Source organism: Asanoa sp. NPDC049475, assembly GCF_040676915.1.
In the GTDB taxonomy this organism is placed as follows: domain Bacteria; phylum Actinomycetota; class Actinomycetes; order Mycobacteriales; family Micromonosporaceae; genus Asanoa.
In genome coordinates, this window is sequence record NZ_JBFAPY010000003.1 from 797,684 (window position 1) to 913,026 (window position 115,343).

Below are 115,343 nucleotides of genomic sequence, written 5' to 3' on the forward strand. Positions count from 1 at the left end.
CGGCACGCGCCTGGTGCGCAGCGGGTTGCGCACCAGGACCTCGGTGCCGGTCAGCGTCACGGCGGGGCGCAGCGCGAACAGCAGCGGCACGAGGACGGCGGCGAGCCCGAAGCCGAACCCGTACACGATGCCGAGGTCGTAGCCGCCGCGCGAGCCGGCCAGCACCGCACGGACCATGACCCACAGCCCGAAGGCCATGAACACGATCCCGCTCACCCGCCCGACCGGCGATACCCGCCACGTCTGTCGCATCGGGACAGGATACTGACGTGCGTCAGGCCATCGATCCGAAGTAGAGGCCGAACTGGTCGACGAACACCTCGACCGTGGCCGAGCTGCTGTTGAAGACCATGAAGGAGTCCTCGGCGACGCCGACGGTGGCCTGCGTAGACACCGTCTGCCCCTTGGTGAAGTTGAGGACGGACACCACCGGCTTGGGCTGGCCGTACGGGTAGATCGACAGGTAGCCCGCCGCCCCGGCCGTGTCGACGGTCAGGTTCGCGACGACGGCTTTGCGTGGCTCGCAGGCAGAGGATCCGCACCAGGTCTTGTTCACGAAGATCCGCACCGACTGACCCGGCCCGATGAGCCCACCCGCGTTCTGGCCAGGTTCGAAGAGATGACTCCGGTACGTGGGCAGCAACGTGCTGCCGGCCCCGGGAGCGAACCAACCCGCCAGGTCGGCGATCACGTGCACGGTGCCCGAGCCGCCGTGCGCGAACGCGATCTTCCCCTCGACCACCGGGGCGATCGCCATGTTGTTCACCGTCTGGCCCGCGACGAAGTTGAGATTGGAGGCCGTCGGCACCGCGGAACCGTTCGGGAACAGGGTGATGTGCCCGCTCTGGGTCGACTGGGTGACGGTCAGGTTGAGCACCACCGCGGTGGTGCCGGCCGGCACGCGCGAAGAAACGTCGACGACGACCCGTCCCTGCGGGCCCACCGGGCTCGTACCCGGCACGCCGATCGCGGATCGGGTGTCGAGCACGCGCGCCGGCGTCGCGGCGGTCAGGCCGTTCGGGGTGTTGGCGTAGTAGCCGACCAGGTCAGCGAGCACGTGCGAGGTGCCGGGGCTGTCGTTGTAGATCGAGACCTTGCCGTTGCGGACCGGGACCGTCACCAGGTTGGCGATCGTCTGGTTGGCCACGAAGTGCAGGTTGGCACCGACCGGCTCGAACAGGTCCGACCGCATGACCCGAAGCGAGCCGGAGCTCTGCGGCTGGGTCACAGTGACGTTGAGAACGACCGCGCTGGCCGTCGCAGCCGCGCCGGGGATGGCGAAGTCGACCTGCTGGCCGCCTGACAGCGGCGTGGTGCCGGGCCGGCCGATCGCCGACCGGGTGTCGAGCACCCGCTGCGGCGTGACAGCGGCATAGCCGCCGCCGAGCATCACGCAGGGCGCGTCGGAATAGGCCAGGCTGGTGCTGCGAAACCCGTCGAGGCTGAGCATGGTCGTCGCGCAGGCCGCGCCCGCGTTGCCGAAGGTCAGTCGCGCAGTCCCGGTCCGGTTGATCACCGACGCCGGGCCGTCGCCACGGAAGCTGAACGTTCCGATCGGACCATCGGTCGGCCAGGGGTAGGTCCGGCTGCTCGTGACGACCGCATCGAGGGCGCCACCGCCGGGCGCGTGGACGATCGTGGTGGTGACGGTGGGGGTCGGAACGATCTCGATCGCGCCACGGTCGACGTAACCGCCGCCGCTGTTGCCCGCGTCGGGGTTGTCGGCGTGTGCGTTGCCTCGCAGGTCGATCGCCGGGAGCCTCGGGGCGGTGGCCTTCGCGGAGTCGATGGCCGGCGAGCCTGGGCGCAGGCCGAAGGAGGTGTCGGCGACGGCGCCCAGCTTCGGGTCCGCCCTGAGGTCGTGCGCCGCCTGCCCGGTGGCGGCGTGGAGGGCACTCGGGTCGGGGAACGTCATGCCGGCCCAGGAGTAGAGCGCCCCGCCGTGTCCGGGATCGATGACGTTGTAGTCGATCTGTCCGTCGGAGGTCGCCGCGCCGGTGACCGCCACCGGCAGCACGCTCGCGGGATCGGGCGCGGGCGAGCCGGCGCACCGGCCCGGAGTGCTGACCGTCGTGGTGCGCACGATCGAGTTGACCAGAGCGAACCCCGCCGAGTCGCCACTGACGTCAACGCCGGTGAGGCAGTCCGTCACGATCGTGTTGTTGATGATCGTGGTCCGCGGCGCGCCGGCGACGGCGACGGCCGGGTAGGGCGGGACCCCGGTGTACCGGATCCCACGGATGCTGTTGGCGGCCAACAGAGTGTCGGTGGCGCCCCCGCCGACCGCGAAGGCCGGTCCGCGGGTGACGTTCGCCAGCGTGGCGCTGACAGTGACCCGACGCGAGTCGCCCTTGATCTCGACACCCGGCCCCGACACGGCGCTGATCCGGCCGTTGGTGAACGTGACGTCACTGGAATTCTCGACCACGACGCCGGGTCCACCGGTGTTGGTGATGAAACCGTCGACCACGACATCGTGCACACCCGAAAAGCGGAACGCCGGCTCACCGATGATCGTGACGGCGGTGCCCAGACTGCTTGGCCTCGCGGCCAACGTGATCGGCTTGCCGGCCTCCCCTGAGCGCGGGACCTCGGTGCCGAAATACGTGCCTTCGCGCACGGCGATGGTCTGCCCGGGCACGGCGAACGCGATCGCCTGCCCGATCGTGCAGTAGGGCTTGGTCTCGCTGCCGTCCTGGACACCGCCACAGGACTGCGCCACGTGGATGGTGGACGGCGGGTCAGCCGCCGCGGCGGCTCCACCGGCCACAGACAGTCCTGCGGTCAGCAACACACCGACGCCAAGCAGCGCAATGCCGCGAACAACCCGCATCTCGTTCTCCCCGTTGCCCAAGATGATCAACGGGATCGTAACAAGTCGATACGGCCAGCACGCCTGGCCGATCGGTCGAGGATCAGAGGCCGCCGTACGAGTGGAGGCCTGTGAAGAAGATGTTGACGCCGAACAGGTTCATCAGCATCGTCAGGAAGCCGAGCACCGCGATCCAGGTCGCCGTTGTCTGCTTCACGCTCGGTGTTGCCCGGGCGTGCAGGTAGCCCGCGTAGACGATCCAGGAGATGAAGGCCCAGACCTCCTTCGGGTCCCAGCCCCAGTAACGGCCCCACGCCGACTCCGCCCAGATCGGGCCCGCGATCAACGCGCCGAAGGTCCAGATCGGGAACGCGAACGCGTGCAGGCGGAAGGACAGTCGCTCCAGGACCGCCGCGGCCGGCAGCTTCTCGCCGAGGCTGAACGGGAAGCCGTGGCGGCCCTTGTCCCAGCCGGACCTGAGGAGGAACAGCGCGGCCGGCACGAAGCCGATCAGGAACACGCCCGACGAGATGGCCACGGCGGTGACGTGGATGGCCAGCCAGTACGAGTCGAGGGCCGGCACCAGCGGACCGACGGGCACGTAGAGGAACAGCGCCGCCACGCCGAGGAGGACCACCTGGGTCAACGCGACGTAGAGGCCCAGGTGGCGCAGTGCCGGGCGCTGGAACATCACGACGATCCACGCCACGGCGGCGACCGAGGTGGCCGCCAGGACGTATTCGTACATGTTGCCCCAGGGCAGCCGGTCGGCCGCGACACCGCGGAACACCAGCGAGCCGAACTGGGCGACACCGGCGAGCACCAGCACCGCCCCGGCGATGCGGCCGGCCCACGACTGACGGGGCGCTGGCTTGCGCACTTCTGAAACGACCTCGACCACCGGAGGGCCGCCGGCCCCCACGAGCTCCCGTGTGGCCACCTTGGCCACCACGCCGCGGTCGCCGAACGCGTACACGGCGGCGTAGCAGATCATCGCGACGAGGTAGCCGAGCATGGCCACCACCAGCAGCGCGTCCGAAAAGGCGGCCATCAGGTCTTCTCTCTCACGGCGGCGACGGTCGAAGCGAACTCCTCGGCGAAGCCGGGGTAGTCGGTGCGCGGCAGGCCACCGGCTTCGAGCAATCTACTACTCGACGTCGGAGACGGGGAAGCCAGCCGGAAGAAGACGCGGCGGCGTTTCCCGAACAGCGAGCCCATCAGGCCGCCGAGGGCGAGCACCGCCGCGATCAGCGCGATGCCCTGTCCCGGGTCGTGCCGCACGGACAGCACGATGTATTTCTTCGTGCCCACGAACTGCACCGTCGAGCCGTCGTCCAGCGTCCAGGTCTCGCCGGGCTTGAGCAGCTTGCCCTCACCGACCGGCTTGAGTCGGCCCGAGTCGATCTGCGCCTGGTCGAGCCGGTAGACGGAGCTCGGGATGCCGGCGTCCAGGCCGAGGTTGCCGCGATAGGCCGTGAGCAACAGCCCTGGGTTGTTCTCGGCGGGGAAGTCCGAGCGGAGGAACGGTGCCTGGGCCGGCGCGGTCGGCATGTAGATGCCGTCGAAACCCATCTGCAGGTTCGCGTCGCGCTTGCCGGTCGCGGGGTCGACGTTGGCGTCCGGGAACGAGATCGCGCCGGTGCTGGTCTGCATCGCGTCGATCGACAGGAACGGACCGTCCTTGGTCTGCGTCTTCCCGAACCGGTCGGTGTAGCGCAGGATCGGCGCGTAGCCGTGGCCCAGCAGGTAGATCGAGGCGCCGTCCAGCCGCAGCGGGTCGTTGACGGAGAAGCTGGAGCTGTGGGTCGGCCCGTCGCCCTCGACGGTCACCGACGCGCGGAACTGCTTGGGCTGCCCGCTGGATTGGAACGTCGCCTCGAAGTCGTCCAGCGTCACGCAGAACGGCGGCAGCTTGCCCTCGTCGACGCGCGGGCCGAGCTTCGACTCGTCGTACTGCTGAAGGCTGTTGCAGAAACTCGAGTCCTTGCCGGTGACCAGGATCCGGTTGCCGTGCCAGCCGTACCAGGAGCCGAGCGCGACCGCGATCAGCACGGCCAGCAACGAGCAGTGGAAGACCAGGTTGCCGGTCTCCTTGAGGTAGCCCTTCTCGGCGGAGACCGCGTCGTCGCGGACGACGACCCGCCAGCGCCGCTTGCGCAGCGAGGCCGCGACCTCGTCCAGCGAGCCGTCGAAGTCCTGGACGACAGCGTGGTGCGGCAACCGGTCGAGCCGCGACGGTGCCTTCGGCGGCTGCGACCTGATCGCCCGGTAGTGGTCGCGCAGGCGCGGCACCACGCAACCGATCAGCGACGTGAACAGCAGCAGGTAGATCGCCGCGAACCAGGGCGATCCGAAGACGTTGAACCCGTCGACCTTCTCGAGCCAGGGGGCCAGCGTCGGGTGCTCGCGGTAGAAGTTCTGGACCTTCTCGATCTCGACGTTGCTCTGTGGCAGCACCGAGCCGGGAATCGACGCGACGGCGAGCAGGAAGAGCAGCACCAGCGCGGTACGCATGCTGGTCAGCTGCCGCCAGAGGCCGCGGGCGAGGCCGATCAGCCAGTTGCCCCAGCCGGGCCGCTTCGGGGCGGCCTCCGAAGTGGGTCGCGTCTCGGTCGTCGTCATCAGATGCCGATGCTCCCCGGGCCGACGCTGCTCTGGAGCCAGATCAGGAAGCTGTTCCAACCGCCTGTGACCAGCGCCAGCCCGATCAGGATGAGCAGCGCCCCGCCGACCCGGGTGACCCATTTGCTGTTGCGCCGGATCAGCTTGAAGAGCCCGAGCAGGCGGGTGAAGAACAACCCGAAGATCACGAACGGAATCCCGAGCCCGAGGCAGTACGCGACGGCTAGCACGACCGCACGGTCGGCCTGACCGGAGGTCCCGGCCAGCAGCAGCACCGATCCCATCGTCGGGCCGACGCACGGCACCCAGGACAGCGCGAACACGGCGCCGAACACCGGTGCGGCGAGCAGGCCGGCCTTCGGCAGCGCCTGGATCCGCAGCTCCCGCTGGAACCCGGGGATCACGCCGAGGAAAGCGAGGGCAAGCACGATGATCAGCGAGCCGACCACGATCTCCAGCACCCGGCGGTGCTCGACCATCACCCAGCCGACCCGGCTCACCAGCACCGCGACCAGCACGAAGACCGTGGTGAAGCCGACGATGAACAGCATCGTGCCGGCCAGCACCCGGCTGCGCTCGCGAACCTTGCGCTCCAGCTCGGTGCCGGCGAGGCCCGTCACGTAGGACAGGTAGCCAGGAACCAGCGGGAGCACGCACGGCGACAGGAAGCTGACCAGCCCGGCCAGCGCCGCCCCGCCGATCGCGAAGAACAGCGGACCGCTGGTGGCGAGGTTGCCGAACGTGTCGCCCATCAGGACGCCTCGGCCGCGACCCGCTCGACGACCGGCTGGAGCTGGTCCTTGGTGACGGCTCGGCGGATCACGTACGCGATGTCGCCGGACCGGTCGAGGATGATCGTCGCGGGGATGGAGTTGGGCGGGATCTGGAACCCGAGCGCCAGCTTGCTCGACGGGTCGAACACGCTCGGGTAGCCCACTCGCTGGTTGTGGAAGGCGAGCGCGGCGTCCCGGCTGTCGCGGATGTTGATGCCGAGGAACTCGACGCCGCTGCCCTTGGTCGTCTCGTAGACGGCCTCGAGGTCGTCGATCTCGGCCCGGCAGGGGGCGCACCACGATCCCCAGAAGTTGACGACGACGACCTTGCCGGCGCTCGCGGCCGAGTCGTACGTGCCGCCCTCGAGCAGCTCGCCCTTGACCTCCGGCGCGGCCGGTCGCTTGCCGGCGGTGCACTCGATGAACCCCTCGCTGGAGGTGCCGCACAGGTCCTTCCAGCTGTCGCCGCCGCGGCCGGTGATCACGTAGACGATGGCGGCCACCGCGACCGCGGCGACCACTATCCCGACGAGGAGCCCACGACGGCGCACGTCAGGCGCCCTTGGCGTGCTTGGCGTTGGGTGACAGCGCGACCAGGTGCGCGGCCGGCTCGGAGTAGCCGATACCGACGATCTTGGTGCCGTCGAAGTGGAACGAGGTCAGGCTGCACAGGCCGCACTGGCGCTTGCGCGGGTCGTGCCAGAGCCGCTTGCGCTCGACGTAGCGGCGCAGCGTCCAGATCGGCAGCTGGTGCGAGATGCAGACGGCCTCGTGGCCCTCGGCCGCCACCCGCGCGGCGTGCAGGGCGGCGAACATCCGCTCGGCGATCGCCCGATAGGCCTCACCCCAGGACGGGGTCAGCGGGTCGCGCAGCACCCACCAGTTGCGCGGGTCGCTGAACGAGCCGTCGCCGGGCGAGACCCGCTTGCCCTCGAACCAGTTGGCGCTCTCGATCAGGCGCTCGTCGACCGCGACCGGCAGGCCGAACTGGGCCGCGATCGGCTCGGCGGTCTCCTGCGCCCGTTCGAGCGGGCTGCCCACGACGTAGGTGACGTCGCGCTCGGCGAGCGACTGGGCGGCGGCCTTGGCCATCTGCCCGCCGAGCTCGCTGAGCTTGAAGCCGGGCAGGCGCCCGTAGAGGATCTTGTCCGGGTTGTGCACCTCACCGTGCCGCAGCACGTGCACCACCGTTGTCGTCAACTCGCGCCCCCCGCGTCCGCCGCCGCCCGCGCCGCGCCTGGCAGGGCCGCGGCCAACACCTCGAGGGCCGCGTCGTCGATCGCCGTCGACACGAACCAGGACTCGAACGCACTCGGCGGGAGGTAGACGCCGGCGTCGAGCATCGCGTGGAAGAAGGCCTTGAAGGCCTCGACGTTCTGGGCGCGGGCGCCGTCGAAGTCGACGACGTCCGCGTCGGTGAAGAAGATCGAGAACATGTTGCCGGCGTACGAGAGCCGGTGCGGCACACCCGCGGCGGCGAGCGCGTCGGCGGCGAGCTTGCCGACCGTGGCCGCGGTCTCGTCCAGTCGACGGTAGGTGGCGTCGTCGGCGAGCCGCAGCGAGGCCAGGCCGGCGGCGCAGGCCAGCGGGTTTCCGGAGAGGGTGCCGGCCTGGTAGACCGGTCCGGCCGGGGCGAGCCGGGCCATGATGTCGGCGCGACCGCCGAACGCCGCGGCCGGCAGGCCGCCGCCCATCACCTTGCCGTAGGTGAACAGGTCGGCGCCCGTGTCTTCGATGCCGGCCCAGCCGGACCGGGAGACCCGGAAGCCGGTCATCACCTCGTCGACGATGAAGAGCGCGCCGTTGGCGTGGGCGATGCGGGCGACGCCGGCGTTGAAGCCGTCGCGGGGCGCGACCACGCCCATGTTGCCGGGCGCGGCCTCGGTGATCACGGCCGCGATCTCCGCGCCGTCGGCGGCGAAGACCGCCTCGACCGCGGCGAGGTCGTTGTAGGGAAGCACGATCGTGTCGGCCGCCGCCGCGCCGGTGACGCCGGGCGAGTCGGGCAGCGCGAACGTCGCGACACCCGAGCCCGCCGAGGCGAGCAGCGCGTCGACGTGGCCGTGGTAGCAGCCGGCGAACTTGACGATCTTGGACCGGCCGGTGAAGCCGCGGGCCAGCCGGATCGCCGACATCGTCGCCTCGGTGCCGGAGTTGACCAGGCGGACCTGGTCGATCGGCGTCCGGGCGATCATCTCCGCGGCGAGCTCGACCTCGCCCGGGGTGGGCGTGCCGAAGCTGGTGCCCTTGGCGGCCGCCGACTGGACCGCGTCGACCACGGCCGGGTGCGCGTGGCCGTGGATCAGCGGACCCCAGGAGCAGACCAGATCGAGGTAACGGCGGTCGTCGGCGTCGAACAGCCAGGGGCCTTCGCCGCGGACCATGAAGCGGGGGGTGCCGCCCACGGCGCGGAACGCACGCACGGGTGAGTTGACCCCGCCCGGAGTGAGCTCACGGGCGCGGCGGAACAGGGCCTCGGATGCCGGCGCGGTGCCGGCCGAATATGTTTCGGTCACGGTGCTGCCATTCTGACAGCGTGTAGGAGATGGCAGGCAGGCGCCCCTCTCGGACACGCTCGACAGGCCGGGCCGGGTAGATCGCGATAGGCTGCTGGCGTGGAACGTCCGGAGTTGTCGATCACTGTGCGGCGCACTCCCGAGGAGGCCGTGCTCAGTCTCGTCGGCGAGATTGACATGCTCACGGGCAACCGTCTGGTCAATGCGATCACCGAGGTGCTGACCGAGCCGACTCCGCGGATCACGCTCGATCTCGGCGGCGTCACGTTCTGCGACTCCACCGGCCTCGGCACCCTCGTCGTGCTCAGCCGTAAGGCGCGTGACGCACAGAGCGTGCTCGTGCTGACCAACGTGGGTGACTTCCTCATGCGCGTGCTCGACATCACCGGCCTCCGCTCAGCGCTGATGGTCAAGAACGGCGAGCCCTCCGCCTAGCTATCCCCAGCGGGCCTGTTCGAGCATCGCTATCGCGCGCTCCTTGGCGCCCTCCTCGTCGGAGCGCAGCAGGGCGGTGGCCGCGTCGACTGCTTCAGTCAGGCCCTTCCAACGGGCTTCCCGTTCACGGACGTCCTCACTGTGCGCGGCGAGCTGACGACTCTTGGTCCACAGGTCGACGAAGACCGAGACCTTGGCCCGCAACACCCACGGATCGAACGGCTTCGTCAGGTAGTCGACCGCTCCCGCCGCGTAACCACGCAGGGCGAGTTGGGCGTCCCGGTCGGCGGCGGTCAGGAAGATGATCGGGACGTGCCGGGTCCGCTCGCGGCGCTTGATGTGGTTGGCCGTCTCGAAGCCGTCCATGTCAGGCATCTGCGCATCCAGCAGGATGACCGCGAAGTCGTCGACGAGCAGCTGTTTCAGCGCTGCCTCACCGCCCTCGACCGCCACGGACTTGACCGGCAGCCCTTGGAGAATCGCCTCCAACGCGAGGAGGTTTTCCTTACGGTCATCGACCAGAAGTGCTTTCGCGGTCCCACTCACCGCCCCACCCTAACCGTCAAACGCTGCCGCCCTCGTGGGTTGCCCGGCCTGCCGTGCCATGTACCCAGCTCGCCATCAGGTCGATCAGCTCATCGAGGTCGACCGGTTTCGTGATGTAGTCGGTCGCGCCGGCCGCGATCGCGGACTCCCGGTCGCCGGGCATCGCCTTCGCGGTCAGGAAGACCACCGGCAGCCCCGCGTTGTGCTGGTTGCGGCGGATCACCCGGGTGGTCTCGTAGCCGTCCTGGTCGGGCATCATCGCGTCCATCAGCACGATGTCGACCTCCGGGTGCTCGGCCAGGGTGCGCACGCCGTCGCCGCCGTTGTCGGCGTAGAGCACCGACATGCCGTGCAGCTCCAGCGCGCTGGTCAGCGCGAACACGTTGCGGACGTCGTCGTCGATGATCAGCACGGTGGCGCCGTCGAGCGCCCGGCTGGCCGCGCTGGGCTGACGGGCCGGGTCGGTGCTCGGCCGCAGCAGCGGAGGCACGGTGGTGCGCGGCGGTGCGGGCGCCGGCATCGGCGCCACGACCGCGTCCGGAGCCAGCACATCGGGTACGAGCAGCGTGAACGTCGACCCGACCTCGGGCTCCGAGACCACCGTGATCGTGCCGCCGATCAGCCGGGCCAGGTCGCGGCTGATCGACAGGCCAAGCCCCGTGCCGCCGTACCGCCGGCTGGTCGTGCCGTCGGCCTGCTGGAACGCCTCGAAGATCAGGCCCAGCTTGTCGTCGGGGACCCCGATGCCCGTGTCCGTGACGGAGAACGCGAAGACGGTGTGTGCCGCCTGCAACGTGGGCGCGTCGAGCTCCGGGCTCGGCTCGGCGGCCTGGATGCGCAGCGTCACCTCGCCGCTGTCGGTGAACTTGACCGCGTTGGAGAGCAGGTTGCGCAGGATCTGCTGGAGCCGCTGGGCATCCGTGATCAGCATGTCCGGCAGCTCCGGCGCCACCATCACCTCGAAGCGCAGCCCCTTGTCCTCGGCCTGCGGCGCGAACGCCTGCTCCACGTACCCCCGGATCTCGTCGAACCGCAGTTCCGTCGGTTCCACGTCCATCCGGCCGACCTCGATCTTCGACAGGTCGAGGATGTCGTCGATCAGCGAGAGCAGGTCGGATCCCGCACTGTGGATGGTGCGGGCGAACTCGATCTGCTTCGGGGTCAGGTTCTCCTCGGTGTTGTCGGCCAGCAGCCGGGCTAGTAGTAGGAGGGAGTTGAGCGGCGTACGCAGCTCGTGGCTCATGTTGGCCAGGAACTCGGTCTTGTACGCGCTCGCGGCGGACAGCTGCCGCGCCTTCTCCTCCAGGCCGATCCGGGCCAGCTCGATCTCGTGGTTCTTCGTCTCGATGTTGATGTTCTGGTCGGAGAGCTGCTTCGCCTTCTCCTCCAGCTCGTTGTTGGTGCGCTGGAGCTCGGCGGACTGTTCCTGCAGCTCGTGGGCCAACCGCTGTGACTGCGCCAGCAGCTCCTCCGTGCGCCGGTTGGCCTGGATGGTGTTGAGCGCGATGCCGATCGTCGCGACCAGCCGCTCCAGGAACGTGAGGTGCAGGTCGGAGAACGCGTCGATGCAGGCGAACTCGATGACGCCGAGCACCTCGCCCTCGAACAGCACCGGCAGCACGACCAGGTCACGCGGGCGGGCGTCGAGCATGCCGGAGCGCAGGGTCAGCGTGCCGGTGGGCTCCGCGCCGACCCGGATCGGCCGGCGGGACAGGGCCGCCTGGCCGACCAGGCCCTCGCCGGGGCCGAAGATCACGTGGTGGTCGCGGGCGACGTACCCGTAGGAGGCGGTCAGCCTCAGTCGCACCACGCCCTCGTCGGTGTCGGCCAGGAAGAACGCGCCGAGCTGGGCGTCGACCAGCGGGGTGACCTCGGTCATGATCATGCGGCAGACCTCGCCGAGGTCCCGCTGGCCCTGCAACAGACCGCCGATGCGGGCCACGTTGGAGTCCAACCAGCCCTGCTCGGCGTTCTTCTTCGTCGTCTCGCGCAGGGTGACGATCATCTGGTTGAGGTTGTCCTTGAGGTCCGCGACCTCGCCCTGGGCCTCGACGGTGATCCGCTGGGTCAGGTCGCCGCGGGTGACACTCGTGGACACCTCCGCGATCGCGCGGAGCTGGGTCGTGAGCGTCGAGGCGAGCTGGTTGACGTTGTCCGTGAGGTCACGCCAGGTGCCGGACACGCCCTTGACCTGGGCCTGACCGCCGAGCTTGCCTTCGATGCCGACCTCGCGGCCGACCCGGGTGACCTCATCGGCGAAGCTGCTGAGCTGGTCGACCATCGTGTTGACGGTGTTCTTCAGCTCCAGGATCTCGCCCTGCGCGTCGACCGTGATCTTCTGGCCGAGGTCGCCGCGGGCCACCGCCGTCGTGACGGACGCGATGTTGCGGACCTGACCGGTCAGGTTGGACGCCATCGAGTTCACGTTGTCGGTGAGGTCGCGCCAGGTGCCGGACACGCCCTTGACCTGGGCCTGGCCACCGAGCTGACCCTCGATGCCGACCTCGCGGGCGACGCGGGTGACCTCGTCGGCGAAGCTGCTGAGCTGGTCGACCATCGTGTTGACGGTGTTCTTCAGCTCCAGGATCTCGCCCTGCGCGTCGACCGTGATCTTCTGGCTGAGGTCGCCCCGGGCCACCGCCGTGGAGACCTGGGCGATGTTGCGGACCTGGCTGGTCAGGTTGGACGCCATGAAGTTGACGTTGTCGGTCAGGTCGCGCCAGGTGCCGGCGACGCCCCGGACCTGGGCCTGACCGCCGAGCTTGCCCTCGGTGCCCACCTCGCGGGCCACCCGGGTGACCTCGTCGGCGAAGCTGCTGAGCTGGTCGACCATCGTGTTGACCGTCGACTTGAGCTCGAGGATCTCGCCGCGGGCGTCGACCGTGATCTTCTGGCCGAGGTCACCCTTCGCGACGGCGGTGGTGACGGACGCGATGTTGCGGACCTGGCTGGTCAGGTTGCTCGCCATCGAGTTGACGTTGTCGGTGAGGTCGCGCCAGGTGCCGGACACGCCCTTGACCTGGGCCTGACCGCCGAGCTTGCCCTCGGTGCCGACCTCGCGGGCCACCCGCGTGACCTCGTCGGCGAAACTCGACAACTGGTCGACCATCGTGTTCACGGTGTTCTTGAGCTCGAGCATCTCGCCTCGGGCGTCGACCGTGATCTTCTGGCTCAGGTCGCCCTTCGCGACCGCGGTGCTGACCTGGGAGATGTTGCGGACCTGGCTGGTCAGGTTGCCGGCGAGCTGGTTCACGTTCTCGGTGAGGTCGCGCCAGGTGCCGGAGACCCCGCGCACCTGGGCCTGACCGCCGAGCTTGCCCTCGGTGCCCACCTCGCGGGCCACGCGGGTGACCTCGTCGGCAAACGAACTGAGCTGGTCCACCATCGTGTTGACGGTGTCCTTGAGCTCGAGGATCTCGCCCTGCGCGGCCACGGTGATCTTCTGGCTGAGGTCGCCGTTGGCGACCGCGGTGCTCACCTGGGCGATGTTGCGGACCTGGGCGGTCAGGTTGCTCGCCATCGAGTTCACCGAGTCGGTGAGGTCCTTCCAGGTGCCGGCGACGTTGGGCACCGCCGCCTGGCCGCCGAGCTTGCCCTCGGTGCCCACCTCGCGGGCCACCCGGGTGACCTGCTCGGCGAAGAGGCGGAGCGTGTCGGTGAGCGAGTTCATGGTGTCGGCGAGGGCCGCGACCTCGCCGCGCGCGCTCACGGTGATCTTCTGACTGAGGTCGCCTCGGGCGACGGCGGTCGCCACGGCCGAGATCGACCGCACCTGGTGGGTCAGGTTGGACGCCATCGTGTTGACCGAGTCGGTGAGGTCCTTCCAGGTGCCGGCGACGCCGCGTACGTCGGCCTGGCCGCCGAGCTCCCCCTCGGTGCCAACCTCCCGGGCGACGCGGGTCACCTCGTTCGAGAAGCTGCTGAGCTGGTCCACCATCGTGTTGACCGTGCGCCCGATGCGCAGGAACTCACCGCGCAGCGGGCGGCCGTCCATCTGGAGCGCCATGTGCTGCGACAGGTCGCCGTCGGCCACCGCCACGATGACGCGAGCGATCTCGGTGGTCGGCCGGCCCAGGTCGTCGATCAACGAGTTGATGGCGCGCTGGCTCTCCGCCCACGAGCCGTCGTAGCCCTCCTCGTCCAGCCGCTCGGTCAGCCGGCCGTCACGACCGACGATCCGGGCGATCCGGCGCACGTCGAGATGCTGCCGCTCCTGGGTGGCCACGACGTCGTTGAAGGCGTCGGCCACCTCACCGGCCAGGCCGGCCCGGCGCGGCAGCCGCACCTTGAGGTCACCCCGGGCTACGCGGCGCAGGCCCTCGGACAGCTCTTCGAGCTGCCGCCGGGCGTCGGCGAGCTCCTGCTGCTGCTGTTGCTGCTGGACATCGGCCAGCTCCCGCTCGCGCCGCCTGGCGTCGGTGAGCTCCTGGTCTGGCTGCCTGGCCTCGGCCTCGTGGGCCTCGCCGGGCTGCTTCGGCGCTTTGGCCCGCTTGGGCCCTTCGGCGGCGGACTGGTCCGCGGCGGTGTTCGATTTCGCCGTGGTCATGGTTCCTCGCTCGGTCTGCGTGGGGAGATCGCTCGGTCTGCGTGGGAGCGTGTCGGCGGGGGGATGCCGCCGGCAGCCTTCCCATCATGGCCTTTGCCGCATGCCGGGCGCGAGGCTACGCGTCCGGATTACCGCTGCCAGACCGGGCGGCTTGGAACATTCCGCCGCTTCGGGGCAGGATGCTAAGCGTGTCAGGGGAGGGCGTCGCGGGCCAGGTCGAGCACGTCCGTCATGTGCGGCTGCCCGCCGACCGCCGCACGCCGGCCGCGGCGCGGGCTCTGGTGCGTGCCGTGCTGGCCGAGGCCGGGCTGGACGACCTGAGCAACGAGGCGTTGCTGCTGACCACAGAGTTGTCCACGAACGCGGTTGTGCACGCTGGGACTGACCTTGATATCGAAGTCACAGCGGACGGGGTCGGACTGACCGTGACGGTCACCGACTTCGCGGGCGGGCCGATCGAGACGGTGCTGGCCCGACCCCAGGCGGACGCTTCGGACATTTCCGAAATTTCGGAAAGGGGGCGTGGATTGTTGCTTGTTGACCATTTCGCCTCTCGCTGGGGCACTATTCACGAAGGCGCGCGCAAGGGCGTCTGGTTCCGGCTCGACAGATCCGACGGGTCAACTTCGCCACACGTGGTCGTACCCCGGCAGTTGGCGACCGGTTCCACGCTCGGCAGCGTGCCCGTCGCCGCCCAGCCCGCGCCCGGCCCGACCCCCACCGCGACCGAGATGGCGCAGCTCAGCCAGACCGCCCCGGACCCGTACGCCGATGATCCGCTTCCCGACTTCGCCAACGACCTGCTGTCCCGCGTCGCGGAGATGGTCGGCGCGGCCGGAGGCGTGGTCCGCCTCGACCGCGGCGACGGTGCCGGCTCGCGGGTGCTCGCGCGCTTCGGCCGCCCGCCGCGGCCCGAAGACGAGCTGCTGCGAATGCCGCTCGCGGTCAACCGGCCGTACAACGGCGAACTGGAACTCGACGCCGCGCCGTCGACCTATGCGCAGCCGCTCGCCGCGCTGGTCGCCGAACGGCTCTCGCTCTACGTCGAGAACGACCGGCTGCGCCGTGCCGACCTGCGGCGCCAGAGCTGGCTCACGTTCCTGGCCGAGGCGAGCGAGCTGTTGGCCCAGTCGCTCGACGTACAGCTGACGATGGCTCTGATTCCTCAGCTCGTCGTGCCGCGGCTCGGCCAGTGGTGCGCGGTGCACACCACGGACGAGTGGGGCCGGCTGCACCTGGCCGCGGCGAGCCACGCCGACGAGTCGATGCTCCCCCGCCTGCACGCGGTGCTGGCGGAGTCGGGCCCGGAGTCGATGGTGTCCCGGCTGCGCGAGGCGTCGCGGACCGAGTCGCAGGTGCCGCTCGGCCCGCCGATGGAAGGCTTCGCGGTGCCGCTGGTGGCCCGCGGGCAACGGCTCGGGACGCTGGCCGTCGGCCGGCACCAGCGACACCGGCACGACCCGGACGAGATCGCGGTGATCGAGGACGTGGCCCGCCGGGCCGGCCTGGCGATCGAGAACGCCCGGATCCACGAGGAGCGCCGCAAGGTCGCACACACCCTTCAGCAGTCGCTGCTGCCACCGGTCCTTCCGGTGGTGAAGGGCATCGGCTTCGCGGCCGAGTACGTGCCGACTGGCGACGCGGCCGAGGTCGGCGGCGACTTCTACGACGTGGTGCCACTGAGCGACGACCGCTGGCTGGTGGTGGTCGGCGACGTGTCGGGCAAGGGCGTACCAGCCGCGGCGGTCACCGGCCTGGTCCGCGACGTGATCCGAGTGCTGGTCCACGACTCGCGGCCGCTGCCGGAAGCGCTGACCCGACTCAACGAGACGCTGGTCGACCGGGGCGGCGGGCGCTATTGCACGCTGGCCCTGGCCGCGGTCGGCCCGGCCCCGTCGGGCGACGGCGACCTCGCGGTCTCGCTGCATCTGGCGGGCCACGACCGCCCGGTCGCGGTCCGCGCGGACGGCCGAGCAGCCTTCGTGGGTACGGGCGGAACGGCGCTGGGCCTACTCGACGAGGTAGCGACCCCGGTAGCGGAGCTGACCCTGCGCCCTGGTGACTCGCTGGTCTTCTACACGGACGGGGTGACCGAGCGGCGCCGCGGTCGCGACCTGTTCGGCCCGGAACGCCTACGCGACGCCGCGGCGCCGTTGGCAGGGTATTCGGCCGACGTGGTCGCGGCGCGACTCAAGACGGCGGTGATCGGCTTCTCGGCAGACACCCCGCGAGACGACATCGCGATCCTGGTACTCCGCAACGACGTCGTACCTAGCTAGCCGCTTCACGACCGACCGGCTCCTCGCCCGGGTCGAAAGCGTCTTGCGGCTGATCTCGCGCGGTGCCGCCTGCGGTGGCGCACCAGCCCGGCGGCGCTCGCTGTGGGCCGGGCCGGCAACCTGGCGCATTTGGCGCCAGGCCACCTGCCGGACGGCGCCAAATCGGTCGGGCCATCCTTCTCCAAGTCGCTCGGAAGCCACCTGCCGAGGGTGCAGGGCCGGTGGCCCGGTCGCCGCACTCTCGATCGTCGGGGTCGGACCGGCCGGGTCGGTTCGGGGCTTGGCGGACGGCGGTCGGGTTCAGCGGAGGCTGCGATGATCGGTGAGACTTGGCGCATGAGGGGGTAGCTCGTGGATCGGATCCGGTGGTCCGTCGACCAGGTGGATCCCGGTCCGGCCGAGCGGATCATGGAGGTCGGCTGCGGCGGTGGGACCGCGGCGGCGCTGGTTTGTGGGCGGCTGCGTACCGGGTCGATGACCGCGATCGATCGCTCGTTGACCGCGGTGAAGAAGACGCTGGCCCGCAACGCCGACTGTGTCGAGGCCGGGCGGCTGACCGTGGTCCAGGCGCCCTTCACCCTCGACGGTGTCGGGAAGCTCGGCCCCTTCGACAAGATCTTCTCGATCAACGTGAACCTGTTCTGGACCACGCCCGCGCGGGAGGAGCTCGACCTCTTGCGCCGGTTGCTCGTGCCGGGCGGCACCATGTACGCCTGTTGGGGGCGCGGACCCACGCCCGGCCGGTCCGACGAGATCGCGGCGCGGGCGGCGGCACGGTTTGTGGCGGGCGGCTTCGATACCTCCGTGACCTCGGCCGAGGGCTTGCAGTGCGTGGCCGCCACGCCCGTGAATACGACACGCTGAGGGCTATGTCCGTTTAGCGTGTGTTCAATGACAACCACCGCGGAGCCCGGGTCGAACAAGTACACCGTGCTCGCCGCGATGGTGTTCGCGGTCGCGATGACCTTCATCGACCAGACGATCGTGTCGATCGCCGTGCCCGACATCTCCGGCGAGCTCGGCATCTCGGCGTCCGCGATCCAGTGGGTGATCAACGGTTATCTGCTGTCGCTGTCGGCCTTCTTCGCCTTTGGCGGCCGGCTCGCTGACCTGCTCGGCCACCGCCGGATGGTCCTCATCGGCGTCACCATCTTCGCCGTCTCGTCGGCCCTGTGCGGCGCGACGCCGAAGGGCGACGGGGCCGAAGCGTGGCTGATCATCTTCCGGGTCATCCAGGGCTTCGGCGCCGCGCTGCTGTTTCCGGCCGCGCTGGCCATCGTGGTCGCCGCCTTCCCGTTGCGGCAACGCGGCAGAGCACTGGCGATCTTCTTCGGCGTCACCGGCGGACTGACCGCGATCGGCCCGATCCTGGGCGGCTGGCTCACCCAGTACACCTGGCGGGCGATCTTCTGGGTGAACGTACCCGTGGCGATCATCGCGGTCGTCCTGACCTGGCTCGCCCGGGTGAACCCGGCACACCGGCGCGAAAAGCTCGACTGGCGCGGCGCCGTTCTGATCGTCGCCGGCATGGCGCTGAGCGTGCTCGGTCTGCAGCAGGCGAGCTCGTGGGGCTGGGACAGCTGGCGCACGTGGCTGTGCATCGTCGCCGGCTTCGCGATCCTGGTGGTCTTCGTGCTGGTCGAGCTCCGCACCGAGACCCCGCTGATCAAGGTCAGAATCTTCCAGGACCGCGCCTTCACGATCGACAACGCGGTGCTGTTCTTCGGCCTGATGGCCTTCGTGCCGCTGTTCTTCTTCGCCAGCGTCTATTCGCAGATCTCGCTGGGCCAGTCCGCCAGCGGCGCCGGCCTGTACCTCCTGATCTTTTTCGGCGGCTTCGTGGTCGCCGCCCAGATCGGCGGTCGCATGCTCGACCAGGGCGGCGCCCGCCGGCCGATGATCCTGGGCTGCGTGCTCGGCACGATCGGTTTCGCCTTCTGGGCCGGCAGTCTGACGACGCTGTCCGAGGGCAGCCAGTGGTACTGGATCATCCTCTCCGGCGCCGGCATCGGCTTCTTCCTAGGCCCAGCGAGCACGGACGCGGTCAACCGCGCGATCAACGCGTCGTACGGCGAGGTCACCGGAATCACCCAGACCCTGCGTAACTACGGCTCGAGCCTGAGCCTGGCCATCCTGGGCACCGTCTTGCTGCAGGTCGGCCGCGACAAGATCTCGACGTCACTGTCCGGCCTGGGCGTACCCAGCGCCGACGCCGCAGCCGCCGCCAACTCCTTGATGACGTCGACGGGCGCCAGCAACGCGGCGGAGGCGCTCCCGCCCTCGATCCGCGAGGCCGCGTTCGACGCCATCGAACGCGACTACGCGGAAGCGAGCCGAGTCGTCTTCTACGGCATGGCGGTCGCGCTGTTCGTGGCCCTCTGTTTCGCCATCTTCCACCCGGGCGGCAAGGTCGAACAGGAGTCCACCGAGTCGGTCGAAAGCCCCGCCCGCACCTCGACCCGAGACGACGACGCCGGCGGCCCTCTCGGTCCCCCGGTCGCGCCAGCCTGACCCCAACCAACCCGACGGGCAACGACCACAAGATCAATCCGTCGCCGGTGTTCGCTGGCCAAGCGCAGGCCAAGGTGTTCGCCGCGCGCGAACGATCGGGGTCCGATGCCCTTCGCCGGTATACGGTCGGCGGAGGGCTCGACGCAGCCGCGCGGCGGTCCGGCACCAGCCGACCGCCCGGCTGCCCACCGCCGACGACCGTCGACATCGGAGCAGCCGGTGACTTGGTCACGCCCGCGACGGAAGGGACTGACGATGCCCCTCGACGACCACCCGCGCCGCTGGAACCAGCCGCCCGGGACGACTCCGCCGTGGTCCGATCAGCCGCCGGCGGAGAGCACGCCGCCGTTGGCTCCGTGGCTCGAGGAGAAGCTCTTCGATCGGCGCATCGTCCTCCTCCAAGGCACCGTGACGGGCGCGGCGGCTACCCGGACCGCCGCTGCCCTGCTCACCCTCGACGCGCAGGGCGCGGACCCGGTCGAGCTGCACCTGCGCAGCCCCGACGGTGACCTGGACGCGGTCTTCGCCGTCATCGACGCGATCGACGTGATGCACGCACCTGTGCACGCCCTCGCGTCGGCCGAGATCGGCGGCGCGGCCTTGGGCCTCTACGCCGTCGCACCGCACCGGCGCGCGTTCCCGCATGCCCGGTTCCGCCTCCGCGAGCCCCGCGCCGCAGGCGTTTCCGGCACCGCCGAGGACGTCGCCCACGCCGCTGGTCACCACCTGCGTGCCCTGGACGACCTCATCGTGCGGATCGCCGGCGCCACCGGCCAGCCACGCAGCCGCATCGAGGACGACCTGTCGCGCGGCCGCCAGCTCACCGCCGAGGAAGCCCGCGAGTATGGCCTCGTGCACGAGATCGTCGCGCCGGGCAGGAAGGCCTCGTGAGCCACCGACACGGCGGCCCACAGCCACACATCGTCCGCGACAAGAAGCCCCCAAGAGCCACCGCGCAACGGCCGACCGCCAGCCATCGTTCCGCCGGCAAGAAGGCCTCACAAACCGCGACGAGCAACGCAAGGCGCGCCCTGCGGGAAGGCTCATAGGCCGCCTATGTAGCGGCCCGGGGCCATGCGGCGTTGTGGGTCGAAGCGTTCTTTCACCTCCCGCAGCGTCGGTAGGGCCGCCACCGGCCCCCACATGTCGACCGCCTGCCGGACCGCCGGCGGGGCCGAGGTCACCACGCACGTGCCTCCCCGGAACAGCAGCACGCCCCGGACCGCGTTGAGGATCGCGGACACCCGCTCGGCCCCCAGGCTCGCCGGCAGCGCCGCATGGACCACGCCTATGCCAGCAGCCCCGCGCACCGGAACCGGCCCGCCCACCGCGTCACGCAACGCGTAGATGGCCGCGTGCAAGTCGCTGATCGGCACCGACAGCCGCAGCGCGACCTCACCAGGCTCGAACGGATAGCGATGCCACCACCGCGGTGGGGTCTCCACCGCTCGGGCATCCCCGCCCAGCACACCGACCGCCTGCTCGGCTCGGTCGAGAACGTCGGCCCGCGTGCCCTCCAGCAGCAGCGCCACCGTGCCCGGACCCTGGCGGCTGCGTTGGCGCGGTATCAGGACCGCCCGGTGTGCCGGCAGGTCGACCTCGATCGCCGACGGGGCCAGCGACGCCGCCAGCACCTGCCGGACCAGATCGTGCACCTCGAGCGGGGTCCACACCGAGCGCGTCAACCAGACCCGGGCGGCCGGCGCCGCCTGGGTGCGCAGGGTCGCCGAGACCAGCAGGGCCAGCGCCCCCTGCGAGCCGCACAGCACCTGGTTGAGTGAGGGGCCGTCGGCGCCGCGCATCGACCAGCCGGACGAGTGGTGCAGCCGGCCCTCGGCATCCACGTAGCTCACCCCGACCACCTGCTCGCACGGCGTGCCGTAGCGGTGCCGCAGCGGCCCGGCCTCGTCGGCCGCCAGGATGCCGCCGACGGTCGCACCGATCGAGCGGGGGTCGCAGGCCAACCGATGCCCGCGCTGGCCCAGCGTGGCCTGCACCGCGCGGACCGGCGTGCCGGCACCGACCTCGACGCTGAGCTCGCCGGCGTCGCGATGCCAGATGCCGGCGAGGCGGCCGGTGTCGACCACCAGGTCGAGCCGGTCGGGTGGCGCTCCCCAGTCGACCTTGGTCGCCGCGCCGCGGGGCACCACCGCGAGGTCATGGGCGGCGGCCAGGGCCAGGACCGCGCCGGCCGCTTCCACCGTGCCGGGCGCGGCCACCCACCGCGCGGGCACCCCGACCACGTCGTCGGCCGGGCCGGCCTCGCGCGCGAAACCCTCGCCACAGATCGCGGCGAGCTGCCTCCGCACGTCGGAGCCCCCCGGCACAGTCATGGCGCAATCGTACACATGTTCGAACGACCCGCAACGCCGTCGAACGCGGCGCCGGGTAGCGTGGCGACCGTGACCGACGAGCCGAAACCCCCTGTCGCGAAGCGGGTCCAGCACGAACGCACCCACCACGGCGACACGATCATCGACGAGTACGCATGGCTCGCGGAAAAGGACGATCCCGACACGCTTGCGCACCTGGAGGCGGAGAACGCGTACACCGAAGCGGTGACCGCGCATCTCGCCCCGCTGCGGGAGAAGCTGTTCGGCGAGATCCGGATGCGCACCCAGGAGACGGACCTGTCGGTGCCGACCCGCATGGGCGCTTACTGGTACTACACCCGCACGGTCGAGGGTCAGCAGTACTCGATCCACTGCCGGGTCCCGCTCGACGACCCCGCGCAGACCGAGCCGCCGGCGACGGGTGACGGCACACCGCTGCCCGGCGAGGAGATCCTGCTCGACGGCAACGCCCTCGCCGAGGGGCACGAGTTCTTCTCCCTGGGCGCCTTCGACGTCAGCCCCGACGGCAACCGGCTCGCCTACTCGACGGACTTCACCGGCGACGAGCGCTTCACGCTGAAGATCAAGGACCTGCGCACCGGCGAGGTGCTGCCCGACGAGGTGCCCGACACCTTCTACGGCACCGCCTGGTCGTACGACGGCAACACGCTCTTCTATCTCACCGTCGACGAGACGTGGCGCCCTTATCGCGTCTGGCGTCACCAGGTCGGCACGCCGACGAGCGAAGACGTCAAGGTGTACGAGGAGCTCGACGAACGCTTCTGGGTCGGTGTCGACCTGACGCGGTCGCAGCGCTACATCCTGATCGAGGCGGGAAGCAAGATCACCAGTGAGGTACGGGTGATCCCCTCCGACGACCCGACCTCCGAGCCCGCGCTGATCGCACCCCGCCGGCAGGGCGTCGAATACTCGGTCGAGCACCACGGCCACCGGTTCCTGATCCTGCACAACGACGGCGCCGAGGACTTCGAGCTCGCGTACACCTCGGTCGACGACCCGATCGGTTGGACCACGATGGTGCCGCATCAACCCGGCACCCGGCTGGAGTCGGTCGACGCGTTCGCCGAGCACCTCGTGATCTCGCTGCGCCGCGACGGCCTGTCCGGCCTGCGCATCATGCCCCTCGGCGAGACCGAGGGCTATGACATGCGGTTCCCGGAACCGATCTACAGCGTCAACATCGATGCCAACCCCGAATACCAGACCTCCGCCGTACGACTGCGCTACACGTCGCTGACGACGCCGGAGTCCGTGTACGACTACGACCTGGCCACCGGCGACCTCGTGCTGCGCAAGCGCAAGCCGGTCAAGCCCGGCCCGGACGGGCGCGAGTTCGACCCGGCCGACTACGAGCAGCACCGCGAGTGGGCGATGGCCGACGACGGCACGCGCGTACCGATCTCGTTGATCCGCCGCAAGGGCACGCCGCGCGACGGCTCGGCGCCGTGCGTGCTCTACGGCTACGGCTCGTACGAGGCCTCGATGGACCCGTGGTTCTCGGTGCCGAGGCTTTCCCTGCTCGACCGGGGCATGGTCTTCGCTGTCGCGCACGTGCGCGGTGGCGGTGAGCTGGGCCGCCACTGGTACGAGAACGGCAAGCTGCTGTCCAAGAAGAACACGTTCAGCGATTTTGTGGCCTGTGCGCAGCACCTCACGAAGGCCGGCTGGACCTCGGCGGACCGACTGGTCGCCCGGGGCGGATCGGCGGGCGGACTGCTGATGGGTGCGATCGCCAACCTCGCGCCACAGGCCTTCGCCGCGATCGTCGCCGAAGTGCCCTTTGTGGACCCGCTGACGTCCATTCTGGACCCATCGCTGCCGCTCACCGTGATGGAGTGGGAGGAGTGGGGCAACCCGCTCGCCGACCCCGAGGTCTACGCGTACATGAAGTCGTACTCGCCGTACGAGAACGTGTCTGATGTGGACTACCCGGCGATCCTGGCCGCCAGCAGCCTGAACGACACCCGGGTGCTCTATCACGAGCCGACCAAGTGGGTGGCGCGGCTGCGAGCCACCTCGCCGCGCGGGCACTACCTGCTCAAGACCGAGATGGGCGCGGGCCATGGCGGCCCAAGCGGCCGCTACGACGCCTGGAAGGACGAGGCGTTCATCGCCGCCTGGATCCTCGACCGCGTCGGCCTCGCCGACTGAACGCGCCGAGGGACCCTTGCCAGGCGAGCAAGGGTCCCTCGTGAACGTCAGTTCATCAGCGCGGCGCCGATGATGATGCCGAGCACCGCCCCGAGCACGCTGGCGCCCGCGGCGTACCAGCCGAGCGGCTTGTCACCCAACACCGCGCCGACCACGCCCAGGATCAGGCCGAGGATGCCGAAGATCAGGGGCGAGATCAGCAGCGCGAGCACGGCGAAGACGAACGCGATGATCGTGCAGATACGGGCGGCCGAGCTACGCGGCCGTGCGGGACTGGTCGGGTAGGACATGCCGTCACTCCTCCAAGTTGTGGATGGAGCGTGCAGTACCCAACCGGGCCGAAGGATATTCAGGCCGCTGCTGCGGCGGCGAGCACTTTAGGGTCCACATTGCCACCGGAGATGACGGCGACCGTCTTTCCGGACGGCAGTTGGTCGCGCCGGAACAGGAACGCGGCGCTCGACACCGCTCCGCTCGGCTCGACCACCAGGCGCGACCGCCGAACCAGCAGTGAGGTCGCCGCGGTGATCTGCGCTTCGGTGACGGTGACGATGCCGTCGAGCCGGGCGTGCAGGTGCTCGAAGGTGAGCTCGCTCAGCGGCACGCGCAGGCCGTCGGCGCTGGTCCTGATCAGGTCGGCGACGTCCCAGGTGACCATCGTGCCGCGCAGCAGCGACTCGTGCGCGTCACCGGCCAGGTCCGGCTCGACGCCGAACACCTTCGCGGAGGGCCGGCGGGCCTTGATCGCTGTCGCCACGCCGGAAGCGAGCCCGCCGCCACCGACGGGGACCAGCACGACGTCGACGTCGGGGCAGTCCTCGAGGATCTCCAGGCCGACGGTGCCCTGACCGGCGATGATGTCGCGGTGGTCGTAGGGCGGGATCAGCGTGAGGCCGCGCTCGTCGGCCAGCTTCTGCGCCACCACGACCCGCTGGCTCGGCGGGACCATGACGATTTCCGCGCCGAGGTCGCGTACCGCCGCGATCTTGATGTCGGGCGCCGTCTCGGGAATGACGACGACGCAGGGAGATCCGAAGACCTTCGCGGCGTACGCCAGAGCCTGCCCATGATTGCCCGAAGAGTGCGTGACGACGCCGCGGGCGCGTTGCTCGGCGCTCAGCCGCGAGATCGCGTTGGTGGCGCCGCGGAGCTTGAAGGAGCCGACGGGCTGGAGGCTTTCGGGCTTGAGGTGGAGACCGGGGGCCCAGGGCGCCGGCAGCACGGTGGTGCGCACCACCGAGCCGGCGATCGCCCGGGCCGCCGCTTCGACGTCGTCGACCGAGATGAGGTCGACGGTCACCCTTCGCTCTCCGGACGGGCGACGTAGACGCCCTTGCCCTGGCGGCCGTCGAGCAGGCCCTCGGTCTTGAGGACCAGCATGGCGGACTCGATGGTCTGGCTGCTCACGCCGTATTGCGCGCACATCTCGCGCTTGGTCGGCAGCTTGGCACCCGGCGCCAGTCGACCGTCCTTGATCTGCTCACGGAGGTCGTCAGCGACGCGTCGGTAGTCCGGCTTGTAAGGGGACATCGGCTCACTTCCGAGTTGGCCTGTCCAGTAGATCACCCCTGTTGCAATCTTGCAACCACAAGACGACTAACCAAAGTTGCGAGGCAAGGTAGACGTGCCAGAGTTGCCCTGGCAGCATGTATCACCGAAGGCGTTCGCTTCCGAGTTGGCCCTTGCGAACGGACTCCTTCACCCCCGGTTCGGGCACCCGCCCGCGCCGAGCCGGGGCGGTTCGGAGTCCCGTCACCGACCCGCCCCGGCGCTCCCAGATGGCCATGCCCTTCTCCCGGGTACGCCCCAGCGTCATCGCGGGCGCCGCCCAGCCCGCACCGGGATCGGGGCAGCGGCCTGCGGCGGCAGCGGTCCGCGACGAGACCTCCGGGCCGCTGTCTGCCGCGGCTATCGCAGGAGGAGTTGACGATGTTCTTCGGAAACCCACCGGACCCGGCCCGAGTCGAAGCATGGAACCGCACCTACCTGACCCACGGCCGCAACCCAAACGACCCGACCCGGTGCGCCATCGCCGGCTGCCCGGGCCAATTTCCGTGCGCCTTCCGCGTGGAAGCGGCCGAACTCCTGATCGTGGCCGGCATCGACCTGCCTGATTCGCCGGTGGCTCAGGACGACGACCGGCCACCCGGCGACTTCGCGGCGATACCGGCCCCGCGGCGCGCAAAACCGTCGAGTCCGCGCTTGTCCACAGTGTCCAGACTTCCGACGCCGATTGACTTCGAAGCGCCCCGGTCGCAAGTCCCAAAGCCGTGGCTTCCGGCCGCAGTTGCTCAACGACAGCAGCCGATCCGGTGCGAAGTAGACGTCTCGCCCCAACCGCTGACTTTCACGGCGAGTAGCTCCGGCGGTCAAGGCGCGACAGAGCCGTAGATCAGCCCGCCGGTTGCGGAGCCCAGCGGCCTTGCCCTTCGCTGCCCTGCGGGCGCCCGCGGGCGCCTCCTCTGGCCGTGATCTTGTGGTTAGACTCCCGCAGCGTGGGATCGAAAACCTCTGCGCTCGACAGTGCCGTCGCTCTCGTGCGGCAGGGTCAGTTGGCCCAGGCCGAAGACGTGATGGTGCGCGAGGTGCAGGCTGTCGCGGCCAAGCACGGTCGCGGCAGTGTGCGGTGGGCTGAGGCGCAGTGTGATCTCGGGACTGTGCTGATGAACTGCGACCAGCTCGGCCGCGCCGTCGATGCCTTTCGCGCAGCCGCGTCCGTTGACCCCGGAAGCGACTACGAGGCGCGCAAAGATCAGATCACGTACCGCATGAATTTGGGTATCGTCCTGCGGCTGGCCGGCCGGATCGAAGAGGCCGAGGCCGAGCTTCGGCAGGGGCTGCGCGAGCGGCTGGCGTTCTACGGCAAGGAGCACGCCGGCTACGGGTTCGGGCTCGAACCGCTCGCCGCCGTGCTGCTGCAGCGTGGCAATCTGGCCGAGGCCAGGCAGGTCGTCGACGAGACCGTCGACAACTTCTGGCGCAACGGGCACGAGCGGGTGGCCACCGCGATCGCGCTTCGCGGTGAGATCATGGCCGCCGGCGGCGAGACCGGCCCGCTCTTCCTCGGCCTCGACCAGCTGCCCGAGCACGTCGTCGAGCAGGTCGCGGCGGCCGTAATCAGCCAGGGCCAGGGCAACCCCGCCGTGCTCACCGACCTCGCCGCCGCCCTCGAAGCTCGCCTTGGCCCGGACCACCAGGCCACCCTCAACGTGCTGTCCGCGCTCGCCAACACCGGTCACGGCCGGGTCGACGCCATCCAGCGCGTGCTCGCCTCCTACGACCGCCAAGGCCGCGACGAGGAAGCGCTCATGGCGACGCTCGGCCTCGCGCTGGCCCAGAGCGACAGTGGCGACGACGCGGGCGCGCTGGCCAGCTACGAGTCCGCGTACGCCCTGGCCAACCGGCTCCGTCGACCGGAGCTCGTGAGCCAGACGCTGCGCAACTGGGGGCTGGCGCTCAAGGAGGTCGGCCAGCTCGGTCCGGCGGAGCAGCGACTGGCGGAAGCGGTCGCGGTCGCCCGCGGCGGTGCCGACCGCGAGACCCTCGGCCGCGCGGGCGTCGCGCTCGGCTTGTTCCTCCAGCACGAGGGGCGCCTCTCCGAGGCCGAGAAGGTGATCGAGGAAGGGCTGTCCGCGCTGGATCCCGTGCACCCCGACGCTCTCATCGGTCGCAGCCACCTCGGCGCGGTGCGGGAAGGCCGCACGTGCGGTTGCGGCGATCTGCCGAGCACGATCAGCGACGCGTTCCGCGACTTCGTCATGGCCATCCCCCAGGACCTGCTGGCCGACCTGCGCGTGACGATCGTCGACCACGACTTCAAGATCGACGTAGAGCTGCGCCGCGAGCCCGCGAAGGACGAGCTCGAACGGCTCAACGAGGTGGTCCAGTCGGCGCACGCCGAGTTCCGCCGCCGGATCACGACCCGAAGCTGAGCGCTGACGCCGTTCGATATTGCCCGGCCCGACCGCCGCAGAGGACCAGAATCGGTCAAAGAGCGGAAGATCGGGGACGGACATGGCGCGTACGGTGGCTCAGGCAATGGTCTCCACGCTCAAGGCGTCCGGAGTCCAGCGGGTGTACGGCATCCCCGGTGACTCCCTCAACGGCTTCACGGATGCGTTGCGTCGTGACGGAGGCCTGGCCTGGGAACACGTGCGCCACGAAGAGGCCGCCGCGTTCGCCGCCGCCGGTGAGGCCGGCGTGACCGGGCAGTTGGCCGTCTGCGCGGGCAGTTGCGGGCCGGGCAACCTCCACCTCATCAACGGGTTGTACGACGCCAACCGCAGCAACGTCCCCGTCCTCGCGATCGCGGCCCACATCCCCACACCGGAGATCGGGAGCGGCTACTTCCAGGAGACCCATCCGCAGAACCTGTTCTCCGAATGCAGCGTCTACTGCGAGCTGGCCAGCATCCCGGAGCAGATGCCGCGGCTGCTGGAGATGGCCATGAGGGCGGCCGTCCAGAAGCGCGGTGTCGCCGTCCTCGTCATCCCCGGCGAGATCTTCTTCGCCGACGCCGACGACGCGAAGGGTGAGGGGCGGTGGCCGGTCGCCGTGCGCCAGGCCGACGCCGTCGTCCGGCCCGACGACGCGTCGCTCGCCGCGGCCGCCGAGGTGCTCAACCGCGCCCAGCGGGTGACCATCCTGGCCGGTGCGGGCTGCGCGGGCGCGCACGGTCAGCTGATCGACATCGCCGGTGCGCTGAAGGCTCCGGTCGTGCACGCCTTGCGCGGCAAGGAGCATGTCGAGCACGACAACCCGTACGACGTGGGCATGACGGGTCTGATCGGGTTCAGCTCCGGCTATCGGGCCATGGAGCACTGCGACGCCCTGCTCATGCTCGGCACCGACTTCCCCTATCAGCCGTTCTATCCGGACGACGTGCCCGTGGTGCAGGTCGACGTGCGCGGCGAGCGGATCGGCCGCCGCGTGCCCGTGCGGGTGCCGCTGGTCGGCACGGTCAAGGACACCGTCGACGCGCTGCTGCCGCTGCTCACCTCGAAGACCGACAGCGCACACCTGGACCGGATGACCGCCCACTACCGCCGAGCCCGTGCCCGGCTGGACCGGCTGGCCGAACCCGGTCGCGGCGGCCGGCCGCTGCACCCCCAACACGTGGCCGCGATGATCGACAAACTCGCCACCGACGACGCGGTGTTCACCGTCGACGTCGGGACACCGAGCATCTGGGCCGCCCGGTACCTGCACCTGAACGGCCGCCGGCGGCTGATCGGGTCGTTCACCCACGGCAGCATGGCCAACGCGCTCCCGCAGGCGATGGGCGCGCAGGCCGCCGACCGAGGTCGACAGGTCTTCGCGCTGTCCGGCGACGGCGGGGTCTCCATGCTGCTCGGGGAGCTGCTCACGCTGCGCCAACAGCGACTGCCGGTCAAGGTCGTGGTGTTCAACAACAGCGCGCTGTCGTTCGTCGAGCTCGAGATGAAGGCCGCGGGCATCGTCACCTACGGCACCGACGTGCCGGACCAGGACTTCGGCGCGATCGCAAGAGCGGCAGGGCTTTTCGGCGTACGCGTCGACAGCGCCGACCAGCTCGAACCGGCCCTGCGCGACGCCCTGGCCCACGACGGGCCGGCGGTCGTCGACGTCCGCACCGCCCGCCAGGAACTGTCGCTGCCGCCCAAGCTCACCTACGGCCAGATCAAAGGCTTCACGTTGTACGCCACCCGCACCATCCTCTCCGGCAACGCCGACGAGATCGTCGAACTGGCCCACACGAACCTGCGCCAGCTCGACCTGGAGTAGTACGTCCGGCGGCTGAACCGGTCCAAGCGATTGCCGCCCGCGGCCCGATGTCCGAAGACGGTCCTCCCGGCACCGTTGCCCTTGTGATCGGAGGCAGAGAGCTCGGCCCTGTCCTCAACGTGCCCAATGCCGTCACGCTCGTGCGGGCCCTGGTCGCGGTGGGTTCTTGGTTCGGCCGCGGTGTCCACCGCCAGCGCCGCGCTGCTGGTCGCCGCCTACCTGACCTACTGGGTCGGCGACATGCTCGACGGGCTCATGGCCCGGCTGTTGCGGCAGGAGACCCGGGCCGGCGCCGTGTTCGACATCCTCGCCGACCGTGCCCGCACCTCCGTGTGTGCGGCCGGCCTGCTGGTGCTCAGGCCTGACATGGCCGTGCCGATCGCCGTGTTCTTCGTCCAGTTCATGGTGGTCGACAACCTGCTCAGTCTGGCCTTCCTGCGCTGGCCGCTGTTGAGCCCCAACTACTTCGACCGGGTCAGCCCCGCCATCCACCGCTGGAACTGGTCCCCGCCCGCCAAACGCCCATGAAGGCCGCCGTCTTCGCCGCCACCTGCCTCGCCGGCCGCGCGATCAGACTCAGCGTCGTGGCCGCGGCCCCGCGCCTGCTGACCTGAGGCACGTTCGGAGCGACTGTCCCCCGAGCCAGGTCAGACAGATGTCGACCTCCTCGCCAGCCCGAGTCGATGGTCAGCGAGTGCCCGCGGTCGGCGAAGGTCTCGATGTCGGTGACCGCCTCGGAGTGCCGGTACTGCTTGAAGGTCGCCCGCGTGACCGTGTCGGTGACCGGGTCGTTGCCGCTCGCGATCAGCAACCGCGGTCTGGTCGTCGGTCGCCACCTCGGCCGGCGAAACATGGGATCGCAGCTCGTCGTTCCGCCCGACGAGCGGCCGACCGGCAGGCACGCTCACAGGATCGAGCATCCGACGCGACGTCGGTCACCCTCGATGTCCTATGAGGACGCTTGGCTGCGTGGCGGCACGAGCGTCCGCACGTCGCACTCGTACCCGGAAAGAGGTGATCATGTGAAGCTGCCGGTTGGGGACGAACGGGACTTTCGCGAGGTCCGTCGCGGCAAACGGACATCACGCTGCCTAGCTGTGACGGTTCGGCCGTTGTCCGGCCAATGTCGCCACGGAGTGATCGCTCCCCAAGTAGCTTGATGGTGACGCCCGAGCCGAGTGCCCGGCCCATCGCCAAAGGGCCCGTTCGCCTTTCGCCACTCGGCTCCCCTCTGTTCACTGGAGAGGCTCGCGGCATGAAATGGCACGGTCCGCTGTCAGGCCATTATCCCGCGGTGGCGACGATGGTCATCGCCGCCCTGATCCCCTATCTCGTGCTGTCGGCCGCCCTGCAGCCGCTCACCGGGATCATCGGCGCACAGCTCCACATGAGCACGGAGGAGACGAACCTGGCGACGGGCCTCGCCAACGCGGGGTACGCGCTGGGCACGGTGCTCTCCGTCCAGCTCGCCCAGCACCTACCGCAACGCCGGATGTTGATCATCTATGGCGTGCTACTGGTGATCGGGTCCGTCCTGGCCGCATCGGCGACCGGTGCCGTCATGTTCATCTCCGGTCACGTCCTTCAGGGCTTGTGCACCAGCCTCTTGCTGATCGCCGCCGTGCCACCGTTGGTCACCGGCTTCCCACCGTCGAAGATCCGTTACACCGCCGTCGTCCTCAACATGGGCATCTTCGGCGCCGTCGCGCTGGGCCCGCTGATCGGCGGCATCCAGGCCGACGCCAACGCCTGGCGGCCGCTGTTCTGGGCGATCGCCGGCATCTCCATCCTGGCGCTGTTGCTGATCGTGCTGACCTACCAGGACGTGCCGGCAGCGGACCCGACGGCGACCCGCTCGCCGCTGGCCGTGGCGCTGGCGGCGACGGGCTGTATCGCCGCGTTCTACGGCGCGACCCAGCTGTTGACCCACCGGGAGCTCAACGCCGCCACGCTGGCACCGTTGACCGCGGGCGTACTGGTGATCCTCGTGCTCCTCGTCAACCAGTACCTCTCCAAACGACCGTTGCTGATTGTCCGACCTCTGACGAGCACGCTGCCGGTGTCCGGCATCGTGGCGGCCATGTCGGCCGCGGCGGCGTCGATCTCCGCGATCACCCTGTCGGGCCTGATCCTGGCCGACCGCTACTCCGCGCTGAAGCTCGGCCTGCTCTTCCTACCCGAGTTCGGCGGCGCGGTGATCACCACGATCCTGTTCGCGATCCTGTTCACCACGAAGGGCCTGCACTACTTCGCCCTGACGGGTCTGCTCTGCCTCAGCGCCGGCATCGCGCTGATCGCCGGCGCCCTCCCACCCAGCACGATCATCACGCTGGTCGGCACGGGCCTGATCGGCGTCGGCGTGGGCGCGTCGGTAGCGCCGGCGCTGTTCATCGCCGGTTTCTCGCTCCGCAACGCCGCATTGCAGCGGGTCTTCGCGATCGTCGAGCTGCTGCGAGCGGTGGCCGCCTTCATGATCGCGCCGATCCTGGTCTACATCGCGACGACAGTCATGAGCAACACGGAAAGCGGCGTACGCACAGCGTTGTGGATCTGTCTCGGCTTGTCGGGCGCAGGCGCCCTGACGGGCATCGCCCTCTACTGGGCGGCCCGGGTAAAGCCCCCGAGCCCATCCCTGGCGAACTGGTTCGGCGGCGAAACCGCGTGGTACAGCCCACCACTGCTGGGCCGCTTCCGCCGCAACGCCCGAACACCGGAACAACCGTCCGGCCCGGCCGAGTTCGAGATCTCACAATAACGCTCAGTCACTATTTGATCACCAAAGCCGCACCGGCCCGGCACCTGACCTGCGACGCGCCAGATTCTGGCCCGGCCTGGGAACTGGCTCCACGTTTCGTCCACTTGGCGCCGAAAGCAGGCGTCCGACCACCCTGGCGGGAACCCGCCGTCGAGGGCCCGGCGTGACGCCCGCTCATGGCACCCCTTTATGTCAAGACACCGCTCGGAGTGCGGTTTAGGTTGGTTGGTGGCGGGTCCGGGAAGTGGCTTGTCCGAAGGGCCGATGTCCGGGGTCAGGTCGGTCACGCTGGATTGCAGAGTCGCCCCCGAGTGCCCTCCCGGATCCGCCGCCTGCCTGCGTCTCTGGTCGGCGACCATGCGGGCGTAGACGACGTTGGACAGTCGCCGTTTCAGCGCGCGCATGGCTTCCATGGACGTCTTCCCGGCGGCTTTCCTCGCGTCGAAGTAGGCGCGGCCTTCGGTGCGGTTGCGTAGCTGGACCACGGCCATGATGTGCAGCGTTCGGTTGATCCGCCGGTTGCCGGCGCGGGAGAGCCGGTGACGCTTGGTCGCCGGATGAGGCGTCCAGCGGGGCGGTGCCGTTCCAGGAGGCGAACCGGTCGCGGTCGGCGAAGCGGCGGATGTCGGCCGGCGTCTGCCAGTAGACGGGCTGCCCCTGAGGGGCCGATGCCGTGCAGGTCCATCAGGGTGCAGCCGCGGGCGACCACCAGCTCCTTGAGGTCCTTCTCGGCGGTCTTGATCTTCTTGTCGATGCCCTCGAGCTCACCGATGAGTTCGACGGCGATGCGGCCTCTGGTCTTGCGTGCGGACAGGAATTGCTTTGCCCCGCCGGGGAAGAGCTCCAGCAGCAGCCGGTGCAGCCGGTTGATCGTCTGCGTCCTCGCGCGGCCAAGCTCGTCGCGGCGGTCGGCCAGCATCCCCATCACCTGCAGGTCCGGGTCGAGTTCGACCTGTACGACCTGGGCTGTTCGACCTGTTTGTAGTCCACGCATCGGTCGCAGTCGGCGCTTGAGCTGACCGTGATCCGATTCCATCGGATTGTTCGCGTACTGCTCGACGTGATGCCACGCCGAGGGAACCAGCTCATCGAGTACGCCTGGATAGACCGGCGCGGCGTCGGTGACCACTTCGGTCGGCATCACCTTCAGCGTCCGCAATGCCTGGGTGAAGAACCGACGCGTCGCCGTGGCGTCCCGGCGGGTCGAGACCAGGACGTCGATGACTTGGCCGCGCTGGTCGACGGCCCGGTAGACGTAGCGCCAGGCTCCGTTGACGTTGACGTAGGTCTCGTCGACGAACCACCGATCACCCGGCGCGTGCCTAGAGAACCGGGCGGCATCGGCGAGAAGCGGCGTGAACCGCTGCAACCAGCGGTAGACCGTGACGTGGTCGACCTCGATGCCGCGTTCGGCGAGCAGTTCCCCGACGTCGCGGTAGGACAAGCCGTAGCGCAGGTACCAGCGCACCGCCAAGACGATCACCTCTGACGGGAAACGGAACCCGGCGAACGCCGAACGGGCAGAAGACCAGGGGCGAGGCCCAGAAGTGGACCTCACCAGATCAAGCCTGCCTGATCATCCGATCAACGCAACGGAGCCGGTCAGGTTACTCATCGTCGTGCCGTCGTCCGGTACCGCGACGTACAACGCCTGGCGATCACCGTGCACGGCGACGACCTGCTGCGCGAGAACGTGTCGACCACGATCGCTATGATGCTTCGAGTGATCGTCTCAAATGCATCGAAGTCCTGGTCGCGTCGAGCAGTGGGGGTTCTGCTCGCAATGGTCGGCGTTTTGGCCTTCGCGGCGACGCCAGCACAGGCCGACCCCTACCAGAACTGGTACTACGCCGGTGACCACTCGCAGGGCGGCACGCTCCGATCCTCGGTCAACGGCAGCTACTACACGTACGCCACGAACGGGACCCAGGGCGTCGGACCCGTCCAGCTGACCATCACGGACCGCAGCGCCGACGGATACCGCGCTCGCGTGTGGTTCAACATCTACACCTGCCACTGCACTAGCGCGACGTACCGTGCCCGGGCACTGCACTACGACAACACCCTGGGAGCCGGTAAGTCGGTCAGCATCAACGCGGACGGCGACGGGCTGAGCTCGGGAGCGCCTTCGGGCACGACCCGGTTCTACACAGTCGAGATCAAGGTCGGCCGGTACGACGGTGACACCGGCAACTACAGCTCGACCACCCTGCTCACCAAACAGTTCAGCCTGACCACCAGCTGACTCCGCCGTCTTCTCTGACCGACACGCGGACGGCCGGGCGGTGGCTCCTCGCCGCCAACCGGCCGTCCTGCCTCACGGAGCCGAATAACCTTCAGTCCTCAGGACGTAATAGACGAGCTGCGCCGAGGCCGCAAGAGGCGCCCTAGCAAATGACCATCGGACGTCGCCATCCGGCTGACCGTCGTAGGACCGAACTCTAGGAGCATCCGCGCGCTGGTTTCCTGAATCCGTACGGGCCTCGATCGCACCATAAGCACTCCTATGTGGCTCGGGCGGGAGTTCGCCTCTTCTGGCCCGCGCGGTAGACCTCGGTGCCTTTCTCGGTTGGCGCCAGCGGTCGTCGTGCACGCATCGTTGTGTCCAGGTCGTGTCAGTGTGCCCACCAACGTCGTACTCGGACTTCGCGCACAGGGATCTCTGACGGGTCGAGTGGCCGGTCGATGGTCGGGCGGGCGGTCCAGGGTGTGATGCGGTCGCGTTCGTGTTGTTCCGCGTAGTACCGGGCCATGGTCTCGTCGCCGGCGCGTTCGAGCGCTTTGATCAGGTCGGTGACGAGCACGTCGAGGCGCTGGTTTTCGGCTTCGGCGGCGAGCATGCGTTCGTGGGCTGTGACGGCGCGACGTCCGCACCATTGCCGCAGCAGCTCGTGTCGGGGGCGGTCAAGGCGCCGGTACCAGTAGTACTCCCACTCCGGTGAGGTGGACTCCTGCTTGCCCGTGTCGATGCTCAGGCGTTCGCCGCCGTTCTTACACTTGTGACGCGACTTTTTCTCCTGCTCGATGACGAGGTCCAGGACCGGCTGGGGATGGGCCCGGCACGCCGCTTCCGCGATGAGCAGTGCGGCGGCGGGCGAGGCGATATCGGCGCCCTCGTGGTGAAACCAGTCCAGGCCGGCGAGGATCTCGTCGGTGGGCACGCGGATGATCTTCGTCAGCTGCGCCGTGTCCTTGATGGCGGTCGCGAACTCGACTGGACGGTGGACCCAGGTCGCGACGTCTTCGGGGATCAGCAGTTCGAAGATTTCCTCGATACATGCCTGCTCGGTGTCGTCGAGGTCCGCATTGTCGATGCGTTGCCAGTTCGCCATGAGCTCGTCGAAGGACGCGACCTCGTTCCACAGGAACCGCAGCCGTGCCGCGGGAACGTTCTCCTGACGCCTGTCCGGGTCGTCGACGAACGCTACGTCAACGCGGGTGCTGGTCTTCTTCGTCGTCACCGCCACGATCCGCACCCGCTCTGAGGCCGAGTTGTCACGCAGCCGGTAGACCCACTCGTCACCGACCACGAACCGCGCCGGATCCGCTCGCATTACGCCTCCAACGCCGTCTTACGGTGCGGCGCAGCATTTCTTGTACTTGGTTTGTGCCCCACACCAGCACGGCTCGTTGCGGCCGGGTGGCCACGAGATCAGCAGCTCCGGGTGAGCCTGCGCGACATCGAGCGCGTGGTTGGCGCGCAGCAGCCCGGGGTCGTCGGCGGTCCCATGTGGTGGTTGTAGCGGGACCGCTCGTATCGGCACGATCTTGATCCCGGTCATCCCGGCGGCGGCAGCCTCCCGAAGCCGCGCCTGGAACGCTTTGCAATAGTCGGCGTGGCTGCGGCCTGCGGCGGCGATCCCGCCCGGCTCGGTCAGATCGGGCCACGTCCGTAACGCGGCCTCGTACTCCTCGGCCGGGAACCATCCCAACAACGGCTCCGGTCGGCCCGCTCCGGCCGACGCCGCCATCGATGCCGCAGCTTGGCCCAATGCCTCAAAGCTCCCGAACCCGGCCGTCACCGGACTATCATGCAGCGCCTGCCGTCGATGGCACCAGGCGAGCCGCCGACCCGAGCAAGCACCATGCGGACTGGTATGGGCGCGGTCAGCAGAGCATGCGCGGCGTCGCTCGGACGTCGACCGGCTCGCCGTGTATCGAACGCCTTCGCAGGCGGCTGTCGAATCGGCGGGCTGGACAGGCCCAGGGCTTCACCAGAAAGAGGCCGCCATGCCATTGGTTGGAATCCTTCTAAGGCGATGCGGATCGAGAGCGGCGACCTACCTGTCACGCCTGCTGACCGTCGGCCGCTACTGGACTTCCTCGGCACAGGCCGGGGCCTGATGGCGCGGTTGGCGGTGTCCGTACGAGTATCCGGGCGAAGTGATCCTCGATAGAGCAAGCGCGATACCGCAGGCTTCTACGGCTTGTTCGGCTCAGGAACGGGGTTTGAGCCGGTCGCGCGTCAAAGCTCGATACTTCGGGCCGGCGTCACGGCCAGGACGGTCGCGGACATCGAACGCCGCGCGTACGGCCCGCAGACGCTCGCACCTTCGACGCGCGTTCCGTATCGCGGCCATTGCGGATATCTGGGACAACAAACACCCGGCCTCTGGTGAGCTCCGCATGCGCGCCCTTACCGTGGCGGGCGGGCCGAGCGCGCGCAGCCCTACCGTGGATGTCCGAGTTCGGATCTGACCGGCGCGGGCGGCTAGTCCTTTTGACTCCACACTAGACGGTGGTTTGCCGCCGGCGGCGAGGTGCGACGCGTTGTGCGGCCGGGCCGGTGGTAACCCGGCACGGGGGACTTTGGTCCTGGGCGAGTGGGGAGCTGTGGCCCGGGTGCCCGCATGGGTTTCGCGGGCAGGCTGTGGTTGTCGAAGAGAGATCACCCCCCGGAGGCAACGATGACCACCAACACCAGCCGAGCCCACGTCCCGATCCACGCTCTGGAGAAGGCCGAAGCCCCCGGCCACATGCTGACCACCACCGCCGCCCGCGCCCTCGCGGTCCTGCGCATCGCCACCGGGTTCGTGTTCCTGTGGGCGTTCCTGGACAAGACCTTCGGCCTCGGCTTCTCCACCCCGACCGAGCGGGCCTGGATCAACGGCGGCTCACCCACCAAGGGCTTCCTGTCCCACGTCGAGGTCGGACCGTTCCAGTCCATCTCCCACAACATCGCCGGCGCCTGGTGGGCCGACGCCCTGTTCATGACCGGCATGGCCGCCGTCGGCGTCGCCTTGATCGCCGGCATCGGCCTACGCGTCGCCGCCGCCGCGGGCACGCTGATCATGGTTTTGATGTGGGCGGCGGAGTTCCCACCGGCCACCCTCACCGCCGCCGGCGAGCCGTCCGGGTCGACCAACCCGTTCATGGACTACCACCTGATCTACGCGATCGTCCTGATCGTCCTCGCCCTCACCTACGCCGGACACACCTGGGGCCTCGGCCGCGTCTGGGCCCGCCTACCCATCGTCCAGAAGAACCGCTGGATGATCTGACTCCCCTCCGGGAGGGACAAGTGCCGGGCCGCCGCGGCGGCCCGGCACACCCACATCCGCCCGGCGCAGACACTGCCGGCGCAGGACCTCCGCGCGTCGGCGCCGCGCGGCGCCTATCCAGTAGACGTGCTTTAGCCCGGCTCGCGCTCGCGCCGAGCTCCGGTCCCGCGAGTCCGTCCCCATAGTTCCTCCACCTGTCCGAACACCGTGGACCTTGCGACGTTTCCGTGCGGCTGCCCGGTCCGTTGGTGGTGCCTCCGTGCCGTCCCCGATCGTCGGCACACTACGCATGGTCGCCCATCCTGAGCTGCCGCGATCCGCTCACTACCACGAGTCACAAAGCCCCCGTCTGCCAGAACTCCGATGATCCGAAGAACTGGCCGCCCCGCACGCCGAGCTCGGTCGCGGCGCGCAGTTGCGGCAGCGCGATCTGCCCCACTGACTGCGTTGACAGCAGGCCGAGCCAGGCGACCAACCGCCGGAGCCGGCGGCCCGGGCTCGGTCCGGTCATGGGTCGACCCTGAGGCCGTCACCGCCGATGACCGCGACCTGATCGACGGCGCCGCCGCGTTCGGCGAGGACCTGCGGTCAGTACCGCGCGGCATGCTCGGCCCGGATCCGGGCCTGCTACCGCAGCCACCGGTCGACCACTGGACCCGGGAGAGCCCGCTCAGGGTCCACCTAGTGCCCGGCGGCAACCACTACACGATCCCGACTGTCTCGGCTGCCGCCGGTCAGATCGCCCGGGCGCTGACGTTGTCTTCTTGGCCGGGGAGACAGCTCAGCGCCGACGTGCGGAACTCGTCGACCATGCTGTTGTACTCGACGGTGCGGGTCAACATCACGGCCTGGCAGGGCGGGAGGTCGTCGATCGGGATCGAGGTCAGGTCGGGGCGGAGGAGACCGCCCTGGTCGCTGCGCGGATGCATGATCACGGCCTTGCCGCAGGCGACCACCTCGAACTTGTCCTGCACGGTGTGCACGGCCGGGCCCACCGGGCGCCGGCCGCCGTCCGGACGCTCCGGCCACCAGAAGGCCCGCCACTCCGCGGACGCGCCAGGCATCGGGAACTCCACTAGCGGTTCGTCGGCGAAGTCGGCCAAGATGACGGACGTGCGCCCGGCCAGCCGGTGCGTGGTGGGCACCACGAGCAGCCGGGGGTCCTCGTACAGCACCGTGACGCGGTAACCCTCCATCGGGAACACGAACGGCTGCCAGGCGATCACCACGTCGACGCGGTGCTCCGCGAGGCTCCGGGTGTCCTCCCACGTCAGGTAGCGCGTGTGGATCTCCGCGTCGGGGTGGCGCTCGCGCAGGTCGCGTACCGCCGGGGTGATCGGTAGGCCGGGCATGTAGCCAACGGTGATCGTTCCCGACGTCGCGGCGGCTCGGACGTTCGTGACCGCGTGGCGGGCGGCCCCGAGCAGCTCGTTCGCCTGCACGAGGAAGGCACGGCCGGCCGGCGTGAGCTGGCTGCCCAGTGCGGTGCGGTCGAACAGCCGCACACCGAGCTGCTCCTCGAGCCGCCGGATCTGACGACTCAGCGACGGTTGCGCGACGTGCAGCTCGGCAGCGGCCCGGCCGATGTGCTGATGAGCGGCCACGACCGTGAAGTACCGCACCAGTCGGAGGTCGAGGTCCGCCATGCACACATGGTAGGGAAGAGTCAGTAGGTCACCACAGCCTTGAACCGGACGTCGCCGTTGGCGACCTTGTCGTACGCCTCGGCAACGCGATCCTTGGGGAAGAGCTCGATCATCGGCTTGACAGCGCCCCGCGCGACGAAGTCGAGCGCCTCGACGAGGTACTCGTAACCGTTGTGGGCGGAGCCGATGATCTGGTGGCTGTTCGAGACCAGTGGCAGCGCGGGCAGCGTCAGCTCGTCGGTGGCGATGCCCATCATGACGACCTTGCCCCACGGCCGCAGGCCGTCCATCGCGCTGGCGAGCGCCGCGTGGTTGCTGCCCGTGTACATGATCAGATCAGCGCCGCCGGCGGCCTTGAGCCCCGCGCCGTCGGCGACGACCTTGTCGGCGCCGAGCTGCCGCGCGAGGTCCTCCTTGTCGGGGCTGTGGGTCACCGCGGTGACGTGGTAACCCGCGGCCGTCGCGTACTGGATCGCGAGGTGACCGAGCCCGCCGATGCCGACCACGGCGACCCGACCGGACGGCTTGACATCCGCCCGGCGCAGGCCGGCCCAGACGGTGAAGCCGGCGCACAGGGTCGGCGCTGCGAGCTCGTACGAGACCCCGTCGGGCAGCAGCACGGTCCCATCGACGTCGGCGACGATGTACTCCGCGTGCGCGCCGTCGACGTTGACGCCCGTGAGGATCGGGGCCGCGCAGTTCGCGGCGGTGACGAAGCTGTTCGGGTGCTGCTCACGGCAGAAGTCGCACCTACCGCACCGCTTCTGCACCATTGGGAGGCCGACGCGGTCGCCGATCGCGCGCTGCGTAACACCTGCGCCCACGGCCACCACCTCGCCGACGCCTTCGTGCCCGAGCACCAAGGGGAACTCGCGGAACGAAAGCGTGCCGTTCGCCATCCACACGTCCGTGCCGCAGATCGCGCAGGCGTGGACGCGCACCAGCACCTGGTTGGGGCCGGCCTCCGGCCGGTCCACGTTCTGTAGCTCCCACGGGGCGTTCACCTTCGGAACGACGACCGCCTGCATCTGGGTAGCCATGTCCACTCCTCTTCGGCTCGAGAGATCACGGCCTGACGCTACGAAGGGCCGCACTCACGCGTCCAAGACCTGTTCGGCATCCCCTTCATGCCTGTCCTGCATGACGTTCCGGTTCTGCGGAGGAGGCCACGTACGATGAACGTCACTCCGGTACCTGCCGGCGCGGCGCCTCGCGTCAGGCTCGCGATCAAGGCCGGTCGAGCTTGATCCGACGCACGGATTTGCCGTTGCGGCACGTGCCCTGCCGGTAACGGTGGGGTGCGAATCGCGTGCTCCCGGCCGAACGCCAACACCGGTAGTGCGCAGCCGGGTACCGTCCACCGGTACGTCCGCTTCGCGGTCTGGACCGACCGGTCCGGTCCCGTCGACGGGGCGGTCTGCCATCAATGTGACGCAGAGCCGCCTGGCATCCGGATCTGCCGCGATCCGGATGCTGCTCGAAGTCATCCGGCGTCGCCGTGGCGGCGGTTGCTCCCGCTCCGTGGCGCCGGTTCGCGGATGGCCTGTAATGGCGGTGGCCCCCAGAACGCCCGCGCTGCGACGCAGAAGACCGAAGGCAACAAGGTCTTTGTCGGGGCGAGATGGTTTGCGCTCGACGATCTCCCCGACGGTGGCCCGATCCAAGTGGGGCGGCACGCAGACGGCCCTGGATCCTTGCACCTCGCGCGCAGGTTTGTACTCGATCAACCTTGACCTGACGATTGTGACTGCGTCGTGGCGTTTGCCAGCTAGATGGTGGTGGCGCAGGTGCGCCGCCGATCACAGGTCGAAGGACTTGACGGTGGACCAGTCGACGGCGAGCATTTGAACGTGTTCAAGTGCGCCTGGTTGGTAGGTGGTCTCGCCGTGTCCGTACTCCTGCGTGGCGCCATCTGGGTTCTGTCGATGTTGACCTTCGGGCCGTTGTTCGGGCCGTTCGACCTGTATCTCTGGCAAACCGCGGGCAGGTCCGCCGCGGAGGCAATAACTATCTGCGACATCACCGTTTCCGTGCTGCTGGCCGTCGCGACAGCCGTCGCAAGCGTCGGGGTGCGCTCTGAGCGGCGCTGGGCGCTACGGCTGGGTGGGTGGTTGGCCCTGTTCTACGTCGGGCTGAACATCGTCACGGCCATCGCCTGTGTGGTCCTGTGGCATCCATTGAGCCTCGAACCCGTCTGGGTGCTGGCCGTCCCGCTCGCTCTTTACATTCTTTCCGCCGTAGCCGCGACCGTGGCATGGAGTGAGCTGCAGGGTGCTTGGCGGCTGTTCATGCCCTCCCGCGCTGGCGCATAGCGCGGTCGGAGCAATGCGGGCCTGACATGGCGCTCGTAGGCCTGTTCGCGCTCACATCCCGCTGGTCAGGCGTCCACCTCCGCATCCCGATCAGGATCGCGGCTCGCATGCTTGAGCTTCAGCAACTGTTGGACCTTGCGTTCGGCGTCTTGCCGTGAATACGAGCCGAGCGCCGAAAGAGGTATAGCGGCGTCGGCGTCGTCACCAAGGCGAAGGACCGGAGCGTAGAGCGGCAAGCCTGCTCGTACGTCGACCTGCGCGCAGTCGACCGACTGGATCGCGCTCCACGGGGTGACCTTGTCACGGCTGTCGAAGCCACGAACGCGGACACCGCCTGAGTCGATCACCACGCCGAGTCGAAGAGCCCGCCAGATCCCGGCCACGCCGCTCGTGACGAGAACGCATCCCAGCACCAGGCCGAACCAGGCGCGCTTGGCCACTGCGTCCGCAGAAAAGTACGTGACACCCAGCAGGGTCCACACAGTGAACAGGACGACCATGATCGGGATCTGGATGCGTGGCCTGATGACGATGCGGTTCATGGCGGGACATGCTACGGATGGCCGTGCGGGCAACGAAGGAGTCCAAGCGGGGCTGCCACGTTCCGTCATCAGACAACCGGGCCGCCATCACGATACGACGCACGGATCGGCCGCGTAGCGACGCACAGTCTTCACGTCCGCGCCGAGGCTCATCCGGGCCAAAGGGAATCGTCCCAAGTCACGCCTCGTGCTCACGAAGAGCTTTTAGCAGGTCCGTGGCCGACTTGCCGACGGGCACCGTTGTGTCCGCATCGGCAGCCATGACGCGGAGCTCGGCTTCCAAGCTCTCAATAGCGTCGACCAGGGCAGCGTCCACGCTGCAGGCACGGCCGTAGCTGTCTACGAATCGCTGCTCAGGCCGAACCCAGGCGAGGCAGTCGATAAGTATCTCTATCGCTGTCCTGCGCGCCCAGCCTCGTGTTGCGCGGGTGATGGCCACCAGAATCGTGGCGGCCGGTCCGGCAGCGTCGAACAGCCAGCCCGAGTGGTTGTGTCCGATGGCGTCAAGAACCTCGTCATACGCGTCCTGACCCGCCTCCCTCGATCCCACCTGCCTAAGGTGCCTGAACGCGGACGTGACCACGGTAGGATCCGCACCGAGCGCGGTCCAATCCACTCCTCGCAGAAGCCAATCGATCTCATCGCCGCGTTGCTCCGTCACCGATCAAGTATCCGGAACAGCTTGAAGGCTGGTCCTGGCTGGCCGGGTCGCCAGCCGGTGGCCACCGTTTGGCGAATGCATGAGGCGACTGTGCCTGGTAGCACCGGCCGACTCGGTAGCCCGATCCAGTTGCCGGGATGAGCGCAGGCCATCGATACCACCAGGACAGAGCCTGCCTGCTCGGCATGCGCGACGACGAAGGTCAGCGGTGACCAGCCGTTGGCTTGGCAGTAGGTGGGCCTGCGCCGGACCGACCAGCGGTAGGCCACGCCGTCCACCGTGATTCCTCGAGAGCCCTTGATTGCCAACGTCATCCGAAACCCCCGCCGATCTCGACCACCCCGGCGACGAGGACCGTATCGGGGACCCGACGCCGTCGTCGTCGATATGCCGAGGCTAACGTTCAGGTATCCGGATCTGCCGTGAGGAGGCTCGCTACGCGGCGTGGCGGTCAATCCCTCGAGTTTCCGGCTGCCGGACATGCCGAGAATGTGCACGGCCGTCGCGCGCTCGTGCCGATGAGCGCGTGCCCGAGGCGTCTGACAGCATGACCTCGTGCGGCAGTATCCGAAGGAGCCACCAGCCGCCGTGTTGGCGGGCACCGACGTGGCGCTCGTAGGCCTGTTCTCGGCGAACGATCGGGATTACGGCGCGAAGCTTGATGTGTTGGCTGCCGCTGTGGAGGCCCATGGTGGGCGGGTCGTGAGCCGGCACGTCCAGCGGCGGGGTGTCTCGCACGGCGGTGCGCACAAGATGGCCGCGCCGTTCTCGCCGCGGACGCTGCTGAGCCCGGGCAAAGCGCGCGAGATTGGGCAGGCGTGCCAGGCGTCCAACGTCGGCGCTGCCGTGTTCGTAAACTCGCTTACCGCACACCAACGAGCTGTCCTCAGCGACGTGTTCGGGTGTCCGGTGATCAGCGGCGAGAAGCTCGTCACGCCGAGTCGGTGAATGACCGCACATGCCGCTGGTTGAGCCGCAGCATTGGGTTGGCGGGTCAGCTTAGGAGCACGGCATCGTGGAGGATAAGCGCCGACCACGTCGGAGCACCGGTCGTGCCGTGCTTGGGGTCGATGCCGATGAACCGGCAGCCACCGATGCGGGTGAAGGTGTGCCGGGCGGACCAGTCTACGGTCGACCGCTGGCGGATCCGCTCGCCGCACAACCAGGTCTCTCGCCGGTAGTTCACGATGGTCGAGTGGCCGTGGACCTGGCCGAACGGGACGGGTTCGCTGGCCTGCAGCCAGGACTGGTAGACGTCCGGTCCGGCTTCGGCCCACAGTGGTCCCCGATCATTCCAGAGCAGATCCTCCGGTCTGGTGTTGAGCAGGTCCGCGGCCGTGCTGGCGGTCACCGGCTCGCCGAGGTCCTCCCACGCCTGGGCGCTCAGGCCGGCATGGGTGACCAGAAGTTCCTCGCCCTCGGTAGTACGCACTGCGGCAGCGACCCGCACCCATTCCTTCATCCACCACGCTCGCAGCAGCTCAGCGTCGCTGGGAGTGAGTTGCTGTGGCCAGAACGGTTCGCCGCCAAGGTATTGCGACTCGTGATTGCCGATTAGCTGGATCCAGCGACCTGGGCCGGCGTCCAGCCGCTGCTGTACGAACGCCAACACCGCCGAGCTGTCCGGGCCTCGGTCGATCAGGTCACCGACCTGGATCACCAGCGTGCCAGGGTCCTCGACTATCGGTCCGATCACCTCGATGAGCTGGTCTACGCACCCGCCGACATCCCCAACGATCACGATCTTCGCCACGCCGCCTCCGTGCTCCCGACAGTAGCGCCATCAACAGGACGGCAACGACATCCGCTCACTCATGCCGACAGGACCGTCTGTCTGCTCAGCCCCTCCCGAGCGCCGATGCCCTCACTCCTGTGACGGGCCGGCTATGCCAGCAGTCGAGCAGCCATCGGGAATACGGTGCATCCAGCCGTCACAAAGCGCGTAGGGCTCGCAGAGCTGACGCCCACTGATCGCCTGGGAGCCGCTGGATTGCGTCGCCCCAGGGGCCAAAGCTCGACTTACGAGGTTTCTCCATCCGGCGATCGCACGATCCTGTCCCGCGGCCAGCCCGACGCCCGCAAAGCCGGTCCGTCGGACTCCATCGACCGGAGCACCTCCATGGGCGTGTGGCCGGTTGCCGTAGCCAATTCAGTCATTGCCTTCGCGGCGAGTGCGGTGAGATTCAGCGCAAGGCCCAAGCCGTCCTCGCGGGCCGCAGCGTCGATGATGTTGTAGACGTCGGCGTCCTCGTCCGCAAGGTAGGCCGCCACGCTGCTGACAGCGGCTCGACCCATCGCGTCGCCGGTACCTCGCTCAGTTCGTGCCACGGATCGAGTATCCGCCGACGACCTCAGCGACGACGCAACGCCCGCTTCTGTCGCCGACCGGACGTTGCGTAACGTCATGGCCCTCGTTCAGGTCGGCGCCCGGTCGTGTCGAGAACAGGCCGTGAGCTGGCTCGGCCACGCCCAGCCCCGAGACGGCCTGGCGATACGCTCACTGGGTGACCGGCAGGGCGGAGCGGATTCGACTCCTGACAGAGGTGGCGCGGGCGATGCTGGCATCCGGTGCCGACGCGGATCAGGTAGCCCAGGAACTGCTTCGGCGCACCGATTCCCCGATCTCGGCAATCAAGGCCGTTGCCGACGCGACCGGCATGGGCTTGGGCGAAGCGAAGTGGGTTGTCCACCGCAATCTCAATCCGGAGATACGCAAGGCTGCGGAGAGCTTTTGGGACGAACTGCTTGACGGCATCAGGCAGCTCCAGGAATCGCCCGAAGTGCCGCACCGGCACTCGAACTAGCCGCAAGGATGACGCCGCGGGTCTGACTCGGCAAGGCCACGTGCACGGATCTGCCGCGGTCCGCGCACCGGCCAGCAAACTGCACAGCGCGCCGACCGTTGCTGAGCCGCCATTTGTATCTGGTTAGTTGCTGCCATGAACGATCAGCCCGAGCCGACGCCGCAGCTGGTGCCAAACCGCTTTGGCCCCGATGCGGCCGGCCGCAGCCCGTTGCGAGCCACGGAGAGATGCTTCGACCGGCCGGGTGCACGGGTCAGGTTCCACGGTGAGCGCCAGGACACGTCTGCGGGCGGATGGAGGCGACTACTCGAGCTAATCAATGAGGCCGCGGGCGACGGACGGGAAGTGTTCCGGCCGCTGGTTGACCTCTCGCCGAGCGAGCGGGCGGACCTGGTGACGCTACCGCCTACGATCGCGAAGCTCACCAGGGTCAAACGCTTCCTGCTGTACGGCAGCCCGCTGGTACGGATTCCCGTGAGATCGGCGCGATGACCAGCCTCGAAGTCTTCGAACCGTACACCTCGTACTCGCTGCACTGGTTCCCATACGAGCTGACCCGGTGCCCGAACCTGCGTGAGAGCACCGTCAGCACCCGCGCCCTGTACGGGAACGTCAAATACCGTCCTGCGTTCCCGAGGCTGCAAACCGCGAGGGGCGCTGGCCGCACTGCCAACACACGACGATCTAGACCCGCAGGTATGGGGTGTCGAGAGCATCCGCGCCTGCAGTGTCTGCGACAGGCGGATCGACCCGGCCAGGCTCCAGCAAGTGTGGATTTCTCTTCGCGTTGCCACCGACGTGCTGCCGTTACTCGTGAATGCGTGCTCGACCGCCTGCGTGCGAGCATTACCGAAACCATCCGATGGCTACGTATCCATCCCGCACCAGTGCGGCCAAGCCGTCCAGCAGCAGACTCCTCGGTGAACCCGCATCCGACCCCGGTCCCGTCACTCCGGGCCAAGTCCAAGCGGGATCGCAGCAACTCGAGGAGTTCGGCTACTTCGGTCTGACGGGCCGGGGTGCGCAGTGGTGTGTGACGCTCATACCGAAGCGAGCTCGGTTGCCGGCGGACGAGGCTGTTCAGTCCCACCAGAACGACCACCAGGCCCGGTTCACGAGACTGTCGGCGTAAAGGACGAGGGAGTCCGTGCTGGACCGCCACACGTTGTCGGGGCAGAACGCGAAGTGTTCCGCCGCGACGCGCAGCGCGTGGTCTGTGTCGGTGGGCGGAGCGCCGACGCTGAGGTAGAGCTCGGCCGGTCCGAGGGCGACGACTCTTGCACCGAAACGTTCTTCCCAACTGCGCAGCACCGTGCTGAACAGCGCAGTGTCGTTTTCGTAGTTCATTGGCCCACCCCACCCCAGATCGGCCGGGGCATCAGCACCGCGGGCACTGGCACTGAGCCCGAGGCGCGGTGCAGTCAGCCACGAGTCGGCCATCAGATGTTCCGCGAACGCCGCGGCCCGAACCGCGGCGTCTTCCTGCACTGTTCCGGCATGCGCAAGCCCAGGCCACTGATCGCCGAACGGCGCCGTGATGGCCAGCCGCTCCGGCGCGCTGAGCATGTCGTCGTCATCATCCGCGGTCGTGTAGACCGACCACCACCCAGCGAGCAGCACGGCGGCGTCATGATCGCCCGGCCTGGACTTGATGAGACCCGGGAAAAGTTCACCGGTCGTCCAGGGACTACCTGGCTCGTGCGAGCTCCCTCCGAGCAGCAGAGGCCACAGACCCGTCCGGGCATGGCTCGCCTGAAGTGATCCCCACAGACCCGCGTCCGGACGGGTGTCGCTGATCCACAGGATCGGCTCGTCGAGGATCCCGGCGTCGGTCTCGTGCACGGCTCGCCCTATCGGGAGGTCAAGGCTGAGGTAACCGCCGCCCGAGTCGTGTCGAAGGTAGGTAAGCGGATTGCGTGCCATGCGGCGCAGGGTACAGACCTGCCAACGCAATCAGACTCGCTCGCCTCGTCCGCTATCCGCCTATGCCGCCAGTCGCGTTCACGCGGAGGCTGACCCGCGGGGATTGCCGGTCTACCCTGGCGTTATGACGGGCTCCGTGGGGCCGAAGGCGGGCATGACGATCAGCATCCGGACACGACGGGATGTCGTCGTCGTGGACCCCGACCGATTGCTGTCTGCGGCGCGGCAGGCTCTGCGTGACCGTGACCCGGGCTTGACCGTCGCTGAGGCGGCCCAGGCAGTCGTCGACGTATACGACGCGGTACACGCGCTGCTCGATCGGGACGGAGACCTCGCTGCCGACGCCCTCGACGGCGAGATGCTAGGTGCCGGAGGACTCTTGCCCGGGGTGCGGGTCACGGATCGACCCGACGGTCTGTCGCCCGCTGGTCGGCTGCAACAGGTGATACTCAACGATCCGCAGCCGCTCCAAGACTACGGCTGTTTCATTCCCGACGACCCCTTCGCGGTACCTCCTAGCGAGGACGGTCCGCCATAGCAACCTGTCAAGCCTCCGCTGCGTCGCATCGCCCGCAACGCCGCAACCGGGGCGGGGTCTCATGTCCAGGCGAACGCCGTGGCAGGACGTCGCAGGCCCCCTCCACGGTGGTCAGAGACGGCCGGCGATCGGCACAGACGTCTCGTCGGCAAGGGGTGCTCCGCTGACGTCCAGAGGCGTGACGAGAAGCTCCGACTCCGCCGTAGCTGTGACGTCGGCGCGCACAACGAACATTCCCTCGTGCACGTTCACGACGAACTCGGGCCGCCGGCCGATCGGATCGAAACCGTGCTCACACCGGCTGTTGGAACGGTACCGACGAAACCGTCGAGGACCTCGCTGACTGTGAACTGGTCACCGCCGCGGTTGCCGCCAACCGCCGATTCGCTCGTCCCAGAGAACACGCTTTCGACGTACCAGCCTGTCGGTCCGAGCCAGAGCCGCAAGACACGGTCATTGCCTACCGGGACGGTCTCGGCGACCGCGTAACCCGCCGGGGCCTGCCATGAGCGGATCTGATCATCGACCTGGCGCGGTGCCAGGCTCACAACAGCGGTCAGCACAAGTCCGACACCCGCCAGCCCGAGAACGCTCCGAACGTTGGAGCGGACCAGGGCGACGTCCATCCCAAGATGATCCCACCGGCACATCGCCAGCCGCCATCCCCGGACGCCGCACAGCAAGGACGGGGCGTCACGATCGAGTTGGTCGACGACCCCGTGCAACGCCGTCGACAAAGATGCTGCCGTCAGCGCTGGACGGCGGTACCGGGGAAGATCTGATCCATGCCCAATGGGAAGCCCGGTGATCACCCCCTTACAGACATCACTGTTCACAGGATGGATGTGTTCGGTACGCCATGCGATGACCTCATCAGGGATATCAGCCGACGCGGTGGACGGCGACCCGACGTTGTCGCGTTAGAGGCCGCACTCCGCACGATCAGCGATCAGCTCCCGAGGTAGCTACCTGCGACCCAGACGTCGGCCAAAGACGTGCAACGTCAGGCGCACTAGGCGCGCCGGCGAATGGCCTCCAGACGGTCTCCCGTTGCGTTGATCCTCCAGAACTGCCATCCGGAGCCGTGGCCGGTGCCCGAGGGATTCAACGCGGTCACCACCCGTACGGGCAGTGCTCGGACTGGTAAAGGACTTTCCTGCCAGCGGCTCGCTGGTGACGGTCAGGACGTGGGTGCGGCGGCCGTAACGGCCCTCCAGCCGCACGCCGCCATAGATGGCGTGGACAGCGACGTCGACCTCGTCGACGGAGCTCGTTGGCTCCGTGGTGTGGGCGTAGTAGAAGTCCAACAGCCGGCCGACCGCGTCGACCGGGCCCAGAGCCCACGCCGCAGCCAACAGCTGGACCTCGCGATGCACGGGCTCGGCCGCGTCGATGACAATCAAGAGCCCCTCCTAGACCCGTGATGACGCCCGTTGGTCGACGCCTACGACGATCGACGCTCGCGCGACGTCAAGCGTCAAGTCCGCTACCGGGAGCGTTTGCACGGAAGCGCCGAGGCGTGGCAGACGCGGGCCTCGTATTGGACCTGCGCCCGAGGATGAAGTCGGGCGCGGCGGTCAGGAACCCGTCCGTCGAGGACGTGGACAGACGACCATGACATCTGCTCCTATCAATGGGACGTGTGTCGTGTCCCCGCCGGAACACCCCTGTTCGGCCACGGCCACAGGTCAGGAGACACGATGGTCCGCACCCTTAGGGCCGCCATCGCCGTGGCAGCCACCACCGTGGCCACCCTCACGATCACCCTTGCCGCCAGCCCCGCCCAGGCCGCCCCGCCGAACATCCCGTCCTACAGCACTGCGGTGAGCCGGCTCAACGCGCTCACGGTTGCCGCCGAGTCCCACCACTCCACCTACAACCGTGACCTGTTCCCACACTGGATCACCATCACCGGCGCGTGCAACACCCGCGAGCAGGTCCTCAAACGCGACGGCGCCGGCGTCGTTGTCAACAGTAGCTGTGCCGCTACCTCCGGCTCCTGGTACAGCCCCTACGACGGAGCGACCTGGACCGCGGCCTCCGACGTCGACATCGACCACATGGTCCCCCTCGCCGAGGCCTGGTCCTCCGGCGCCTGGGCGTGGACCACCGCCCGGCGGCAGACCTACGCCAACGACCTGGGCGGACCCGAACTGTGGGCGGTCACCGACAACGTCAACCAGTCCAAGAGCGACCAGGACCCCGCCACCTGGCAACCCTCGCTGTCCTCGTTCCGCTGCACCTACGCCCGCGCCTGGATCCAGGTCAAGTGGTACTACAGCCTCACCGTCGACACCGCCGAAAAGAGCGCCCTCAACGGCATGCTCGCCACCTGCTGACCGTCGCCCCAGCGACGTCGACACGTGGCGCGATGGCTGCCACGCGCGCCCAACGAACCCACACCAACGCCGCAGGCGGGCGGAAGGCAGCGGTCTTGGCTATCCGCCCGCTCGGTGTCTGAACCTGGTCGGTCAGGAGGTGAGCTCGCGGAGGAGGTCGTCGTCCGGCAGCAGAGGCGCCAGAAGATCGCAGACATACCGTCGACGAGTTGTGGCGTCGGCGTTAGTCCAGAAGCTGCCTAGTCCCGCGATGTGTTGGCGAACCTTCTCAAGCTCCGCGTCATGACCATCGGCATCTCGCCAGGCAGCCCAGGGCTTGGACGGTTCCGCTACGGCGAGGGCATCGGCCAGCTTGTGCTGGACGCTCGCGACGAACGGGCTGCCGAAGAACTCGTCTTCCGTGCCGTCGAACTTGCGGACCATGAGCATCCGGTGCAGGGTGCGGATCTCGTCGATCGAATCCAACACGACGGCGGGTATCTCGCTGGCAGTCATTGAGTCCTCTCAGCCCGAACAGCAACGTCGGACCGTGGCAGGGTGCCGCGACTGGCTGGTCCGACTCGTCGGGTGCTCGAGCAAGTGGCCGTCACAGAATTACCAGCGGACGGCATGCAGGCGGACGCTCGCTCAACCGGTGCAGGCGGCCCTGACCGTCTTACGGGCAGCAGCGGTCGTGGTCAAGGCCTTGTCGATCGTGGTCCCATCGGTGAGTAACAGGACGTTCCGTGACGCGTCAGCCAGGGCGGTCTTGATAGCCGCGTCCGTAGACACGTCGGAAAGGTCGTAGAGGCGGTACGCCCACTGCTTGAGGGCATTGTCGTCGTACTTGTTGAGGTAGGCGATCCGGTCCTTGACGTCGGTGTTCTTATGCTTGATCGACGCGAGGCCCTTGAGTTCGTCCAGGGCGCTCTTGACGTTGGCGGCCGCCTTGTCGCTGTATTTGACCGCGTGCTGGCAGGCATTCTTCGTCGCGGCGTCAATCGAAGCCGGCGCTGAAGCCGGCGCCGAGGTCCGCGCGGCCGACGGTGACGGCGATGCCGACGCCGCGGGCGCCCGGGTGGGTGCCGCCAGCGCCGTACCGCCCGATCCGCACGCGGCAGCGCCGAATGTCACCGACGAAACCAAGACCAGCGTGGCGATTGCGCGCCGCATGACCGCTCCCCGAAACCAGAGTACGTGTATGGCGCAGACATTAGCTGATCTTGAAAACTGTGTGTGCCGGAATATCGGTGGCCAACGCCACGGCTCTGGCCTGCCCGCCTTCTCCGTCTCGTTCAGGCGCGGACTCGTCCTCCGGCGCCTGGGTGTGGACCACCGCCCGCCGGTAGACCTACGCCAACGACCTGGGCGGCCCCGAGCTGTGGGCGGTCACCGACAACGTCGACCAGCCCAAGAACGACCAGGACGGCATGCTCGCCACCTGCTGACCCACACGCATTGACCTAGCGACGCTGACATGCTGCGCAATGGCCGTCACGCGGGACTGACAATCCGCACCAACGCCGCAGGCGGGCGGCAGACCCCGCCCGCCTGCGGCCGGTCACGAAATCCGGTCGCCTCGAACCACAACCGCCCGCCAGCGTGATCGAAACCCGCGTCGCGTAGACATCGGCCACGGCATGCAGGGATCCGCGAGCTTCCCCACCCGAAACATCGTGGTTACTATGGCTACGCGGGAGGGTTGCTCATGAGCAGTGACGATGGACAGCCGCCGGGCCGGCTGCCAGCCAGGATCCACGCCGTGGCCGCCCTGGTCACCGCGGTAGCCGCACTTCTGGCCGCCCTAACCGGTTTCGTGGCCGCGGTCAAAGGATGGGGTCCGTTCTAGCAACGCAAGGCCAGACCAGAGCCGCGTGCGATCCCGCCGGTGAGCTCGGCGCCGTGCCCGTCGCAGCCGAAATCCCCGCCGACGCACGCTGCGCGTATCGCGGTTCAGGCTTCGGTGCTTCAGTCGTCAAGGTCGGCCAGGCGTTGCGTCAGCCGGCGTCCACTGGCCCCGGCCACGCCCGCGACGTCCCCAAGGACATCGAGGGTGTTCTGGTGGCGCAAGGCGGCGAGGAATTTCTGTCGGCTCCGCTCATCAAGGATCTGGGCGTCACCGAGGTGGGTGCTGGCCGAGTGACACAGGTCGCGTGCGCACTCCCACAGTTCCGTCCACTTGGTCCTTTCGCCGTGGGACAGCGCGTCGTCGGCGTGAGGATCTCCTGCAGCGGCGCGCCGGTCGCGGACCTCGATCCAGTACTCCCGTGTCTCGATCCGGTCCAGCTCCGCCAGGCAGTACTGCTCTGCTGCGGCGAGTCGCTGCGGGTCGGCGTCCAGGCGCTCCAGGACAGCCCGCGCATAGGAGGTACGAAAGGCCTCAACACGGCTGACCATAAACGGCTCCCGCTCGGATCCAATATTGATCAACGCGGGATCGGGATCGCTTTCCCACAGGCGGCAATTGCTTGCCATCGAGAACACATAGCCCTCGTCACGCTCCTTCACCAGATGAGAGTAGAAGGTCCATCTGACGTCCAGGGAGGGTCAACAGACCCTCGAATGACTACCTCACACCTGGCGTTCGATGGCGGCTGATGATCACGCCGATCGGCGACTTTCGCGCCGGCAGGGTTGGCGCGACGCATACGATGACCTCGCCTGCCCGGCGCAGTGGTGCCTCGGCTCTGAGGGAGACGGCGGGTCAGCCGGTGGTCGCTTGACGGAGGGCGTCTCGCACGATGTGCCAGCGGAAGAGGTCACCGGCTTCCGGTGGTCGCAGTTCCTCGATGCCCGTTAGGACGACGCCGCTGGCGGAGAGGAGACGCAAGCTGTTGCCGAACGCGGGATGTGCCGCAAGGCTCTTCTTTACGTACGGGGACGCGACTATTGGGATTCCTGTCCCGAGCGCTTCGTTGAGGATGCCGAGCGCAAGCGTGTTGTTGATCCCGGACGCCCATTGGTTGATCGTGTTGAACGTCGCCGGCGCTAAGACCACCGCGTGGGGATCAGGGGTTAGACGTGGATCGGTGGGCGCCCGCGGCTTAGAGCGGACGGGATGGCCCGAGATGGTCTCCAGCTCAGTGACGTCGACCCACTCCGCTGCCGTGGGAGTGATGACGACCTGCACGTCCCACAGATCTTGTAGCAAAAGATCGACCAGCCCGGCTGCGTCCTTCGCCGGAGGAGCAGCGCAGACCACGACTACAACGTTGCGCTGCGATGATGGCTGAATCATCAGTCTGCCGCTGTCGCCCGCTCCGCGAGTGAGCGCAGGCCAGGCGTCCGCGCTTGTTTCTCTCGACGTAGAAGCATGCGAATGGCCGCCTGAGCGTCAGCGTTGTGTGTCAGAGCTTGCGGCGCGATCCGCTCCGCTTCGAGTAAGTGCAACACTGCGGATGGGCCGCCACCGACCTGGGTGTATGCGACCGCTAGATCAATGTGGACCTGAGCGCGCCTGCTCACCAGCACGGCCGGAAGCCTGTCCGTGTTGAGCTGCTCACCGGCGCGGATAGCGAAGCTCGGCTGGTGCAGCGTGACGGCGATCGCGACGCGGTGAATCTCGACATTCGTGGGGCCGAACGCAGTCCACAGCTCGTTCTGGTCGCCGGGAAGTGCTGAGGCGAGCGTTGTGGCAGCGGCAAGCAGCTTGCCGGATGCCTGTTCCTGACCGCTTTGCGCTGCGATCATCGAGCCTTGGAGCAGGAGGGCTCCCTGGACAGATCGGGCGGTTGTGCTTCCATCCGCATGCCGCGATGCGAGGGTATCGAGTGCGTTCATCACGACGGCTTGGGCGTCATCGGTCCGTCCTGGTATCCGGGCCAACGCACAGGCGGCTTGATACGAAGTCAGAGCTTGAAGTGCATGGCTGGATCTGTCCAGCTGCGCAGCCGCGTTTGCTGCACGGTCGGCAGCGAGCCAAGCGAGGGTGCCGTCACCGCCCTTTGCCGCCAGCTTGGAGGCGACAAGATACGCGCCGGCTAGTGCCTGGTACGCGCGAAGTCGCTGCCGCTGAGGAGCCGCGTATGCGTGCTTTTCTGCCCCATGGATCAGCGTCGGAAGGTGCTTCAGGGCATCGCGGTAGCGCGCGGACTGGTAGGCGTTGTGCGCGGCGTTGACCGCGCTGACGATCCGAGCCTCGGTCAACGGCTCAAGGGGATCAAGCTGTCGCACGAGCAGCGCTTGTCGTAGCGGATCGAGCCACAGCCCTGCCGATGACAGGGACACGGGAGTGTGATGGCCGGCCGGCCGGTCTGGTCGATCGATGTAGAACCCGAGCTCGGTGTCGCTGGCGTCGAAGACCGCGCGAAGGGCGTATCGGTAGTCATCGTTGGGCCAGCGGATCTCCCCGCGTTCAAGCGCTCCGACGTATCCGGCAGTGACGCCGGCGTGAAGCTGACGACGGCCCTCTGCGCGGTAGAGCTCGGCAAGCACGGCGTTACACGCGTCCGCCACCTCCTGGCGCGACAGCCGTCGACGCGGCCGCGTCGGCGAGACCTCTGCATGCCGCGCGCGTGCCAGGTCGTGGTTGGGCTCTCGAACTCGTTCTTCGGTCAACCCCCACCTGCCTTCGCCAGCCGTGATTCACAGAATATGCCGTCTCTCTCGGCAATGTGGTTTCCCCCGTAAGCGCGCCTCTGGAACGTAATCGATGTCAGCGGCGAAACCCAGCGTCGCCGTTCTCTCAACCACGGTCCGAGGATTAGATCAGAATCATCGTTCTCAAGTCGGTGAAGACCGTTACGGCGCAGGTCAGAGGCAATCCTGGCGCTAATCCTGGCGACAGAATCAGCGGCGGATGGGGATTCCCGGCCGCGTGAATGTCCCTGATCATGGAGCCACCAACGCGATCCGATGGCAACGGCGGTTCCTGCCGTCGCCGAATCGCGTAGGTGAGCCTGATGGTCTGCGGAGGTGACGTGGATGGCGGCGAACCGGTCGAGCAACGGTGATCCTGCCGGCGCCGCGATGCCTGCACCTGATCAGGCGACGGTGAAAGGTGGTGTGGCGGTCGCCGTCCCGGCCGTCGGGCCTGGCGCTTCGTCGGCCGCCACACCGCTTCGGGTGAGCGTTCATTTCGGGCAGCCGGAGCGAATTCGTCAGCGGTTCACTGATGACGAACTTGATGTGGTCCTGGCTTCCGGAACTCGGTGGGCGTGGTTCTTCGTCCCGTTCCAGTTGGTCATGGCGGTTGTCCTGATCACGTGGGTTGTGGCAACTGGGCAGGCGAGCCGGCCGTTGGGTGAGTCTCCTCGAGGCGCGGCGGTCGTTCGGAGCTTTCCGTGAGTGGCTGGGTCAGGCCGCGCCTATCCGGCGCGGACTCGGGCTGGGAGGTCTTGTCCAACGACGGGTTCTGGTTTGTCCGCCGTGCGCAGGACGGTGGTCGGGGGCCGGTCTTGGAGTTCACCTCGAAGGAGTGGACGGATCTGCTCGTAGCGGTCGAGGCGGGAAGCTGGCCGCCTTGGGTGATCGTCCTTCGCGATGGCGCCGAGGTACGGATGCCAGGCAACGCGTCCCCGATGCTCGTTTTCGAACACGGGCAGATGGAGGCGTTCGCCGCCAGTGTGCGCGACCGGCAACCTGCCCTCCTGCCTACGCAAGCCTGTCGCCGATAAGGCAGGCCCTTGTCGGTACCCCGACGGGCGCGATCAGGCGGCTGTGTGAGGGCTCCGCATCTGGAGTGGTTGGCGTGTGCAGACCCCCGCTGGATACGCCAACCGCTCCCTTTGCCGATGGAGTAGACGATGGTCGCACCAGTCGCCCCTCATAACAGATCCACGTTGACCGAGCTTTTGATCCGCCTTGAGCTCCACTGGGCGGGTCCCTGTGGTTTGTGCCGGCATGATGGCCCGCCGCGGACGCACCGCGCGCGGCTCGACGCGCTCGAGCAGCTGATCGTGGGCGGTTGGCTCGATCCGTCACGACCCTGGCCCGTGCCTGTTCCAGCCCGGCTCCGCCGGCTCATCACTGACGAGGTCGAGGGCACTGTTCAGCAGTAGCCGCCATCTCTCCCGCGAGGCTCTGACTGGGGTCCTCCACTTCGGAGATTGACGTTCGTTCCTTTGCCGATACAGGCGCGCGCCCCACTTTGACCGGTCTGTCCTTGCTCTCGATGAAGTCGGCGAGGCCGTCGTTGCTTTCATGTGAAACCCCAGGCGTGGCGGGTCCGGCATTCCTGGTGGCTGGCCTGGTGACCGGGTTGGCGATGGAATGGGCTTCCCGTTCGTGCGGTCATTTCGCAATCGTGGACACACCGAAACGCAAACGGTTGGCGGACCGCAACATCGGCCGGACACGTGGCGACGCGGGACCAGGACACAGACAATGCGGCAGCCAGCGGTGGAGTGGGATAAATGCGCGCCCGGGCCTGCCGCGAGGACCTAGACCCAGTCCTGGCCGGGCGTCCGCTCCGCGTTGATCTCGCATCACGCTGACCCATTTCGAAGGGGTGAGCGCTCCGTGCTCGTTGCTCGACTACAGATGCACAGCCCAGTTCAGTCACGCGCGCGAGCGCGGCGGCGACCGCCGAGACTTCCTGCGATTGGCTTGCCGCTTCCCAGGATGCTTCTGGCGATTGGTGGGAATCGCGGGCGTACCGGGATGGCGCCTAGGATTCCCTCCACCTGCGCAAGACCTCCTGTCACCGGCAACGGCCGACGTCGCACCGTCAGGCCTGGATCGCGACGCCGCCGGCTCCGTCACGGTGTCGCGCGACGGCGGTCGCGTCACGGGCGTGCGCTGGGCGGACCGCGGACGTTGTCCAAGCAACCGGGTCGCTGTCCGAGTACCGCGGACTCGGCTGATCTAGCGCGGGTCTTTGGGCGGAGCGGCGGGCGTCAGCGATCGACTCCGCTGCCCGGCATTGCACGCAAGGACGACGATGCCCGCGGGCTTGGTTCCGTGGGATTCGCCCGGCGCCCGTCGATGGGGGTGTTTGTGCGACTCGTCGATCTTCGGGTTAGCCAGCTGTGGCTTTCCCGCGTGGTGGCGCGGATGCAGGCTTGCTCGTCGCTATCCGTGCGCGACATTCCTTGACCGAGATGTGCGGGCATTGGCAAGCCACGGGGAACAGTCTGGGCTGTCGGCTCACAAGTCCGCGACCGCCGCAGGGAACGCTTGATTTTGGATCTGGAGTCGTCGGCATGTGCACCGCCGATGGTGCCGTGCCGTCCACTCCTTTGCGGGAGGGACCGGTACGTGGCTGTGTTGATGCAGGTATGCGAACCGCGTCGGTGGGAGGTGTCGTGAGCACGGCCCGCCACAGCTACGAGCTGATTGTCGACGACATCTTCCGGCAGATCGCGGCTGGCGAGTTAGTGCCTGGCGCCGCTCTCCCGACGGGTCGGGAGTTGTGTGACAGGTACGGCGTCAGTCGGCAGACCATCGCAACGGCGATGGTCGTGCTGCGTACCCTAGGCCTGATCGTCGGGCAGCGAGGCAGGGGTGTCTACGTCACCGCCGATCACCGCGCGATCGCGACCGCCGCAGAGTCCTCCGGCCGGTCCACGTTCGCCGGACTACGTGACGTCGGCGCCTGATGGATGGTCCCGCAGCGACAGTGGTCTCGCAGGCCATGCCTGCCCTGGCGCGCATGGTGACGGCCTGACGGCGGTGCTCAGGTCGGAGGCTCGACGATGAGTGCGTCGTACGCGGCGACGGGCCATGGGACCGTGAAGTAGCGGCGTTCGACGGCCCGCTGCATGAGACGCTGCAGGTCATCGCCTCCGATCTGGATCAGGCGGAAGTTGGCCGGGTCACCTTGACGCACGTTCTCCACGACGTAGATCCAGAAATCTGGGTTGCTGGCCGCCTCGACCTTCTGGCGGGGCTCGAGCCACAGCTCCTGACCGCGGGAGAACTGTCCGTAGGCTTTGACCTCGATCGTGCGGCCGCGGCTGGCGACGTCCGCTGCGGCACCCCTGCCGCGGGTGTCTTCAGCGGGACGCCCGTGATCGCTCTCCCACCGCACGACGAAAGCGACAGCGGCATCCTCAATCGCCCGGTTGCCGCTCAGTGGCAGGGATCCGGTCATGGTTTCCACCATTCGCTCGCATAAGTGCCGTCCCGATCGAGAAGGACGACGTGGATGTTCGCGGCGCAGCGACCGGTGCGTGTGCGGGTGGCCAGGTCGCGGTAGCGGTCGTGGGCGGGCAGCACCATGAGTGACTCGCGTCCGGGGTGGCTGTCTAGCAGCAGCATCGCTTTACAGAGGGCTTGGCTGAACCAATGCCCCGCCTGCGTGCTTGGTTGGGTTCGTTTCGTCTCACCGGCTCGGCGCGGGTCGGCGTATGTGTCGGAGGGCCAGCCCTTCACCTCCGCACCAAGCCTGCGGGTATCGGTTTCGGCGAGCAGGTCGACGCCGCGGGCCTTGGTGGCGGTGTCGGCCATGGCGGTGACCGACCAACCGTGCCGTTCGAGGAGATCGGCGAACACCTGCTGCACCGCCCCTTCCCACGGCCAGCGGCTGCCCGCGTTCGCCAGCGGCGTCGAGGTTCCCCCTAGTAGCGCGACCGACGGTTGTTGGTCCGGTGATGACGGCCGCGCGGTGCTGCTGACGATCTCGAATCCCAGCGTTCGTAGGTGCCGCAGTGCGATGTGGCTCGTGAACTCGGCTCGTGGCACGCGCACCGCACGCTCGAATGCCTGCTTGACCGGGAACACGATCCCGCTAACCCGGACCCCGTGCTCACGCACAGGCTCCGGCACGACCTGTCGGAGCCTCGTGATGACCGTCTCGGCGTCTAGATCCCGGGCGACTCCGTTGAGCACGAACCGCACAGCCGTCCTCCCGTTTCCCCGAGGCCTGTACGCGCCTCACCGTATGGCCGGCAGGCCGGCAACGACACCGGATGAGTAGGCAAACAGCGACAACGATCAACTATTTGGGCGGTGTGCGGGCCGGCCATGAGCACCGGTTCGATAGCGTGCGGGATCACCGTGGTTGGAGGTGTGGTGACCGATACCGAGCCCAAACCCGCGCAACCGTCAATCCGTGTGGCCCGAGGTCTCATCTTGGCCTGCTGCTCGGAGACGCGCTCGGCGCAGCCCAGGGCAAGCTGCCAGGAAAGGGTGCCATCGCGGCGGGAGCCGGTGGACAGCTGGCCTGCTGGACTGTTGAAGGACTGATCCGCGCCCACGTCCGCGGGATGCACAAAGGCATCACCACACCATCAGGGGTGACCTGGTACGCCTATCGCCGCCGGGCCGCGATACGGGGCGACGTGCCTGCCACCGGCCGTGACGATGGATGGTGGCGCCACTCCGGGTGGCTGGTTCACGTGCCCGCCCTCGCGCACCGGCGCGGGACCGCCCCCGCGACCGTCGCCGCGATCCGCGGCGGCAAGCGAGGCGCCATCGGCGAAACCGTGGGAACGAGTCTTGGCGCGCACGCGCTCACACGCACCTTGCCGGCAGCCCTGATCCACTGGTGGAAAACCGATACCGGCATCGCCGCCGAGCTCGCCGCGCTGACCCACGCCGGCGCAGCGATCACAACCGCAGCACTCGGCGCGGACCTCCTCGCCGCCCTGTCCCGAGGCGAGGACCTCGACGCGGCCGCATCACACGCGCAGCGCACGCTAGCCAGCCGCGACCTGCCGCCCCTGGACCTGGACCTGCCCCACCTCGTAGCACTCGGATCCACCAGCCCCGGCGATGTCGGCATCCTGCGCACGCTGGCCAAGGACGCGACCGCGCCCAGCGCGCTCGCCGGCGGCGTCTACGCCGCCGTCAACGTCGAACGCCGGCACGTCCGCGACGCCCTACTGCTCGCCGCCTCGGCCGCCGACGGCGGTCACGCGGCCACCGTGACCGGCGCGCTGCTGGGCACGATCCACGGGCCAGACGCCCTCCCCATCGACTGGGTCGCCCGCCTCGAACTCACCTGGCCCGGCGACACCCTCGCCCGCGACCTGGTCCAACAAGTAACCGAGCACCCCTCCGGCGGCGAGTACACCCCAGCAACAGACCCCGACTGGCTGACCCGCTACCCGGGCGCCTGACCGCCGCCCCGCACAGCAACACCAACCTCTACCCCGCCCTGTCGTGGGGTTCAGCCGCGAGTCGCCCATCCGGCCTGTGGTGGGAAATCCACAGATACCGCCACGGCGGTCCCGCCCCGGCAACCGGTTCCAGGACATACACGCCATCGACGTCGGCGTCGAGCAGTTCGCTGCCGTACTCAGTCCAGAGCCAGGTCTGGTCGAGCTCGGCGGGTGGGATGCCGTCGTCATCGAGACGCACCCACGCATCGCGGCCGTTGATCGGGCCGTCGACGCACGCAATCTCGACAACGTCGCTCACCACCCGATCATGAGCCGGCATCCAGCCCTGCCGGGCCCGGTTCGGCGATCCCGCAGCCTGCGTCGTTTGGTCCGGGTCAGTGGCGCGGTCCGCCGCGCCAGCCGCTCAGTACGTCGCGTTGGTGGGCTTCCTGCGCTGCCGCGGCCTGTGGGTCGGCGCCCGCGGCCGCGTACAGGTCGGCCAGGTCTTGCGACTCGCCGTTGGCGCGGGTGATTCCGAGAAGCACGCCCAGCAGGAACGGCCGCCGGCCGGCGGGAACCCGTTCCTCGTCGAACACCGCGTCCAGCGCTGCGATCTTCTCCACCAGGGGCAGGTGCCGGTCCATTCCGAACGTCACGCGTTCGGCCCGTCCCGTCGCCTTGGCCAAGGCCATGCCCTCTCTGCGGGGCAGACCCCCGATGTACACCACGCCCGTGTCTCCCTCGCCCGCCATCTCGATCCGGGACAGCTTAGAACACACGTACGAGTACGGATCGGTTCCGTTGAATGTGCCGGCGGGCCCGCGTCGAACCGGCTGACGATCAACAGGTGGCGCAGACGGCGCGGCAGGCGGTCGACCGGTCGCGGTGACCGCACCTGGCCGGCGTGACCGGGCGAGTCTCCACTACCCGGTGGAGCCGATGACCGCTGCCTCCACCCATGAGCTGCCGGTCGCGGCGGCGTGGGCGTACGAGCCGAAATGGGACGGCTGGAGATGCCTCGCCTGGGTGAGGGACGGCCGGGTTCAGCTCCAGACCCGTAACGGCAAACCGATCGGTGGCCAGTTCCCGGACATCACCCGCGCGCTGCGTCAGAGCTTGCCACCCGGTGTCGTCTTGGACGGTGAGCTCGTCGTCTGGGACGAAGGCCGCCAACGCAGCAGCTTCGCCCTGCTGCAACGCCGCGCCGGCGCCGGCCGGCGCGTGCTGCAGCTCGCTCGTCAGTACCCGGCGCACTACGTCGTCTTCGACGTTCTCGCCACAGGCGACGCGTCATGGCTGCCCGCCCCCCTCGTCGAACGACGCGCCCTGCTCGAGGAACTCATGACCGAGACACCGGCGAACCTCGTGCTGTGCCCGCACACCACCGATCCCGCCGTGGCGCGGGAATGGATCGAGACATGGACCGACACCGGAATCGAAGGCGTCGTCGCCAAACGCCGAGACCAGCCCTACCGGATCGGGCGCAGCGGCTGGCGAAAACTGCGCGTGCGAACCACCGCTGAAGCGGTCGTCGCCGGCGTCACCGGCTGGATCACCGCCCCGCAAACCGTCCTGATCGGCCGCTACGACAGCTACGACCGGCTGCGATGTGTTGACCGGATTACGGCGCTCGGATTTGGCGGTCTCTTTCGGTATACGCAGCGTGTCCGCGCTACGGCATGGGGAGTTGCTCGCGGTAGTGGGCGGTGGTTCCCTCGATCGGAAGGCGCTGATGGAACTAGATCGGGATCTGAGCCGTCTCGTGCTGCCTGGGTGGGGTGCCGTGGTTGCGGGCGAAGGTGTGGTGCCGTTCGAGGTTGTTGATGACGCCGGGCAGGCTGTCGCGCCGGTGAGCGGCTTCTTACGGGACTTCACCGCTCGAGGCAATCGTCCTGGATCGGTCCGTAGTTACTGCTACGGGCTGCTGCGGTGGTGGCGCTTCTTACGCGTGGTCGACGTGAAGTGGGATAGGGCAACCTCAATCGAGGTGCGGGACTTCGTGCTTTGGCTTGGTCATGCGACCAAGCCGGCTGCGGAAGGCCGCACGGCGTCGGCGCGGTTGGCCGGAACGATCAATCCGGTGACCCGCAAGCAGTACCTCGGTAACGGGTACGGCCCACGAACGATCAGGCACTCCAACGCGGTGCTGCGTGCTTTCTACGACTACTGGATCGAGGAGGGCGCCAGGCCCCTCGTCAATCCGGTCCCGCTGGCCAGGGCAGGTGGGCGAGCCGACGCGCACCACAATCCGTTGGAGCCATTCGTTCAGGCACAGGGCCGGCTGCGTTACAACCCAAAGGTCCCGAAGCGGCGTCCGCGTTCGGTCCCCGACGCTCTGTGGGCGGACCTGTTCGCCGCGATGCGTTCCCACCGGGACCGCGCGATCCTGTCGTTGGCAGTTTCGACGGCCGCGCGGGCAAGTGAACTCTTAAAGATGCGTCCAGGCGACGTTGACTGGGGCGAGCAGCTGGTTCGGGTGCGCCGCAAGGGCACCGATGCTGAGCAGTGGCTACCGGCGAGTCCCGACGCTTTCGTCTGGCTGCGGCTTTACTTGGCCGAGCTTCCGCGGCTTGCGGGCAGCGACGCGTTGTGGTGGACGCTTCGCCGTCGACATCGGGATGGCCGAGCACATCGGGTGCCGCTGGACTATGACGCGCTGAGAGCGGTGCTCCGTCGGGCGAATGCGTTGCTGGGAACGAACTGGACGATGCACGATCTGCGACACACCTGTGCGCTACGGATGACCCGTGATGGGGATCTGTCGCTGCGCGATGTGCAGACGATCCTTGGGCATGCACACCTAACGACGACGCAGATCTATCTTGAGGACGACGACCAGGAAATCATCGCGCGGGTACGGCGACACCACGCCGAACTGCACGAGCGCCCTGCCACCCCACCCGCGGTGTCGTTGCTGCCATACAACCGGCAGGACCTCGCGACGCTGTTCGGGACAACCGCGTGAGCGCAGCCGTCGACATCAGCGTCGCCAACGAGGCGCGGCGGCAGGTCCGCGACTGGAGCCTGCCGCACATCCATGTTGTGGACCGTATCGACGCCGAGCCGAGTAGCACCGTGCTGGAATTGGTGCGGGGCTTGCCCGGCGAGCGCAAGCGTGATCTCCGCGCAGCGTATCGGGGAGCATGGCGAATTCTGGCATGGCTGGAAGGCTTCCCGGGTCAGGGATGGCAGGACCGCTGGTTCTCGGCCGGAGGCGACGACCTGGGCTGGATTGCCGGCCTCGCCGCCGCTGACCGACGTGTTTATCAGACGTCGCGGCAGGAGCTTATCGACGGTCTGGCCGCCCTTTTCCTGGTGCGCGCGGTCGCGCCGAGCTACGCCGCGTTGCGGCAGTTCGGCGCGAAGACGCTCTACGACCGCGTCCAGAAGACTCGCTGCCAGCAACGGTTCGCCGACCTCGCCGACGCCGCGGCGCAGCGAGGGTTGACTGGCCAGCACATGGCGCAGCCGATGATCGCACTGTCGAAGATCCTTCTGCACACGGGGAAATCTCTCGACGACATCGAGGCCGAGGACCTCCTTGAGCTTCGTGACTCGAGCCGAACCCCACGCGGCACGCTGTTGCGTGGCCTCAGCAGCGCGTGGGACCTCTGCGTTGTGGTGGCGATTCTGCCGTCGAGCCAACCATTCCGCGTCACGATGCGCGAGGGGCAACGGACCACCGCCGACCTCGTGGACCGCTACAGCCTGCGCTGCCGGTCGATCCGTGACCTGCTGGTGCGCTACGGCGACGAGCGGCGCCCGGCCATGGACTACAGCAGCTTCTGCGACCTGATGGCGACATTGGCGGGCAGGTTCTGGGCCGATCTGGAGAAGCACCACGCCGGCATTGACTCGCTGCACCTGCCAGCCGAAGTCGCGCAGGCGTGGAAAGAACGGTGCCGCTACGTAGTAGACGCGAAAGGCCACCAGCGCGAGCGGCGGGCTCCTATGCAGATCCTGATGCAGGTCCGTGCCTTCTACCTCGACATCCAGGAATGGGCACTGACTGAACCGTGGTGGGCCCGCTGGGCCGCACCGAGTCCAGTCCGCAAGAACGACACCTACGGGCAGGTCGCTAAACACCGCCGGCGGGTCGAGGCTGACATGCACCAAAGGGTCCGGGACCGGCTACCGCACCTGCCACTGCTCGTGGCCACCGCAGAGCGGCAACGCGACCACACCCAAGCGCTGTTAGCCGCAGCCACCGTCGCAGCCGATGGCGAGGTCTTCGGCCACCGCAGCCGGATGTTCCGCCGGGTGATCTCCAGCGACAACAGGCGCAGTGCCCGAAGCAGAGGACCAGACCTCGTCCACGTCGAGGACGTCGAAACCGGCGAACGCCTGAATACGACGCTGGAAGAGGACCGTGCCTTCTGGAGCTGGGCAATCATCGAAACCCTTCGACACACCGGCGTCCGGCTGGAAGAGCTACTGGAGATCACCCACCTAGCTCTGATCTCCTACCGACTCCCGGACACCGGAGAGACCGTCCCGCTACTCCAGATCGTGCCGTCCAAGTCCAACCGGGAGCGGCTGCTGCTGATCACGCCCGAACTGGCCAGCGTCCTGGCCGTCGTCGTCAACCGCGTGCGCGACGCGTCCGGTCGCGTCCCAGCGGTGGCCCGCTACGACACCCACGAGAGGACAACCGGACCAGCCCTACCCCACCTGTTCCAAACCAGAAGGGGATGGCGCCGAGAAATGCTCGGCGAGAGCACGGTCCAGAAACTCCTCAACGCCACCCTGGGGTTGACCGGGCTCACCACCGCCGACGGCAAGCCGCTGCGCTACACGCCGCACGACTTCCGGCGGATGTTCGCCACGGACGCCGTGACCGGCGGACTACCCGTCCACATCGCCGCCAAGATCCTCGGCCACGAGAGTCTGACGACTACCCAGGCATACCTCGCTGTGTTCCAAGACGAGGTGATCCGCGCCTACCGGACGCACATCTCCCACCGCCGTGCCACCCGCCCCGCAGCTGAGTACCGAGAACCAACCGACGCCGAGTGGGACGAGTTCTGCCAGCATTTCCGGCTCCGCACGCTCGAACTGGGCACCTGCGGCCGCCCCTACGGCACACCCTGCAACCACGAACACGCCTGCGTCCGATGCCCCATGCTCCGCGTCGATCCAACGCAACGGCCCCGGCTTATGGAGATCATTGACAGCCTGAGTGAGCGAATCCAGGAAGCCCAGGCCCAAGGCTGGCTCGGCGAAGTCCAAGGACTCCAAGTCAGCCTCAACGCCGCCGAAACCAAGCTGCGAGACCTGGAACGCCGCATCGACGGAGGCCCGATCGATCTCGGCATACCGGCCATAATCGGCCGGCCAGCATCACCTGGTGGAAGACGCTCAGGTAGTGGCGGTCGCAGCGAGCCAGGAGTGATCCTCGGTGAGCCAACGGATGTGTCCGAACTCGGCGCCATATAAGGCGGCGGTGACGTCATCGTCGGTCAAGCGACAGGCGGTGAAGGAGTGCGTCCATCGGCGGCGGCCGACCTGATACTCGATCGTCGTGGTGAGTAACGGGCCATCGCGTTCCACCGCACCGACGGAGAAGCGGATCCCATCCTGCTCCTCGCTCGACGGAACGAGGGTGTCGAACCAGTCCGTGGGATGCCGTTGGACCACCAACGACCCGCTTGCCACGGTGTGACGGCGGGCGGTGCGCAGCATGGCGGTGCGGAGTTCCTGGTCCGCGGTGTTGATCAGAGCGCTGGCTAGCAGCACGGCATCGAAGCCACGACGCAGGTCGAGCGTCTGGATCGGTGAGCAGACCGTGTCCAAGCCGACCGCGTACGCGAGCATGTCGGGTGACTCGTCCACACCCACCACCGAGTGGCCGAGCTCGGCAAGGCGTCGCAGGATGCGTCCAGTGCCGCAGCCGAGTTCCAGCACGGCGCTGCCGGCTGGGATCGCCTCATGCGCGATCTCGGCCTCGCCGCCGGGCGGGAGAAGCGCATACAGGTCCACCGCGCAGCCGTCCGGCGTGATCGGGCCAGGACCGGCGCCGGCGTTGGCATCGGTGGTCATAGACCAATGGTGGCATCGATCGGAAAGGGGCAGCGGCCCGTGAATCCCGACCGGCAACCGAACACGCCCAACGGCCGAGCCTTCGATTCAAAGACATACTCGGCTGCCAACGCGGCGACAGAAAGGCCAGGACATCGATGAGCATCGTGGTCCAGAAAAGTTACATCGGCCGGTCCCTACCGTTGACCGACGTCCAACGCGCCGAGCTCGCCCCGCTGCTGTCCCGACCCGTCGCGCAACGCCGCGGCCAACCCGTCACACACCCCTGGCCGCAACCGCTACCCACGTCCTGGGCTGGGAACTGGGAGACTAGGGCACCACTGCGCTATGTCCAGGTCGAAGCCGCCATCGTCGCCGAGGTTCTCGTCGACACCGCCTTCGAACACGGCCGCTACCGCCACCCCGTCCAACACATCCGCGTCCGCCGCGACATCTCCATCTACGACGTCCCCGTCATCGGCATCGACGAATAGCGGCCGGCTTGTACGGTCGACGGATGGTGGCGATCAACGCGCCACGTTGCCATCCGCGTGCGCACCGGGCACCCACACGACGGTGGCGTGCGGCCGATGCGCAGGCGGCGGCGATAGCCGCCTGCGTAGGCGGTGACGCAGATCTGGGTTGCGCAGGCCACCCAGCCCGACCCACCGAGCCAGCGTCACGCGCGGTCGCCCGGTCGACTCAACCGTTCAGCGTTGTAGCACGTCCTGGATGCCGGCGCTTCGATCCTCTCGACCAGCCGGCCGCAGCGGTTTGAGGCTCAGAGCCACCAAGGTCCTTCGGTGATGATGGTCGGGTCGGCGCGTCCTCGGGCGAACAGCTGGTCATCGAAATGCTGGACGTGCCGTTTGAGTTCGTGGCTCGCTCGTGAGGGCAGCAGCTGGATCGCGGCGGCCAGCACTTCACGGCTGTCGGTGCGGTAGACCTCTGGCGTGCAGTACTCACAGCAGGCGGTATCGGAGGCGACGTAGCGGTTCCTGTTTGAGCTGCCGTGGCGTAACGGGCGGTGATGGACGGATTGGTACCAGCGTCAGTACGCGGTCTGCACGGCGCCGGGCCACAGGTGCCGCTGCTCCAGGCGTGTGATCACGCCGAGAAGGGCAGCGGAGGCGCCTGGAATGCGGAAGCCGTCGATAGACGACACACGCTCGTATTGCGCCCGAACACGGGCGGTCGACCTACGCGGCATCCGCCTTAGGTGTGCTGAACATGTCGCCCGTCCTCCCAGGCAGTCGTCGGAGACGACAAGCCGGCCGGCCCCGCGCGGTACGGGTCTCAGACGGTGGGAGCCAGGAACGGGGACGCAAGCGCGGTGCGTGGTGCGCGGCCGTCGTGCTGTTGATAGGCGTCGCGGATCCGCTGAGGAATGGCGCCGCGGTCACCGACCGGGTCGAGTCCCAACTGGGGGCCGTACTTGTGAGCCCAAGTCCGGATCGCCTGGGTCTGCTCGCGCAGACTCGCTCCCTGGGCGGAGATGACGGTTCGGGAATGGCGCACCCCGGTCGACGTCACCTTCGCCGCCGCCCGTACGAACGGATCAAACGCCCGACGTAGGTTGGCGGCGTTTTCGTCGGATAGGTCGATCTCGACGGTGACGCCGTCGAGGGCGAACGTCACCGTCTGGTGCGCGGTCCCGCCGTCGATGTCGTCGACAAGGTTGACGATGGTTCTCTTCGCCATAAGGCCGATTCCTCACTTGGTCGAACGAGCGCTCACGCTGCTCATACGCTAACTGATCATTGATCGCCCAGATCCGGTCGGTGGCAGCCATCGGCCCGCCCGCGAAGAGTGCGGCTGGGCCGTGGACGGTCGAACTGGCCAGTTGCCGGGCTCGGTTTTCCCCGACGCAATCGCTCGCCGCCACCACCGATCAAGTCACACCGCTCACCGCTACCGCCGATGTCGGATCCATCTCATCCACGCACCCCGGCACAGGCGCCCTCACCGGCGGCGAACGAGTTCGACCAACCTGCGCCGTCCGACGGATCCACCTCGACAATCGGTAAACCGCTTGCCGGGAGGACGTACCAACGGATGGAGAGGGTACTTTTCACTCCGTGCCACGTTCAGCGGCACCGGATTTCATGCGGCAATCAGCAACCGATTCAGGATCGGTTAGGGTTGTGATGTTTGCGCGTCGGACCATGTGAAAGGACGGCACTCCGTGGCCAAGCAGGTCATTCAAAAGTTGATTGACGACATCGACGGTGGCGACGCCGATGAGACGGTGAAGTTCGCCCTCGACGGTGTTCAGTACGAGATCGACCTCTCGAAGAAGAACGCCGACAAATTGCGGAACGCAATCGCGCCCTACCTGGCGGCCGGCTCCAAGGTGGGTCGGGGCGGGGTCGTGGTTGGCGGGCGCGCGGCTCGTGGTCGTGGCGGTGCTGCCGCCGACCGTGAGCAGAACAAGGCCATTCGCGCCTGGGCCAAGAAGGAAGGCAAGGACATCTCCGACCGGGGCCGGATCCCGCAGGAGATCGTCGACGAGTACCACGCCACAGCCGGCCGCTAACCAAGAGGGAGCAAGCGACGTAGGGACGTGGCCTGGCCCACACCACCGGCCAGCGCCCGTCCATGCGCCGCCCTCAGCACTCCACGGACCCGCCTCGAGCTGCCCGACCAGCGCGGGCGCAGCTGCTCGAGAGTTGCTCGAGTGTTCGGCTGACCTGCCGAAACAGGCACGAACCCGGTAACCGGCTCCACGTTTCACCGCAGGTCAGGTACCCTGACCACCGCGGGCTGCTAGCTCAACCGGCAGAGCAGTGGACTTTTAATCCATAGGTTCAGGGTTCGAGTCCCTGGCGGCCCACAATGCGTCGGATGCATCGCGTGGTCGATGTAAGCGAATTGTCCAGTGCTCGATAAATTCCTGCCGTGTGGTCGTTCGTGTATCACGAAACCGTTGTGTGGAATCGCGCGATCGCCCAGCGTTCTTTGGCTCGTGCTTTCTGCGTCGTTCCGAACGAGGCAATGACTAGCGTTTCCGCCGCAACAGCAGCAAGGCAACGCCGGCGACCACTGCAGTTGACCCTAGGCAGCAGATCGATAGCACCGCTAGGTGCCACGGCTTTAGCGCGCCCACGACTCCCCCTTCGGTTGCTACGAGGGACGGTACAAGATCGGACCCAGCATCGTCGGGGCCGGTCGCACGTTCTGGCGCGTCGCCAGCTGATCCTCGTCGGACGCCGCGAGCCTTCAACGAGCGTCGAGCTAACTGCGGCGTGCAGTCCCCCAGCGGAAGCAACGGTCGCACAGGTCGACCCATCGGTGGCCGAGCGCGGTCGTTGCGATGAGCATCATGGACGCGGCGGCGCCGCAGCGCACGCATTGGCCGCAGAGGCGATCGCCGGCGGCGGTCAAGTCGGCTGGGGCGAGCGGCAGGGTGCTCGGATTGATTCCTAGCAGCGCCACGAGTTGGCTTGCTGACGGTTGGGTCACGTCACAGTCCGCGCTTAGCGCTGGTCGGATGACGAGTCGTTTGAGGTTCCGTGGTGCGGGCCACGATCCGGGCGTTCAGAGCGGTGACGATCGCGTTGTCGGAAAGGTCGTCGACGTCCAGGCCCTGTTGCGAGGCGGCGTGAGCCTCGGTTCGAAGGGCGTCGGGCCAGTCGGGGTCGGCAGCGATTGAGGTCAGCCGCGTGATGAGCCGAGCAGGATCAACATCGTTGCGGAGCGGCTCGCCGACTGAGGGGTCCGTTGAGCTTTTTCGCCAGTAGGTTGGCGATCGGGGACACAGCAAGCAGGCTGCGGTGACAGGGCTGCCGGGTTTCGGTGACCAGGTTCCGTCCTGTCCGCAGCAGGTGGCCACCGCATCTGCAGCATTCATGCCCCACCCTCTCTCTCGCTCGGACGTGTGTTCGAAAGCCCAGCATGGCACGGCCGTACGCGCTCGTCTGCTGGCCACGCTGAATCCGGCTTTGTTAGGCGGCGCGGGGAGGGTCACGCGGGACGATGGATTCGGCGATGTCGGCTTTGGCGCGTTCGGTCTCGAGCTCGTGCACCACGGACGTGTACGTGTCGCTGGTGAGGCTGACGGTGGCGTGGCCGAGAAGTTCTTGGATGTCTTTCATGTCGAGTCCGCTGGCTTTGGCGTAGGTGGCGGCGCAGTGGCGTAGGTCGTGCAGGCGGATGGGTGGCAGGCCAGCCGCGGTGATGAGTTTGTCGAAGCGTTCGCTGACGAGGTCGGGGTGCCAGCGGGTGCCGTCGGGTTTGACGAAGAACTCGTCGACGTCTGGCCAGTCGCGGCCACTGACCTGCTGCCAGCGGTCGCGCATGTCGCGGTACTCGCGCAGGACGGTGGTGAGCGCGGTGCCGGTGCTGACGATCCGGTCTCCGGCGTCGCTTTTGACGGTTTTGCGGATGGGTTGGTAGCCGAGGGTGGTGATCTGCTCGGCGATAGTCAGCGTGCCGGACTCGAGTTCGACGTCGGTGTTACGCAGGCCGACGGCTTCGCCGCGGCGCAGGCCGCGGTGGAGGATGAGGGCGAACATCGCGTAGAGGACGATGTCGTGGGTTTGGGCGTAGTCGAGGAACGTGCCGGCTTGGGCGGGTGTCCAGACCATGACCGGGCTTGGCCGCTCTCCGGTGGCCCGCCATCGTGTGATCGCCGCACCTGTCCACACCTTCGGTTTGGGTCGTGTCGCGGAGGGCAGCTCGACGCCGATCGCGGGGTTGAAGTCGAGGATCCGATGGATGTGGATCGCGTCGTTGAGGGCTTTGCGGAGCGTGGCGCGAATGCGGTGCATCGTGGTCACGTCCGGGGCTCGTTGGCCCTTGACGCTGGCGCGGACGGCGGGATCGACGCTGGCCCGGGCTTCCTTGATGGCGGTGTGACGGTCACGGATCGCGTCGAACATGGCCTGGATGTGGGCGCCGCGTAGCTGGTGCAGCGGGATGTGACCCAGATGCGGCTCGAGATGAACGCGGATGTGGCTTTCGTAGGCCCGCAGCGTGGTTTCGTCGGGCCGGGTTCGTCCGTCGAACCAGCTCCACAGGTAGTCGCCGACGGTGGTGTCGGTGGTGGCCACGCCGGCGCGGACGCGGCGGGCGACGGTGTCGCGGGCGGGTAGCGACTTTCCGGGTTTGACGGCTTTGAGGAGGTCACCGATGGCGGCGGCGAGGGTGCCGTCGTCACCAGCGAGGGCGAGCAGGGTGAGGGCGTGGTCACGGTCGCCCGCGGCGGCTTCGCGGGTGTCGAATCCGCCGCGGCGCAGTTGGCGGCGTGCTTGCTTGGGGCGGATAGGGAGCTCGAGCTGGTAGGCCCAGCGGCCATGCGTCGGGCTCCAGCTACCGCCGGGCCGCCGCAGTTGCGGGCATCGGGGTCCGAGGCGGCGGTTGTCGTCGTCGCGGCAGTTGCAGCGTTTGAAGATGGATCCTTCCGCCACGACGCCTCCTACGGCGGGGTAGGGCCGGCAGGCCGCCGGCCGGATGTGGGGTGGGTTCGATCGACGCTCGGCGCGGCCGCGATTTCAAGTCGCGCCGGCGCCTCGGCGGGCATGCGCAGGGCGGCGAGGATCGCGGCGACGGGGATGCGGTAGCGGGTGCCGAACCGCAGGATCGGGACGGGGAACTGGTCGGTGCGGACCAGGTCGTAGGCGACCGATCGGGACAGGCCGAAGATCGACGCGGCGACCGGGACAGTGGTGACGGTGCCGAGCGCGCGGATCGCTTCCGCGGTCCATACCGCAGTCCCAGCGGCCGGCGACGGGTCGTTTCGCATATCTGGTGTGGACACCGATGTTCTCCTCAAGCGCGTCGTGTCGTCATGGGCTGGGTTTGGTGAAGATCAGGACGTCTTCGTGGGCGATCAGGTGCATCGGTGTGCCGGCGGCGCGGGCGGTACGGACGGTGTGGAGTTGGAAGAACGACGGGCGCGCGACGAGGTGCCCGTCGCGGATCGCCGCGAGAAGGGCGACGCATCGTTCGGTGGGGGTCAGGCCGGCGCGGATGCCGGCGCCGAGGACGGCGGAGGGCAGGTCGACGAGCTCGCCGTGTTTGCGCCAGGGTCGGGCCGTGACCACGACGGTCCCGCCCGGGCGTAGCAAGGTGTGGCAGCCGTGCAGGATGCGAGTGAAGCCGTCAGCAAGGCCCGTCAGGTCGCGGTAGGCGAGGTTGCCGCGGTCGTCGCCGTCGTTGTACTGATGGTCGGTCTTCCCGATCCCGTCTGCGGCGGGGCGCACGTGCCCGTGGACGGTCGGACCATACGGCGGCGAGGTGACCACCAGGGCGACCTGCCCCGTCAGGGCTGCCGGGACGAGGGAGAGCAGGCGCGTGGCGTCGCCGCGGATGACGGCGGCGCGGCCGGCCGCGCCCTGGGTGTGGGCGTGGGCGGTGTTGGCGTCGGCGATGTCGGACCAGCGGGACTCGTACTCGACACCGATCGCGTCGCGGCCGGCGTGGATCGCCTCAACGAGGGTGGTGCCGATCCCGCACATCGGGTCCAGGACAAGGTCACCGGGCCGGCTGTAAGCGGCGATGGCGTGGTCGGCGATCGCGGGCAGCATCCGCGCCGGGTGGGCGGTGGACGCGGGCAGGTAGCGGCCGCGGCGTTGGACGGGCCCGGTCCGCTGCGCGGTCGCCCACACCGACAGCCCCGCCGTATGCACAGCCGGCGGCGGCCGGTCGGGGCGCTCAGCCATGGTCGCCTCGTTCCCGGGCGGCGGCGTCGGATGGGGCGGGGCGAGGGGTCAGGACGAGCAGGTCGGCGTGGATCCGCAGGTGAGCGAACCGCCGGCCGGCCTGGGCGGCGAGGGCGAGGAGCTCTTCGTCGGTGGCGTGGAAGGTGAAGGTGTCGCCGTCGAGGTCCGCGGCGACCCCGACGATGTGCTGCAGGTAGCCGAGCCCGGCCGCGGTCGCGGCTGTGACGATCGGGGTGAAGTCCTCGGGCGTCGGCCGGTCGACGCTGGCGGCGACGACCAGGACGAGACAGCCGCCGGCGCGCAGCAGGTCCTGGCAGATGGTCAGCAGCCACGCCAGCCGGACGCGGTTGCTCGCGGGGTCGGCGTGCAGCGGCCACCCGGCGACGACCAGGCTGGTCCGTCCCCACAGCCCGACCTCCCCGGCAGGTGGTGGGTTGTCGTCGGTTGGGGTGGGTGGCAGGTGCGGGTCGGTGAGGTCGTCACCGAACCAGTCCCGGATCTCGGCCGGCTCGACACTGCGACCATGCCCCCGGTCGCCGTCGCAGAGCTCGCGGTGCGCGTTCGCGCGGTCCTGGGCCCGTGGCGTGGTGGTAGGTGGTACGGGCGGGACCGAGGGCGGGCCGATGACCAGGCTCGGGGTGTCGGTGAACCAGGCCCGGTGGTGCCGGCGCCGCCCGACGGTGCACGACGGCGCCAGGGCGTGGTCGGCGGTGAGGTCGACGACCGGGTCGCCGGGTCTGCTGTAGGCGGCGACTAAGCGTGCTGCCAGGCGGGCGGGGATGGTGGCCGCGTGGTCGTCGTTGCTGCGGGCGGTCCGCCAGACGGTGATCGGAACCGGCGGGTCACCCGGAACGGCATCGACGACCGGGGCGACGCGCGGGCCGCCCGGCTGGTCGGGTGGGGTGTGGTGGGGCGGGTGTGTGGTCATAGATGGGTTCGGCTCACGCCGCGGGCGTTGCGCTGACGTTTCCCCTATCGGTGTTTGTGAGCCGCAGCGAACACCTCACGCGCTCACCGCCGCTCACACCGGCACACAGCCCCTCACCCACGCGCGCGACGACCTGGCGTCGCTGGCACCCGGGGCGCCCATCTGTCCGGCGTGACGGGCCACGGACAGCCAACCCGGTCGCCTCTGCCCGTGGCTGGTGGAACACCACAGCTGACAGAGATTGCCTGGCGCCTGCGCCGGCAGTGTCCGTCGCCATGACATCGCTGTCCGGCCCCAAACACCGCTCTGACATCGGCTGTGAGTCGCGGTGTGTCCGTGTGTGCCGGCTCGGTGTCCGGCCGTACATGGTCACTGCCACCATGCGGCGCCGGCGGCGAACGCGCTGCGCGGGAGATGGCCACCGCAGACATGGCGTGAGGCCGCGGCCGCGCTCACACGGTGGCGCTGTCAGTCGCCTGTGAGGGGGCCGTGTCCCACTGGCCATCTCGGACACCGCCACCTGGCGGCGGGTCCAGGTCGCTGGGAGATGACATGACCGCGCACGACATCACCGACACGCCCCCGCAGGACGTCGCACCCGGCCACGACCCGGACATCCCACTGACAGACATTGACCCCGGCGCGGACACGGATGCGGGTAGGTGGCCAACGTCCCCGTTCGCGTGCGTGGACACGGCGTTCGCGGCATTGACTAACGGACCGAACCCGTTGGCCGTCGACGGTGACCGCTTCGACAAGCGCCTCGGACTGCCTACCGGTCAGGTGACACTGCCGGTGCTACGGGAATGGCTGACCGCGCACCCGGGACTGCCTGCGGCCCGCGACGCGGTGTGGCGTGACCTGATCGGTCGTGCCCGCCTCGACGGGCCGGCGTGGGTGATCGCCGCGACCGCGTTCGCGTTGCCGGCCCTGGTCGGTATCGCCGCGGAGTTGACCCGGGCGGGCTGGACGGGCGATCCGGATGACGTGGACGCAGAGGTCCTCGCCGGGTTCCTGTCCGCGCTCCGTGACCGGGTAGACGTGACCGGACCCGCGCCGCACCGCGCGCTGTGCCGTGCCGCCTGGCGGGCCGGCCTAGCCCTGGTCCGGCAGCAACGCCGGTTCATGACCGTCGACGACGTCGAAGCCGTAGCCTCGCTGCCCTCCCACACGCCCAGACCGCCGTGGGGGCACCCCGACTTGTTGATTCGCCGCGCCGTCGTGTTGGGGCTAATAGACGCCTGCGACGAGCAGCCATACATCGACGTGCGGTTAGGGCACCGCGCGATCGAGCCCATCGCCGCCCGCCTGGGACTGGCCCCCGACACCCTGCGCCGCAGGCTTACCCGGATCGACACCCGCCTCGCCATAGCCCTCGCGGACGGGATGCTCACCGGCGCGCCGTCACCACAGGCCCGCGCCGAACTCGCGGCACAGGCCCGCCGCCGGACCCACATCCGTGGCGCACGCCGCCGCCGAGCAGCACCATCCTGTTCCCATGGTTGACGCGATCTGCCCTTCGTTTCGACGAGCCATGACCGGTGGGCTCAGGCCTGGTCGATGGTGGCGATGATCTTCTCGGCGGGCGGCCTTGGCGGGGGCAGCCTGCGCCAGTGATTCCGCAATCGCTTCGGCGGCCATCGCTCGCACCAACATGCCGGCGCCCGAATTGATGACCAAAACCCTGGTCACCGCGCATCCTCACTCCACCTGCACGACAGTGGCATCGGCCCCCGCCACGCCCCGTCCGCAGATGAGCCAGTATTCGGGACGTTGACCAGGAATCGATTGGGATAGTGAGCGGGTGCCAAACCTCGACTTCTACGCTGTCGACGATGACTGGTCAGCGGTGTTGGACACCGTCTTCGACTCAGGACTCTTCCGCGTCTTGCAGGCCGACTCTCGCCCCGGCCATGAGCTGCGTGAGTTCCACAATGTCGACGAGACCGTTGGAGCTGGTGAGCGGCGCCTAATGCTGTTCGTCACCGGGGCCGGCCCAGAACCGACCGCCAGACGCATCGACTTCGCGGCTGACGCATCAAACGCCGGGTTCCGGTATACCTGCGAGGGGTGGGGCCTCATCCAGCTCTACTACGGCGGCTTCTTCCGGGAACAGGAGCTGCGCTGGAGCCACACGAATCACAACACGGAGAAGCGTGCTGCAGCCTGGGCGCCGACCACGCCGCGGATCGGAGATCCAGCCGCCTGGGACTGGAAAGCGGTCACCAGCGCCTCGAGCAAGCTGAACCGTGCGATCGGCCGTCTGGCCGTCGACAAAGTCAACTCACATCCAGTGCTGCCCGCGGCCGCTCGCCTGATCGAGGAAGCAAACCTGCGATACGAGTACGGCACCGGCATTCACGCCACGCCAGCATTCGGCAGCTCACCAAGTTAGCGGTCCGCTGATCGAGCCGGTCTTCGACCTCGGCCTCCGCGACGACGAAGGTGGGTCCCCGCTCGCCCTGCGGAGGCTGCGGATCGCCGCCGTTCGCCGCAGGCGGCTACGACGTCGAGGTGATCGCCAGATCAAGGTTGACCAAATCGCGTCCCACGCGGCCACGTGATCGACTCGCGAGCACGCTGGGATGTCGCTGACCGGTTAGGCGTTCTCGCCGTGCTCCCGCAACGCCTCCTGCTCTTCGGGTGTCATCCGTTCGTAGGCGGACCAGAACGTCGAGAACGACGCGGCGAGCGCGGTTCCGTAGACCTGGCTGGCGGCGACCTCCCGCAACGTCACGTCGCCGTCCAACACCGTACGGGCCATCTCACGCAGGAGCTCGTTGTCGCCGTCGGCCAACCGGTGCAGGGACTCACGCAGCAACCGCTCGCGACGCGGGTCGCCGGCGGCGATGTCGGACAGGTCGCTCACTAGATGGCCGCGTGGTCGTAGCGGCCACCGAGGTCGGGGAGCTTGGCCTGATCCAAGTTCGCTAGCTCGGCTTCCAGCTTCCCCTTAAACGCCAGCACGGCCGCATAGATCGCCTGGTACAGGCCAGTCGCGGTACCCCGCAGCTTGAGCAGGTAAGCGATCTCGCCGGCGGCGACCGCGTAGCCGACGAACGCGCCGACCCCGGTGTACGCGGTGGCGGTCCCTGCGGCTGCGGCGATCCCGATGATGATCGCGGTGTCCAGCATGCTCTTGACAACGCCGCTGAGCGCTTCGCCCATCGACCACACCGCCTCGGCCATCTCCGTGTAGGAGGCGCTGATCTGGCCGAGCGGCGGACGCAAGGTGAAGACGGCGTTGTTGGCGTCGGTGAAGAACCGGAACGCGCCGTCGGCGGCGTTGCCGTTCCACGCCGAATGCAGCAGCGTGGCCCCGGTCTGCATGTTGTACGCCATCGCGGACAGCCCGTCGCCGACGTTGGTGGTCACCGGTGCCATCGCGGCGAACGCTTCCCAGTCCCCGACGAGGCGTTCCTGCAGCCAGCCGATCGGGTTGAACCCGAACACGACCGAGAACGCCTCGTTGGCCCAGTGGCTGGGGCTGACCAGGTCCATGAACCCCAGCGGGTTCGCCGGAATGTCGGCCGGACTCGGCGGCTGCAACTGCGCGCGGACATCGCGGGGATCGACGAACGTGGTGTACAGGCAGGGGTTCTGCGCGAGCTCGATCTCCACGGCGGTGGTGGGACACGCCTGGCCACCGGGCAGGAACCCGTCCAGGGACGCGGCGGCGTTGCGGTCGGATCGGCGGTAGTACGCGGCCGCCCGGTCCAGCTCCGGCGCCGACTCCTGCAGCAGAGCGATGATCCGCACGAGTGTCCGGTCGATGGTGTCGGCCGCGTGCGTGTGGCCTTCCTTCGCGACGCGGAAGACCTCACCGCCGGCCTTCGGGGCGTCAACGTACCGGTTCAAGTAGGTACGAACCTCGCTGGCGTCGTCGGCGGCGCGTTCGACCTGCCGCGCGTAGCCGACCAGCGCATCCGGCTCGACCCGAAAGCTCATAGCAGAATCCACACCAGCCCGGCGATGGTCACCACGACCGCTGCCCAAAGCACGGTCCAGCTGCGGACGAAGAACGTCGCCGCCGCGGCCAGCCCGCCGGCGAGCATGAGGATGTTCCCGGCCAGGTTGTCGCTGCTGTCGATGAGCGACCACAGGCCCAGCAGGCCGAAGAACATGCAGCCGATCGCGACGACCCACCGCGCGTTGCGGCGGGCCACCCATTGGAACTGGGCGACTTCGACGCGGTAGTCCTCGATTGCCTGCCGGCGGTCCTCGTCCGAGACCTCACGCCTACGTCGCGCCATGCCGGCACGATAGCAACGCCAGTCACCGGACCGCTGCCCTCAGTAACCGGCGTGACATGCCAACCTCGCACCCGTCGCCTGGTCGACCTGGCCGTGGGAAGCCCGCGTTGGCTGGGTGGTCGAGCGGTTGTGAGTGGGTGTGAGCGGTCGAGGTGTTCGCCAGGACTCACAAACGCCGATAGGGGTGTGCGGGACTTCTCGGAACGGTCCGGGATTCCCGTCCGCCGCCGGCGCACCATCACGTGTCCGGGGTGACACGACCGCCGGGTTCCGGGTGCCGCGATCCGATGCGCTGACACCTCATCGACGCCTCCGACCGCAAGGGAGGACAGGCTCACCCCGGAACCCCACGGTCCAGCACCCCGAGCCGGTGTCGCCCGGCGGCGGCCTTCCCTGCCGCTGCTCGCATCGCCCCGTGGCCGCCCTTTCAGGCGCCAGGGGCGGGAGGTGACCCATGCTCCGCACCCTGCGGGTCCGCCCGCGTATCCCGACCACGCCTCGCCCGGCCGACGCTGGCCGCCCGTCGACACCTGCCGGCGGACCGCACCGTCGCCGGTGGCATGTCGCTGCTATCCGCGCCTGCACGGTGGCCGCGGTCGTCGCCGTACAGGTGGCGTTCGCGCCCGCGGTCGCAGCTGCCGCCGTTGTCGACCCGGTGCTGGCGGTCAACTCGTTGCCGGAGGTGATCGCGAACCTGCGGGCCTGGGTCATGGGGATCCTGGCCGCGATCGCCACGCTCTACGCCGTCCTCGGCGGTGTCTTCCGGCTTCTGGCCGGCGGTGACCCTGCCCAGGTGGAGCGGGCCAACATGTATCTGCGTAACGCCCTGATCGGCTACGCCCTGGCGGTCCTGGCGCCGGTGCTGCTGCAGATCGTCCAGGGCATCGTCGGGGGCTGACATGTTCGGACCCGACTTCGTCTCCGGGATTCAGGACTCGATCCTGGGCTGGCTCGCGACCGCGATCCTGGCCTGCTTCGACGCCCTGATCGCCGTGATCACCGACGTGCTGCTGGTCACCCCGGACGTCACCACCCTGCCGCAGGTACAGGCCCTGACCGGCCGGTCGATGCTGGTCGTCGACGCTGTTTACGTCCTGGCGTTCGTCGCTGCCGGGGTGATGACGATGATCGCCGGCGGCGACGCCCACTCCTGCTACACGGCCAAGGACCTGCTGCCGCGCCTGGTGGTCGGGTTCGTCGCCGCCCACTTCTGCCAGCTGTGGTGCCACACCATGATCAATCTGGCGAACGCGTTGACCGCGGCGCTGACCACACCATCCTCGACGGCGGGCGGTCGTCCTGGCGCGGTCGCGGGTATCCGCGCCCACCTGGCCGTGGCACACCAGCAGGACGCGGCGCTGCTGTTCGTGGTCTGCGCGGCGATCATCGTGGTCCTGCTCGCAGCGACCGCGTTCTCGATGATCGTGCGGTTCGCGGTCGTCCTCGTGCTGACCGCGGCCGCTCCGCTGGCCCTGGCGTGTCATGCCCTGCCGCAAACCGACCCGGTCGCGCGGATGTGGTGGCGCGCCTACCTGGGCACCCTCGCTGTCCCGGTCGCGCAGGGGTTCACCCTCTACGCCGGGCAGTGGATGTTGACCGACCCCACCCACATGCTTCCCGCCTTGGGGCTGCCGGCCGAGCCCGGCGGCGTCATCAACCTGTTCGTCGTCATGGTCCTGCTCTGGATCACCGTCAAGATCCCGAACCTGATGCGCCGCTACGTCCTGGCCGCCGGGCCGAACAGGAACCCGATGGGTGCGCTAATGCGCGTCGTCGTCGTGCAGCAACTCACCCGCGCCCTGCCCGGCGTCGGCCGCGCGGTCCGGGCGGTGACCCCGTGACCCGCCCTGCTCGTGATCCATCGACCGACGGGGTACGGGCGCGGATGCCGGCCGACGTCGACGCCCCGGACAAGGTCGTCTACGGGCTGACATTCCGGCAGCTGGCGATCCTCGCCGTCGCCGCCCTGGCCGGCTACAGCACCTGGCGGTCCCTGCACACCATGGTTCCGCCGCTGCTGCTCGCCGCCGTCGGGCTGGTCGCCGGCGCTCTGGTGTTCGCGACCGTGGTCGGCCGCCGTGACGGCCTGACCATGGACCGGTGGCTCCTCGCCGCGGTTCGCCACGCCCGCGCACCCCACGCCTTGTCCACAACCGACACGGCGATCCGCGTCCCGGCGTTCGTGCCGACACCGTCGGCGAGGACGCCGATCCCGGCGCCCCTACGACTGCCGGCGGACGCGATCGGCGACGACGGGCGGATCAGCGTCGCCGGCGGCAGCGCGGTGATCGTCGCCGCGACCACCGTCAACCTCGCGCTGCGCACGCCCGGCGAGCAGACCGCTGTCATCGAGGGGTTCGGACGCTGGCTGAACTCGCTGTCCGAGCGGACACAGATTCTCGTGTCCGGGCAGCCGTTCGACTTGCACGCCGCCGCCGACAGCCTCACCCGCACCGCCGGGGAGCTCACCCACCCTGCCCTGGCCGACGCCTGCCGGGACCACGCCGCGTTCCTCGCCGACCTCGGCCAGCGCCGAGACCCGCTCCAGCGGCAGGTCCTCATCGTCACCCGCAATACGGCCGCCCACGCGGCGCTGCGCCGCGCGGACGACACCGTCCGCGCCCTGTCCGGCCTCGGGGTGACCGTCCGCCCGCTCGACGGCCCGGCGGCCACCACCGCCCTGGCCGCAGCCGCGGACGCCTACCGGACGCCCCGACCGGTTCCGCTGGCGGTGCCGCAGGCCGTCATCACCGCCGCCCCACCACCACCTACCAGAAGGCGACCCTCATGACACTCCTCCCCCGTCTCATCCGCCCAGCCACAGCCGCCACCGCCTCTGATCCGCGACGGGCCGAGCGGGTCGCCGCCGCCGTCGCGCCGTCAACGGTCGAGGTGACCGCGCGTGGTGTGCGGGTCGGTGACGGACACACTGCCACGTTCATGGTCACCGGCTACCCCGCCGAAGTCGGACCGGCGTGGCTCGAGCCTCTGCTGTCCTGGCCCGGCCGCCTCGACCTGACCATCCACATCGACCCTCTACCGGCCCCGGTCGCCGCCGCCCGGCTGCGGACCCAACGCGCCCGCTACGAGTCGTCGCGCCGCGTCGACGCCCACCGCGGCAGACTCCCCGACCCGGTCGTGGACGCCGCCGCCGACGACGCCGCCGACCTCGCCGAACGCCTCGCCCAAGGCCGCGCGAACCTGTTCTCCGTCGGCGTCTACCTGACCGTCCACGCCCGCACCGAACCCGACCTCGTCGACGCCTGCGCCCAGGTGCGAGCCGCGGCCGCGTCCACGCTCATCGACCTGCAGCCGACCACGTGGCGGCACCTGCACGGCTGGACCACCACCCTGCCCCTCGGCGCCGACCTGATCGGCGCCCGCCGCACCATGGACACCGCCGCCCTCGCCGCCGCGTTCCCCCTCGCCAGCCCCGACCTGCCCGCCCCACTGCCCGGCGACCCACCGGCGGGCGGGGTGCTGTACGGGGTGAACCCGGACTCCGGCGGGATCGTCTGGTGGGACCGGTGGGCGCAGGACAACCACAACATGATCGTCCTGGCCCGCTCCGGCGCCGGGAAAAGCTTTTTCGTCAAATGCGACCTGCTCCGCAACCTCTACCACGGCGTCCACGCCGCGGTCATCGACCCCGAAGACGAGTACGTGCGCCTCGCCGACACCGTCGGTGGCACGGTCATCCGTCTCGGCCAGCCCGGGGTCACGATCAACCCCCTGGACCTGCCCGCCTCGGATCCGCGCCCGGACGTGCTGACCCGCCGTGGCCTTTTCCTGCACACCCTCGTCGCCGTTCTCCTCGCCGCGCAGCCCGCCCCGCACGAGCGGGCCGCCCTGGACCGGGCCATCCTGGGCACCTACCGGCGGGCCGGGATCACCGCCGACCCGGCCACCCACCACCGACCCGCACCGCTGCTGCGCGACCTGGCCGCCACGCTGGCCGAAGACCCGGCCGGCGCGGACCTGGCCGCTCGGCTCGGACCGTGGGTCGACGGGTCGTACGCCGACCTGTTCAACGGCCCGACCACCACCAGCCCCGCTGGGCACCTGGTCGTGTGGTCGCTGCGGCACCTACCGGACGAGCTCCGCACCGCCGGGACGCTGCTGGCCCTCGACGCCATCTGGCGCGACGTCGACACCCCCGACCCCGTTCGCCTCAAGACCCGCCGGCTCGTCGTCGTCGACGAGGCATGGCTGCTGCTGCGCGACGGGCACGGCGCCCGGTTCCTGCAGTCCCTGGCCAAGGCCGCCCGCAAACGCAACACGGGCCTGACCGTCGCCACCCAGGACGTCGCGGACGTCCTGGACAGCGCACTCGGGACCTCGGTCGTGTCCAACGCCGCCACCCAGATCCTGCTCAAGCAAGCACCCCAGGCCATCGACCGCGTCGGCGACGCGTTCGGCCTCACCGACGGCGAGAAACGACTCCTGCTGACCGCCCGCACCGGCCAAGCCCTGCTCGTGGCCGGCACCCACCGCTGCGCCTTCGACGCCATTGCCAGCCCTACCGAACACCGACTCGCGACCACCACCCCCGCCGACCTGGCCGATGACAGCGAGGGCGCGGCATGATCACGCCCGCAGGACCGTCGAGCGCTCCGGCGCCTCCGGGACCGCCCGAGCCCCACGCGGGGATCTCGCCACCGGACCTGCGATGGATCGCTGACGCCGTCGACTGGGTCACCCCGGGACGCGCCGCCAGCCTCCTGCTCGTCGCCGCCGCTGCGGCAGCGGTGGCGATCGCTGTCGGGGCGGTGCTTGGCCGGTGGCGGCACCGCCGGCACACCAATGGCGCCCGCCTGGTGACCGTCGCCCCGCCACCGCAGGTCGACCCGCACAGCGCGGCTTCGTTCTGGGCCAACGTCCATGGCGTCCTCACCCCTTCGCGCCGTCGCCGCCGGCGATACGGCGTCGCCCACCTCGTCTGGCAGTACACGTGGACCGGCCGGCAGCTCGTCATCAGCGCATGGGTGCCCGGCACCATCCCACCCGGCACCGTCGAGGCCGCGATCCGCGCCGCCTGGCCCGGCGCCGCCTGCACGACCAGCCCGGCAACCTCACCCCTGCCGGCCGACGCGAGCCACACCGCCGGCGGGCAGCTGCGGCTGCGCTCGGGGGAATGGCTTCCGCTGCGCACCGACCACGACACCGACCCGCTGCGGGCCCTGACCTCCGCCGCAGGACAGCTACGCACCGGCGAACACGCCTGCGTCCAGGTCCTCGCCCGACCCGCCCCCGCCCGCCGGATCCGCCGGGCCCGCCGAGCCGTCACCGGTCTGCGTGACGGCCGCGCACCCCACGCTCACCCCCTCACACCCCTGGCATGGGTCCTCGACGCCATCTGGCCCGCCGCGGCACCGCACCGCACCACCACCAGCCGCCGGGACCCGCACACCGACCGGGACGTCCGCGCCAGCCTCGAGAAAACTCATCAGCCGCTCTGGACCGTCGCCGTCCGCTACGGCGTGGCGACCGCCGACACCCGCCGCAGCACGAACCCGGCCGGGCGACTGCACGGCGTCGGGGACGCGATCGCGTCGTCGTTCGCCGCCTACGACGGACCCAACCGCCTCGCCCACCGCACCCGCCTGCGCACGCCGGACCGCGCCCTGGACGCGCGGGCCCACCGCGGCGGGTTCCTCGCCGGCACCGCCGAGGTCGCCGCGCTCGCCGCCCTGCCCACCGACCTGGCCGTTCCCGGCCTGGCCCGCGCCGCGGCCAAGCCCATGCCCGCCCCACCGTCAATCCCGGCGGGCGGCCGCGCCATCAAGATCCTCGGCAACGCTGAGATGGGAGGCCACGCCGTCGGCCTGTCCGTCGCGGATGCCCGCTACCACCTGCACGTCATCGGGTCCACCGGCGCCGGAAAGACCACGCTGTTGGTCAACATGGCCGTCGACGACATCCGCTCAGGTCGCGGCACCGTCGTCATCGACCCCCACGGCGACATCGTCCTGGACATCCTCGACCGGCTCCCCGCCACCGTCGCCGACCGCGTCGTCATCTTCGACCCGGACCAGCCGAACCCGCCGACCATCAACCCCCTCGAAGGCGACGACCCCGACCTCGTCGTCGACAACCTCGTGTCGATCTTCGGGAACATCTTCGTCAAAGCCTGGGGTCCCCGGATGGACGACGTCATGCGAGTCGCCTGCCTCACCCTGCTGCGCCACGCCAACGTCACCCTCCAACACATCCCGCCGCTACTGAACTCCCCGCGGTTCCGGGCCGCGATGACCGCCGACCTGGACGACCCGGCCGGCCTGTCCGGGTTCTGGCAGTGGTACGACGAGCTCACCCCAGCCCTACGCTCCCAGGTCATCGGCCCGGTCCTGGCCCGCCTGCGCGCGTTCCTACTACGGGACTTCGTCAAACGCACCATGCGGTACCCGCGCTCCAGTGTGGACATGCGCCGGATCCTCGACGGCGGGGCGTTGCTGGTGCGGATACCGAAAGGACAGCTCGGGGAAGAGACGACCCGGCTTCTGGGATCCCTGATCCTGGCGCAGGTGTGGCAGGCCGCGACCGCCCGCGCCGCCATCGCCCCCGACCGCCGCCGCGACGCATCGCTGTACATCGACGAGGCGCAGAACTTCCTCACCCTCGCGAACAGCCTCGACACGATGCTCGCCGAGGCCCGCAAATACCGCGTCAGCCTCACCCTGGGCCATCAGGACCTCGCCCAGTTCCCACGCGAGCTCCTGGCGGCCGCGTCCGCGAACGCCCGCAACAAGGTCTACTTCACGTCCTCGCCCGAGGACGCTCGCACCCTGGCCCGGCACACCCTCCCCGAGCTCGACGAACACGACCTGACCAACCTCGACCGGTACACCGTCGCCGCCCGCCTCATGGTCGACGGCCGACAAACCCCGGCGTTCACCATGCGGACCCGACCCGCCAAGCCCGTCGTCGGTGAAGCGACCGCGATCCGGCAGGCAGCCGCGGCCGCAGTACCGGCACAGGACACCAGCGCTGTCGACGCGATCGTCGAGCGCCTCACGCGCCGGCTGCTCGACCGCGAGAAGCGGACAACACCCGCTGCCCAGACGCCAACTCGCCGCGCGGGCTCGGACCCTGAACGAACCAGCTGACCCTGAGCTACACGAGACAAGGCTCACGCGTTCGCCTCCCTCAGCACAGCGAAGGCCCGTGCGACGGAGGCCTTGTCGCGCTCACGTCCGAAGTCCCTCTCACGGAGAAGGAACTGGCGTTGCCCACCAGCGATCCGCGCGCCGAGAACGTCCCGGTAGAAGAACCGCGCCCAAGCGGTCAGTGCCCTCCGGCCGGCCACTCCTCCGGGTCATTCGCTCGCCAGCACCACCACCCGGTCCTCTGCCGGGTCATACCCGAGGACCGGGTAGTTGCCGACCCCTTCGGGAGTCATCAGCACCGGCTTGCGCAGCCCGCGGCCGATCGTGGTGAAGAACCGGCAGAGCACATCCAACCGCTCCTGTCCCTGCAGCTCACGAAGGTCGACATCGAAGTCGATCTGCTCAGCCCCATACGGCCAAAAGATCGCAAGAACATCCGGCGCCGGCCACACATGCAACGCGACCCCTGCGCCGCGGCGGCTCAGCATATCCTCGACCGCCGCAAGCTCACTGAGTTCGCCTTCGACCAGGTACGCCCACTGCCAACCCTCCGCCTGCACCAAGGCGATCAGCCGTCGCCAGTCCTCGGCGGTCGTCTCCGGCACGTGCACATCAGGCAGCGACCCGTTCAGGTCGAGATCGAACCAAACCTGGACGTCGTCCCATCGCAACCCGCTCACGTTGTCATGCTGCCGGACCCCGGATCTCCAACGCATCCCAGTTCCATGACGGGGCCGATCCCGTCAGATCTCCGCGTGGTCGAAACTCACGAACACATGAATCCCTCAGTGAGGCCTGGATCCAAGGTCACGAACATTTGGCGCCGAACCGACGAACAGAGCCACTCGCTGGTGTTCGATTTCCGCCACGTCGGACTCGTGCCCTTGTAGCCGTGCACTCGAGCATTCGGGCCGACCGTCTCCCGGAGCGCCTGCCTCAGAAGCTGCTGCGCGTTCGCGGCGTCACATCTCACGGCCAAGATGGCCGATGCCTCGAGCTCATCGCCGGGCCGATGCGCACGAACAGTCAGCCTCGCCCGGATGAGCTCGACGAGCGGCCGTCGGATTGCCTCATCCGATGATCGTTGACCGGGTCGTTGGGCGGCTCGTCACCCGTTGCCCGACAGCGGCCACGACCCGCGGCCTGCTGAGGCGTTCATGCCGGACGTCGGCGTGCAGCCACAAGACCGATCCTGGCTTCCTCGCCAGACACCCTCCGTACGGAGGGACCTCTTCCTCCGCTAAGGAGCATCAGCCTGATGGCGTCCACCCGCCCTTCCGTGCCCAGACCGAAGACCGCCAGCTCCCGTGTTCCCGCCGCGTCCAGCAGACCGGATCCGCTGGCCGTCTACCGCCGTATCGTTGCCCGGGACCGTCTCCTGCTGGCGTTGCTCGCCGAGCACTATCTGCTGTCCACACCGCAGATAGCGGCCGCGTTCTTCACCGGGCTGCGTACGGCGCAGCGGCGGCTGACGATCCTGCACCGCCTCGGCGTCGTTCACCGCTTCGCCCTTCCCGGACCCGATCCAGGCGCGGCACCGTTCCTGTATGCGCTCGGCCCGGTCGGGCTCCAGCTGTACCCGTCCGCGTACCACGACCCTGACGGTGTCCACGGCCGCGCACCGCGCAGCTCGTTGGAACGCGCGCGGCGGATCGCCGCAAGCCGCAAGCTGGCGCACCTGTTGGGTGTCAACCAGTTCTTCATCGACCTCATCCGCACGGCCCGTACGACCGCGCCGGACGGTGACGGCTGTCGGTTGGGGCGGTGGTGGTCGGAGCAGCACGCCACGGATGTCTACGCTCAGGCCGGTATCCATCCGGACGGGCACGGTGTCTGGCACGCCTGCGGCCACACGGTCGGGTTCTTCCTCGAGCACGACAACGGCACCGAGAACCTCGCACGGGTCATCGCCAAGCTGCGCGGCTATGAACGCCTCGCCGGGTTCGGTCCCCGCTACCCGGTCCTGCTGTGGCTGCCGAGCCCCGCACGAGAAGCGAACCTCCTGTCCGCCCTCGCCGGTGTGCCCACGGCGATGCCGATCGCGACAGCAGTCCACGGCGACGACCCGGCAGGACCGGTGTGGGCGCTCTCAACCTCTCCGGCACGCCGACGACGCCTTGACGAGCTCCCGTCAGACCACGGACCACACGCCCCGACCAACCCCAACCGCTACGACCAATAACTCGATCCGGCGTTCGCGCGACTCGCCGTCGTCCCGCACATCTACGACGACTAAGGAACCCAAACCCTCATGTCCCCCAGCTCCGGATCCGCCAGCTCACGAGTTCCGCCAGCCCCGGTCGACTCCGCTCCCTCGCCGTGTACCGGCGCATCGCCGACCGCACCGCGACTGGAACATGCTGGCCGTGCTCGCCGAGCGCTACCTGCTATCGACGCCGTAGGTCGCGGCCCGCGTTCTTCACGGACCTGCCTTCCGCGCAACACAACCTGAGGATCTGCACCGACTCTGCACCGTTTCGCCCGCAGCCGGCTCGCAGCACGGCATCGTGCTCTACCTATCGAGTTGCCGTCGAATGATGACTATGCGTTCGCCTCCCGCAGCACAGCGAATCCCAGCAGGATCGCGGCCTTGTCGCGTTTGCGGGAGAAGTCCTTCTCGCGAAGCAGGAGCTGGCGTTGCCCGGCGGCGATCCGCGCGCCGAGCACGTCGCGGTAGAAGTGTTGTGCCCAAGCGGTATCAGCTCCCGGCGGCTGCTCGGCCAGGAGTCGCTGAGCTCGCTCGAGCGTGTCGACCGCGTCGGGAATGTAGAGGTAGTCCGGGCCTTTAGGCAGCGTCTGGATGCTCAGGTCGACACCATGCCATGCGACGTCGAGGAGGTGTGCCTCGCTGAAGTCGTTACCGCGGAACTCGTTGGTCGGGCGGAGCATCAGCTCCCGGTATCCCGGTGGTTGCTGCCGCCCCTCCCGTTCCAAGAACCGCAGCATCGACTCGTACATCCCTTTGGCCGCCGGCAGACGACTGCCGAAGAAGACCGTCGAGCGGATCCTGCCACTGAAGCGACAGTCGACGAGCTCGAGGTAATCCGTGCTCCAGCCTTTGATGTCCACATCGCGGAACGAGCAGCGAACGAACCGGCTGAAGCCACCGATCGGATTGGTGGCTCGGAGCCCGTCGAACGAGCACTCCACGTACTCCGAGACGGTCATACCGCCGCCGAACGACAACGTGCCAGCACGCAACCCGTCGAACCGGCAACGACGAAACCGAGACCCGGCGATCGACAAACCGCTCAAGGTGCGACCCGAGAAATCGGCGTCCGTCTCATCAACGTCGTGGAGCTGCTGGTACTGGGCCGGGTCAACGGCTATCTTGCTGACGGCCCGGACCCGTAGCTGCTCACGTTGTGGGTCAGTCCCGGGGGAGCTCACAGAAGACATCATCGCAGGTCTTGTATCGCCGCCGTTGTTGTAGTGCTTGCCGTGATCGCCCAATGTGGTCAGCTCGTACGGCAGGCCCTTCTGTCCAGGTCGTCCACGCCCGTGTGGTTGTCCTGGAACCAGCCAGGCCTCTGCTCAAGAGTCGCTCAGTCTGGCGGTGCACGATCGTGCCGCCGAACGCGTACCTCGCTCGGGGTGCGCCTTCTGGGCATCAGTCTGGAAGCACTCAATGCCTGCGCTGTCGTTAGCGTCGACGAAGTGCTGCGACACCCCGAGGTGCTCGTTTACCTGTTCGTTCGGTGGCTCGTCAACCGGTACCTGCCACATCGCCGCGCGGAAGGGCTCCCACCAGCGGTGTTCGTGCCGGGACGTGGCGTGCGACCGCCGGTCGCACCCGGGTCCGCCCTGCCAGACACCCTCCGAACGGAGGGCAACTCTCCTCCGCTAAGGAGCCGAACCCATCATGCCCACATCCCGCTCTAGATCTGCGAGCTCGCGTGTCCCACCGGCCTCCGGCCGGCCCGACCCCGGGTGATCGCCAAATTGCGCGGCTACGAACGCCTCGCGGCGTTCGGACCCCGCTACCCGGTGCTGCTGTGGCTATCCAAGCCCGCGCGCGAGGCGAACCTCCTGACCCTTCTCGCCGGTGTCCCCACCGCCATGCCGATCGCGACCGCGCTCCACAGCAGTGATCCGGCCGGGCCGATCTGGGCCGTGGCCGCGGATCCGGGACGGCGCCGGCGTCTGGACGAGCTGCCCTCAGATCACGGTCCCCGGGCCGCGACCAACCCGAGCCGTTACGACCGCCCGCTGTCCTGAGAGCAACACCAACCTGAGCCCCGGCTCGAATGGGCGCGCGACGCGCGGCTCTGCCGCGCTCCGGATGCAGCAGCGGACCCCGCCGGATCCGGGCGTGCGGGCAGAATGTTGGTGTGGCGGACGATCGCGCGTACACGGCCTCGGACATCACCGTGCGCACGTTGCGTGAGGCAGTCCAACTCCGGCCACGGATGTACTTCGCCGATACCCCGATCGCCGACTGGCCTCTGGCTGTCGCGGCATGGACCGCGCACACCATGCTGGAGTGCGCCTCCACCCCTACGTCTCAAACGACCATGGTGCTCCACCATGATGGTGACCTGTCAGCCGAGACCACCGACGCCCGATTGACGCTGCCGGCATGGGCGCGGCCGCGTCCGGTAGCGCAGATCGTGCGCGAGCGGATGTGGTGGATCCAGCTGGCCAGTTCAGCAACGGTTCACGCTGACCAAGGCGCCATTGAGCACTGCACGCCGAGAGTCATCGGGCACGAGCAGGGTTTTCGACGACCTGAGGATAACGGTGCGTCTCGCGCTCGACGACGGCTTCTTCGGTCCCGCAGCACGGCGATGGCGGGACGGCGAAGAACGCTTGCACGCTACGTTTACGCGCCTTGATCTGCCGCTGCCCCCTGGAGCGGGACTGCGCATCATCGGCGAGGCCGCCGCGTCCCGCTGACCCCCCGCCGCAACGCTTATCGGCCACAAACTGCCGGATCTCCATTCCGGACTGCACGAGTCCGACGATCTGACGAGTGATGGGCCGTCGACTCATCGCCGTCTTCAGAGCCCAAGCCGGGTGCCTCCGTCGCGATCACGCCGAAGCCGCCGGGGCGGTCCAGATCCTTGGGTGCATGGGGTCGCGCCAACGCCTGTAGCGCAGCATCCCAGGCGTCCTGACTCACAGAGGCACACAGCCGCGCACACCAGCGTCGTTTCGCCGGGTGTCGGGGTACTCGTTCATGTGCAGAGGTAGGTACGGCTGATCTTGCAGAGCTGGTCGGTTCTGATGACCAGCGCGGTTCACCTTGAAGGGTCGAGGCCTGTGCTATGAACCGGGCTATGTCGATCGAGTTCATTGCCCGGGTAGCAGGCGTTGATGATGAGTACTGCCTGGTCGCCGCTGTGGCGGAATGGGAGGACGGCACGGGTCGTGCGCTCATGTTCCAGGCTGGCGAGGAACCGCCAGATGAGCAGGACGTCAAGCTGGGCATGGACACCTACTGCGTGGTCACGGAAGACCAGGGGACGGCTTACGGCTGTGTCCGGGAGGTTTCTATCGAAGGGGATCGCCTGCGCGTTGTTGTCAGCGACGAGGCCCTCGCCGACCTCGGTCTGGACCAGGGCGTGATTGAGGTCCAGCTAGCGGTGCCGCCGGAATCCGTTGAGGTTCTGCGGGAGTACCTGGGCCACATCCTGACCTATGGACGGCCCGACGCTCGGCCGACGGTGCTGCGGCTGTAGCCGCCGCCGGCGGAGCGGCTAGCCAACGTTTCAATGGGCGGTGAGGCGGTTCTTGGAGCGCGACTGCGCATCATCGACGAGGTCGCCGCAGCGTCCTGCTGACCCCTCGCGGCAACGTTTGTCGGCCACAAACCGGCGGATTCCGTCCGGGCCTGCAGTCCGACGATCTGATGAGTGATGGGTCGTCGACTCGTCGTGGTCTGAAGAGCCGAAGCCGGGTGCCTCCTGCGCGACCATGACGAAGCCCAGTGATCCACTGGTGGGTAGGGGCCGTAGCTAGCGCTCGTAGCCCCGTCGAGCTGCATCCCAGGCGTCCCGACTCACAGAGGCACACATCCGCGCACTTCGGCGTCGCTAAGCACGGCGTGTGAGCGTCGCGTTTTACGGTTCCGGCACTACAGCACTCACATATTTCCACCCCGGTTCGGTCCGCCCTCGGCCATCCGCCGCATCTGACGGTCCTTGTCGCCCACCTGCCTTTGCCGGCCGGTCGGTGCCCGGAGCCTGCGGCGGCCCCGTGATGGCCCGCTGAACCAACCGCACCGTGTTCCACCCGCGAACCGACCCATGCACCCGGTGGGCCGGTCGTTTCCGCGCGCCCAAAGACGGCGCCCCGACTCAAGGGAGAACCGCATGACGAAGAAGCACAACCGCAATCCGGCGACCAAGCCGACGCCGACCGGTACGCCCGCGGTCACGGTTCACGCGGTGACCGTCTGCGTTCCGGACGAGGTCCCGTCGCCGGCACTGACCAGCCGCCAACTGGACCGGCACTTCAGTGTCCGGGGCCAGATCGTGCCGCGGTTCTGGGCACGGTCGGGTATCCGCTGGCAACGCCGGCAGCTGCTCGCCCCGCGCCCAGGCGCGCCGACGTGCTGCGCCGGCGGGCCGGTCAAGCTGCTGGACCTGGACGGTCTGCGCAGAGCCGCCATGGTCGGCGCCGCGATCCGTCACCAGCAGTGGTCGACGGTCGTGCACGACACCAAGCCGGCCACGCCGTGGCCGGTGATGCGGCAGCGGCACGTCGAGGACCCGGACCGGTTCCCGATGGACGCCGTTGTCCGCGTCTTCTACAACCAGCCCCGGGTCAACGCGATCCGGATGCACAACGCCGTCACCCACGGCGCCGGCCGCCTCGCCCTCGGCGAGCTCGAGATGTTCCAGGCCGGCCGGTTCACCTACGAGTACTACGCCGCCAGCGCGGCGGTGGCCGGCGACATGATCGTGACCGTAGACGGTGACCGCATCGGCCCGGACGGAGACCTCCTGGCCCAGCGGATCACCTACTTCGAGCACGCCAACCGCTATCTCGACGGACTCGACGAGGACCTGCGGCTGCTCGCCGTCGCCGTCTAACGCCACCCATCTACACGGATCCGGTCGGACAGCCACGCCCGCACTCCCTGTACCCGGGGGAACGCGCGTGTGCTGCCCGACCGGTTCCACCACCACTCAACCCCAGGTTTCGAAGGGAGTGCCACGGTGTTGCTGACGCTGGGTTTCACCGAGTCCGACCCCGACGCCAACTATCTGTCCTACACCGCCGGCTACATCGTCGGGATACGGCAGACCTCGATCACGATCGTCCTGGAAGGCGACGGCCGGGCCTTCACGGCCGAGCAGTGGGCGCAGGCCGCGTTCGTCGCCTGCAACCACCCCCATCGCGCCCCGTCCGGGCCCGCCCGGGCCATCCAGCTCGCCCTTGCCGGGCAGGCCCGCTGGCCGCTGCGGTCGCTGTCGGTCGGCGACACCGTCACCGTCCACGGCCAGATGTGGACCTGCGACGCCCAGGGCTGGCAGCAGGTCGGAGAACGCCCCCACGACTTCCCCACACCCACCGAAGAGGAGGAACCATCATGCTGACCGACGCCTTCGTCACCGCCGTCACCGGAACCCTGACCGTCATGGAACGCGACGTGAACAGCGACGGCTGGGACGCCACCCCCTACCTGTGGGGCATGTTCCAAAACCACCGCGACCGATCCTTGGACTTCGACGCACTGTCGTTGCCGCCGAGCGTCTGGACCCGAATGGCCGCGGCCGCCGGTACCGCGGTCCCGAACTGGGTGACCGTCGACTTCATCGCGCGGCACCTCAGCGGTGATGGCATCGCCTTCCTTCACCGCTGGCTTGGCCGCGCCGCGGGCCGGGAGATGCGGTCCTGTGTCGGCTTCGTCTACTGCGGAGAAGACCTCGACACACAACGGACCCGCGACCCGGACGTTCCGGCGGCCACGCCCGACGGGATCGCGGTCCGGGCCCTGATCGCGCGCGACATCGACGGCCGCACCTACCAGATCATCCGCGACCGGGCGACGCCGGATCGCACCGTCACCACCGTGGACCTGCGACCGGCGACCTCGGCAATCCCAGCGAGCCTGGACCGACTGATCGCAGCCGCCCAGCGCTAACCGCACCACCACCGACCACCAGAACCACGCTCCACACGGCCGATGCCCGGCCGTTCCGCGCACCCCGCGCGAGCACCCGGGCCGGCCGCACGACCGCGCCCGGGTGCCCCGCCCCGATGAACGGAGCACCCGTTGAACACCACCCCGCACAGCCCAGCCGACGCAGGCCACCACCGGCCGTCCCCGCTGCGTATCGCGGTCGTCGGCGGATCGCTGACCGGCCCCGTCACCGCCATGCTCCTGCACGCCGCCGGTTTCCCGGACGTCACCGTCTACGAGGCCGCACCCGCGCACGTGCCCCTGGCCGGTGGCCTCATCAGTCTGGAACACCCGGCGCTGGAGGTCCTGGACCGGCTCGGAATCGACCAGTCCGAGGTTCTCGCCTGCCCGTCCGAGCACATCGTGCAGATGGACATCCGGGACCGGATTCCCACCAGGACACTGACCCGCACGTACCCCGGCCGCAACACCACCTGGACCCTGCTGCACGCCGCCCTGGCCCAGCGGATGCCCGCAGGCACGGTCCGGACCGGACACCGGCTGACCGACCTGCACACCAGCGGCGGCCGTCCGCGGCTGCGGTTCACGAACGGGGACACCGCCACCGCGGACCTGGTCGTGTTCGCCGACGGCCGCGCCTCGACCGGCCGGCGCATCCTCGACCCCGACCGGGCGCTGCGCTACGCCGGATACGTGGCCCACCGCGGCACCACCCAACCGCCGACGCTGACACTGTCCGACTTCCTGCGGATGCAGCCGTGGCCCGGCGCACAATTCAACATCGCCCCGATTCCCGGCGCCCTGGATTGGACGTTCTACCTCAACGCCACCGCCGGCCAGTACGAGGCGTGGTTCGGCGCGCCACCAACCCGGCGGCTGATGGCAACTGGCCGGCATGTCAGCGGGCCGGCCCGGACCGTCGTGGACGCCTGCGCGACCGCGCTGCTACCCACCGACCACGCCGAGGTCGTGCGGACCACCACCCAGCGGATGGCGGTCCCCGTCATCGACATCGACCCGCCGCAGCAGATGGTGTGGCCGGTCGGCGACGGCTGGGCCGTCCTGATTGGCGACGCCCTCGCACCCGTACGGGCACACATCGCCAAAGGCGCCAACAACGGCATCGAACAAGCCGCAGGCCTGGCCGCCGCGCTGCACCAGCACCACAAGTTCGGCGCCGACCTCGGCGCCGCACTGGGCGGCTGGCAACGCCGGTACCTGCCCGCCGTCCACGACGCGATCACCCGCGGCGCTGCCATCGGCGCACGCCTCGGCCTCGGCACCACCGCCCTGGCGGTGGCCCGATGAGCGACCGCGGCCACCTCCCGAACAGCCAGCCCGGCAACAGCGGGCGGGAGACCTCCACTGGACGGCACCGGGCCACCTTCGTCACGCGCCGGCGGACCCGGATCGGGCGGGGCATGCGATGGGCGCTGCATCCCGCAGCGCACGTTCTGGCCCTCATCGCCCTACACCTCGCAGCGCTGACCGTGCTCGCCGCGGCCAAGAACCTGCCGATCCTGACCAACGTCCTGCACTGACCCCGACGCCCTCGGCGGGTGCCTTGTGCGGCACCCGCCGGCGGCGCGGTCACCATCGCCGCCCCACAACCCCCGCGCCCCGCACGCCGCACAGCGGATCGGCGAAGCGAGGCGGACTTGACTGTGCGCTGCCACGAAGCGTCGATCGACGTCGCCACCGCGACCGCATCGATGAAAGGACCTCCGATGACCGACACACCGCACGACCGTCAACTCACCACCAACCCCGCCCTAGGCACCGTCCGGGCCGCCATCGCTGACCTCGGCGATGCCACCGCCGCCGCGATCGGCGCCAAGGCCGGGCTGGCCTACTCGACCACCACACCCCGACTGCGCGCCCTGGAAGAAGCTGGCGAAGCCGAGCGATTCCGCGCCGACGACAACCGCACCCTCTGGCGCCTCACCGACGCCGGCCGCGCCGCCCTCACCGGCCCCTACCACCAGAACGAGCCGAACCCACCGCGCACTACCTCCGCCCCCGAACCCGCACCCGGAAGCCCTGGCGTCGTCGAGAACCAACCTGCCCCCGACCCGGGTGCGGACGTTGCCGTCGCCGCTAAGCCAGCCCCGACCGCCGCCATCACCGCAGACGCCCACGACGCCGACGAAAACAGCGCTGCCCCAACGGCCGACGCCGTTACGGACGCGGACGCTGGCTCGCCTGGTGTCGTCGCTGAAACCGGCGGCGATAGTAGCCAGCCGCTCGCAGCTGTCGCGGCCCGGCGAGCGAAGGGCACATTGGACGGCGCGGTGCTTGATGTTCTCGAGGCTGAACCGGGCCGGGTCTTCAAGGTCTCCGAACTGTGCAAGCTCATCGACGCCGCCAACGACGGCAGCGACGTGCGCAAGGCAAGCCCGGGAGCCGTCGTCCTGGCCGCCCACCGCCTGGTCACGAAAGGACGGGCCGTCCTGGTCGTCGAGCACCCGGCCAGCTTCCAACTCCACCCACCGACATGACACCCGGCACCCGCCACCCGCCCCACCCCAGCCGGCGTTCCGATCAAGGGGAACCGTCATGTCCGACACCCTGCAGCAGATCCTGACCGCCGTGGGCGGGCTGGCTGCCGGCATCGCCTGCGCCGCCGCCCTGCTCGTCCAGCAGAGCCGGCTCCTGGCCCGCGCCTGCCGCGACGCCCGCCACGACGACATCACCGGCCTACCGAACCGCCGGGCCCTGCTGGCCGCCGCGCAGCGACGCCTACGCGCGGGACGACCGTTCGGGCTGATCATCATCGACCTCGACCGGTTCAAACAGGTCAACGACACCTTCGGCCACGCCACCGGCAACGACGTCCTCACCGAGATCGGCCGAAGACTCACCGCCCTGCGCCGACCCGTCACGGTCGCCGCCCGCCTCTCCGGAGACGAGTTCGCCGTCCTGGTCGACGGCGACCTCGACGACACCGCCGGCGCCGCCTACCTCGCCCAACGCGCCATCATGGCCACACCCGTGCTCCTGCCCGACCGGGCCTGGCCCGTCGCGGCCAGCGTCGGCTACAGCATCGCCCGCCTCGGCGTCGACGTCACCGGCCTGCTCGCCGAAGCCGACCTGGCCATGTACCACGCCAAACGCGCCGGCGGCGGTGTCCGCCGCTACGAGCCCTCGATGGCCCCGACAACGCCCACCCGCCGCCCCCGCGACGACCGCTAAACGAACGCCCGCTTTCCGCCTACCCGCAAGGAGGCGCACGTCATGCTGTCCCACGACACCATCCACGTCCTGGTCGGCCGTCTCGCCGACGAGGCCCTCTACGAGCCCGCCTCGACCCTGATCGTGATCCACAGCGGCCCCGCACCCGACGCGGACTCGCCCTCGACATACGCCATGCAGGTCCAAACCGCGCCCATGGGCGACCTGAGCGCCTGGCAGACCGGCGTGCCCGGCCTCCTGACCGACCTACGCGACGCCATCGTCACCAAAACTCCCCAGCCGCCGCTGGACCACCTTGCCGCGGCGGTCACCGACCCGGCCCACGGCCTGGAGCTCACCGCGATCGGCGTGCACTACACCGACATCACCGCCATGGGCCACGACGTCGTCCCCATCGAACGCATCGACGCCGTCGACATCGACGGGCGCGTCTACCAGGTCGTACGGATCGACGGCGGCCACCCATGGATCGCCGTCGACAACGCTCCCGACCCGAACGACATCCCTGCCACACAACCGGCCCTGGCCGCCATCCTCGCCGCCGCCTAACACGCGCGCCGCGTCCACGACGCGCAGCCGACAGGCACATCACACCGCTGCGCGGTAGCGCCTCGACGTTCCACGGTCGACGGGCTTGACCAACGCCCGGTCGTGCAGGTCCATCGTGTCGTCGCCGTCCAGTCCATTGGACCGCGGCGTCCCAGGCCCAGGGCCGGGCGGCGACCCCAAGCCTCATCCAGACCGGTCCTGCACACGGGCGCCCGTGCGACCGGACCACGAAGCCCTCAACCAATGGAGACACAGACGATGACGATCTACATCGGACGGCCAATAATGCAGGGTTGCTTGTCGTCGGGAGTTCTGCGGTGAACCTTCGCGTGGTGTCGGCGGCCACCGCCGCCTGCACCCTGCTGGTCGTGGCGTGCGCGACGCTGATCGGCTCACTGGGCGCATCCGTAGCGGGCGCCTGCCTGCCAACCCGTGCGGCTTCCCATTCGGCAGCCACCCTCCCTACGCGCCACGATCGCGGCAACGGTCCGGCACCGTCGACCCCGCCGCGCGGCAGCGAACCAGCAGTGTCGGCCTCGGCCGAGGCCTATGAGGTGTGTGGCGTCACGGTCAGCAGCGACGGCTGGACGCGGCCGGTGGCCGCCGACCCCGGATCCGGATTCCGAACCCCGCACCGTCCCGGGCACGACGGTGTCGACCTGCCCGTCCCGGCCGGCACCGCCGTCCACGCGGCCGCAGCCGGAACCGTCCTGACCGTGCGGTGCGACGCCGTCGACGCCCGCACCGGCCGCGCGTGGGGCTGCGACCGGCCCGGCGACCCGATCCTGACCCGAGGGTGCGGCTGGTACCTCGACATCGCCCACCCCGGGCGCGTGATCACCCGGTACTGCCACCTGATCCGCCGCCCCACCTCGGCCGAGGGCGACCGGGTCCAGGCCGGTGACGTCGTCGGCTTCGCTGGCAGTTCCGGACACTCCTCCGGCCCGCACCTGCACTTCGAAGTCCATCACGGCACTGACGCCACCGCGGGAAACGCTGTCGAGCCCGTCGCGTTCATGGCCGCGGTCGGCGCACCACTGACCAGCCGCCCCCTCGACAACCGCTCGAGCCCAGCGGCGCCGCCCAGCGCCACCACGATCCCGTTGCAGAGGAGGGCACCGCGGTGACGACACCGCGCTGGTAGCGGCACTCGTCCCGTCCACCGCGACCGTCAACACCATCGACGAGCACCTCAAAGAGCCGATGCGGACGCTGATGCCCGCTGTCGTGGACCACTACCGGCTCGGCGGCCAGTCCACCGGCGCCTGGGACCCCGACGACGACCCGCGCGTCGACCCCGCGAACTGACGGCCCGGCACCACGTGCGCGGCCACCGGACAGCTCGCCGGACAACCGTGACCGACCTGCGCCGACGCGGCACCAGCAGGCCGCACGGCCGGAACCGTTCTCGCCGGCCGCCGCGCCGCGCAGCCATCGGGCCACCGGGTAGCCGCCACATCTCTATCCCCGGGTCACACCGCGTACAAGGAGATCACCCATGCCCATCGATCGGCCACCCGAGCCGCCTGTCCAGTACCCGGCGGTGACCGTCGCCTTGTCCGGCACCGACGGCAACGCCCATGCCCTAATCGGACGAGTCGCCGCCGCGCTGCGCGACCAGGAGAGCCCCGAGGCAGCCGACGCGTTCACCGCCGACGCCGTCGCCTGTAACAGCTACGACGCGCTCCTCACCCTGATCATCCGCACCGTCACCGCCTCCTAGGAATCCACACCAGACAGACGCCAGCCCCTACGACGGAAGGAAACCATCGTGAGTCACGACGACGCCGGGGAGTTCGGGCACGAACAACTCCTCGAAGCGCTCGTCCGGCACCTGCTGTCCACCGACACCTCGACGCGCTGTGCCGCGACGCGGGCCTTTCCAGGCCTACCGATACCCACGGCCAGCCCGTGACCCCTACCGCGAGCACCTACGCCGACGCCGGTGTCCTGACCCTCGACCGCGGCGTGTGGCTGGAACTGTCCGACGGCAGCGTCTTCGGCCTGACCGTCCAAGCCTCCCGCCGGCCCACCGTCGAGACCCGTTTCCAGCCGTGACACGCCGCGTCCGATCTCCACACGGCCGCGCCAGTACTCGCTATCAACCCGACCACGAGCGCCGGGATGTCGCATGACATCGCGGCTACACCGCCGCTGCGGGCCGGCCTCCACCCGCCCGAACGGCCTATCGACCCGATCGGAGCGACCTGTGACTCAACCATCCGCGAACGCGCGCTGTGACTGCCGCTGTCCCGTCCACCACGGGCAACCCCGCTTCGTGTTCGACACGATCGGCTGCGCGTGCGCGATCACCTGCGCGACCCAGCCCACCACCCTGCTCGCCATCAACTGGAACTGCGCCCTGTTCCGGCACCCCGACACCGGCCACCTGTGGTTCGTGAACTCGCTCGGCAGCGGCCAGTGGGACTGGGAATCCGCCAACGAGATCGACCCCCGCGCCGACCAGTTCGCGGCCGCCGAAGTCATCTCGGACCATCTCGACCAGATCACCTACCTCCTGACCACCTGACAGAACGTCTTTGCCTGGTCCGGATCGCGTCCACCGCCGACACCGACCTTCGGTAAGGCACGAGTGAGTCCGAGCCCGACAAGCATGAAACGACGTCGACCCGGGCGGCGACTTGGTCGAATCGCCGGTGGATGCGTTCATCGTCAAGCCCGTCCACGCATCGCCGCCGCACCAAACCTCAACCTGATCACTTCGATGGCGCTGCCACCCGCACCCGGGCCCTGGGCCCGGCGGCTGGCCGGCACCGCTCGCTTCGCTGCGCGTGATCCACGCCCGCGCGCCGCGACGAGCGGCGCGCGGGCCTATCCCCCACCGTGGGAGGAGCCGCCATGTCCACCACCACCCCACCGGCCAGCGCCGCACCCGAGGGCAGCGGCGGCCGCCGCGCCGGATACCTGTACCAGCGGGTCAGCCTGTACCTCGCCGCCCATCCCGACCAGATCCTCAAGGTCGGTGACATCACCCGCGCCATCGGCGCTCCGTCCACCGGCGCCGTGTTCGAGGCGCTCAAGCGGATGGCCGCCGCCGGTCACGCCACCCACCACACCGGCCCGCACCGCTTCCAGATCACCCCGGACGGTGTCGCCGCCGCCGGCACCATCCCCGCCACACCACCCGGCCCCCATCGGGGCGGCGGTGGCCGGGCGGGCCGGCCGCAGCCGCTGGTCCGCCCGAACGGGCAGCTGTACTACCCCCGGCGTCTCGGCCGTGGATGGGACATCACCGAACTACGGCGCCTACGCGACGAGCAGGTCCCCGTCCTGCTTTACGGGCCGCCCGGGACCGGGAAGACCGCGATGGTCGAGGCCGCGTTCCCGGATCTGCTCACCGTCGCCGGGACCGGCGACACCGTCGTGGACGACTTCGTCGGCACCTACACCCCACTGCCCGGCGGCGGCTACGACTTCGTCCACGGGCCCCTGGTCACCGCCATGCGCGAAGGCCGCACGCTGCTTATCGACGACGCCACCCTCATCCCACCGCGCGTGCTGGCCGTCGCATACCCCGCCATGGACGGCCGCGGCGTCATCACCATCGCCTCCCACGGCAACGAACGCGTCGAAGCGGTGCCCGGGTTCTACATCGTGGCCGGGCACAACCCCGGCGTCCACGGCGCCGTCCTCACCGAAGCCCTCGCCTCCCGCTTCGGCGTCCACCTCGAAGTCACCACCGACTGGGACCTCGCCCGCCGCCTCGGCGTCCCCGCCGCGGCGATCGCCGCCGCCATCGACCTCAACACCCGCCTCGCCGCCGGGCAGCTGACCTGGGCACCACAGCTACGCGAGCTCCTCGGGTTCGTCCAGGTCCGCGCCATCCTCGGTCAACGCGCAGCAGTCGCGAACCTCGCCGGCCGCGCCCCCGACATCGACCGCGCCGACGTCGCTCAGGTCCTGGCCGTCCACTTCAACACGACGGTCACCGCTCTGACCCTCGGCAACCCCACCGCGAACGGAGGAACCAATGCCTGACCCGCGAGCCCATCTCGATGCAGGCGGTCTGCACCCCGGCGACCCCGCCTGGCAGGCCTGGAGCGACGCCTGGACCCGCCACATCCCCCGCCTGACCGGCCGACACGACCTGACCGTCGTCGTCGCCCCCGGCGCCGCCGGCGACGCCCCCGAAACGTTCTACCCCGACCACCGCCGCATCGAAATCGACGCCACCTACATCGCCGACAACCCCGACGTCACCAACCCACGCCGGGCCGGCCACAAACACGTTGTCCCGACCGGATACGGGCTGCTCGTCCACGCCGCCGCACACGCCACCCACAGCCGCTGGCGGCCACCGCCCGCAACGGCACCGATCCTCGCCCACGTCGCGGCGCTGCTCGAGGAATCCCGGGCCGAGTACCGGCAACGCGGCCGCCGCCGCGGCGACCGCCGCTGGCTCCGCCACACCGTCACCACCCTGATCAACCCGAACGACGCACCCGTCGACGACGCCTGGCACGCCGGCCAGCTCGCCGCGCTGCTCCTGGCCCGCGTCGACGCCCGCGTCCTGACCGCCCGCGACGTCCGCGAGGCCCGCGCCGCCGTCACTACCATCCTCGGAAAGCAGCGGCTGCGGCGGCTGCGGGACATCTGGCGGCAGGCCCAGGCCACCGACGACACCGACGCCGCCCGCATGGTCGAGCTCGCCCGGCAATGGTGCGACACCCTCGGCATCGACCCCGCCATCACCACCGACGCACCCACCGCCGACCCCGGTCTGTTCCCGGGGCGGCTCGCCGCCGCCATCACCGCCTACCTCGCCGCCACCGCCGGGGTCACCGTCGCCGAGTACGTCCGCCGCGACCTCGTCCACCGGCACCGCGCGCCCCGGGACTGGCCCCGCGACAGGCCCACCGACGCGCAGCGGGCCGCCGCCCGGCGGCTCGGCGCCCGCCTGCGCCAGGCCCGCACCCGCCCACCCGAACCCAGCAGCCGACCCTCCGTGATTCCACCCGGGCGGCTGCGGACCCGGCACGCGATCACCGCCGACGCCCAAGCCGCAGCCGGCGTGACACCGACCGCCGCCCCGTGGCAGCAGCGCGCGGCCCTTCCACCGGAAAACCCGCCCCTGCGATTGGCGATCCTGGTCGACCTGTCCGGCTCCATGCGCACCTACGCCGAACCGATGTCGACCGCGGCGTGGATCTTCGCCCACGGCGCCCACCACGCCGACGCGACCACCACCACCATCGCGTTCGGCGATCAGGTCACCATCCTCACCCCACCCGGCACCCGCCCCGCCGAGATCCTGCAGATGCAAGCGGGAGGCGGCACCTACACCTTCCCCGAGGCCGTCAAAGTCGCCGACCAGCTCCTCGACCTACGCCACGCCCGGAGCAGGCGGATGCTCGCCGTCGTCTCCGACGGCGACCTCAAGGACAAACCCGCCGCCCAACAACTGATCACCACCCTGGACCGCAACGGATGCGGCGTCCTCTGGCTACGCCCCGACGGACCCGGCCACACCTTCACCGACACCACGACTATCACCGTCACCGACCCCGTCGACGCCATCGACCAGATCACCCGCGCCGCCGAAGCCGCCCTCGCCGGCCCCTGACCGGGGCACCCACCCGAGCCTCGACTGGCGACCAGCACCTGCCGGCCCGACCGGCGACGCCAACCTCGTGGAAGACACAGCGCCCATGCCCGCACGCACCCTCATCGCCGTCCCCGCACCCGGCGGCGGTTACACCGCCCGCAGCCTCGCCAAGGGCGGCTACACCGCCTGCAGCCTCGCCCACGGCGGCCACCCGTCCACCCTCGTCCCCGTGCTCCGCCGCATCTGGACCCAGACCTTCGCCCACAACACCCAGAACATGACCACTGCCCTCCTCGCCCGTGACTGGCACGCGCTGGACGCGGACCCGCGGCCCACCCACGACGGCGCCGCTCCACCGGTTCCCGGCCTCGGCTTTCCGTCACCAGGCGCGGACATCGGTGAGACCCCTGGGATGCGTAACGAGCGGATCGGCACGGACGTGGAGTGGCTGTACCTCATCCATGTCGACCGGCACCTGCTCGACGTCCACGAGGCCACCGTCCACCACACCTGGCTCCGCCACGGGCTCTACCACCTCAACCCGATCGAAGACCTCTTCGACCTGTTCGCCCTCGAAGGCGATCCCGGTGGCGGCCGGCGCGAGCCGATGACCGTCTGCACGGTCTGCGGCGCCGTCGACGAGACCGAGTACCACCAGCTGCCGTCCATGGCCGGCTTCGGCTACGACACCGTGACCATCTGCGGGCAGTGCGGATCCAGCGTCGCCACCGATCCCATGTTCGGCGCACACATCACCCGCCGGCCGTGGCCCGCGGTCTGACCGCTAACAACGACGCCGCCGATAGGCCGCGTCCCGCCCGGCTGGCCGAGGAACCCGGTTCGCGAACTCAGCGGGCGGCAGCGCGCAAGTGTCGGCGGACAGTCCTTTCCGACCGGCCAATCCGTGTCGCGATCTCCGCAGGGTGCAACGTCGCATCACGCCGCCGCCAGAACTCGACAGCCTCGCGGGTATCAGCCGGCGGCGCGGAAGCCATCGCATCGAGAACCGGGACATGCACCTCCGTAAGGCCTTCGGAGCCTGCTCGGTCCGCAGCGGCTGGGCTGTCGACGCTGACCGTAAACCGTTCCGGGACACCTCCCTCCGTAGGCCCTGAGGAGCGGCTCACCGGCGGCTGGGTACTGGGCGGCGTTGATCGTGACCGTGAGTGCGGGGTCGCGTGCGAAAGGGGCGGTGGGTCTCCGGGCCTCGCTTCCGGATGCGGTGGCCGCCTCTCTTCATCAGCAATGATCGCGTTGGTGCGGGCGCCCGGTGGATCGTTGCGCGCGAGGTGGGTGGTGATGTCGACCAGGCTGATGCTGGCCACGACGACAAGGCCGTCAACGGACAGCGGCAGCAGATAGGCGGCGACGCCAGTCTCGCCGTAGCGGGTGGCGACGCCAACCATGTGCCCGTACGACACGTAAGCGGCGATGATCGCGATCACGGTCGTCACCGTCAACCGAACGGCGGCCAGGCCACGGCCGGTCGACGGCACGCGGGACATGATCTCGACCGTGCATATCAGCGCGACCGACGGCCAGGCGGCGATGACCTGGCTGACCGGGTGCGGCTGCGCATGCAGGATGTTCGCGGCCACCGAGGCGGCCATCCCGAGGGTGAACGCGGCACGTACCGCCCACCGCAGCCGCACCAACGGCCGAACAGGCACCGGCCGGTCCCACCGCGCTGTCATCGCGGACTCCCGTCGCCAATAGCGTCGGCGCCGTCGGCGGGCACGCCGGCTCGCAGGCGACCGACGAGCTCGTCGGCCAGACGAACGGTGACCGGATCAGGCTCGGCGTCGATATCGGCTAGACGGCGAGCGAGCAAACGACGCAGCGTGTGGATGCCATCGACGTTTCGCAGGGCCGCGTGGGCGCGCATCCCGGCCTGGTACAACGCCTCGGTGTACGGGTGTAGCGGCAGGACCTGGTCGATCACGGTGATGACGGCGGCTGGCTGGTCGGAGAGGGCGTCGGTGAGGGCAACGGTGGCGTCGAGCGCCTGGCGGCGGATCGCCTCCCGGTACGCCTCCACCCATTCGTAGTCGGCGCCAGCTGCGAGCTCGCCGCGGTAGCAGTCGACCGCTACCCGTAGGGCTGCGATCCGCTCGCTGGGCGTCTCCGCGAGGTTCACGTCGCGGATAGCGTCCTGTAGCCGCCACAGGTCGACGTCGAAGGCGTCGCGGTTAAGGGTGTACCGGTGCCCGGCGTGGCTCAGGTAGGGCTGGTCACCGCCGGTGCGGCGCAGCACCTGACGCAGGTTGGAGACGTAGGTGTGCAACCGGTGTGCGGCGCGGCTGGACGGGGCGTCGGGCAGCAGGTCGTCCAGGATGGTCTCCTGATGCGCCTGTCCGTCCCGGACGACCAGGTACACGATCAGCTCGAGGGCTTTGGCCCGTAGCGGCCCCCGGCTCGTGTCAGCACCGACAATGCCCGCGGGCCCCAGCACCGCCAGCCGCACGGATTGCGGCCTTTTGCTGTTTACGGTCGAAGGCGAGGCGGGCTCGTCTCCGTCCTGAGGGCAGGCCGGGTCAGAGGCTGCTGCATCGTCGTGCGGTGGCGACGCGAGCGGGGCCGGGTTGGGACGGGCCTCGGCGAGTACGGTGAGGATGTCGCGTACCTGGTCGTAGGACAGGAGCGGGAGCCGCGTTACGAAGGGACTCGAGTCCAGGTCGTTGGCCGTGTCGATGTCGGCCGTGCCGTCGCCGGCGACGGCGGCGACAGGCCACTGTGGGGACCGGCCGAGCACGAACCCGTAGATGCCGAGCCCGCGGCCTTGGGCCAGGACGGCGGTGGTGCGGGCCTGGTCGGGGTCGCCTGGTGGATCGGTGAGCAACAGGACTGGCTGCTGCTGGCCGTCGTTGACCGAGTCGCGCTCGACGGCGTCGAGGTCTGGACCGGTGAAGCGGACGCGGCGGCCCAGAATCTGCGCCTCGAGAATCGTCAGGGCCCGGTCGAGGTCAGGCGCGATGGTCAGCTGTCCTACAGGTGGCAAAGGTGCCGGACCAAGCAGCACGGAGGCGGTCGCCGCGGGCATCACCACGTGTCCGCCGCCACCGCCAGTCAGTACGGCAACAAGCAGACCGCGGGCAGCTGCGACGGCCCCGTCGCCGGTCACCGCCAGGACCCCACCCGCCGCGGCGAGCTCGCCCAGCGCGTCGACTTCCGCCCGCGCAGCGGCGCCGTACGCGGCGATGTCACCGCCGGCGGAGGAATCGTCCGCGACGCGGTCGCGCAGCTCGTTGCCTGGCTGCGTTGCGGAGACCCGGGCGGCCGCGAGGCGGCGTTGGATCGTCGCGATCGTGGCCGGCAGCGGTGTGAGCCCCGGGTCTTCGGGGCCGGCGACCGCAGACAGCGGACGCGGTACGTACCGGTGCCGGCGGCGGGCCCAGACCAGCGCCGCTAGCGCGGCGACGGCGGCCGCGACGCCAACGGGCAGCCAGCTGCCGTCATCAAGAGTTACCCCGCCATCTGGACGTGACGTTGACGCGTCATTTGCTGGCGTAAGCGGTGTCGGCGTTACTACGACAGTCGCCGAAGTCGCGGTTGGCGCCCCCGGCGGGATAAGTGCGGGATCCGCTGGCAGTGCCGGCGCGTCCGGTCGTCTGGGCGGTGACGGTAGGCGGCGGGCAGGCCCGGCGCCAGCGTCGTCCGGAAGCGTGAGAGTCCATCCCGGGTAAATCACGTCCGGGTCGGTGAGACGCCCGCCTACCTTGGGGAAACGGGCGCCGCGGTTCAACGCGAAAATCTCCGGCCAACGGTCCGCGTCACCAAGCCGCTCGCGCGCGATCCCAGACAACGTGTCACCCGAGCGGACCCTGCACACCGGGGCCCGCCCACCTCCATCACGCAGAACCGGCCCGCCAGCGGCCGCCGTGACCGAAACCGGCTGACTGTGACCCGCCACGGTGCCGCCAGCGGTGGCATCTACCGGTGCCGTGTTGTGGCCGGCCAGGCTGGCAACCGCCGCTGTGACGCTGGCCGGATGGACGATTCCCACCGTGGTCACCGACGCCGTCCCGACCAGAGCGGCCGACATCGACCTCGCCACCCCCGGCGGACGCAGCCGCAGCCGCCGTCGCCGGGCACGCCGCGGGCGACAGATCCACATCCAGACGACGGCCACCACCGGCAGGATGAGCAACGACGTCGCCGCCACGACCGCCGCGATGGCCAGCGTCCGCGGAGTCAACGGCTGGTCAAGCAGATCCGGAGCTCCATCCCACCCCGGCGCAACATCACGTATCGGCACCAGCGTTCTCGTGCCTGCCAGAAACGACATCGCTGCTCCTCGGCCGCCGCGCTCTCGACGATGCCCCAGCCTTGGGACCTAGTAGCCCGACCGTAGGAGAGCACAAGGCCGACCAGCACAGATCCAGACCTGACACCGCCTCACACGACCTGACACGACCTCACACGAGCACGGAACCCCGCGAAATCCACAACGTTATCCACAGGAGTCGATGGTGGGTTGACGCGTCCATCCGGCACCTAGTTGCGTAGAGCCGTGACAGAGAACAGCTGGGACCGAGCCCTTGACGAGGGCTTCCGGCACAGCGCGGCCGCAGACGTCCTACTTGCCTGGGACCGACACACCCGCGCCATCACTTCGCGCCCAGAACCCGACCAGCTGCAGGCAGTTGCCCTACTCATCCCGGTACTCCGTGAGGCCCGCAATGCTGAAGAAGGCGGCAAGATCCTGCGCGTCGCTCACGCTTTGGCCCTCGCCGCCAACGGAATGCAGCCCGCGACCGGTGCGCTCGCTGACCTCCTGCGAGCGATCAAGGACCTTGCAGATGCTGCCCGACACTGAGGTAAAGACATTCTTTGCGACGCGTTGCCTAGCGCAGTATGGCCGCAGATCGATAGTTGTTGCGACGATGGCAGACGTGGACCGCTTCGATAGCGGCGACCGACCGCGAGAGGACGCGGGCAGTGAGGACGGCGACTACGAGCCGGCCTCATACGGCGACGCGCCGCTCAACGATGCCACCGTCAGCCACGACTGGGATGATGATCTTCCAGACGACGACACCGAGCCCTTCACCGTGGCCAGTGATGCGGTGCACGAGCGGGGCCCCGCCGTGGTCCGCGGGCTCTATTTGAGCCGGCAGGTCGTGACTGCAGTGCGAGGGATGGCCGACGGCAATGGTTTCGACCTCAAGGTGAGCATCCCGGGCGTTGATCTCCTGGACGGCGTCGTGTTGCCGTCGGGCTTCCAGCTAGCGGCCCATGTCCGCCTGGGCCACACCCTCCCCTTGCCAGATGGCGACGGCGGCGTCGACATCCGTCCAGAGATCCAATTCTTCGAGCCCTGGTGCGATGCGATGGATGTCGCGCCGATCCGCCAGCCCGGCACGGCGACTTCGCCTCTCTCCGCCGTAGCGCGCGCACAGGGTATTGGACCCGCCCCCGACTCGGAAGATCCGTGGCGCGTCTTGCTCGTCCTGCTCGGAGACGACCTGATCCACAATCTGGCCCGAACGCTGACATCCGCGTGCGCACTGCCGCCGGGTCGGGTGCTCGAGGCGTTGCGCAGAGAGCGCGCTGCTGCCCGACCCAGGTACCGGACGGCGTCGACCCCATAGCCGCGGGTGCCGCCGCCCGGAACAGGTACGCGGATGGCCGCCGCCCCAACCAACCGGTGATCGGCACGGCGCAATATCTTTCGCCCGAGCAGGCCCTTCCTCAACCTTCAGACCCTCGACGTACTCGTCACTGCATCGTGGGACCGCAGCCGCGATGTGCCCGTCAACGGACACGACGCCGGCGGCGTCTCCCTCCGGATCGCCCATGTAGCAACCGGCCAGCAAGAGTGGCCCCGCAGCGGCGGCTAACAGCAGGCCGGATGTGCGGCGGTTCAGCACCGGTAGCCTCCTCGCCTCACACCTGCTTGACGCTCGTATCGGTTCTTGCACGGGTTGGAGCCGGACGCGGCGTAGAGCCCGATGAAGGAGAATCCCCACTTGCGCCATTGCGAGCGGTGGACGCTCTCGTGTGCGATCCGGCCGCGGCTGATGGCGCTGCGCTTGCGACCGGTGATGTAGGTGTCGCCGATCGTAATGCCGGCCCGGGGATACATCCACGGGGTCGTCCCCGAGCAGGTGCGAAGACCGTATCGCATCGAGCAGCTGCCTCCGCCGAGCCGGGCGTATCCCTGGGCGGCCTTGCCGGCGATCCACGATTGGTGTCGGCAGGTCCAGCCGCAGGCGAATGCGGACGCGGCTCGACAGGCCCACCGTAGCCATTTGGCGCATCGCTTGCCGTCAAGCTCGAAGCCGTTGATCGGGTCGGCGCATGCGTAGTCGTAGGCGTTGCAGCTGCCGCCTGTGACGGGGTCGACGGTCAGGAAGCGTGCGGTGGTGGCGTTGTAGAGTCGCACGCCCATGAGGATGACGCCGGTGGGGGTGTCGGCGGCGCGTTGCTTGCCGCCGAGCCAGCCGTAGCACAGGGTTCCGGCATCGGCGGGGCTGCGCATGAGCCCGATCTCGGTGGCGCTCCAGCCCCGCCCCGTCCGTTGAAGGATCTGTTAAGCATCTCGGCCAGGCGAGCACCGGACCGGTTGCCGATCGATCAGCCGTAGGCCCAATACACAGTTCGAGAGAAAGACTACGGCGGTCATGTCGTCCAAGATGTGCTTCTCACGCTGCAAAGTAGACGATGCATTCGCCATTGCGGGCAGCCTCTCGAAACAACTCCACCATCTCATCGTACGAAACTTTTACCCGGTCGAACATGAGCTCACTGTTCCATTGTCGGTTCATCGGGTAAAGCTGGACCTTGGTCGCGTCTTTCAAATGAACTGCGACCTCCGAGAAGGGTGTCTTCTCAAGGAAGTGCGAGACTTGGCGCACCTCGTCCGTGGTGAGCAGGCACGAACTACGGTCATGGCCCCAGGCGTCCTCGGCATTCGGGTAGGGCCTGCCGCTGTGCATCGGGTTGATCGGGACATCTACGGCATCCAATAGGAACCGCAGAACATCCCAGTACCTGTCTAGATCGATTTGAGTGTCGAGCTCGCTGATCACGTCGTATGGATCTGCACCGGGCGAGCGCAGCTCTTCGACCAAGTTCGGGGAAACGCGGACAAGCGAACCGAGAATACTCACTACGTACCTTTCCTCAACCTAGGCAGCCCCGAGCGTACCCGTTGGCACGCTCGGGGCGAAGGCGACCCTGATCTTGGACTAGCTAATCATGGAGCCCCGAACTCGACCTCTTCCCGGTGTTGACCCACTCCCATCCGTCGTACGTGTAAACGTATCCGTCAGAGAAGTTCATGTCTTTGCACGTCGGCATCCACATGCTGCACGCCAACATGTTTACCTTGATGTCCTTCACTACTGGATCCTCTTCGGCGACGATTCCGCCAACCTGGTACATCATGTAGATGTCACTAACCAGATTCAATGCACCGAGAGCGCCCATGAACTTGGGACCTATTCGTACCTTGCCGGCCTGTCCCGCCGTCCGGGGTGAGACGCCTCGCGTCTTCATCGCAGCCGCGTGCGTCTTGCTGATGAGCTCGCCGGTGTCCAAGCCGCCTTCCGGGTAGATGACACGGACGTTTTCATTCCCCGCGAACCGCTGCCGCATCTCGCCGAACTGGCCCTCGCTCTGCGCAACGAATACAACGTTCTGCGTCTGCTGCTTCGCATCGAGCCGCATTTTTTTCATGACCGTCTTGACGTGTTCATCGGTGCGGCCCTCGCCACCGCCGGTAAGGTCGTACGTGTCGACGCTCACAATTTCGCCATTAATGTACGAAATTTTGACCGCATCAGCAGTGGTGCCGGCTACCGTCGGCTGTCCGTCAGCTCCGGTGATGACGCCCTTTGGGTGTAGCTTCTCGGTTTCGGCATCGTTCTGGAGCACATAAATTGATCCGGTTCGGTTCTCGTCGATGTAGTTTCCGCTCGTCTTGAGTTGTTCATTGAGGAAGTTGAGACCCTTCTCGGCGCCATCACTGTCGGCTTTTCCGGAAAGAACGTGGGGAACTCCATTCTGATCGACCACGGTTGACTTGGTGGGTTGCGTCAACGGGATGTAGCCACCGTCGTCGTCATCCGGGGCAATTTTCCGGCCATCTGGGTCGCTGAAACTAGATGGGTTGTTCGCCGAGTACGAATAGCCGCCCAAATCGTTGGGGTTGTTCGGATCAACGAGCGGGTCGACGCTGACGAACCTGCCCGTCGTCGTGTCGTACTCGCGGGCGCCGAGATGTACGAGACCCGTCGGATCCTGGATTCCTCCGACGAATCCCTTCTGGTGGGGCCAGGATCCGGGCGGTGTGCCACGCGTTGCGCCGTAGGGGGTCGTGCGCCGCACGGATAGTGCACCGCTAACGGCGTTGACGGAGACGCTTGAGGTTCCGTGATGATCGGCGGCCTCGAACGACACACCCGACGGGGTGCGAACCGCCACCGTCTTGCCGGCAAAGCTGTAGTACCTGGTACCGGTGACGGTGACACCGTTGGACGCCAATTCCATGCCAGGCATGTATACCGTCGTCCTGCCACCGGGCTCCTTGACCGCTACGCGATTGCCATCCGCGTCATACACATATGTGGTCTCCTGTCCGCCAGCGTTCTTGCTCGTGGCGAGCTGTCCTTGAGCGTTCCAGGTCAGCTTCTGCGATCCCGCGGCGTCAGGGCAGCTGTTACTAGTGGCGCCCGACGGACGACAGGTAGTGTTACCCGAACCATCGTATTGATAGACGTAGCTGCGATCTCCTGCCGGTCCGGTCTCGGCGATGCTAGTGACCGTGTGAGGTCGAGGCTGTCCCGAGTTCGGATAGCTGTAGTCACGTACGGTGTCGACGCCACCGCTGACGGAGTGAATCGTTTCCGAGTCCCGGTTTCCAGCAGCGTCGAACGTCCACGACTGGTGATAGGGCGCCGGCCCGCCGACCCCGGTCTGCGCCGCGCCGTCATCACAGGGCTTGTTGCTGTTGTGCGACCAAGCCTCCGAGAGTCGGCGCAGATCGTCGTAGACGAAACATTGCGTATCCGTTGTGCCGGGCGTGGTGGCGGAATCCGTGATGGACAGGACGTTCCCGGCGTCGTCGTGCGCATATCGCATGTCCATGTCGGTCGTGGGAACGCCCTGCCGGTCGAACCTCGCACGCTTGAGCCGAGATGTCCCGCGCTCATACTCCCACCCCAGCCAAGCCTTCTTACTCGCTCCACCGGTGTAGAGCTCTGCTTGTAGGAGCTCCCCCAGGTCGCTATACAGCGTCGAGGTCACGTAGGTGCTTGTTCCAGTGAGCGATGTCGGCCGCATCAGGCCGTCGTAGCTGACCGCGACCGCCTCGGCAGGAAGCCCTCCGGCGGCTGGGAAACCTGCTGACTGTGCCGTGCCATCGACGTTGTATGCGGTAGTGAACTGGTAGGTCTTGCCCAAGAGCGGTCCGACATCACCTGACGGGAAGCTGTACGACACCTTCGTCGGCCGATAGAGCTTGTCCCTCATCGCAGTGACATTTGTGTATGTGCCAGAGCCAACAAATCGCTGGCTGTAGTGCAGCTGTCCCTTGCTCCCTGCCAGGCTGTCGAAGATCCACGCAGCGAGCTTGGTCCCGCTGCCGACCTGTCCCTGCCACATCTCGGTCTTACGACCAAGTTCGTCGTACTTGTACGAGAGCACATTGCCGAGCTCGTCGGTGCTGGTAGTGAGATTGCCCGCTGCGTCATAGGCGAACCGCAGGTCGCCCGCGTCAGGATCTTCGGTCCACTCGCGTAGGTTGCGTTGGTTGTAGTGATAGACCCAGCGGTTACCCGCCGGATCGGTAACCGACTCGAGGTTTCCCGATGGTGTGTAGGTGTATCGCGTGATCTGGGCAGGCCCGCTCGCGGTGTCGCCCAAGTGTTGCTGGTGCTCGATCGTCCGACCCTTGGCGTCGGTGACGACGGTCGTTGGTACGGCACCGTTCTGCGGGCTGACATGGGTACGGTCGCCTTCGTAACTTGTGGTCGTAGACCATAGCGTGTCACCCGCAACGCCGTACACGCCGAGGATCGGGCGACCAGCACCGTCGTAGTAGGTCGTGGTGTGCCCGTTGACCGACCCTTCCGCGGTAACGATCGGCATCTCTCCGGCGGTGCCCGTCGCTACGTAAGGGTCGTTCGTCCGTGCCGCCTGGCCAGTTCCGATGTAGAAGGTGTCGGTCAAGGTCCATGCGTCGTTGGGGGCTGGCGACTGAGTCTGCCTGCGCCGGAGCAGCCCGTCGTAGAGTTCGTATGACTTGCTGTAGGTGCCGTCGTTGCGAAGCTTCTCCGTTGTGACCACGGTGGCTTTGTCGTTGGCGACTTTGTATGTGAACTTCATTGTCGGCAGGGCGTTCTGGGACTTGTCGCGGTCCGCGAGCCACACTGCGGACAGCCGCCCGAGGGCGTCGTAGACCAGGTCCGTGCGGTTTAGGTTGACATCCACAATCGACGTCGGCTGACCGATTCCGGGATCGTTCGTCGTGGTTGTGACGAAGTTGAACGGTGCCGGGCTGGTGACCTTAACTTGAGTGTTTAGTCCGTCGGTGTCGGTGTATTGGGTGGTGGTTGTCCCTCCGAGCGCGTTCTTGGTCGCGGTGGGACGACCGTAGTCGTCGACGCTGAGGGTCTCCGACTTCCGGATGTAGACGATCTTGGCGCCGTCGTACTTGTCGAGATCTTCGGTCAATGTGGCGGTACCGGTCGTTGGAACGGCACCCCAGGGCTTGAAGTCGTAGCTGGTACGGGTGTCGGATAGCAGGTGCGTCGCCAGGTTGGGGTCGGCGACGTCACATTTGACAGAGACTGTCTGGATCCTGGATACCAACGTGTACATATTGCTGTCGGGGGCGTCGGCGAACCAGGTACGCGTGCAGGTTTCGTCGCCACTCTTGTTCAAGTCGCCGAGATCTTCGAGTCCGGTGATCCGACCGCGAGCGTCGAAGGCGGAAGCCGACTTCGTCTCCCGCCAGACTTCGTTGCCTTGTGGGTCGTTGGGCATAGCCACCAGCTTGTGGACCGCTGCGGTCCGGACGAGAACGGCGAGCGGGTCTCCCCAGGTCTCGTTCTGTGTGTGGGTGACGCGCCGCCAAGGTTGGCTGATCTCCTTGGACACGACGGAGGACCCGTTGTAGATGACGGTTTCGAGCTCGTGGCCAGACCACTCGTCGTAGTCGGTGTAGGACGTGCCGGTGGAGTCCGTCCTCGTTACGGGTGGGCGACTGCCATCTGCCTTCTTTCCGCCGCTCAACCCGCGTAAGAAGAAATGATCCGAGCGCGTCGACAGAGTCTGGTTGTCGCCCGTGCGCATGATCACTTGACCGTAGCCACGCCAGTCCGACCACGTGAGGTCTTCGGCTTTGGTGATGCCGTCCGGCTCGGTCTTACGCCAGCCGGCGTCGCCTTTGTAGTCGTAGGAGCTGACCATGTCGTCGTTGCCACCGACGAGGTCGTCGGTCACGACGTTCGCGACCACGTACTTGTGGAACCAGTCGGTGTCTTCGTCTTCTTCGTCACCGCCGAGCGGATTCCAGATCACGGGAAAGCACCGTCGGGTGGAGCTGCCCGGCGCTGGCAGGTTGTCCTTGTTGCAGTCCGCGGCCTTGTAGTTGATCGTTATCTGCGCGCCTGAATCTGTCTTCACCGTGGCGAGCCGGTATCGGATTAACGGGCCAAGCAGATCGCTGTCGCGCACGATGCGGTTGTCTAGCTGGATTCCGTACAGCTCGGTCGGCGGAAGTGGTACGGCGGTGCCGCCCCAGTGTCCTGTCTGCGTGATGCTTTTGAGCCACAACGTGCGCGAGTTGTCGTCGTTGCGTTTGAACTCGTGGTCGAGCGTCCAGGAAGTGACTGGCTGCCATCCGGATCCTTGACGGACTTGGGTCTCCACACTCGTCAGCCGTCTTCTGGTGAAGAATGTGGCGGCCGATTGGGTCCATTCGCAGTGGGAGCTCGCGGCGCAAACCAAATCCTCCGGGACATCCGGCCAGGAGGCGGCGGTGTTCTCGTTGAGGTCTTGCGGATCGCAGTCGACGTCAGGCGTGCTGATGCAACGCTCGTCGGTGTGGAAGACAACCCGAGCGGGCGCGTTCGTGGAGTACACCTGGTTGTGACGCTGGCCGTAGTCGATCCGACTCAGGTATCCGGCGCGGTGGTACATGGTGCCGTCGACGTTGGTCTTGCCTTCGCGTGCGTAGTAGTTCGTCTCGCGGCCGTAGAAGTACGAGATGACGTTCCCGCGTGGGTCCACAACGTAGTCCAGGTTCCATCTCCAGGCTTGCTGGCACCACGAGGAGCTGAAGCCCGAGGAGTCGTTGCACGGCTCGCCTGCGTCGTCGCCGTACACCGGCATCGTCCAGACGGACCTGGTCTCTTCCTTGTCGGCCACCCATCCGGGTAGCCGGTTGCGCCCGAAGAAGTACTGTGTCCCGTCGGTCGTAGTGACCTTCCAGTACTCGCCGTTGTCGTCCCCGTTCGTCATCCCGGTGAGGCGCTCTACCTTGGATCCGTCGTCGGATGAGAGCTTCCACTGGTCGTCATTGACTTTGATCAGCGAACCGGAGTGGCCAGACAACATCATGACGCCGTTTTGGAACGCCCAGCACTGCTCGGCGGAGTTGTCGTGCCCGTCGTCTTTGCACGGCTTGTAACGCCGCTCGATGTAACCGGGCTCGTATCCGAACCCCTCGCCGACCCAGG

At 68.6% G+C, this 115,343-nt stretch carries 105 protein-coding genes, 1 tRNA gene and 3 pseudogenes (2 of these 109 running past the window's edge); 55 read left to right on the forward strand and 54 right to left on the reverse strand.

The window, feature by feature from the left end; genetic code table 11:
* The 8 genes from AB0J88_RS14900 to hemL all read right to left on the reverse strand — a co-directional run.
* On the reverse strand, positions 1 to 252 hold the 5' portion of the coding sequence (locus AB0J88_RS14900; protein WP_364344673.1) for a PH domain-containing protein. It extends 174 nt beyond the left edge of the window; 252 of the gene's 426 nt are visible here — the first part of the coding sequence; it begins with the start codon at positions 250 to 252; its stop codon lies off the left edge, out of view.
* A gap of 22 nt (positions 253 to 274) precedes the next feature.
* Positions 275 to 2,833, reverse strand: a complete 2,559-nt coding sequence (locus AB0J88_RS14905) for a right-handed parallel beta-helix repeat-containing protein (RefSeq protein WP_364344670.1) — start codon at positions 2,831 to 2,833, stop codon at positions 275 to 277.
* An 82-nt stretch (positions 2,834 to 2,915) separates the two neighbouring features.
* Positions 2,916 to 3,863: a c-type cytochrome biogenesis protein CcsB gene (gene ccsB, locus AB0J88_RS14910; protein ID WP_364344667.1), complete on the reverse strand. Its 948-nt coding sequence runs from the start codon at positions 3,861 to 3,863 to the stop codon at positions 2,916 to 2,918.
* On the reverse strand, positions 3,863 to 5,434 hold the full coding sequence (locus AB0J88_RS14915; protein WP_364344664.1) for a cytochrome c biogenesis protein ResB: 1,572 nt from the start codon (positions 5,432 to 5,434) through the stop codon (positions 3,863 to 3,865). Before AB0J88_RS14915 ends, ccsB begins: the two co-directional genes overlap by 1 nt.
* Positions 5,434 to 6,186, reverse strand: coding sequence for a cytochrome c biogenesis protein CcdA (locus AB0J88_RS14920; protein WP_364344661.1), 753 nt, complete (start codon positions 6,184 to 6,186; stop codon positions 5,434 to 5,436). Before AB0J88_RS14920 ends, AB0J88_RS14915 begins: the two co-directional genes overlap by 1 nt.
* Positions 6,186 to 6,710 (reverse strand): TlpA disulfide reductase family protein, encoded by a 525-nt coding sequence (locus AB0J88_RS14925; protein ID WP_364346066.1) that lies wholly within the window; start codon positions 6,708 to 6,710, stop codon positions 6,186 to 6,188. The genes AB0J88_RS14920 and AB0J88_RS14925 overlap by 1 nt, the downstream gene beginning before the upstream one ends.
* Before the next feature lie 49 nt (positions 6,711 to 6,759).
* Positions 6,760 to 7,407: a histidine phosphatase family protein gene (locus AB0J88_RS14930; RefSeq protein ID WP_364344658.1), complete on the reverse strand. Its 648-nt coding sequence runs from the start codon at positions 7,405 to 7,407 to the stop codon at positions 6,760 to 6,762.
* Positions 7,404 to 8,723, reverse strand: a complete 1,320-nt coding sequence (gene hemL, locus AB0J88_RS14935) for a glutamate-1-semialdehyde 2,1-aminomutase (protein WP_364344655.1) — start codon at positions 8,721 to 8,723, stop codon at positions 7,404 to 7,406. The genes AB0J88_RS14930 and hemL overlap by 4 nt, the downstream gene beginning before the upstream one ends.
* A 99-nt stretch (positions 8,724 to 8,822) precedes the next feature.
* On the opposite strand from hemL, the gene AB0J88_RS14940 reads away from it, so the two are divergent.
* Positions 8,823 to 9,158, forward strand: a complete 336-nt coding sequence (locus tag AB0J88_RS14940; RefSeq protein WP_089252352.1) for an STAS domain-containing protein — start codon at positions 8,823 to 8,825, stop codon at positions 9,156 to 9,158.
* On the opposite strand, the gene AB0J88_RS14945 is transcribed toward AB0J88_RS14940, so the two are convergent.
* Both AB0J88_RS14945 and AB0J88_RS14950 read right to left on the reverse strand, forming a co-directional pair.
* On the reverse strand, positions 9,159 to 9,704 hold the full coding sequence (locus AB0J88_RS14945) for a response regulator (RefSeq protein WP_364344652.1): 546 nt from the start codon (positions 9,702 to 9,704) through the stop codon (positions 9,159 to 9,161).
* A 16-nt stretch (positions 9,705 to 9,720) separates the two neighbouring features.
* Entirely contained in the window at positions 9,721 to 14,031 is a 4,311-nt protein-coding gene (locus AB0J88_RS14950; protein WP_364346064.1) for a HAMP domain-containing protein, read from the reverse strand.
* Between the two features lie 407 nt (positions 14,032 to 14,438).
* Here AB0J88_RS14950 and AB0J88_RS14955 point away from each other — a divergent pair, with 407 nt between their 5' ends.
* From AB0J88_RS14955 to AB0J88_RS14970, 4 genes are all read left to right on the forward strand, one after another.
* Positions 14,439 to 16,529: a SpoIIE family protein phosphatase gene (locus AB0J88_RS14955; protein WP_364344649.1), complete on the forward strand. Its 2,091-nt coding sequence runs from the start codon at positions 14,439 to 14,441 to the stop codon at positions 16,527 to 16,529.
* A gap of 351 nt (positions 16,530 to 16,880) precedes the next feature.
* Positions 16,881 to 17,393 carry a class I SAM-dependent methyltransferase gene (locus tag AB0J88_RS14960; RefSeq protein WP_364344647.1) on the forward strand — a complete coding sequence of 171 codons (513 nt, stop codon included), beginning with the start codon at positions 16,881 to 16,883 and terminating at the stop codon, positions 17,391 to 17,393.
* Positions 17,394 to 17,420: 27 nt separating this feature from the next.
* Positions 17,421 to 19,040 carry an MFS transporter gene (locus AB0J88_RS14965; RefSeq protein WP_364344645.1) on the forward strand — a complete coding sequence of 540 codons (1,620 nt, stop codon included), beginning with the start codon at positions 17,421 to 17,423 and terminating at the stop codon, positions 19,038 to 19,040.
* Between the two features lie 255 nt (positions 19,041 to 19,295).
* Positions 19,296 to 19,931 (forward strand): ATP-dependent Clp protease proteolytic subunit, encoded by a 636-nt coding sequence (locus AB0J88_RS14970; protein ID WP_364344643.1) that lies wholly within the window; start codon positions 19,296 to 19,298, stop codon positions 19,929 to 19,931.
* A 152-nt stretch (positions 19,932 to 20,083) separates the two neighbouring features.
* Here the strand turns inward: AB0J88_RS14970 and AB0J88_RS14975 are convergent, their stop codons facing one another.
* On the reverse strand, positions 20,084 to 21,373 hold the full coding sequence (locus AB0J88_RS14975; RefSeq protein WP_364344641.1) for an FAD-binding oxidoreductase: 1,290 nt from the start codon (positions 21,371 to 21,373) through the stop codon (positions 20,084 to 20,086).
* A gap of 69 nt (positions 21,374 to 21,442) precedes the next feature.
* Here AB0J88_RS14975 and AB0J88_RS14980 point away from each other — a divergent pair, with 69 nt between their 5' ends.
* A complete protein-coding gene (locus AB0J88_RS14980; RefSeq protein ID WP_364344639.1) occupies positions 21,443 to 23,545 on the forward strand; it encodes a S9 family peptidase in 2,103 nt (700 codons plus the stop codon).
* 47 nt (positions 23,546 to 23,592) lie between these two features.
* Here AB0J88_RS14980 and AB0J88_RS14985 read toward each other — a convergent pair whose 3' ends face one another.
* Genes AB0J88_RS14985 through AB0J88_RS14995 form a run of 3 tightly spaced genes read right to left on the reverse strand, consistent with a single transcriptional unit; the run spans position 23,593 to position 25,075 of the window.
* A complete protein-coding gene (locus tag AB0J88_RS14985) occupies positions 23,593 to 23,835 on the reverse strand; it encodes a hypothetical protein (RefSeq protein WP_364344637.1) in 243 nt (80 codons plus the stop codon).
* A 59-nt stretch (positions 23,836 to 23,894) separates the two neighbouring features.
* Complete coding sequence (locus AB0J88_RS14990; RefSeq protein ID WP_364344634.1) at positions 23,895 to 24,845, reverse strand: threonine/serine dehydratase; 951 nt, start codon at positions 24,843 to 24,845, stop codon at positions 23,895 to 23,897.
* Positions 24,842 to 25,075 carry a winged helix-turn-helix domain-containing protein gene (locus tag AB0J88_RS14995; RefSeq protein ID WP_089252336.1) on the reverse strand — a complete coding sequence of 78 codons (234 nt, stop codon included), beginning with the start codon at positions 25,073 to 25,075 and terminating at the stop codon, positions 24,842 to 24,844. Before AB0J88_RS14995 ends, AB0J88_RS14990 begins: the two co-directional genes overlap by 4 nt.
* Before the next feature lie 965 nt (positions 25,076 to 26,040).
* On the opposite strand from AB0J88_RS14995, the gene AB0J88_RS15000 reads away from it, so the two are divergent.
* The 4 genes and pseudogenes from AB0J88_RS15000 to AB0J88_RS15015 all read left to right on the forward strand — a co-directional run bounded on the left by AB0J88_RS15000 (position 26,041) and on the right by AB0J88_RS15015 (position 32,063).
* Positions 26,041 to 27,477 (forward strand): tetratricopeptide repeat protein, encoded by a 1,437-nt coding sequence (locus AB0J88_RS15000; protein WP_364344631.1) that lies wholly within the window; start codon positions 26,041 to 26,043, stop codon positions 27,475 to 27,477.
* Between the two features lie 82 nt (positions 27,478 to 27,559).
* A complete protein-coding gene (gene poxB / locus AB0J88_RS15005) occupies positions 27,560 to 29,308 on the forward strand; it encodes a ubiquinone-dependent pyruvate dehydrogenase (RefSeq protein WP_364344628.1) in 1,749 nt (582 codons plus the stop codon).
* Between the two features lie 149 nt (positions 29,309 to 29,457).
* Positions 29,458 to 29,827, forward strand: a pseudogene (locus AB0J88_RS15010) (CDP-alcohol phosphatidyltransferase family protein); the annotation flags it as partial.
* A gap of 784 nt (positions 29,828 to 30,611) precedes the next feature.
* Positions 30,612 to 32,063: an MFS transporter gene (locus AB0J88_RS15015; protein ID WP_364346062.1), complete on the forward strand. Its 1,452-nt coding sequence runs from the start codon at positions 30,612 to 30,614 to the stop codon at positions 32,061 to 32,063.
* Between the two features lie 955 nt (positions 32,064 to 33,018).
* Here the strand turns inward: AB0J88_RS15015 and AB0J88_RS15020 are convergent.
* Positions 33,019 to 33,621 (reverse strand): annotated as a pseudogene (locus AB0J88_RS15020) (IS6 family transposase); the annotation flags it as partial.
* Between the two features lie 207 nt (positions 33,622 to 33,828).
* Between AB0J88_RS15020 and AB0J88_RS15025 the strand changes: the two are divergent.
* A complete protein-coding gene (locus AB0J88_RS15025; RefSeq protein ID WP_364344625.1) occupies positions 33,829 to 34,308 on the forward strand; it encodes a hypothetical protein in 480 nt (159 codons plus the stop codon).
* Positions 34,309 to 34,678: 370 nt separating this feature from the next.
* Here the strand turns inward: AB0J88_RS15025 and AB0J88_RS15030 are convergent, their stop codons facing one another.
* Positions 34,679 to 35,593, reverse strand: coding sequence for a hypothetical protein (locus AB0J88_RS15030; RefSeq protein WP_364344622.1), 915 nt, complete (start codon positions 35,591 to 35,593; stop codon positions 34,679 to 34,681).
* A 42-nt stretch (positions 35,594 to 35,635) separates the two neighbouring features.
* The gene (locus AB0J88_RS15035; RefSeq protein WP_364344619.1) at positions 35,636 to 36,085 is read right to left on the reverse strand and encodes an SEC-C metal-binding domain-containing protein; all 450 of its coding nucleotides are present in this window, start codon (positions 36,083 to 36,085) and stop codon (positions 35,636 to 35,638) included.
* 954 nt (positions 36,086 to 37,039) lie between these two features.
* Here AB0J88_RS15035 and AB0J88_RS15040 point away from each other — a divergent pair.
* Positions 37,040 to 37,564, forward strand: coding sequence for a hypothetical protein (locus tag AB0J88_RS15040; RefSeq protein WP_364346060.1), 525 nt, complete (start codon positions 37,040 to 37,042; stop codon positions 37,562 to 37,564).
* Positions 37,565 to 37,898: 334 nt separating this feature from the next.
* Here the strand turns inward: AB0J88_RS15040 and AB0J88_RS15045 are convergent, their stop codons facing one another.
* The 3 genes from AB0J88_RS15045 to AB0J88_RS15055 all read right to left on the reverse strand — a co-directional run bounded on the left by AB0J88_RS15045 (position 37,899) and on the right by AB0J88_RS15055 (position 40,250).
* On the reverse strand, positions 37,899 to 38,075 hold the full coding sequence (locus tag AB0J88_RS15045) for a hypothetical protein (RefSeq protein WP_364360964.1): 177 nt from the start codon (positions 38,073 to 38,075) through the stop codon (positions 37,899 to 37,901).
* A 223-nt stretch (positions 38,076 to 38,298) separates the two neighbouring features.
* The gene (locus AB0J88_RS15050) at positions 38,299 to 39,210 is read right to left on the reverse strand and encodes a LysR family transcriptional regulator (RefSeq protein WP_364360966.1); all 912 of its coding nucleotides are present in this window, start codon (positions 39,208 to 39,210) and stop codon (positions 38,299 to 38,301) included.
* Positions 39,211 to 39,230: 20 nt separating this feature from the next.
* The gene (locus AB0J88_RS15055; protein ID WP_364360968.1) at positions 39,231 to 40,250 is read right to left on the reverse strand and encodes an alcohol dehydrogenase catalytic domain-containing protein; all 1,020 of its coding nucleotides are present in this window, start codon (positions 40,248 to 40,250) and stop codon (positions 39,231 to 39,233) included.
* Positions 40,251 to 41,096: 846 nt separating this feature from the next.
* Here AB0J88_RS15055 and AB0J88_RS15060 point away from each other — a divergent pair.
* On the forward strand, positions 41,097 to 41,522 hold the full coding sequence (locus AB0J88_RS15060; RefSeq protein WP_364360970.1) for a hypothetical protein: 426 nt from the start codon (positions 41,097 to 41,099) through the stop codon (positions 41,520 to 41,522).
* Positions 41,523 to 41,587: 65 nt separating this feature from the next.
* On the opposite strand, the gene AB0J88_RS15065 is transcribed toward AB0J88_RS15060, so the two are convergent.
* On the reverse strand, positions 41,588 to 42,064 hold the full coding sequence (locus AB0J88_RS15065) for a PH domain-containing protein (protein WP_364360972.1): 477 nt from the start codon (positions 42,062 to 42,064) through the stop codon (positions 41,588 to 41,590).
* Between the two features lie 178 nt (positions 42,065 to 42,242).
* Positions 42,243 to 42,725: a hypothetical protein gene (locus AB0J88_RS15070; protein ID WP_364360974.1), complete on the reverse strand. Its 483-nt coding sequence runs from the start codon at positions 42,723 to 42,725 to the stop codon at positions 42,243 to 42,245.
* Positions 42,726 to 43,280: 555 nt separating this feature from the next.
* On the opposite strand from AB0J88_RS15070, the gene AB0J88_RS15075 reads away from it, so the two are divergent.
* Positions 43,281 to 43,673: a hypothetical protein gene (locus AB0J88_RS15075; protein ID WP_364360976.1), complete on the forward strand. Its 393-nt coding sequence runs from the start codon at positions 43,281 to 43,283 to the stop codon at positions 43,671 to 43,673.
* 46 nt (positions 43,674 to 43,719) lie between these two features.
* Here AB0J88_RS15075 and AB0J88_RS15080 read toward each other — a convergent pair whose 3' ends face one another.
* Together AB0J88_RS15080 and AB0J88_RS15085 are read right to left on the reverse strand one after the other, a co-directional pair.
* Complete coding sequence (locus tag AB0J88_RS15080; RefSeq protein WP_364360978.1) at positions 43,720 to 44,478, reverse strand: metallophosphoesterase; 759 nt, start codon at positions 44,476 to 44,478, stop codon at positions 43,720 to 43,722.
* Between the two features lie 266 nt (positions 44,479 to 44,744).
* Positions 44,745 to 45,053 carry a hypothetical protein gene (locus AB0J88_RS15085; RefSeq protein WP_364360980.1) on the reverse strand — a complete coding sequence of 103 codons (309 nt, stop codon included), beginning with the start codon at positions 45,051 to 45,053 and terminating at the stop codon, positions 44,745 to 44,747.
* 176 nt (positions 45,054 to 45,229) lie between these two features.
* Between AB0J88_RS15085 and AB0J88_RS15090 the strand changes: the two genes are divergently transcribed.
* Entirely contained in the window at positions 45,230 to 45,529 is a 300-nt protein-coding gene (locus tag AB0J88_RS15090) for a hypothetical protein (protein WP_364360982.1), read from the forward strand.
* Positions 45,530 to 46,609: 1,080 nt separating this feature from the next.
* On the opposite strand, the gene AB0J88_RS15095 is transcribed toward AB0J88_RS15090, so the two are convergent.
* Complete coding sequence (locus tag AB0J88_RS15095; protein ID WP_364360984.1) at positions 46,610 to 47,452, reverse strand: DUF4253 domain-containing protein; 843 nt, start codon at positions 47,450 to 47,452, stop codon at positions 46,610 to 46,612.
* Positions 47,453 to 47,576: 124 nt separating this feature from the next.
* Here AB0J88_RS15095 and AB0J88_RS15100 point away from each other — a divergent pair, with 124 nt between their 5' ends.
* Complete coding sequence (locus AB0J88_RS15100) at positions 47,577 to 47,990, forward strand: hypothetical protein (protein WP_364360986.1); 414 nt, start codon at positions 47,577 to 47,579, stop codon at positions 47,988 to 47,990.
* Positions 47,991 to 48,238: 248 nt separating this feature from the next.
* Here the strand turns inward: AB0J88_RS15100 and AB0J88_RS15105 are convergent, their stop codons facing one another.
* Together AB0J88_RS15105 and AB0J88_RS15110 are read right to left on the reverse strand one after the other, a co-directional pair.
* Complete coding sequence (locus tag AB0J88_RS15105) at positions 48,239 to 48,616, reverse strand: hypothetical protein (protein ID WP_364360988.1); 378 nt, start codon at positions 48,614 to 48,616, stop codon at positions 48,239 to 48,241.
* Between the two features lie 339 nt (positions 48,617 to 48,955).
* On the reverse strand, positions 48,956 to 49,393 hold the full coding sequence (locus tag AB0J88_RS15110) for a hypothetical protein (RefSeq protein WP_364360990.1): 438 nt from the start codon (positions 49,391 to 49,393) through the stop codon (positions 48,956 to 48,958).
* Positions 49,394 to 49,690: 297 nt separating this feature from the next.
* On the opposite strand from AB0J88_RS15110, the gene AB0J88_RS15115 reads away from it, so the two are divergent.
* Positions 49,691 to 50,329 (forward strand): HNH endonuclease family protein, encoded by a 639-nt coding sequence (locus AB0J88_RS15115; RefSeq protein ID WP_364360992.1) that lies wholly within the window; start codon positions 49,691 to 49,693, stop codon positions 50,327 to 50,329.
* Between the two features lie 132 nt (positions 50,330 to 50,461).
* Here AB0J88_RS15115 and AB0J88_RS15120 read toward each other — a convergent pair whose 3' ends face one another.
* Both AB0J88_RS15120 and AB0J88_RS15125 read right to left on the reverse strand, forming a co-directional pair.
* Positions 50,462 to 50,824 carry a hypothetical protein gene (locus AB0J88_RS15120; RefSeq protein WP_364360994.1) on the reverse strand — a complete coding sequence of 121 codons (363 nt, stop codon included), beginning with the start codon at positions 50,822 to 50,824 and terminating at the stop codon, positions 50,462 to 50,464.
* A 132-nt stretch (positions 50,825 to 50,956) separates the two neighbouring features.
* Entirely contained in the window at positions 50,957 to 51,481 is a 525-nt protein-coding gene (locus tag AB0J88_RS15125) for a hypothetical protein (protein WP_364360996.1), read from the reverse strand.
* A 535-nt stretch (positions 51,482 to 52,016) separates the two neighbouring features.
* Here AB0J88_RS15125 and AB0J88_RS15130 point away from each other — a divergent pair.
* Positions 52,017 to 52,157, forward strand: coding sequence for a hypothetical protein (locus AB0J88_RS15130; RefSeq protein ID WP_364360998.1), 141 nt, complete (start codon positions 52,017 to 52,019; stop codon positions 52,155 to 52,157).
* A 119-nt stretch (positions 52,158 to 52,276) separates the two neighbouring features.
* On the opposite strand, the gene AB0J88_RS15135 is transcribed toward AB0J88_RS15130, so the two are convergent.
* The 3 genes from AB0J88_RS15135 to AB0J88_RS15145 all read right to left on the reverse strand — a co-directional run bounded on the left by AB0J88_RS15135 (position 52,277) and on the right by AB0J88_RS15145 (position 54,865).
* Complete coding sequence (locus AB0J88_RS15135; protein ID WP_364361000.1) at positions 52,277 to 52,816, reverse strand: hypothetical protein; 540 nt, start codon at positions 52,814 to 52,816, stop codon at positions 52,277 to 52,279.
* A 196-nt stretch (positions 52,817 to 53,012) separates the two neighbouring features.
* Positions 53,013 to 53,546 (reverse strand): flavoprotein, encoded by a 534-nt coding sequence (locus AB0J88_RS15140; RefSeq protein ID WP_364361002.1) that lies wholly within the window; start codon positions 53,544 to 53,546, stop codon positions 53,013 to 53,015.
* Positions 53,546 to 54,865, reverse strand: a complete 1,320-nt coding sequence (locus tag AB0J88_RS15145; RefSeq protein WP_364361004.1) for a hypothetical protein — start codon at positions 54,863 to 54,865, stop codon at positions 53,546 to 53,548. The genes AB0J88_RS15140 and AB0J88_RS15145 overlap by 1 nt, the downstream gene beginning before the upstream one ends.
* A 366-nt stretch (positions 54,866 to 55,231) precedes the next feature.
* Here AB0J88_RS15145 and AB0J88_RS15150 point away from each other — a divergent pair, with 366 nt between their 5' ends.
* The gene (locus AB0J88_RS15150; protein WP_364361005.1) at positions 55,232 to 55,594 is read left to right on the forward strand and encodes a hypothetical protein; all 363 of its coding nucleotides are present in this window, start codon (positions 55,232 to 55,234) and stop codon (positions 55,592 to 55,594) included.
* 1,958 nt (positions 55,595 to 57,552) lie between these two features.
* Positions 57,553 to 57,846: a winged helix-turn-helix domain-containing protein gene (locus AB0J88_RS15155; RefSeq protein WP_364361007.1), complete on the forward strand. Its 294-nt coding sequence runs from the start codon at positions 57,553 to 57,555 to the stop codon at positions 57,844 to 57,846.
* Between the two features lie 77 nt (positions 57,847 to 57,923).
* Here the strand turns inward: AB0J88_RS15155 and AB0J88_RS15160 are convergent, their stop codons facing one another.
* Both AB0J88_RS15160 and AB0J88_RS15165 read right to left on the reverse strand, forming a co-directional pair.
* A complete protein-coding gene (locus AB0J88_RS15160; RefSeq protein ID WP_364361009.1) occupies positions 57,924 to 58,340 on the reverse strand; it encodes a DUF3883 domain-containing protein in 417 nt (138 codons plus the stop codon).
* A complete protein-coding gene (locus tag AB0J88_RS15165; protein ID WP_364361011.1) occupies positions 58,337 to 59,086 on the reverse strand; it encodes a hypothetical protein in 750 nt (249 codons plus the stop codon). Before AB0J88_RS15165 ends, AB0J88_RS15160 begins: the two co-directional genes overlap by 4 nt.
* Positions 59,087 to 59,673: 587 nt before the next feature.
* On the opposite strand from AB0J88_RS15165, the gene AB0J88_RS15170 reads away from it, so the two are divergent.
* Positions 59,674 to 60,309, forward strand: a complete 636-nt coding sequence (locus AB0J88_RS15170) for an ADP-ribosylglycohydrolase family protein (protein ID WP_364361013.1) — start codon at positions 59,674 to 59,676, stop codon at positions 60,307 to 60,309.
* 28 nt (positions 60,310 to 60,337) lie between these two features.
* Here the strand turns inward: AB0J88_RS15170 and AB0J88_RS15175 are convergent, their stop codons facing one another.
* Together AB0J88_RS15175 and AB0J88_RS15180 are read right to left on the reverse strand one after the other, a co-directional pair.
* Positions 60,338 to 60,610, reverse strand: a complete 273-nt coding sequence (locus AB0J88_RS15175) for a hypothetical protein (protein WP_364361014.1) — start codon at positions 60,608 to 60,610, stop codon at positions 60,338 to 60,340.
* A 76-nt stretch (positions 60,611 to 60,686) separates the two neighbouring features.
* A complete protein-coding gene (locus AB0J88_RS15180; RefSeq protein WP_364361016.1) occupies positions 60,687 to 61,019 on the reverse strand; it encodes a hypothetical protein in 333 nt (110 codons plus the stop codon).
* A 211-nt stretch (positions 61,020 to 61,230) separates the two neighbouring features.
* Here AB0J88_RS15180 and AB0J88_RS15185 point away from each other — a divergent pair, with 211 nt between their 5' ends.
* The 3 genes from AB0J88_RS15185 to AB0J88_RS15195 are packed head-to-tail and all read left to right on the forward strand — an operon-like array spanning position 61,231 to position 65,727.
* Positions 61,231 to 62,115: an ATP-dependent DNA ligase gene (locus AB0J88_RS15185; RefSeq protein WP_364361018.1), complete on the forward strand. Its 885-nt coding sequence runs from the start codon at positions 61,231 to 61,233 to the stop codon at positions 62,113 to 62,115.
* Positions 62,096 to 63,256 (forward strand): site-specific integrase, encoded by a 1,161-nt coding sequence (locus AB0J88_RS15190; protein WP_364361020.1) that lies wholly within the window; start codon positions 62,096 to 62,098, stop codon positions 63,254 to 63,256. The genes AB0J88_RS15185 and AB0J88_RS15190 overlap by 20 nt, the downstream gene beginning before the upstream one ends.
* The gene (locus tag AB0J88_RS15195; RefSeq protein ID WP_364361022.1) at positions 63,253 to 65,727 is read left to right on the forward strand and encodes a tyrosine-type recombinase/integrase; all 2,475 of its coding nucleotides are present in this window, start codon (positions 63,253 to 63,255) and stop codon (positions 65,725 to 65,727) included. Before AB0J88_RS15190 ends, AB0J88_RS15195 begins: the two co-directional genes overlap by 4 nt.
* Here AB0J88_RS15195 and AB0J88_RS15200 read toward each other — a convergent pair.
* Complete coding sequence (locus AB0J88_RS15200; RefSeq protein WP_364361024.1) at positions 65,650 to 66,330, reverse strand: class I SAM-dependent methyltransferase; 681 nt, start codon at positions 66,328 to 66,330, stop codon at positions 65,650 to 65,652. The genes AB0J88_RS15195 and AB0J88_RS15200 overlap by 78 nt on opposite strands.
* A gap of 137 nt (positions 66,331 to 66,467) precedes the next feature.
* On the opposite strand from AB0J88_RS15200, the gene AB0J88_RS15205 reads away from it, so the two are divergent.
* Positions 66,468 to 66,803, forward strand: a complete 336-nt coding sequence (locus tag AB0J88_RS15205) for a hypothetical protein (protein WP_364361026.1) — start codon at positions 66,468 to 66,470, stop codon at positions 66,801 to 66,803.
* A gap of 802 nt (positions 66,804 to 67,605) precedes the next feature.
* Here the strand turns inward: AB0J88_RS15205 and AB0J88_RS15210 are convergent.
* Positions 67,606 to 68,010 (reverse strand): Lsr2 family protein, encoded by a 405-nt coding sequence (locus tag AB0J88_RS15210; RefSeq protein ID WP_364361028.1) that lies wholly within the window; start codon positions 68,008 to 68,010, stop codon positions 67,606 to 67,608.
* A gap of 484 nt (positions 68,011 to 68,494) precedes the next feature.
* On the opposite strand from AB0J88_RS15210, the gene AB0J88_RS15215 reads away from it, so the two are divergent.
* The gene (locus AB0J88_RS15215) at positions 68,495 to 68,845 is read left to right on the forward strand and encodes an Lsr2 family protein (RefSeq protein ID WP_364361030.1); all 351 of its coding nucleotides are present in this window, start codon (positions 68,495 to 68,497) and stop codon (positions 68,843 to 68,845) included.
* A 224-nt stretch (positions 68,846 to 69,069) separates the two neighbouring features.
* Positions 69,070 to 69,142: transfer RNA gene (locus tag AB0J88_RS15220), tRNA-Lys, on the forward strand.
* A 630-nt stretch (positions 69,143 to 69,772) separates the two neighbouring features.
* Here AB0J88_RS15220 and AB0J88_RS15225 read toward each other — a convergent pair.
* The 5 genes from AB0J88_RS15225 to AB0J88_RS15245 form a co-directional block, all read right to left on the reverse strand.
* Positions 69,773 to 70,159, reverse strand: coding sequence for a hypothetical protein (locus tag AB0J88_RS15225; protein WP_364361032.1), 387 nt, complete (start codon positions 70,157 to 70,159; stop codon positions 69,773 to 69,775).
* 94 nt (positions 70,160 to 70,253) lie between these two features.
* Positions 70,254 to 71,717, reverse strand: a complete 1,464-nt coding sequence (locus tag AB0J88_RS15230) for a tyrosine-type recombinase/integrase (RefSeq protein WP_364361034.1) — start codon at positions 71,715 to 71,717, stop codon at positions 70,254 to 70,256.
* Positions 71,718 to 71,725: 8 nt separating this feature from the next.
* A complete protein-coding gene (locus AB0J88_RS15235) occupies positions 71,726 to 72,067 on the reverse strand; it encodes a helix-turn-helix domain-containing protein (protein ID WP_364361036.1) in 342 nt (113 codons plus the stop codon).
* Positions 72,068 to 72,095: 28 nt separating this feature from the next.
* Positions 72,096 to 72,971: a DNA methyltransferase gene (locus AB0J88_RS15240; RefSeq protein ID WP_364361038.1), complete on the reverse strand. Its 876-nt coding sequence runs from the start codon at positions 72,969 to 72,971 to the stop codon at positions 72,096 to 72,098.
* Entirely contained in the window at positions 72,964 to 73,899 is a 936-nt protein-coding gene (locus tag AB0J88_RS15245; RefSeq protein ID WP_364361040.1) for a hypothetical protein, read from the reverse strand. Before AB0J88_RS15245 ends, AB0J88_RS15240 begins: the two co-directional genes overlap by 8 nt.
* A 552-nt stretch (positions 73,900 to 74,451) precedes the next feature.
* Between AB0J88_RS15245 and AB0J88_RS15250 the strand changes: the two genes are divergently transcribed.
* Positions 74,452 to 75,405: a hypothetical protein gene (locus AB0J88_RS15250; protein WP_364361042.1), complete on the forward strand. Its 954-nt coding sequence runs from the start codon at positions 74,452 to 74,454 to the stop codon at positions 75,403 to 75,405.
* A gap of 298 nt (positions 75,406 to 75,703) precedes the next feature.
* Complete coding sequence (locus AB0J88_RS15255; RefSeq protein WP_364361044.1) at positions 75,704 to 76,294, forward strand: hypothetical protein; 591 nt, start codon at positions 75,704 to 75,706, stop codon at positions 76,292 to 76,294.
* Between the two features lie 204 nt (positions 76,295 to 76,498).
* Here the strand turns inward: AB0J88_RS15255 and AB0J88_RS15260 are convergent, their stop codons facing one another.
* The 3 genes from AB0J88_RS15260 to AB0J88_RS15270 are packed head-to-tail and all read right to left on the reverse strand — an operon-like array spanning position 76,499 to position 78,152.
* Positions 76,499 to 76,768: a hypothetical protein gene (locus tag AB0J88_RS15260; protein ID WP_364361046.1), complete on the reverse strand. Its 270-nt coding sequence runs from the start codon at positions 76,766 to 76,768 to the stop codon at positions 76,499 to 76,501.
* Complete coding sequence (locus tag AB0J88_RS15265) at positions 76,768 to 77,847, reverse strand: hypothetical protein (protein ID WP_364361048.1); 1,080 nt, start codon at positions 77,845 to 77,847, stop codon at positions 76,768 to 76,770. The genes AB0J88_RS15260 and AB0J88_RS15265 overlap by 1 nt, the downstream gene beginning before the upstream one ends.
* Positions 77,844 to 78,152, reverse strand: coding sequence for a hypothetical protein (locus AB0J88_RS15270; protein WP_364361050.1), 309 nt, complete (start codon positions 78,150 to 78,152; stop codon positions 77,844 to 77,846). Before AB0J88_RS15270 ends, AB0J88_RS15265 begins: the two co-directional genes overlap by 4 nt.
* 610 nt (positions 78,153 to 78,762) lie before the next feature.
* On the opposite strand from AB0J88_RS15270, the gene AB0J88_RS15275 reads away from it, so the two are divergent.
* The 5 genes from AB0J88_RS15275 to AB0J88_RS15295 are packed head-to-tail and all read left to right on the forward strand — an operon-like array spanning position 78,763 to position 85,258.
* Positions 78,763 to 79,050, forward strand: coding sequence for a pilin (locus tag AB0J88_RS15275; protein ID WP_364361129.1), 288 nt, complete (start codon positions 78,763 to 78,765; stop codon positions 79,048 to 79,050).
* A 1-nt stretch (position 79,051) separates the two neighbouring features.
* Positions 79,052 to 79,993, forward strand: coding sequence for a hypothetical protein (locus AB0J88_RS15280; protein WP_364361052.1), 942 nt, complete (start codon positions 79,052 to 79,054; stop codon positions 79,991 to 79,993).
* A gap of 44 nt (positions 79,994 to 80,037) precedes the next feature.
* Positions 80,038 to 80,943 carry a PrgI family protein gene (locus AB0J88_RS15285; protein ID WP_364361131.1) on the forward strand — a complete coding sequence of 302 codons (906 nt, stop codon included), beginning with the start codon at positions 80,038 to 80,040 and terminating at the stop codon, positions 80,941 to 80,943.
* Positions 80,940 to 82,739 carry a DUF87 domain-containing protein gene (locus tag AB0J88_RS15290; protein ID WP_364361054.1) on the forward strand — a complete coding sequence of 600 codons (1,800 nt, stop codon included), beginning with the start codon at positions 80,940 to 80,942 and terminating at the stop codon, positions 82,737 to 82,739. The genes AB0J88_RS15285 and AB0J88_RS15290 overlap by 4 nt, the downstream gene beginning before the upstream one ends.
* Positions 82,736 to 85,258 carry a DUF87 domain-containing protein gene (locus AB0J88_RS15295; protein ID WP_364361056.1) on the forward strand — a complete coding sequence of 841 codons (2,523 nt, stop codon included), beginning with the start codon at positions 82,736 to 82,738 and terminating at the stop codon, positions 85,256 to 85,258. Before AB0J88_RS15290 ends, AB0J88_RS15295 begins: the two co-directional genes overlap by 4 nt.
* A 209-nt stretch (positions 85,259 to 85,467) precedes the next feature.
* On the opposite strand, the gene AB0J88_RS15300 is transcribed toward AB0J88_RS15295, so the two are convergent.
* Positions 85,468 to 85,938, reverse strand: a complete 471-nt coding sequence (locus tag AB0J88_RS15300; RefSeq protein ID WP_364361058.1) for a hypothetical protein — start codon at positions 85,936 to 85,938, stop codon at positions 85,468 to 85,470.
* Positions 85,939 to 86,516: 578 nt separating this feature from the next.
* On the opposite strand from AB0J88_RS15300, the gene AB0J88_RS15305 reads away from it, so the two are divergent.
* Positions 86,517 to 87,440: a replication-relaxation family protein gene (locus AB0J88_RS15305; protein WP_364361059.1), complete on the forward strand. Its 924-nt coding sequence runs from the start codon at positions 86,517 to 86,519 to the stop codon at positions 87,438 to 87,440.
* A 359-nt stretch (positions 87,441 to 87,799) separates the two neighbouring features.
* On the opposite strand, the gene AB0J88_RS15310 is transcribed toward AB0J88_RS15305, so the two are convergent.
* On the reverse strand, positions 87,800 to 88,711 hold the full coding sequence (locus AB0J88_RS15310) for a hypothetical protein (RefSeq protein ID WP_364361061.1): 912 nt from the start codon (positions 88,709 to 88,711) through the stop codon (positions 87,800 to 87,802).
* A gap of 474 nt (positions 88,712 to 89,185) precedes the next feature.
* Here AB0J88_RS15310 and AB0J88_RS15315 point away from each other — a divergent pair.
* The 19 genes and pseudogenes from AB0J88_RS15315 to AB0J88_RS15405 form a co-directional block, all read left to right on the forward strand.
* Positions 89,186 to 89,476: pseudogene (locus AB0J88_RS15315) on the forward strand (hypothetical protein); the annotation flags it as partial.
* A gap of 113 nt (positions 89,477 to 89,589) precedes the next feature.
* Positions 89,590 to 90,093 carry a hypothetical protein gene (locus AB0J88_RS15320; RefSeq protein ID WP_364361063.1) on the forward strand — a complete coding sequence of 168 codons (504 nt, stop codon included), beginning with the start codon at positions 89,590 to 89,592 and terminating at the stop codon, positions 90,091 to 90,093.
* Positions 90,094 to 90,537: 444 nt separating this feature from the next.
* Complete coding sequence (locus AB0J88_RS15325; protein WP_364361065.1) at positions 90,538 to 90,939, forward strand: Imm10 family immunity protein; 402 nt, start codon at positions 90,538 to 90,540, stop codon at positions 90,937 to 90,939.
* A 633-nt stretch (positions 90,940 to 91,572) separates the two neighbouring features.
* A complete protein-coding gene (locus tag AB0J88_RS15330) occupies positions 91,573 to 92,295 on the forward strand; it encodes a hypothetical protein (RefSeq protein WP_364361067.1) in 723 nt (240 codons plus the stop codon).
* A 126-nt stretch (positions 92,296 to 92,421) separates the two neighbouring features.
* On the forward strand, positions 92,422 to 92,802 hold the full coding sequence (locus tag AB0J88_RS15335) for a hypothetical protein (protein WP_364361069.1): 381 nt from the start codon (positions 92,422 to 92,424) through the stop codon (positions 92,800 to 92,802).
* On the forward strand, positions 92,796 to 93,350 hold the full coding sequence (locus AB0J88_RS15340; RefSeq protein WP_364361071.1) for a hypothetical protein: 555 nt from the start codon (positions 92,796 to 92,798) through the stop codon (positions 93,348 to 93,350). Before AB0J88_RS15335 ends, AB0J88_RS15340 begins: the two co-directional genes overlap by 7 nt.
* A gap of 132 nt (positions 93,351 to 93,482) precedes the next feature.
* Positions 93,483 to 94,658, forward strand: a complete 1,176-nt coding sequence (locus AB0J88_RS15345) for an FAD-dependent monooxygenase (protein ID WP_364361073.1) — start codon at positions 93,483 to 93,485, stop codon at positions 94,656 to 94,658.
* Positions 94,655 to 94,891: a hypothetical protein gene (locus AB0J88_RS15350; protein WP_364361075.1), complete on the forward strand. Its 237-nt coding sequence runs from the start codon at positions 94,655 to 94,657 to the stop codon at positions 94,889 to 94,891. Before AB0J88_RS15345 ends, AB0J88_RS15350 begins: the two co-directional genes overlap by 4 nt.
* A gap of 186 nt (positions 94,892 to 95,077) precedes the next feature.
* Positions 95,078 to 95,848, forward strand: a complete 771-nt coding sequence (locus tag AB0J88_RS15355) for a MarR family transcriptional regulator (protein WP_364361077.1) — start codon at positions 95,078 to 95,080, stop codon at positions 95,846 to 95,848.
* Between the two features lie 58 nt (positions 95,849 to 95,906).
* Positions 95,907 to 96,542, forward strand: a complete 636-nt coding sequence (locus AB0J88_RS15360) for a GGDEF domain-containing protein (RefSeq protein WP_364361079.1) — start codon at positions 95,907 to 95,909, stop codon at positions 96,540 to 96,542.
* 42 nt (positions 96,543 to 96,584) lie between these two features.
* Positions 96,585 to 97,091 (forward strand): hypothetical protein, encoded by a 507-nt coding sequence (locus AB0J88_RS15365; protein WP_364361081.1) that lies wholly within the window; start codon positions 96,585 to 96,587, stop codon positions 97,089 to 97,091.
* Positions 97,092 to 97,408: 317 nt separating this feature from the next.
* Positions 97,409 to 98,218 (forward strand): M23 family metallopeptidase, encoded by an 810-nt coding sequence (locus AB0J88_RS15370; protein WP_364361083.1) that lies wholly within the window; start codon positions 97,409 to 97,411, stop codon positions 98,216 to 98,218.
* A 371-nt stretch (positions 98,219 to 98,589) separates the two neighbouring features.
* Positions 98,590 to 98,814, forward strand: coding sequence for a hypothetical protein (locus AB0J88_RS15375; RefSeq protein ID WP_364361085.1), 225 nt, complete (start codon positions 98,590 to 98,592; stop codon positions 98,812 to 98,814).
* Positions 98,815 to 98,862: 48 nt separating this feature from the next.
* Positions 98,863 to 99,006, forward strand: a complete 144-nt coding sequence (locus AB0J88_RS15380) for a hypothetical protein (protein ID WP_364361087.1) — start codon at positions 98,863 to 98,865, stop codon at positions 99,004 to 99,006.
* The gene (locus AB0J88_RS15385) at positions 99,003 to 99,149 is read left to right on the forward strand and encodes a hypothetical protein (RefSeq protein ID WP_364361089.1); all 147 of its coding nucleotides are present in this window, start codon (positions 99,003 to 99,005) and stop codon (positions 99,147 to 99,149) included. The genes AB0J88_RS15380 and AB0J88_RS15385 overlap by 4 nt, the downstream gene beginning before the upstream one ends.
* A gap of 220 nt (positions 99,150 to 99,369) precedes the next feature.
* Positions 99,370 to 99,621: a hypothetical protein gene (locus AB0J88_RS15390; RefSeq protein WP_364361091.1), complete on the forward strand. Its 252-nt coding sequence runs from the start codon at positions 99,370 to 99,372 to the stop codon at positions 99,619 to 99,621.
* Between the two features lie 329 nt (positions 99,622 to 99,950).
* Positions 99,951 to 101,090, forward strand: coding sequence for an AAA family ATPase (locus AB0J88_RS15395; RefSeq protein ID WP_364361093.1), 1,140 nt, complete (start codon positions 99,951 to 99,953; stop codon positions 101,088 to 101,090).
* On the forward strand, positions 101,083 to 102,675 hold the full coding sequence (locus tag AB0J88_RS15400; RefSeq protein WP_364361095.1) for a vWA domain-containing protein: 1,593 nt from the start codon (positions 101,083 to 101,085) through the stop codon (positions 102,673 to 102,675). The genes AB0J88_RS15395 and AB0J88_RS15400 overlap by 8 nt, the downstream gene beginning before the upstream one ends.
* A gap of 85 nt (positions 102,676 to 102,760) precedes the next feature.
* Positions 102,761 to 103,438 carry a hypothetical protein gene (locus AB0J88_RS15405; RefSeq protein WP_364361097.1) on the forward strand — a complete coding sequence of 226 codons (678 nt, stop codon included), beginning with the start codon at positions 102,761 to 102,763 and terminating at the stop codon, positions 103,436 to 103,438.
* Positions 103,439 to 103,505: 67 nt separating this feature from the next.
* On the opposite strand, the gene AB0J88_RS15410 is transcribed toward AB0J88_RS15405, so the two are convergent.
* The 3 genes from AB0J88_RS15410 to AB0J88_RS15420 form a co-directional block, all read right to left on the reverse strand.
* A complete protein-coding gene (locus AB0J88_RS15410; protein WP_364361099.1) occupies positions 103,506 to 104,351 on the reverse strand; it encodes a DUF2637 domain-containing protein in 846 nt (281 codons plus the stop codon).
* Complete coding sequence (locus tag AB0J88_RS15415; RefSeq protein ID WP_364361101.1) at positions 104,348 to 106,942, reverse strand: BTAD domain-containing putative transcriptional regulator; 2,595 nt, start codon at positions 106,940 to 106,942, stop codon at positions 104,348 to 104,350. The genes AB0J88_RS15410 and AB0J88_RS15415 overlap by 4 nt, the downstream gene beginning before the upstream one ends.
* Positions 106,943 to 107,305: 363 nt before the next feature.
* Positions 107,306 to 107,470 carry a hypothetical protein gene (locus AB0J88_RS15420; RefSeq protein ID WP_364361103.1) on the reverse strand — a complete coding sequence of 55 codons (165 nt, stop codon included), beginning with the start codon at positions 107,468 to 107,470 and terminating at the stop codon, positions 107,306 to 107,308.
* A gap of 79 nt (positions 107,471 to 107,549) precedes the next feature.
* Here AB0J88_RS15420 and AB0J88_RS15425 point away from each other — a divergent pair, with 79 nt between their 5' ends.
* Positions 107,550 to 108,248, forward strand: a complete 699-nt coding sequence (locus tag AB0J88_RS15425; protein ID WP_364361105.1) for a hypothetical protein — start codon at positions 107,550 to 107,552, stop codon at positions 108,246 to 108,248.
* A gap of 272 nt (positions 108,249 to 108,520) precedes the next feature.
* Here the strand turns inward: AB0J88_RS15425 and AB0J88_RS15430 are convergent, their stop codons facing one another.
* From AB0J88_RS15430 to AB0J88_RS15440, 3 genes are all read right to left on the reverse strand, one after another.
* Positions 108,521 to 109,138, reverse strand: coding sequence for an RHS repeat-associated core domain-containing protein (locus tag AB0J88_RS15430; RefSeq protein WP_364361107.1), 618 nt, complete (start codon positions 109,136 to 109,138; stop codon positions 108,521 to 108,523).
* 163 nt (positions 109,139 to 109,301) lie between these two features.
* The gene (locus AB0J88_RS15435) at positions 109,302 to 109,769 is read right to left on the reverse strand and encodes a DUF1877 family protein (protein WP_364361109.1); all 468 of its coding nucleotides are present in this window, start codon (positions 109,767 to 109,769) and stop codon (positions 109,302 to 109,304) included.
* An 82-nt stretch (positions 109,770 to 109,851) separates the two neighbouring features.
* A protein-coding gene (locus AB0J88_RS15440; RefSeq protein WP_364361111.1) for an RHS repeat-associated core domain-containing protein crosses the window boundary here: on the reverse strand, positions 109,852 to 115,343 show its 3' portion. Its footprint extends 925 nt past the window's final position; the window shows 5,492 of its 6,417 coding nt (coding positions 926–6,417); its start codon lies off the right edge, out of view — the gene reads right to left on this strand; it ends in the stop codon at positions 109,852 to 109,854.

Bases quoted from the DNA above. Each gene is read 5' to 3' on its own strand.
- AB0J88_RS14905 (WP_364344670.1), bottom strand. From the start codon at position 2,833: ATGCGGGTTGTTCGCGGCATTGCGCTGCTTGGCGTCGGTGTGTTGCTG.
- ccsB (WP_364344667.1), bottom strand. From the start codon at position 3,863: ATGGCCGCCTTTTCGGACGCGCTGCTGGTGGTGGCCATGCTCGGCTAC.
- AB0J88_RS14915 (WP_364344664.1), bottom strand. From the start codon at position 5,434: ATGACGACGACCGAGACGCGACCCACTTCGGAGGCCGCCCCGAAGCGG.
- AB0J88_RS14920 (WP_364344661.1), bottom strand. From the start codon at position 6,186: ATGGGCGACACGTTCGGCAACCTCGCCACCAGCGGTCCGCTGTTCTTC.
- AB0J88_RS14965 (WP_364344645.1), top strand. From the start codon at position 17,421: ATGACAACCACCGCGGAGCCCGGGTCGAACAAGTACACCGTGCTCGCC.
- AB0J88_RS14970 (WP_364344643.1), top strand. From the start codon at position 19,296: ATGCCCCTCGACGACCACCCGCGCCGCTGGAACCAGCCGCCCGGGACG.
- AB0J88_RS14975 (WP_364344641.1), bottom strand. From the start codon at position 21,373: ATGACTGTGCCGGGGGGCTCCGACGTGCGGAGGCAGCTCGCCGCGATC.
- AB0J88_RS14985 (WP_364344637.1), bottom strand. From the start codon at position 23,835: ATGTCCTACCCGACCAGTCCCGCACGGCCGCGTAGCTCGGCCGCCCGT.
- AB0J88_RS14995 (WP_089252336.1), bottom strand. From the start codon at position 25,075: ATGTCCCCTTACAAGCCGGACTACCGACGCGTCGCTGACGACCTCCGT.
- poxB (WP_364344628.1), top strand. From the start codon at position 27,560: ATGGCGCGTACGGTGGCTCAGGCAATGGTCTCCACGCTCAAGGCGTCC.
- AB0J88_RS15015 (WP_364346062.1), top strand. From the start codon at position 30,612: ATGGTCATCGCCGCCCTGATCCCCTATCTCGTGCTGTCGGCCGCCCTG.
- AB0J88_RS15040 (WP_364346060.1), top strand. From the start codon at position 37,040: ATGCTGACCACCACCGCCGCCCGCGCCCTCGCGGTCCTGCGCATCGCC.
- AB0J88_RS15045 (WP_364360964.1), bottom strand. From the start codon at position 38,075: ATGACCGGACCGAGCCCGGGCCGCCGGCTCCGGCGGTTGGTCGCCTGG.
- AB0J88_RS15050 (WP_364360966.1), bottom strand. From the start codon at position 39,210: ATGGCGGACCTCGACCTCCGACTGGTGCGGTACTTCACGGTCGTGGCC.
- AB0J88_RS15055 (WP_364360968.1), bottom strand. From the start codon at position 40,250: ATGGCTACCCAGATGCAGGCGGTCGTCGTTCCGAAGGTGAACGCCCCG.
- AB0J88_RS15065 (WP_364360972.1), bottom strand. From the start codon at position 42,064: ATGAACCGCATCGTCATCAGGCCACGCATCCAGATCCCGATCATGGTC.
- AB0J88_RS15095 (WP_364360984.1), bottom strand. From the start codon at position 47,452: ATGGCACGCAATCCGCTTACCTACCTTCGACACGACTCGGGCGGCGGT.
- AB0J88_RS15100 (WP_364360986.1), top strand. From the start codon at position 47,577: ATGACGGGCTCCGTGGGGCCGAAGGCGGGCATGACGATCAGCATCCGG.
- AB0J88_RS15105 (WP_364360988.1), bottom strand. From the start codon at position 48,616: ATGGACGTCGCCCTGGTCCGCTCCAACGTTCGGAGCGTTCTCGGGCTG.
- AB0J88_RS15115 (WP_364360992.1), top strand. From the start codon at position 49,691: ATGGTCCGCACCCTTAGGGCCGCCATCGCCGTGGCAGCCACCACCGTG.
- AB0J88_RS15120 (WP_364360994.1), bottom strand. From the start codon at position 50,824: ATGACTGCCAGCGAGATACCCGCCGTCGTGTTGGATTCGATCGACGAG.
- AB0J88_RS15125 (WP_364360996.1), bottom strand. From the start codon at position 51,481: ATGCGGCGCGCAATCGCCACGCTGGTCTTGGTTTCGTCGGTGACATTC.
- AB0J88_RS15130 (WP_364360998.1), top strand. From the start codon at position 52,017: ATGAGCAGTGACGATGGACAGCCGCCGGGCCGGCTGCCAGCCAGGATC.
- AB0J88_RS15140 (WP_364361002.1), bottom strand. From the start codon at position 53,546: ATGATTCAGCCATCATCGCAGCGCAACGTTGTAGTCGTGGTCTGCGCT.
- AB0J88_RS15150 (WP_364361005.1), top strand. From the start codon at position 55,232: ATGGCGGCGAACCGGTCGAGCAACGGTGATCCTGCCGGCGCCGCGATG.
- AB0J88_RS15160 (WP_364361009.1), bottom strand. From the start codon at position 58,340: ATGACCGGATCCCTGCCACTGAGCGGCAACCGGGCGATTGAGGATGCC.
- AB0J88_RS15185 (WP_364361018.1), top strand. From the start codon at position 61,231: ATGACCGCTGCCTCCACCCATGAGCTGCCGGTCGCGGCGGCGTGGGCG.
- AB0J88_RS15200 (WP_364361024.1), bottom strand. From the start codon at position 66,330: ATGACCACCGATGCCAACGCCGGCGCCGGTCCTGGCCCGATCACGCCG.
- AB0J88_RS15205 (WP_364361026.1), top strand. From the start codon at position 66,468: ATGAGCATCGTGGTCCAGAAAAGTTACATCGGCCGGTCCCTACCGTTG.
- AB0J88_RS15210 (WP_364361028.1), bottom strand. From the start codon at position 68,010: ATGGCGAAGAGAACCATCGTCAACCTTGTCGACGACATCGACGGCGGG.
- AB0J88_RS15225 (WP_364361032.1), bottom strand. From the start codon at position 70,159: ATGAATGCTGCAGATGCGGTGGCCACCTGCTGCGGACAGGACGGAACC.
- AB0J88_RS15240 (WP_364361038.1), bottom strand. From the start codon at position 72,971: ATGGCTGAGCGCCCCGACCGGCCGCCGCCGGCTGTGCATACGGCGGGG.
- AB0J88_RS15245 (WP_364361040.1), bottom strand. From the start codon at position 73,899: ATGACCACACACCCGCCCCACCACACCCCACCCGACCAGCCGGGCGGC.
- AB0J88_RS15250 (WP_364361042.1), top strand. From the start codon at position 74,452: ATGACCGCGCACGACATCACCGACACGCCCCCGCAGGACGTCGCACCC.
- AB0J88_RS15265 (WP_364361048.1), bottom strand. From the start codon at position 77,847: ATGAGCTTTCGGGTCGAGCCGGATGCGCTGGTCGGCTACGCGCGGCAG.
- AB0J88_RS15270 (WP_364361050.1), bottom strand. From the start codon at position 78,152: ATGGCGCGACGTAGGCGTGAGGTCTCGGACGAGGACCGCCGGCAGGCA.
- AB0J88_RS15280 (WP_364361052.1), top strand. From the start codon at position 79,052: ATGTTCGGACCCGACTTCGTCTCCGGGATTCAGGACTCGATCCTGGGC.
- AB0J88_RS15285 (WP_364361131.1), top strand. From the start codon at position 80,038: ATGCCGGCCGACGTCGACGCCCCGGACAAGGTCGTCTACGGGCTGACA.
- AB0J88_RS15290 (WP_364361054.1), top strand. From the start codon at position 80,940: ATGACACTCCTCCCCCGTCTCATCCGCCCAGCCACAGCCGCCACCGCC.
- AB0J88_RS15295 (WP_364361056.1), top strand. From the start codon at position 82,736: ATGATCACGCCCGCAGGACCGTCGAGCGCTCCGGCGCCTCCGGGACCG.
- AB0J88_RS15305 (WP_364361059.1), top strand. From the start codon at position 86,517: ATGGCGTCCACCCGCCCTTCCGTGCCCAGACCGAAGACCGCCAGCTCC.
- AB0J88_RS15325 (WP_364361065.1), top strand. From the start codon at position 90,538: ATGTCGATCGAGTTCATTGCCCGGGTAGCAGGCGTTGATGATGAGTAC.
- AB0J88_RS15330 (WP_364361067.1), top strand. From the start codon at position 91,573: ATGACGAAGAAGCACAACCGCAATCCGGCGACCAAGCCGACGCCGACC.
- AB0J88_RS15340 (WP_364361071.1), top strand. From the start codon at position 92,796: ATGCTGACCGACGCCTTCGTCACCGCCGTCACCGGAACCCTGACCGTC.
- AB0J88_RS15350 (WP_364361075.1), top strand. From the start codon at position 94,655: ATGAGCGACCGCGGCCACCTCCCGAACAGCCAGCCCGGCAACAGCGGG.
- AB0J88_RS15355 (WP_364361077.1), top strand. From the start codon at position 95,078: ATGACCGACACACCGCACGACCGTCAACTCACCACCAACCCCGCCCTA.
- AB0J88_RS15360 (WP_364361079.1), top strand. From the start codon at position 95,907: ATGTCCGACACCCTGCAGCAGATCCTGACCGCCGTGGGCGGGCTGGCT.
- AB0J88_RS15365 (WP_364361081.1), top strand. From the start codon at position 96,585: ATGCTGTCCCACGACACCATCCACGTCCTGGTCGGCCGTCTCGCCGAC.
- AB0J88_RS15375 (WP_364361085.1), top strand. From the start codon at position 98,590: ATGCCCATCGATCGGCCACCCGAGCCGCCTGTCCAGTACCCGGCGGTG.
- AB0J88_RS15395 (WP_364361093.1), top strand. From the start codon at position 99,951: ATGTCCACCACCACCCCACCGGCCAGCGCCGCACCCGAGGGCAGCGGC.
- AB0J88_RS15400 (WP_364361095.1), top strand. From the start codon at position 101,083: ATGCCTGACCCGCGAGCCCATCTCGATGCAGGCGGTCTGCACCCCGGC.
- AB0J88_RS15405 (WP_364361097.1), top strand. From the start codon at position 102,761: ATGCCCGCACGCACCCTCATCGCCGTCCCCGCACCCGGCGGCGGTTAC.
- AB0J88_RS15410 (WP_364361099.1), bottom strand. From the start codon at position 104,351: ATGACAGCGCGGTGGGACCGGCCGGTGCCTGTTCGGCCGTTGGTGCGG.
- AB0J88_RS15415 (WP_364361101.1), bottom strand. From the start codon at position 106,942: ATGTCGTTTCTGGCAGGCACGAGAACGCTGGTGCCGATACGTGATGTT.
- AB0J88_RS15430 (WP_364361107.1), bottom strand. From the start codon at position 109,138: ATGCGCAGCCCCGCCGATGCCGGAACCCTGTGCTACGGCTGGCTCGGC.